This is a genomic window from Chloroflexaceae bacterium (genome assembly GCA_025057155.1).
Lineage (GTDB): Bacteria > Chloroflexota > Chloroflexia > Chloroflexales > Chloroflexaceae > JACAEO01.
In genome coordinates this window covers 1-115,343 of the sequence record JANWYD010000010.1, presented here as the reverse complement: position 1 = coordinate 115,343, position 115,343 = coordinate 1, and the positions used below count along the sequence as shown (strand labels likewise).

Below are 115,343 nucleotides of genomic sequence, written 5' to 3'. Positions count from 1 at the left end.
TCGTCGCAATGTCGCGCGCCGTCGGCGAAACGATGGTCGTGGCCCTCGCGGCCGGCGCCAAACCGAACCTGACCTGGAACCCCTTCGAGTCTGCCGAAACGATGACCGGCTATATCGCGCGCATCTCCGGCGGCGACCCGAGCTATGGCAGTATGGACTATAAGTCGATCTTTGCCGTCGGTCTGCTCCTCTTCTTTATCACCCTGGCACTCAACATCGCCAGCCGCAGGATCGTGCGACGCTTCCGGGAGGTGTACGACTGATGAGCACAGAATCGCAACGGACGCAGCCCCGGTCAATCGGCAGCCTCCCCGAGGGCGAGGCCGCTCGCGAGAATGTCAGCGAGCGCCAGCGCCGCGGCAAGGTCTGGGAAGGCATCCTGCTGGCCAGCACCATTTTCGGTATTATTATCCTGCTGATGCTGGCCTACAATATTGTTGATGACGCCTTCGGCGGCATCGGGGTGCAGTATACGGTAGAGGAAGAGGAGCTTACCGACGGCCGCCCGCTCGAAGAACTGTCGCAGGCAGAACTGATTGCCATCCTGGAAACGAACCTGCGCTCCCGCGTCCTGAAGAACCTCGAACGGGAACGGCCACTGGCCGAGCGCAGCCGCGAGGAACTGATTGACATCATCAACGAGGAGATCATCAAGCCCGAGGTGGTCGCCGTCTACTCGCTCACTGAGTTCCTCTTCAACCGCCCGGCCATCGAGGCTGAACTGCGCGAGAGCCACCCCCGCGCCGAGATCCAGTTCAAAAGCTGGCTCTCCTGGGACTTTATCGTCAAACCGATGTCGAGTGATCCTGTTGAGGCCGGCATCCGCACCGCGATCCTGGGAAGTCTCTTCCTCCTGGTCTTGACCATGCTCATCTCTTTCCCGCTGGGAGTTGGCGCGGCAATCTATCTCGAGGAATACAAGAACGATAAGCCCTTCGATGAACGCTCCCCTGTCGGGCGCTGGATGAACAATGCCCTGCAGCGCACATCGGGTTTGATCGAAACTAATATCTACAACCTCTCCGGCGTGCCCTCGATCATCTACGGCATTCTGGGCCTGGCGATCTTCGTGCGCTCCATGCAGCAAATTACTAGCGGCGCCGTTTTCGGGTATGCTGATCCTACGACGGCCAACGGGCGCACGATCCTGTCGGCCGCCCTCACGATGTCGCTCCTCGTCCTGCCGGTGGTGATTATCTCCTCCCAGGAGGCCATTCGCGCCGTGCCGAGCTCGCTGCGCCAGGCTAGTTTCGGCCTGGGAGCCACGAAGTGGCAGACGGTCTGGAAGATCGTCTTGCCCCATGCGATGCCTGGCATTCTTACCGGCACCATCCTGGCGATTTCCCGCGCTATCGGCGAGACCGCGCCGCTGATCGTTATCGGCGCCTCGACCTTCATTGTGACCGATCCCAGCGGCCTCTTCTCCAAGTTTACCGTCCTGCCCCTCCAGATTTATAACTGGACCTCGCGGCCCCAGCCGGAGTTTCGCGCGATTGCCGCCGCGGCCATCATCGTTCTGCTCATTCTCCTGCTGTCGCTGAATGCCACGGCGATCTTGCTCCGCAACTATCTGCGCTCCAAGAGGGTGTCTACATGACCACTACAACCATGAATGACTCGAAATACGCCATCGAAACGCGGAACATGAATATCTACTATGGCGCGTTTCGGGCGGTGAAGAATGTAACCTTCAGCATCGAACGGAACAAAATCACCGCGCTGATCGGCCCGTCGGGGTGCGGCAAGTCTACAGTGCTGCGCTCCTTCAACCGCATGAACGACCTTATCCCCGGCGCCCGCACCGAGGGCGAGGTGCTCTACCACGGCCAGAATCTCTACGATCCTGACGTGGACGCGGTGCAGGTGCGGCGCCAGATCGGCATGGTGTTCCAGAAGCCCAATCCCTTCCCCAAGAGCATCTACGACAACATCGCCTACGGCCCGCGCATCAATGGCTGGAAGGGCACCAAGGCCGAGATGGACGAACTGGTCGAACGCGCCCTCGTCGGAGCGGCCCTCTGGGAAGAGGTCAAGGACAAGCTCCACCAGAGTGGTCTTTCCCTCTCCGGCGGCCAGCAGCAGCGTCTCTGCATCGCCCGGGCGATTGCCGTGCAGCCCGAGGTGATCCTCATGGATGAGCCGTGCTCGGCCCTTGACCCGATCTCGACCCTCAAGATTGAGGAGTTGATGCTGGAACTGCGGCTGCGCTACACTATCGTGATCGTGACCCACAATATGCAGCAGGCTGCCCGCGTGTCCGATTACACGGCATTTTTCCTGATGGACAAGGCGGACCGCGCCGGTGAATTGATCGAGTACGATGTGACCTCAAAGGTCTTCCAGAACCCCTCCGACAAGCGCACCGAGGAGTACGTCTCCGGGCGCTTCGGGTAATTTAGTTCCACTCCAGCGCCGCTTCCAGCGCCGCCGCTGTTACCGCGTGATGCCGGTACGGCGGCGGCGTGCGTCGGGGGTAGGTGCGGTTGCTGAGCGCCACCAGGGCCAGGCCCCGCGCAGGCACGCCTACTATCGCCGGGCCGGTGAAGCCAGTGTGCCCGAAGCTCCCTGCCGGCGCCGCGCCCATGAAGTTCGCCCGGTCGAGCATCCATCCCAGGCCCGTCCGCGCGGGCGCTCCCGCCAGCGCCGGCAAGGCCCCGGTATAGTCGTGCAGCGCCGCGGCTACCGTAGCCTCTCGCAGTATCTGGCGGCCCTCCCATGCCCCGCCCTGTAGCCACATGCGCAGCAGGCGTTCCAGGTCGCCGGCCGTGCTGAACAACCCCGCGTGGCCCGCCACACCCCCCAGGGCATACGCGCTTTCGTCGTGCACCACGCCGTGGACCAGGCCGCGCCAGTCTGGCTCGACCTCTGTCGGCGGAATGCGCGCCCGCAGCTCCAGAGGCGGGCAAAAGCCTGTCTCGCGCATCCCCAGTGGCTCGAGGATCAACGCGCCAATGGCCGCGTCAAGCGGCATGCCGGCCAGCACGCTCACCACTTCACCCAGCAGGAAGCTGTTGATGTTGGTGTAGGCTGCCACGCTTCCCGGCGGGCGCGCCGGCGTGGCCCCGTACACTGCCGTGCGAATGCCCTCCGGACCAAGCGCGCGCAGCACCGAGAGCCGCACGTCCAGCCCCGAGGTGTGCGTCAGCAAATGGCGCACCAGCACCTGCTCCGCGCCCAGGCGCGGCAGATAGCGGCATACCGGGGCCTCCAGATCGAGCAACCCGGCATCGTACAGCGCCAGGGCGGCGCTGGCGGTAAAGACCTTGGTGAGCGAGGCGATATCGAAGATGTCCGTCGGAGTCAGAGGGCGCGAACCAGGCGCATTGTACATGGTGAAGCCGTAGGCGGCGTGGTGCAACCGCTTGCCCTCGCGCGCCACCAGCACTACGGCGCCCGGAAACACCTTCTCGGCAATGGCCCGGCGGATCAGGCGGTCAATCACGGCCTGCATCACGAGCGCACGAAGACTCCGCGCCGCACGGCAATCTCCAGCACCCACAGCCCCAGCGCCAGACCCAGCAGCCAGGGCCATAGCCCCTCCGGCGCTTCCAGCGCGCCCGCGGCCGGCAGACCCGCCTGCCCCGGATCGGCCAGCACCGTCCCCCCGGTAGCTGCGGCGATGGCTTCCAGCAGCGCCCGCCCTTCGGCGGGGTCGCTCCGCTGGCGATACTCCGGCGCGACGGGCTGCACAAAGCCCACGTCACGCTGTTGCAGGCGACCATCGTGGAGCAATACCACCGAGACCAGGTAGGCGCCCGGCACGGCCAGCACCAGATCCTGCGTGTAGCGACCGGGAGCGGTCTGCGGCACATCGAAGGCGCGCTGCTCGCCGCCGGGCAGGGTTACCCGCGCGTTTACCGTGGCCAGGTCTACGGGGACGCCCCCCGGCTGCACGGCGTCCACCACCAGGCGCGCCCCGCCCGGACGGGTCTCGATGCGCACCTGAAGCGGTCCGCTGTCAGGTTCGGGCAAGGTGTACCGCACCGTTTGCGCCCAGAAGCGTTCAAAACCTTCCCAGCGCGTCCATGCCGCGGCCCATGGCTCGCCAGCCGTCGGCGTCCAGGCCACGGCGCGCCCCAGCCCGTACTGCCAGGCAGCCAGCAGCGGATCGTTTTCGGGAGCGCGGAGGACCACATCCGCCGCGGGACGGGCGGTGGCGGCCACGTAGCCGGCCAGCTCGGGCAGTTCAGCCGGGGCGAAGTCGCGCAGTATCGGGTGTGGCCGGTCGAGAAGCGGCTGCACCACCCCCTCGACCAGGGGGACGGAGCGGGCAATTTCGCTTTCTAGCAGAGTGAGCCGGGGAATCTCCTCAGGACGATCAGCGAAGTAGTAGCGCCCGGCGCCCCAGCGGGCCAACTGGTCGAGCAGGGCGGTATCGGCGTCTTCACCGATAGCGATGGTCGAGAGAGTGATCTGTTGAGCGCGGGCTGTGCGCACCAGACGCTCGTAGTTGGCCATATTGTTGGTAAAGCTGCGCCCATCGGTCAGCAGCACGGCGTGGCGCACACTGGCGGGCTGCCGGGCCAGGGCCGGCAGGCCCTCGGTCAGGGCCAGTTCAATATCAGTGCCGCCACCGCTGGGCAGCTCCAGGATGGCCTGCTGGATGGCCGCCAGGCGCGGGCCTGCTCCCACCTGCTGGAAGGGCACCACCCAGAGATTCCCGGTATCGAAGGCCAGCACCCCGATGCGATCCTCGGGCTTGAGACTCTCGGTTGCCAGGATGGCCGCTTCCTTGGCCATATCAAACTTGCTGACCCCCACTGCGGCGGTCATGCTCGCCGAGCGATCAACGATCAGCAGCAGGGCGATCTCGGTGCGCTGGGGACGGGGCGGCGGTTCCATGGTGATTGGCAGCGTCTCTTCGAGGGGCGTGTCCTTGTAGGCCCCCAGGGTGAAGGAATTGCGCCCGCCAATCGCGACCAGGCCGCGCCCCTCGCTCCGCACCAGCTCCCGCACGCTGGCCATCTGGTCGAGGCTCAGGGCCGCTGCTGGCACATCCACCAGCACCACCCCGTCGTAGGCCGCCAGGTCAACCAGGCGCGAGGGCATCTCGGCGGGGCGCACCCGGCGCGTCTCCACCCCCTGCCGCTGCAGGGCATCGCCCAGCAGGGCGGCCTCGTCGTCGCTGGCGGCTACCAGCAGCACCTGCGGCGGCGGGCTGACTTCGGCAACGGCCGCGGCGCGATTGTTGGCGCTGTAGGTGTCGCCCACCGGCGTCTCAAGCTCGGCCCGCAGCCGGACGACGCCCACCGCCCCGGCAGTGTGCGAGAAGGTAAACACCTCCTCACCGGGAGACAGCAGCACCTCTTCGTCGCCCAGCAGCGCCTCACCCTCCCACAGGCGCAGGCGCCCGCGCACCGGCTCGGCAGCCCCTGGCGCGGGGCTGAAGCGCACGTTGATCGCGATCGGATACGCTTCACCCAGGCGCAGAGCTCGCGGCACGTCCAGGCCGGCGATCGCCACCTCCGGCGCCTCGGCGGGCACGACAGGCGCCACGTCCACCCGCACGCCGGCCTGCGCGGCCAGGCGGGCCTCAAGCAGCGCGTCCGGGGTGGTGGCAAGACCATCGGAGATCAGGATGACCTGGCCGCCGCCGGGCAACAGTGCCCGTGCCGCGCGGAGCGCTGCCGCCAGGTCGCTGCCGCCCGGATCGAGGGCCGCGGGCATCTGCGTCTCGTCATCCGACAAGCCAGCATTGACTACGTTCGCGCCAAAGTAGAGCACTTTCACTCCGGCCCCGGCGCTTCGTGCCAGCTCCGCAGCCTGTGTTCGCAACCCCGCGCGCGTCCCCTCCGAGAGACTGTCCGATTGATCCACTAGCAGCACCAGCGCACTCTCCGGGAGCGGCGTCGTTCCAATGAGGGGGTTGGCCAGGGCCAGAATCAGCAGCGTTACGGTCAACAGGCGCAGCACAAGCGCCGCTGCGGGGACGCGCACTCCATGCCAGCGCCAGAACAGCACAAACGCGGGCAGCGTCAGCAGGAGCCAGAGCAACTGAGGATTACGCAAGAGCATCCACGTTCAGCTTTCGGCAAAGGCGCGCGACCGGCGAGCGTGCACATACACCCACTCGCCGAGGATTACCAGGAGCGCGACCGCCACCAGCCAGGGCCAGAGCGGTTGCGCGGCTTCATCACCTTCACGACGCGGCGACGGCGCCGCCACCGGCCCGGGCACAGGCCGGGGCCGCAGATCAGACTCCGAGGCTGCTCCGGCATTCACCCCTACTCGGGCACTATACAACTGCCGGTCGCCTGCCAGCTCCACCAGGGTGTAGCGCCCGATCTGGTTAAATGTGACCTGTGCGCGACCTTCGGGCCCGACGTCCACCGGGGTCGTCGTGCCATCGGGCGCGGTCACCTCCACCACGGTCGCCCGGGGATCCACAGGCAGGCTCAAAGTCGTCCCGGCCAGAGTCGAAGCCGGGGCGGCCGGGGGGGTCAGATCGCGCACGGTGCGGGCCACCAGCAGGGGAAAGGCCAGCCGCGTCGTCAGATTACCCTGCGAGAGGTCGAATGCCCAGACCGCGATCACGCTATCGGCGAACCGCCAGCGGAAGATCAACGGCTGGCCGGCCCGGCTCAGCAACGTAACCGCCTCCGCGGGAGGAGTTACCGATGTGGCCGGACCGAACTCCACCGCCCCCAGACTGATCCCCTCCAGGAGATCCGCCCCCGCCGGAGTGATGGCCACCTCACCGGAAATCGGCGCGGGTGGTCCGGCGGCGAGTAAGGTCGCGTCGCGTGGCGGATGGATGGCCAGCACGCCGCCGGAGGGCCAGGCCGCTGGCAGGAACCCGTCGAAGATGGTCAGATCCGCCGGATTGTCCCGATATTCGGATGGGGCTGCCACCGTAAGCTCTACACCGGGCACGGCGCGCAGGGCCCGCTCCAGGGCGGCTGGCTGCTCGGAAACCAGCAGCGCGCGCACGGGGCGATGCGCGGCCAGGCTCAGATCGGCGCGATCATCGGCAGGCAGGGGGTCATCGCCGTCCACTTCCGCGTGCAAAAACCCGATGCCCCGCGGCACTGTCCAGGTTAACTCAACCTCGCCGTCGGGCCGCAACATGACCGGGCGAGCATCGAGCAGGGCGTCGTCGCCGTACAAACGCACCACCGTGCGTAGCGCTCCGCCACCGTAATTCGCCACCCGCGCATACACCTGAACCGGGCCGGTGCCGGAACGCGGTCGCGCCGCGAAGGCGACGATGGCGCGATTGTCCAGCTCGCCGCCCACCGTCTCCCAGCGAATGGGAACGGTCGCCGCGCGCGTGGCGAGTTCACCGGCGAGCGCCGGAAGGGCCGCGTCGGTCAGCACGATGATCTGGGGGTTGGGACGGCCCCGCAGGGAGGCTTCGGCCAGGGTCAGCGCACCCGCCACGTCGCTCCCCACCCCGGCCGGTTGCAGCCGGGCAAGGGCGGCGACCAGCCGGGCGCCATTGCCGGCATCACCGTCAATGACCTGCGCCTGCGGGCCGGCAGCGATCAGCGTGGCGCTGCTCGCGCCAGAGGCGGCAAGCAGCGACCGGGCGCGGATCCGCGCGGCATCGAGGCGGCTGCCGCCCGCGCCGGGCGCCGGGGCGGCCATGCTGAGCGACGTGTCAATCACCAGGGCCAGGTGACGCTGGCCCCCGAAGCCTATTCCGTCCCACTGCGGGCGCGCCAGGGCCAGAGCCAGCAGCGCGGCGACGAGGAGATGCAACAGCAGCAGCAGGGTGATGGAAAGCCGGCGTCGCTGGCGCGCGGCATGGCTCTGAGGCAGCAACTGCCAGAGCAACAGTGAAGGCACGATCACCCGCCGGCGCCGCTCGCGCAGCATGTGCAGAATGACAATAACCGGCAGGGTCAACAGTGCCAGTAACCCGAGGGGGGCGAGCAAACTCATCTGGCGCCCTCGTACACGATTCTGGATTTCGGATTCTGGATTTTAGCTTGCCGCTTCCCGGTAAGACCGGGTAATGATGCGTATGCGCTCGATAGCAACAGAAACTGGCATACACCTTGTGGGACAACCAGGTTATCCGGTTAGATTGCCTCACGACAGCAGGCGGCGCGCGTGCAGGTAGGGGATGATCTGCCGTTCGAGCGGCCAGTGGCTCATGATCGGCGCGTAGCGCGCGCCGCGACGAGCGCACAGCCCGGCGATCCGCTCCCGCCATTCGCGCGCGGCGCGAACGTAAGCGCGCAGAGTGGCCTCATCGAGCGTCACTGCCAGACGCTGGCCCGTTTCGCTATCTTCCAGTTCCAGCGGCCCCTGCAGACCTGGTTCCAGATCGCGCTGGTCGAGCAGGTGCAGGACCAGCACCTGCCAGCGCGGCGGGGCCAGGGCGCGTAGGCCTGCCTCCAGGCTATCAGTAGCGAGCAGATCGGAGCAGAGCACCAGCAACCCGCCCTGCGGATGGGCGCGGGCATAGTCGGCCAGGACGACCCCCACCCGCGTATCGGGCTGGGGAGTGATGCGCTCAATAAAGCGGAACATGTCAACCGTGCGGCTCTTACCTTGAGCAGGGCCGAAGGATCGCCCCGCCTGCTGACCAAAGGGCGCCACGTGCAGGCGGTCGCTATGGGCCAGGGCCAGGTAACCCAGCGCGCCCGCCAGTTGCTGGGCCAGCCGCAGGCGTGGCGGGTCGCCTATCGTCATGCTGCGTGAGGCGTCAATCAAGAGATGCACGTGCACATCTTGCTCCGCCTCGCCTAGCTTGAGCAGCACGTGTTCCTGGCGAGCATAGGCGTTCCAGTCCACGTAGCGCACATCATCGCCGGGGGTGTAGGGGCGATGTTCGCTGAATACAGTGGTCGGCAAGCGGCGGCGACTGGGATGTTCGCCACTGGAGGGGTTGCCGCGCAGGGTGCGCCGGGCCTGCATGCTCATCCGTTCGAGGCGCCGCAGAAAAGCCTCATCGAACAGCCGCCCTGCCGAGGGTATCGTGGCGCTTCCCGGGCCGAGGGGAGCAGCCGGCTTACGGCGAAAAATAGTCTTGAACCACATCACGGAGATCACCGGGAATACGCAGCGGGTCGGCATCAACCGCAATCCGCTCGCTACTCGGACTGCCACGGGCGAAGCCTCCCGCCCCTGCCGGGCCGCCCGCACCCGCAGCCTGATCGGCGGCGCCGGGCGCCGGGGCGTCGCCGGGGCCGGCGCCAGCCAGTTCGAGAGGCACCCCCTCAACGCCGAGGCGCTGGCTACGCTCACGCTGCTGTCCGGGCAGACTGCCCTGCCCGGCGCCCCCGCCGCTCGCGCCCGGCTGGCCCGCCTGCTCCCCCGTAGCCTGGCCGGCCTGAGATCCTGCGCCAGCCTGCTCCACCAGTTCCGCCAGGCGCTCCAGCGCCTCGGCCGCCTGAGCCTCACCGGCGTCGAGATTATCGGCAATCTGCTCCACCTGATCGGCAAAGTCAGGGTTGCTCGGCGCCGTCTGTGCGGCAGCTTCCCGCAGGGCCTGGCTCAGATCGCCGCGCGCCCCGACGGACATCTGCCCGGCCTGCCCGGCCAGCTCGCGCAACTGCCGGGCGGCGCCGGCGACATCGCCCTGATCCAGCGCTTCGGCGACGGGGCGTGTCAGACTCTGGTCGCGCAACGCATTGGCCAGGGCGGCCAGTGCCGCGGCGTCTCCCGGCCTGGGCGCAAGCGCCGAGGCCACGCCAGGGTCGTTGGAGGTCTGGTCGCCGGGTGGCGGCTGGAACGGCTCCTGGGGGAAGCGCGCGGCTGGATCGGGGGGGCGATTCAGCGCCGGAAGCGGCTCAACGGGCGGCACGAGGCGCTCGGTCTCAATCGTCGCCAGTATCGCCAGACCGGCCATGAGCACGGCCAGGAAGACCACCAGGGCCAGTTCCGACCAGGGAAAGCGCTGGCGCGCCGCCGTCTGGCGACGGATCTGGGCCAGGGTGCGCCGGGCCTGGTCGTACAGGTGCGCTCCGACGCCCTCGCTCTGCGGGCCAACCTCAAGAGCGGTGGTCAACTGCTCGTGGAGCTGGAAGCGGCGATCAAGCCGGCGCGCCACTTCAACCGCGCGCATGCGCGGACGCAGCACCAGCGCGGCCCCCAGAGCGATACAGGTCAGGGCTGCAGCGCCGATCAGCGTCCAGCGCAGGGGCTGGCCGGTGAGCAGATACGCGCCAAGGGCCAGACACACCAGAGACAGGGCCAGCGTGGTCGCGCGTAAAAGGATACGCACGCCCTGCCGCGCCCAGCGGTCGCTGGCAAGCCGATCAAGCTGAAGCTGTAGCGTGTGTCGCACCCTTGCAGTATACCCGTGACACTCACGCCCCGTCAATGCGAAATGCCGCCTATGAGACGATTGTTATCGTTATGCGGCTGCGCCGCGCAGAATATCGAAAAGGCACTTTCAGCAGTCTGTGAACGAAGTTTTTCGCTAAATCCCAACCCTCTTCCTAACCCTTCCCCGCCGGGAGAAGGCGCCTGGCGCCTCCCCCCGTTGGGGGGAGGCTGGAAGGGGGGTGGAGATGCCAGGAAACTTACTTTACAGACTGCCCAGGAAGGCAACGTCGTCTCGGATCCTCTGTCGCCGGAGGCGTGGAGAAACGAGATTTCCTGTGTTCAGACCGCATCGGCGGTGAGCAGACTAAACACCACCACCCGGTAGCGCCACTGGGCCCGCAGACGCAGGCCGGCGACGGCGAAGGCGTGGTTCAGTTGCTCCAGGGTGGGAAAGTTCACCCCTGCCAGACCGAGGAAAGACTGCACGGCGCGGCCCGGAGCGCGCTCGTCGCGAACCAGGCACATCAGCGCCGCTCGCCCGGAAGGCGCGAGCACCCGTCGCAGCTCGCGCAGCACGCGAGCCTGATTACCCATCTCGTTGAGCGAACCGCCCATTGCCAGCACCGACGCCGTCCCGGCGGCGAAGGGCAACGCTTCGGCCCTGGCGCGCACATAGCTGATGCGCAGCCCTTCGGCGCGGGCAAAGGCGCGTGCCTGTCGCAGCATGGGCATGGCGTAGTCAATCCCCAGCACATGGCCCGGCGTGTCCCCGCGGGCATGCTCGAGCGCCCGAGCGTACAGTCCATTTGAGCAGGCCACATCAACCATCAGCCCGCCGCGCTCCGGCGCGGCCATGGCAGTGATCAGGGACAGCTCCCGTTGATAGCCAAATGGCTCGCCGGTCAGCAGCGTGAGCGCATTCGGGCGCCAGGTGCGCTCGTAGCCCCACGCGGTAAGCGGCAACAGATTCAGCGCCTGAGTCAGACTCTCGGGGAAACGGATGGGACCAAGCAGATCGGGGATGCCCTCGACGATGGGGTAGCGTGCCGCAGAGACCGGGCAACGCAATACGCCGCTGACAATTTCGCCGTCGTCGGCCCGCCGCTCATCCGGCTCCAACACCAGCGGCGCATCAGGATGATGGGGACTGGTGAGATATTCCAGCGCCTCAGCGTACATTATTCACCCGGCGCCAGCCCTCTACTCCTCTGGCTGGCACAGCATATCAAACGTATGCACCCCGCTCTCGACGGGTTCTACCAGTCGTCCTGTTTCGATCAACTCCAGGAAGCGATCAAGCAGCACGGGGTCCCATTCACGCCCCCGGCCCTCCCGCAGGCGGCGCAGCGCCTCGGCGCGACCCAGGGCGCGGCGGTAGGGCCGGTCGGTCATCATGGCATCGTAGGCGTCAACGATGGCGACGATACGTGCGCCAATGGGGATTTCCTCGCCGCGCAGTCCGAGGGGATAGCCGCTGCCGTCCCAGCGCTCGTGGTGGTGGCGAATAATCGGGCAGACATCGGGCGCGAAGCGCATCTGCGAGACGATCCGCGCGCCGTGCTCAGGGTGCAGCTTGATCTGCGCGTACTCTTCCGGGCTAAGCCTGCCAGGCTTGCGGAGAATGGCGTCGTCAATGGAGATCTTGCCGATATCGTGCAGCAAGCCTCCAAAACGAATGGCGCGCACCTGCGTGGCGCTCAGGCCAATGGCCTGGGCCAGTTGCTCGCTGTAGCTCGACAGACGCCGCAGATGGCCCTCGGTGTAGGCATCCTTGGCCTCCACCGCCAGGGCCAGCATAAAAATCACGTTCTCGGTGCGTTCGAGCTGGTCGGTGAGGCGTTTGATCCGCAACTGAGAACGGATCCGTGCGCGGAGCAGGCTTTGTTCAAACGGTTTGGTCAAAAAATCGTCGGCGCCCACCTCCAGGCCGCGCCGCCGGTGCTCGCGATCATCCAACCCGGTGAGCATCGTCACGGGGATGAGCGCTGTGGCCTCGTTATCTTTCAATTGCTGGCAAACGGAGAAGCCATCCAGGACGGGCATGGTGACATCCAGCAGGATCAGGTCAGGCGCTTCTCGCTCAACGAGATCCAGCGCCTGGCGACCGTTCACCGCTGTGATTGGTTGATACCCATCACGCTTAAGAATGCGCACCAGGAGATCGAGGATCGCTGGATCATCGTCCACTACGAGTATTTTCGCTGACACCTCAGTCCCTTTCTGGCATGCAGCATAAGCGTCCTGGTAGAGGCTCCTGGCGTGCGCGACTGGCAGCACGATCGACAGAGACGCCCGTGAAAGCGGCGCCGACGGTGACGCTCCTGCCGGGGCGTCAGCCCGCGCGCACGGGCGTGTCTGGCCCCTATACCGTAGCGTTGATGGACGCTACCGGTCTGGAAAATGCAAAGAAGCTCATTAGGATGGCTTACGAAAACACTGCGAGCCTTCGCGATGTCATTCTGACCCCGGCAGTCATCCGAAACAGCATACCCTACATATGATTCCACATTGTAACTATACCATACCTCGTGATTTCTTAACTTTTTTGATCAACTCTTGAAAACTGCGCCTGTCTGGCCGCATGTTCGCCCCAGCGGGAAGGGCAAGCGGAGGCCAGGCGCCTGGCAAACCGCGGCGGCAGGGTGAAAGCGGACCGCGTGCTCCCAATCACCCTCTGCGCTAACCCACGCGGGCTGGCTGCGCAGTAATGATTCAGAGGTGCACCGTATGGCCGTTCACAGTTCACAATGGTGAAGAATCGAGATGCAACAGCGGCGGCGCGTCGCTGGCGCCGGAGCAGATCAGATCGAGTTGAGCGCGGAGGGCGGCCAGATCAAGGCCATGAAAACGGTCGGGAAGCTGGTCCAGACGGGCCCGACTCTTAGCCCAGTTGCGCGCCAGACCGCGGGTGTTGCCTTGCTGCCATTTTACCAGCGCCGCGGCGGCCTGAATGATCGCTTTGTAGAATAGGGCGTCGTCGCCGCTGGCTGCACGCCAGCAAAGCTCCCATTGCTCGTGGGCATGCCAGTACTGGCCAGCATTGAAGAGGCGAATGCCTTCAAGGTAGGCAGGGGCGTACATCGCAAAACGAATGGGCACCCAGAGAGGGTCGAGAGGCACGGCCCGCCGGATCCACCTGCATACACCTGACGCACCGGCAAGCAACGCCACGCCGGGCCAGGGCGCGCCCTGCGCGGACAAGGTAAAAAGGGTAACGGAGGGCCTTCCGCCCTCCGCACCTCATCCACTCTGCAAGCCGGACAGCCGCAGGAGTGCAAATCCGCGTATTCTTCGAGCTGTGACAACAGCGTCGGTCGCTCTCAAGACCTGGCGAACGGCAATCGAAATCATCCGGTGGTCCGGACTGGCTCTCAACCGCAGGAGCTGCAGCCACCGCCGCTCGCGCCCGCGTCGCCGCTGCTCGCGGTGCGGAAGGAGTGCCCGCACCCGCAGCTCGAAACTGCATTGGGATTATCGATCTTGAAGCCGCCGCCCATCAAGCTGTCAACGTAATCAATCGAAGCGCCCATCAGATACCCGGCGCTGATCCGGTCAACCAGCACACGCAGACCGCCGGTGCTGAATTCGTTGTCGCCCTCGAGAGTCTCATTATCAAACGTCATGCCATACTGCAACCCCGAGCAGCCGCCGCCGGAAACGAAGACGCGCAGGGCATAGCCTTCGAGACCCTTCTCGCGCATCATTGCAAGCAGCCGCGACGATGCCAGCTCGCTAACGCTCAGAATAGGCTGAACGGTCGCCGGTTGGGTGCCGATCAGATTATCCCCGATCGTGGTCATAGATGATTACCTCCTCGTCGAATCCGTCACGTCCCGGCCGCGCCGGAAGGGATTCTTCGCGCGTAGTATAACATGTTATGCACAAAAAACGCTAGCCCTCACTTTTGAAAAGAAGCTTTCGGAACAGGCGCCGCCGCCTCATATGCCGCGAGGACCCCGGAGTCTCGTCCCTGCCTGTGCATCACCCATAAGGAGGGAGGGGCGCGGCCCCCCGACCTTCCTGCCCATGCCGGTGTACGCAGCGACGCCTGAAGCTCCGCTAGCGCCTCAGGGGCGGAACCGGCCCCTCTGCATCAAGACGCGGTCCTGGGCAACCGCCTGCGCAACCGGTTGTGACATTCGGGTCATGCGTAGCGCCCTGGCAGAGACGCAGTCTCGCAGGAGTCAACCAGCTACAAGATCGCCCGGTCCAGAGCCATGGCCGCAAAGAGCAAGGCCAGATACAGCAGCGAGTACTTATAGAGCCCCCAGATGCTGGCCTGATCGCCCCGGCGCCAGACAAGCCAGGCGTAGCGCAAGAACACAGCGCCGAGCAGGGCCGCCGCAGCGAAGTACACCCATCCCATCGCGCCAATCGCAGTGAGCAGGCCGCTCAAGGCCACCATCAGCGTCGAGTACACCAGGATCTGCCAGCGCGTTTCGACCTCGCCCGCCACTACTGGCAGCATCGGCACCCCCGCTCGCGCATAATCCTTCTGCTTGACCAGGGCCAGCGCCCAGAAGTGCGGCGGCGTCCAGTAGAAAATGATGGCGAAGAGCACCACCGCGGCCAGACTCAAGTTCCCGGCAACGGCCGTCCAGCCCACCAGGGGCGGGATCGCCCCCGCGCCGCCGCCGATGATGATGTTCTGCCAGGTGCTGCGCTTGAGCCAGCGGGTATAGAACAGGGCGTAATAGACGATGCCCAGGCTCGCGAACAGCGCTGCCAGAGGAGTGGTGAAGACGAGCAGCACCGCCACGGCGAGGAGGCTGAGCGCCAGGCCGAAGATGAACGCATTGCGCGGAGTGATGCGCCCGCTGGGCACCGGCCGGCGGCTGGTGCGGCCCATGTTCACGTCAATATCGCCGTCAAAGGCGCAGTTGATCGCCCCGGCGCCGCCTGCGGCCAGATATCCGCCAACCATCGTCCAGAACACCAGCCACAGCGATGGCGCGCCAGCCTCGGTGATATACATTGCCGCCAGGGTGGTCACGAGCAGGAGCGAGATCACCCTGGGCTTGGTGAGGCTAAGGTAGTCGCTGATGAGCGATGTGCGCTCGCGCCGGGCCTCGACGCGAGCCGCCAGCGCGGCGACCGGCGCCGGGCGGCGCTCCGCCAGTACGGCCAGGGCAAGGGCCAGGCTCCACACCACCGCGCCGAGGCCCACGCCAAAACCGGCTGCCGCAGGCGGCAGGACCAGCACCAGGCTCTCGGCGGCAATCAGCGCAGCCAGGAGCGCGGCCATGCCCAGGAGCAGACGATCGCCCCGCCGCGTGCGCCAGGTTTGCCAGAACGTCCCGCTTGCCAGCGCGCCGGCTATAGCCAGCGCGCCGAAGGCGTTGGCGGGCAGCAGCGCGGCCGCGCTGGCCCCCGGCGTGGCGGCGCGCGCGCTGAGGGCCACGGTGAGCACCCCCACGGCCCCGGCGGTCCACCAGGCCAGGCCGCGCAGGCGACGGGCTTCGCGGACGGCGCGCGCGCCCAGCCGGCCCGTTTCAGCCCGCGGCTGCGCCAGTACGGCCAGCGGGACCACCTGGCAGGCCAGCACCAGCAGCGCCAGCGCCAGATGCCACACATCAGCGGCGCTGAAGAGACGCCACTGCACGATCAGCGCGCCGAGGCCGACCTGGAGCATGCCAAGCAGGGGAGCAAGCAGCAGGGGCAGCCGCACCCGGGTCTCAAGCTCGCGGGCGCGCCAGGCGAGGACGGCGCCCCACAGCGCCAGCAGCGCGGCGAGCAACACGGCGACCCGATGGCCGACGGCGATCCAGACAGCCGGCCCGGCAGACCACGCAACCCCATCGGCGCAGAGCGGCCACCCCGGACAGGCGGCGCCGCTCGTGGTGGCGGTTACGAGACCGCCGGAAGCAATAGCCAGCAGCGTGGCGGTTGCGCCGATGAGGGTCAGACGGCGCACAGTAATGTGAGGCATAACAGGGAACCACTATCAGACAGCGAGACCGCCGGGACAGGGGAGCCCGACCTTATCCTGCGGCAAGAACGGAAGCATCAGCCAGCCCGCCGTCAGGGCAGGGCGGCATAGGCGGCGTAGAACATCACCGCCGTGGCGGCGGCGGTTACCAGCGTCCAGCCAAGATCGCCGCGCGGGTCGCTGCGCGGGACGCGGTCGGGCGGCTGAACGGAGGGGCGCCGGAGGCGCCAGGCCGAGCGCACCAGCAGCGCATGACCGGTGACAAAGACGATTGCAATGAGCCAGAAGAGGATATGGGCAAGCACAGGCCCTCACTTTCCAGAAACTCCGGCGCCAACCTCGTGCGTTTCTTCACAAGTTTGCAGCGGATTATAGCACGCGCCGGGCGAACGAAGCAAGGCCCCGGCAGACCGGTTCGCAGATCTTAACGATCTGTGATCAATTCGCAATCTGGTTCAACACCGTGATGCAACCCGGAGGGTTGCGTCCCCCTTCGAATGGCGCGCAGAGCATCAGGACGGCTGGATCAGGGGCGCCTGGTTGATCATGGCCGTGGAAGCGTGCTCAAAGTAGCGGCGCATGGCCGTGCGAGCGGGTTCGGGCACGCCGGCCTCGTCAAGGGCGGCCAGCATATGGGCGAGCCAGGCATCACGGGCGGCCCGGTCAATAGGGAAGGGGGCGTGGCGCATTCGCAGCCGGGGGTGGCCGCGCAGCCGCTGGTAGTCATCGGGGCCGCCGAAGTACTGGCAGAGAAAGAGGAACTGCCGCTCCTTGCCCGGTTCAAGGTCAGCGGGAAACATCGGACGCAGCAGCGGATCGCGCTCGACCCGGGCGTAGAAAAGCTCAACGATGCGCCGGATCATCGGCGCGCCGCCGATTTGCTCGTAGATTGAGGGGTGATCGCTCATCTCTGTTGCGTAGGCTTAACTCTACACCTCTACCAACCTTGCCCAGGGTAGTGTACCATGGGAGGCGTCAACCCGCCGGGCAGGAAGGGTAGAGAAGAAGCTGCGCACGCCACCCGACAGCCGGAGGACGATTAGGTTCGGCGCGCAAACCTGCGAAACGTTCACTTTCTGCCTTGCTGCGAGGCGCGCCGGCAAATCCGTGTACAGCGATCTGACATGCGCAATACGGCACAGGTCTTGTTGCAAATAAGACAAAAAGGTTCGCCCGGAGCGCGCTGCGGAAGGCCCTGTGCATGCCGATTCTCCGGGCGCCTCGTAGTCGAAGGCGGCGCGCCGGGCATCCACGAGGCGACCATAAGGCGGACGCGGAAGGAACCGCGCGACGGTTTGAGGCACATCTGGCCCTTCGGAGCGCCTTCGGCGGCCTCCGTGCATATGAGCAACTTTTGTTGACACTGCCCGATAAACATGGTACTATTGCACCACAGCAAGCAGATGGAGGGCCGTACTTATTGCTGCATAGTTTTGGCATTTAAGCAAAAACTCTGGCCCCGGGCGTGGGGCCAATCCCCTGATACTCGCCTGCATCAACTCGTCGAGCGCTCCGACCTGGAAAGGCAACGATGCGTACCCTGATTTTCACCGGCAAAGGCGGCGTCGGCAAGACGAGCGTCGCTGCAGCCACTGCCCTGCGCGCCGCCGATATGGGCCTGCGCACGCTTGTGATGAGCACCGATCCGGCGCACAGCCTGGCCGACTCACTGGATCTGGAAGGACCGCTGGGGCCGGATCCGGTACGGATCACCCCGACCCTCGACGCTCTGGAAGTCAGCATTTATCACGACATTGAGGCCAACTGGGGGATCGTGCGGCAGCACTTCTCGCAGTTGATGGCCGAACAGGGGGTCGAGGGCATCCTGGCCGATGAGATGAGCATTCTGCCGGGCATGGAAGAGGCCTTCCCGCTCATCAGGATCAAGAAGCACAAGGATGCGGGCGACTACGATCTCCTGGTCATCGACTGCGCGCCCACAGGCGAGACGCTGCGGCTGCTGTCGGCCCCCGAGAGCTTCAAGTGGGCGATAGGGATGCTGCGGGGCGCGGAGAAGTATCTCATCAAGCCCCTGATCCGCCCGATGAGCCGGATCACCCCCGGCCTGAACAAGATGGTCGCGCCGTCGGAAGTCTACGAGGCGGTAGACGATCTCTTCCGGCAGATGGAGGGCGTTACCGAAACGCTGTCGAACCCCCTCGAGACCTCGATCCGTCTGGTGATGAACCCGGAGAAGATGGTCATCAAGGAAAGCCAGCGGGCCCTGACATACCTGTCAATGTATGGCATGACCGTTGACATGGTCATCGTGAACAAGATCCTGCCCGTGGAGAAGGACAGCGGCTATCTGAACCACTGGAAGGAGATCCAGCAACGCTACCTCCAGGACGTTGAGCAGTCGTTCGTACCCCTGCCCATCCGGCGGGTGCCCTACTACGCCGAAGAGGTGGTGGGGCTGGAGAAGCTGCGCGTGATGGGGGGAGACATCTATGGCGACAGCGATCCCACCGCGGTGCTTTACCGCGAGGCGCCGATGGATATCAGCAAGCTGCACGACGGCAGCTACCGGGTGAAGCTGAAATTGCCCTTTGCCGATGTCAATCAACTCGATCTGTTCCAGAACGGCGACGAACTGGTGATCCAGATCGGCGATTTTCGACGGGTGATCACGCTGCCTACCAGCCTGGCAGGCCAGGAGGCCGGCCAGGCCGAAATGGACGGCGACTGGCTGATCGTCCCGTTCTATGCGGCAAACGGGGTGCGATCGTAGGGCGGCACGCGACGGCGTGGGCGCCCGCCCGTTCTTGCTCGCGCTCAGGCTGGGGTTATCGGGGCTGCGCCCCGTAGCCTATAGGGTGTCCATTTAGGTTAAGGAGGTGTACGCATGGCCGTGACACGAGGCTGGTTCTCGGAGTCGTCGGCGCAGGTCGCTCAGATCGGCGACATCATGTTCCAGGGCCACTGGCAATGGGTGTCGAACGCGCTGCAGGCGACCTCGGCCGCGGTCGAGAACATCAACCGCAATGCCTATCCGGGCATTGCCCGCAGCGGCAGCGGCGAGAGTGGCTACACCGCTCGCGAGGTCGGCAGCTTCCGCCCGAAGCGCATTCGTTCGCGCTTCAACCGGTAGCAGGAGGGTAGGGGCCTGGATGCAGGGTATGCCGCGCGAGCGGGTATCCTGTATCCAGATCCCTTGCGCCTCACTATGATCAGTCTGCTCTACCATAGCCATACGATTGTTCCGGCCCATCTGGCCGAACTCGAGATGCTCAACGTGATCGAGCACGATGAGCACGTGCTCGTCGCTCTTGACGGCGTCCTTCTCGATGAGAACGGTCGGCGCCTGAGCGGGCCGACGTTGCACGATTACTGCCTGATCACCAGCCTGCGGGTGGTGCTCTGGGCGCGAGACTACGGGCAGCACCTCTGCTGCGCCTTCCCGCTCGCTGAACTGGTCGAGGCGCAGGGGAGCGGGCTTGATCCGCTCCACGCCCAGTTGCAACTGCGCTTCGCCGCCCCCGGCGAGGAGGATCAGCGCTTTACGCTGACCCTGCTGCCCCTTGCCGATCTGCAGGCCGGGCTGAAACTGCTGCGCACCGCCAGCGAAACAGCCCGCAGCATGCTCGAGGCAGGCTTTGATGCGCGCGACGCCGGCCCGGAAGTGATCGCGGCGCTGAGTGAGCAGATTTTTGGACACGCAGACGGGCCGCGGCCCGGCGAACCGCCCTACCGCTGGGTTGGCGCCGCCGCGAGCGCGCCCGGCGCGCCCCTCCCCGCCTTTTATCAGGACCCGGCAAGCCTTCCCCCCGGCCAGGTCTACGCTGCGGGCCGTCTCGCCCGCTCGGCGTGGGATACGCTGCGCCGATCATTGCGCGAAGCTGATCTGCCCTTCGATCTGAGTGTGCTGAGTAATGGCAGTCTGCGTGATCTCGCCGATGCGGTTCGCGCCATCAATGAACTGGTTATGACGGTGTCGAACAACCCGGTGGCGCAGCAGATGGCGATGAGTCTGCTCAATCGCCAGACGGGCGCGCCTCCGGCCTCGACGGCGACGGTCGCCGCTGAGGCGCCGGCCGACGCGTCCGCGGCGCGCGAAGGCTCTGAACGGCCCGCCGCGCCTCAGCCGCCGGGAGGTCGCAGTTACCACGAGATCCCTCTGCGCCGCCGCGCGCCCGCTTCCGCCGAGGCCGCGCCAGCGTCGGCCACGCCGCCCGCCCCGCAGAGCGAGCCCCCGCGCGCGGCCCCGAGCCCGCCCGCTCCATTCCCTGACCGGCGCGATATTCCCCTGCGCCGCCGGGGCGCGGCGGCGCCCGCCTTTCCCGTCGCCCGGAGCGGCGCCGGCGACGTCGGCCACACGGATCGTTTAGCGTCTGATGAGCGCCGCCCGTCCGCCGCCGGGCGGGTGGAGCCAGTAACAACTCGAGAGTAGGGAACGACTATGAGCACTCGCCCGTATCTCGGCGTCAATGTCAATGCGGCCAGCGTTGAAGAGCTGCGTTACCGCGGGCTGCTCGAGGAGGGCGAGACGCTCCTCGCGCTCTTCGACGGCGTTTTGCTGGACGAGCAGCGCCGCCGCGTCGGCGGCCTGGCCCTTTCGGATTACATCGCTCTCACCGACCGTCGGGTAATTACCTGGGCGCGCGGGTTTTTCAACGATACGGTAGATGGGTTCGAATGGAAGGACGTTGATATTGTCAGTGCCGAAACCTGGGACCCCTGGCACGGTCGGGTATCCCTGGCCTTCCGCCTGCCGCCGGTGGCCCCGCGCACCCGTCGCGTGGTGATTAACGGTTCAGCCGAGGAGCCGGGCTCAGGTGAACGGCTGGTGATCAACACGCTGGATTACATGCCGTTTGACGACGTCAGCGTCCTGGCCGAGATGGTGCGCTGGGTGGGCGATCAGGTGGTGGCCGGGCTTGCGGGTGACGAACTGGTGCGAGCCTTTGTCGAGCGCTTCCCGGTTGTCGAGCGCCAGCCCCTGCAACCGTTCTTTACCACCCCTGAGCCGCTGCCGCCCGCGGCGCCCCAGTCGGGCACGGAGACGAACGGCACGCGCCGCCCGCGCTGGTGGCGGTTTTGGGCGAACAAGGAGTCGGCCGCCAGCCTGACGCCCCCAACCACGCCGGGCAATCTGATCGCCTCCTACGAGAGCCAGCGCCGTACCGCAGCGGCCGGGAGCGGTGGAACGTATACCGCTCAGCCCGGGCCGGCCGGCTCCCTGCCGACCCTGCCCGAACAGCCTAGCATGTATGATGTCAGCCGCTCGCTGCGTCTGGTGCTTGAGGGGCCGCGCAAACTGGCCCGCGGGCTGCGTCGGGCCAGCGACGCGGTGAGCGGAGCGACCGAACTAGTGAACGGGCTGCAGGATCCACGGGTGCGCCGCAATGCCATGCGCGGCCTCTACCACGTGGCGGCGCAACAGGAAGCCCAGGGCGGCCCGCTGGCCCCTGTCGGACCGGTGGTTCGCGCAGCGGTGCGGTTCGCCGAACCGCTTGATGAGCCTCAAAGCGAGAACGGACAGGCCCGGCGGATTCAGGTGCGCGCAACAGTGCGCCGCGCGTCCACCAGCACGCCGGTTGAGATCGAGTCCGCTCCGCCACGGCAACCGGCTGCCGCCGCACCGCCCGCCGAGGCCCCGACTCGCGTCGAACCGGTGCGTCGCAGCATCAGCGTGCGGCGTGTTGACTCGCCCGCACCCCCGTCTGACCCGGCGCCGCCGGTGGACGAGCCGGCCGCCGTCGCGCCGCCAGCGGCTGAGCAGGTCGCTATGCCACCGGTGGACGACCTGGCCTCCGCGCCACTGACAACCGAAGCGCCGCCGGCAACCGAAGCGCCGCGTGCGGCGCCCGTGCGCCGGATCACCGTGAGCCGGGTTGAACGGGATACGGAAACAACCGGCGTGAGCGCCAACGGAAAGTACGAAGAGTAGCATCGGTCGGTCAAAGCGCGCCACACGTGCGCTTCGACCTGCGGCGTTCCGTCGAAGCGCGCCCGCAGGGGCCAAACTACCGTCAGGGGACGTATGACGCGTGTTATCATTTACTCGGGGAAAGGCGGCACCGGGAAGACTACCATCTCGGCGGCGACGGCGACGCTGCTGGCTCGTATGGGTCGCCGGACGCTCGTGCTCTCCAGCGATCCGGCCCATTCCCTGGCCGACGCCCTGGGCACAACCATCAGCCGCGACCGCCCCACGCCGATTATCCCCGGGCTGTATGGCCTGGAAGTGGATACAATCTACGAGTGGCGCCATAACCTGGGAGGCTTCCAGCAGTTCGTCGCCTCCACCTACGCCAACCGGGGCATTGATCGCTCCACGGCGGCGGAACTGGCCAATCAACCTGGTCTCGATGAGATTCTCGCCCTGCAACGGGTAATGCAGGAAGCGCAGAGCGGCCGCTGGGACGCGATTGTGCTCGATACCGCTCCCACCGGGAATACTCTGCGCCTGCTGGCCTATCCGGAGATGATCATCGGCGGTGACGCCGGCAAGAAGTTCTTCCGCGTGTACCGTGGCCTGGCCAATGTCGCGCGCACCTTCAAACGCGACTTGCCTGATGATCGCTTCTTCCAGGAGGTGGGCGCCCTGCTGGAAAAGATGGAGCAACTGGCCAATTTCCTGCTCAGCCCGGAGATCTCGCTGCGTCTGGTGCTCAACCCGGAACGGCTGCCGCTGCTGGAGACGCGCCGCGCCTACACCTTCCTTAACCTCTATGGCATGCTGGTAGACGCGGTGATGGTCAATAAGATTCTCCCCCGGCGCGCCGATCTCGGCCCCTACTTCGACTACTGGGTGCGCCTTCAGCAGGGTTACCTGCGCGAGATTGACGCCAGTTTCGCCCCGACGCCGATCTTTCGCACGGTATTGCAGGAAGGCGAGCCGATCGGCGTCAAGGCTCTCGAGGCGATCGGGCGCGCCACGTTTGGAACGGCGGACCCCGGGGCGGTGCTCTACGACGAGCGCCCGATCTGGCTGGAGCAGTGGAACGAAGAGGGGGAGCGCGGACAGTACGAACTGTGTCTGCGCCTGCCCTTCCTCGATGAAGAAGAAGCGGTCGAACTGACCCGCAGCGGTCCGGATCTATCGCTTTCGGTCGGGCGCATTCAGCGCACTATCGCGCTGCCCCGCATTCTCTACAACTGCATCCTGGGCGAGCATCGCTATGAAGACGGGGTGCTGCGCCTGGAGTTCCGCGAAACGGTTGAGGAATGCATCCAACCGCTCGTAGGCGAGTCCGACGAAGTACGGGTCGAGGCCGCCTGAGGCGGTGGCAATGGCGAGTTGCGGGTTCGGCGCGGGGCATCTGGAAGAGCGTTCCTGCACGGCCCGGCAGACGGTCTGGCTGGCCATCTGGCATAATAGCCAATGACAACCCATCGGTGGCGCGCCGCCCTCTTCGCCCGGCCGGTGCGCCCGTTACGTTCACGAGGGCGGGGGCGAACCGCAGGCAACTTCATGCGCATTCTGGTGTTTACGTCGTATAACAACCTTTTGCAGAGCGCCGCAGCGCTCGCCACGGCCTGCCACGCCGCGCGCCGCGGCGCGCGCGTGTTGCTGGCTTCGGTTGGCCCCGGGCACCTGGTCGGTGCGCTGCTTGGACAGAGCCTCGGTTCACGGCCCCTCGAACTTGAACCGCACCTGGCGGCGATGGAGATCAATCCTATCGAGGAGATCGGCAACCGCTGGGAAGAGGTGCGCAGCACCCTGCGAGGCAATTTCGTCAACCGTCTGCGCGAGATCGGCTCCGAAGAACTGCCCGCCTTCGCCGGCATGGACGCCACCGCCGCGCTGCTGGTGGCCGAACGGGCCCGGCAAACGGGACGCTTCGACCTGCTCATCTTTGACGGCCCAACCCCCGATACGCTCATCCGCTCGATGGGTCTGCCCGACAGCCTGCGCTGGCTGCTCCGGCTGGTCTTCGGGCTTGACCGCGGCCCGGGGCGTTCGCGGCTGTCACAGGAGATGGCGCTGATCCCCGCCACGTTGCTCGCTCCGAGCGCACTGGCCCCGCTCCAGGATCTGCGGGTGAACCTGGAGGAGCACCGCGCCCGCTTCGACGGCGTCACCGGCACGCGCGTGCGTATGGTTGTCACTCCCGAGGAACTGCACCTGCCAGCCGTGCGCCAGGCGCTCATGGCGCTGGGCTTCCACGGTCTGGCGATGGACGAACTGGTGGTCGCCGGACAACTGAGCGAGGTGGATGAAACTTCGCGGCGTGAGTTCTCGCCCGAAACCGGCGATGTGCGTCCGCATCTGCGGGTAGGGCCGCTGCCCACCCGTCCCGCTGACCGCGATACATGGGCGCTGCGCGGCGCGGCGCTCTATCGCGATGGTGACATCTACAGCCCAACCGCGCCCTCCCGCCCGCCCGTAGGTGAACGGGAAGTGCGCCTCTACATTCCGTTTATGGACCCCAAGAGCCTCGACCTGGCGCTGGTGAGCGAGGAAGTGGTGGTGCGGCTGGGCGAGCAGCGCCGGCATATCCTGTTGCCGGGCATCGCCGAAGGAGGCCGCCTGCGCGCGCGAGTGGAAGGCGAGGTTCTCCGGCTCTGGGTGGAGTGAGCCGCCAGGCCGGTTGGTAGCGCGTAGCTGAACGCTACGTAGAAAGACGGCCATGACCGTAACGTCACACGTGGCCCCTACCGCCAAGTACGCCACCTACAAAGCCGAGGTGGAGACAAAACTTGCCGGCAAGCTCAGCGCAGGCGAGCGGAAGCGTCTGGAAGGCGAACTCCGGCTGCTGGAGCGGGCGCGTTTCGTTGACGTGCGCGGGGTGACCCATCATTACATGGACGTCGGACCGGCCGATGGCGAACCGCTGATGCTCATCCATGGCTGGGATTGCTCCTCCTACTGGTGGCACCACATCATCGATCCGCTTGCCCAGGCAGGTTACCGTGTGATCGCCTACGATCTGAAGGGCCACGGCTTCTCCGATAGCGATCCCAACCGCGACTACACCGTGGCCGGTTTCAGCGCCGATCTCAAGGCGCTGACTGAGACGCTGGATCTGCCGCCGCACCACATTGCCGCCTTCTCGCTGGGGTCCTTCGTGGCCCTGCATTACGCGGCGCACTTTCCGGCGCAGGTGCGCTCCCTGGCCTTCTTCAATTTCGCCCTTTTCCAGTACAATAAGTTCGCCTCAGCGCTGACCCCCTGGACGCTCGATACGGTCTTCAACCGGATATTGCGCCCGATCGAGCGGCGGGGCCTGTGGTGGATCCCCTACCTCTATGCCCTGGCCGTACTGTCGAAGAATACCGCTCCGGTCAGCGATGTCAAACTGGCCACCCTGAGCCTGCGCTTCTGCGACCCGGAGGCGGTGCGCGTCTCGGCACGGGAACTGGCGCGCCGGGAGGTGCTGGAGGCGGTGGCAGACCAGATCGCCAGCGTGCGCCGGCCCATCCTGCTCGTCGCTGGTGCAGGGGACCCGATTATGCGCCCATCGGGCGGGCGCAAGTTGATCCAACTGGCGCCAAGCGGCCAGTACCTTGAGGTGCCCCGCTGCGGACACCTGATCCTGTTCGAGCTTCCCGAACAGGTCATCCAGATCATGAGGCTCTTCTTGCGTGGAGCGCGTTAGCGCAGAGGCGGAGATTCGGGTATGCAACTGCTTCTTCGAGCCAATGGCCAGCAGGTGGCGATCGACATGGATCGCGCCGGCAACCAGGTGCTGATGGTCGGCGAGCACCGCTACCATCCCGCGCGCATGGCGCGCAAGGTGCGCCGCCTCACGGCTGAGATGTGGGGCACGGCAATGGCGCCAGAGATTCTGAACGAGCGCCTGACCTTCGAAGCTCTGGAAGGCAGCAAGCCCTCCGGCCCCTGGACTGATAGCGGCACCTTTTCGCCTCGCAGCGGGTCGTTTGTCAGCCTGGGCCGCTGGGACGAAGATGCCAGTATCGCGATCGCCCTGCACGAACTGGCCCACGAGATGCATCTGCGCTCCGGCGGCTACGACGAGAGCGATGGCGTGGTGCGCGAAGCGGTATCACTGCTCGCCGAACGCGAGGCCGGTCTCGTTCGCACCTTCGAGCGCGAACCGTACTACACCGCCAGCAACCTGGTCGCTCAACTCTGCGCCCTGCCGGCCTTTAACTACCAACCGTTCGAGAAACGCTGGCAGGAGATGATGCAGATCACCAGTGATGTCGGCCTGGTAGACCTGGTCAACTATTACCTGGACAAGAGCGAGCGCCTCGGGCTGGCGCGCTGGCTCAAACGCGCCACGGATAATGTTGACCTTCGCGACGCGCTGCTCAACAAACTCGCCGTCACCTCGCTGCGCTACAGCCTGGAACTGCGACGACAGTTGATCAGCAATCTGGTGCGCTGCCCTCCGCAGACGCCGCCCGACCAGGTGTTCTACGTGCTCGACGCCATTATCACCCTTGACCGGCGGTATCCCGGTGACGATCTGAGCCAGATTATTGATTTCTGCTTCGCGCCGTACCATCGCCAGCGCCGGCGCATCTTCGCCCTGGGCTAGCACCGTCTGGGCCGACCAAGCGCAGACGCCCTGCGCACGAGATGAGAGGAAACGTCTATGGCCGACAAGTATGGTTCTCCGAGCGGCTCATACAGTTGGCTGCCCGACTTCGTCCGCAAATGGTTGAACCTCGACGAAGAGCTGCCCGACTATGGGCCGGGCGCTGATGTCAGCGTCCCGCTTGCGCCGCCACCGGCACGCCCGGCACTGGCCTACGGCGCCGCCACCCCCCGCTCCAGCGGCGCCCCCGCGCCCGGCTACGGCCCCGCCGCCACCCCCCGCTCCAGCGGCGCCCCCGCGCCCGGCTACGGCCCCGCCGCCACCCCCGGCTATGCGCCGCAACCCGGTTACACTCCGGCCAGACCCACTTACACCCCATCTACACCGACTTATACCCCGCCCGGCGAGCCAGGCGCCTACCGGGCGTTTGCCGCGTCGGGTTCATACGAGCCATCCGCTCCTCCACCCCCGGCGCCACGTCCTGAAACCAGTCCTCCGGGCGCGCCGTTGCCTGCAGTTGGAGGAGTGGTGCAGCCGATCGGCTACCTGATCCGCTCCTACATTCGTGGCGCCCTGCCCCCCCAGGGCCTGGAGCAGTTCACCCGCGAGGTCCGTACCACCTTCACCGACGTCTGGAAATTCTATAGCTACTGGACCCGCTTCCAGACCGAGGAACTCTTCCATATGGCCCGCGAACTGACCGACGCCGTGCTAGGCGGGCGCGGCCGCGGCATCGAAGGCGGCAACGGCGGACGCGATCAACCCCGGCGCATCCGGGTGACCACCACTAACGACAGCGACGAGACAAAGAAGGCCGCGCAGGTCTATACGCCGCCGCCGCCATCAAGCGCGCCGCCTTCCCCGGCGACCAGCACCGCGACCCCTGCCGTCGCGAGCGCGGCCCAGGCGGCTGAGAAGACCGCTGCCAGAGCGGGCGAGCAGGCTGGAGAGAAGGCTGCCCAGGCTGCGGAGAAGACCGCCGAGAGCGCCGCCAGAGCGGCCGAGCAGGCCGCCCAGGCCGTGGAGAAGACTGGAGAAAAGGCTGCCCAGGCCGCGGAAAAGGCCGCCCAGGCTGCTAAAAAAGCCGCAGACGAGACCAGCAAGCAGGGCTAAAGCGCCTTTCGGTTGGCATGCCAGCCGCACCTTCTACCCGCATCTTCACAGCTCTACATCTCCACGAATGGTTCGTGGAGATGTAGAGCTATGGGGAGCAAGTCTCTGTTGCAGATAATTCGCCATCAGTCGAACCATTTTCGTAAGGAGAGATATGCCGCAGCGGCCAATCGTGATTGTGGGGGGATGGCTCTCATCACCAGGCGATTACGTGCGCATGGCTCGCACGCTGGCCAATCCTCCCTACGGGCGTATTGTCTATATCACAGACTTCGGACGTATCGCGTGGGCCTCGCTGCGTGATCCCGACTTCACACCGGTGCTCGATGTGCTGGCGCAAACGGTGGAACTGGCGCTCGCCGAAACCGGGGCTGACCGCATTGACCTCATCGGCCACAGCGCTGGCGGGCGCATCGCTCGCGCCTATCTTGGCCACCTGCCCTACAATGGCAAACGCTACGATGGGCAGCGCTTCGTCGCCAGCCTTACCACGCTGGGCACCGCCCATACCACCTACGAGGTGTGGGTCAAGAACTTCGCCAGCCTGATTAACGAACGCTACCCGGGCGCCTTCTACCCTCACATCAGCTATCGCTCCGTCGCGGGGCGAAGCGTGCGCGGGCGACGCTTTGGCACCCTGGAGGAGATCATTGCCTTTCGCTCGTATGAGGTATCATTTGGCAACGGCCATCAGATCGGCGATGGAATCGTACCGACCGATGCGTGCTACCTGGAGGGTGCTGACAATATCATCCTGGAAGGCGCGCGCCATGCGCCCTACAACGCGCCCCACACCTGGTATGGCGCCCCCGAGGTCGTCCCGTTATGGTTCGAGGAAGTCGCCGTTCCGGCCTGATGCGTGGATCGGAGAGGTTCAGACCTGCTTCCTCGACCGCGGGCGGAAACGACGACGCGGCACGTGTCACGCAAAGCGAGATATATGCGTCCAATGGTCCTGATTGGAGGCTATCTAACCGGTCCGGGCGATTTCGCGGAGCTGGCTGCGGCTCTCGAGCAGCCGCCGTATGGCTATCGGGTGTTCGTAGCGCCTATCGGGCGGGTGCGCTGGGCGCTGACCCGTGATTGGGATTTCCGGCCCGTGCTGGAGATTGTGCGCGCCACGGTGGCGCGCGCGCTCGAAGAGACCGGCGCCGACACCGTAGATATGCTGGCCCACAGCGTCGGCGGCACCGTGGCGCGGATGTACCTGGGTGAACAACCCTACCTGGGGCATATCTATGGCGGACGGCGCTACGTTCGGACGCTGGTGATGCTCGGCACGCCCCATCACAGCCAGGAGTACTGGACGCGCCGGTCGGTCGGATTCGTGAACCAGGCCTATCCGGGCGCGTTTTATGCTGATGTGCGCTACGTCTCAGTGATTGGACGGGCCATTCAGGGCCATCCTCGCGGAACCCTGCGCCAGCGGATGGCCCGCAGAAGCTATGTGATGGTTTCCGGAGCGGAACACGAGCAGGCATGGGGAGACGGCGTCACTACCCTGCACTGCGCGGCGCTGCGGGGCGCGGAATATCTGGTGGTGGACGGCGTGAGCCACTCGCCGCTCCACGGGCGCCCCTGGTATGGCGACCGCGCCGGCCTGGCTCGCTGGGGCCGGGTGTTGAGGAAAGAAGCCTTAATAGAGGCGCCGGTTGTTTGAAATACCCTTCTTTTGTATTATAATACAAAGGCGTGGCGGAGGATACAGGGCCGGACGACTCCTGAATCCGATAATGCCGATTGGCGGGTATCGCGCCCCCTGTGGCGCATGGGCGGCATAGCGCCCCGGCGCAGTCCGGGCAGGCTTTGAGACACGGTAGTTCCGACGCTGACCCGTCCTGTGGTCGTTTAGCAAAAGGGCCGATGGTCATGACCAGTTCGCAGGCGCAGTTTCGCTGTTTCCCTGATTGCCGCTGTATGCACGACGATGAGGAGCTCGCACGACATGTGGAGCGGGCATACGAGATGGTTTTCAAGGGTGCGGTGGATTTCTTCGTACTGAAAGCCGCCTCGGAACTGGGCCTGTTCGAGGCCATGGCCGCCGGCCCCCAGACCGTTGCCGCCCTTGCCGAAATTACCGGCAGCGTGCCAGCGCGGCTTAAACGCCTGTTGATCGCAATGCAACAGATTGGCCTGGCACAGAACGCCGACGACAACTGGCGCCTGACGCCCTTCGCCGAGCAGTTCTTCACCGATCCCGAACACCATCGCAACATGACCATGGTGCCATTCGTAGGCTTCATGGCCGATCTGGTGCAGAGCTTCTTCGGCAACCTCGCCGATGTGACCCGCGGCAAGTTGGATTTTACCAGCCAGGTGCCGCATCCGCCGCGCACGCGTGAGGACAGCGTCTTCTACGAAACCATCCACCGCTCCAACATTCACTTCGTGCAGAAGTTGCTGCGCGACAAGGCCCGGCTGGAGGGCGTCCGCCACTTGATTGACGTGGGAGGGGGGATTGGCGACATCGCGGCGGCTTTGTGCGACAAATATCCCGACCTGCGCGTCACGCTGCTGAACCTGCCCAGCGCGCTGGACCTGGTACGGGAGAACATGGCCGCCCGTGGCCTGAGCGAGCGGGTCACGCCCGTGGCGGTGGACATGTACCGCGAACCCTATCCGGAGGGTGACGCCGTACTCTTCGCCCGCATTCTCTACCCGATGAACCGCCAGTTCTCGGCAATGCTGCTGAAGAAGGCCTATGACGCCCTTCCCGTCGGCGGTCGCGTCGTTATCCTGGATATGGACATCAGCAACCCGCAGCGCCCGAATTATGACTACCTGACCCACTACCTGTGCAGCATCGGGATGGATTTTTCGGTGCTGGACTTCAAGGAGCATACAATCTATCCCGACTTGCTGCGAGAACTGGGCTTTGGCGAGATCAGCTTCGATGAAGCATACGACCATGTGTTGTATCAAGCGGTGAAGATGTAGTTTGGACGTCACAGAGAGCATTGACACATCAATGATCACAACCTCTGAAAAGCAGGTCTCGCTGGGCAAAAAGATCCGCGCGCACATCGAACTAGCCGATCCGGTGACGTGGATCTCGCCTGCGATTGTCACCCTTTTCGGAGCGCTCGCTTCGGGGCAAGACATCGGCTTCCAGTGGACGAGCGGGCGCGACTGGGCAATGGCAATGCTGGGGGCGCTGATGTGCGGCCCGCTGGGCACCGGTTTTAGTCAGAGCATTAACGATTACTTCGACCGCGACATTGACGCGATCAATGATCCGGGAAGACCAATTCCAGCCGGACTGGTCACGCTCAACGAAGCGCGCCTGAACTGGATCGTGCTGGGAGCGGCGACGTTTCTGGTATCGCTGATTTTCGGGAGCGCGCTGATCACGATCCTGGCGGTGCTGGGCATCATTCTATCGGTGCTCTACAGCATGCCTCCGGTCAAGCTCAAGAAGCACTTTTTTCTCGGCCCCCCCGCAGTCGGGCTGGGCTATGTCAGTATGAGCTGGCTGGTCGGCCATCTGATCTTTGCGCCGCTAACCTGGCAGAGCGTGATTGTTGCCTGGATCAATGGATCGATAGCTTCGGGCATGCTCTTTCTGAATGACATCAAGAGCGTTGAGGGCGACCGGCTGCACGGGTTACAGTCATTGCCGGTGGTTATTGGGGTGCATAAGACGCTGATTATAGCCTTCCTGACCATTAATCTCTCCCAGATGCTCCTCATGGCGCTGGCGTTCATCTGGGGCTATTTCTGGGTGGCGGCGTTTATTCTGCTTGCAATTGTCGCGCCAATTCGCAACCAGGTTCAGTTGTATCGTGAGCCGAACCAGAAGAACTATTTGCGCTATCTGGTGACCAGTAATCCGTTTGTGGTGCTCATTCAGGTCGTGTCAGCGCTTATGGTGGGCGGCTATTTTGGATAGCGTCTAGAGCATGCACTCAAGTCAAACACGGGGGCTGGCGTGAAGCCTGGCCTGGCAGCAGCGCTCTGAGATAAGATAATGGAGGTCGGCCATGACGGAAACCACAGGTGAGGTGCGGGTGCGGACGCTGCCCGCGCGCAGAAGCGACAGCCTGGTTGAGTCGGTGGTGGAGTTTGGCGGGGGGATCTTCCGTCTGGGCTTCTCGCTCATTATGCTCCCCCTGGGGCTTCTGCCCATCGAAACACGCACGCACATGCGGAACGCGACCAGGGAACTCATGTATGCCTTCGCAACGCTCCCGCGCGACTTCGCCGAGACCGCGGGCCAGGCGATCGAGGCGTGGGCCGCCGAAATCCCGCCGCAGGGGGCAAGCCACACGAAGGCGCCAAAGGACGAGGTGTCGGCAAACTAGGAGCCTGTTAGCACAACCTGGCGGCGCCGGACGCCTCGGAACACGAGGATGGTCGGCCAACCGCCAGGCGCCACCGGCGCGATACGGTATCGCACCAGCATTAAGGAGAACTTCTATGAGCGACACCGGAACCACCAGCATTACCCGCACGGAACGAGAGGGTCTGTTTGAACTCACCGCCGTGCTGGTTGGCGGGCTCACCCGCGTGGGCCTGTCGATCGCGGCGATCCCGTTAATTCTGCTGCCGAAGAACTCACGGGTGCGCGCCCGGCGCGCAATGGCTGAATTTGCTCTCGCCGCCGTCGCGCTCCCCAAGGAATTGACCGCAGTGTCGGAGCGAGTGGTTGATGATCTCTTCGCTGGGACTGCGTCCGCGCCGAGTCTGCCCAGCCCGCAACAACTCACTGAGCGCGCCCGCGCCTTCACCGAGCGCCTGGCCCGCGCCGCGGACGAGTTCGGCGCCAGCGTGGGTCGCGCTGCTGGCCGCGCCGCCGATCAGGTCGAGCGCGCCGCCGCGAAGGTGGACGAGTGGGTCGAACGACCACCGCAAACTCCCTCCGCATAGAGGGCGCCCTCGGACAGAGGCGGAAGAGGGAGCGCGCGAGTCGAAGCAAGCAAGCGTAGGAACCGCACGGTGGAGTCGCCGGCATGATGCCGGTCTGGCGCCACTGAGGGTGGTTCCTGCGTTTCTTCGTCTTGCAGGTGCGCGCTCCCCCTCGCTATGGCGCCCCGGAGACGGCTACGCAGCGTCAGCAGGGCGGTTTTTTTGATTCCGCTTGCGAAAAGCGTGGTATCCTAAAAACGAGATGGATACCACTGAACGTTTTTCAGCCGCTGGGCAGACCTATGCATATCGTTATTCTGGGCGCCGGCTATGCTGGCCTTCGCGCCGCTCTCGATCTTGACCGCCTGCTGCGTGAGCGTGGTCATTCCGATCAGGTCACCCTGGTTGACCAACATAGCTACCACCAGTTGATCCAGGTGATCCATCGCGTTGCAGCGGCGGCCATGCCTCCGGAAGCGGCAATCTACGACCTGAAGACCCTGCTGCAGAATCACACCATCAGTTTCGTGCAGGGCACGGTGCGCGAAATCGCGCCCGTGCAGCGAACTGTTCATTTCGAGGATGGTCGCGTCCTGAGCTACAACCGCCTGGTGATCGCCCTGGGTGCGGAAACAGCCTATGGCAACGTGCCTGGCGCGCGCGAGCACAGCCTTCCTCTGCACACCTTCCAGCACGCGCTGCGCCTCCGCGACCATATCGTAGCCCGGTTCGAGGCCGCCGCGCAAAGCGGGGATCCCCGCGAACAGCGCCTCCTCCTCACCACTGCCATTGTTGGCGGTGGTTATACCGGCTGCCAGTTTGCCGGCGAACTGGCCGAGTGGGTTGACGATCTCTGCGTCCAGACCGGCGCGCCGCGCCGCGAGGTGCGCATCGCCCTCGTCGAACGCACGTCGCTCCTCCTGAGCCAGTTTGGCGAATGGGCCACCCGCACCGCCGAGCGCATCCTCGATGAACAGGGGGTCAGCGTCTACCTGAACACGATCGTCGAGGCAGTGGAGCCCCACCTCCTGCGCCTGGCCGGGAATCGCGTCCTCCGCGCCGGGACCATCGTCTGGGCTGGCGGGATTCAGGGGCCTCCCCTTCTGCGCGCTTCGGGGTTGCCGGTTGATGCCGCGGGACGCGTGCTGGTAGACCGCTACCTGCGCGTGCGCGATCAGGCGTTGATCTTCGCTGCCGGCGACTGCGCTGCCATTCCGATGGGCTATAATGGCGACACCGTGCCAGCAACGGCCAGTTTCGCGATGCGCCAGGGCGCGCATCTCGCCGAGACGCTGCTCGCCGAAGTGGAGGGCCGGCCTCCGCGCACCTACGAACCGCTGGTGCTGGGTGAACTGGTGTCACTCGGCCATCACTATGCCGTGGGCAACCCCCTGGGCCTGCCGGTTACCGGCTATCCGGCGGTGCTGCTCAAACAGGGCGTCGAACAATACTACCGCGCGACGCTGGAACGGTCGCTCACATGATAACAGGGCGAGGTGTTACGCGCCGCAACCCTGGCGGCACAAGGGGGCGCGCGCCCCGGGAGTAGTGGAATGATTGTTCAGGAAGAGTGGGTCTCGATTAACACCACCCCGGATGTGGTCGAACGCTATTTGACATCGCCAGAGCTGATGAACCAGTGGCGCTCGCCTCAGGTCGTGCTCGAACCGATCCAGGGTGAGTTGATGACCCTCGGCAGCATCCATAAAATGCGCCTCAAACCGCTGGCCCTGGCGGGCGCCGATTATACCGTCGTTGAACGCGACTCGGGCAAGATTGTGATGAAGATCGAGGGTCTCTGGGAAGGCACCGAGCTGTGGCGCTGGTTCCCCGACGGCAACCGCACCGTGGTGCAGAACCGCGTCGAGTACGAGGTCCCGAATCCCGGTCTGCGGGTGTTTGTGCTCGGCATCGGTCGCCTCCTGGCGAGCCTGGATATGCGCATCCAGCTCGAACGCCTGCGCCAGGCCATTGAAGGCCCGCCACCCAGCATGGCCGCGCTCTTCGGCGGCACTACCAGCACCGTGCCGCGCTCCCAGCGCATTGATATTGAGACCTAGCCTCTCCGGCCAGGGCTGCCAGGGGCATTGCCCTATTGCCTCAGCAGAGTCCTGGGAAAGCCAGATCCCCGGTGGGGCAATCCTGGGGATTGCCCCACGTGTCTTTCCACCCCTTTGCAACATTTATGCAAAACCCTTTTCCTCTAGCGAAAAGGCGACCCCTGTGCTAGGATACAGTTCAGCCGGCAACGACGCTCGCCCGGTACTGCAAGGGGGTTCGTATGGCACAGGAAGGTCGTCGCTTCAGTCCCCGTGATGAAGCCTATCTGAACAGCACGGGCTTTGAACCGTACATGGCTGCCGGGATCGTGTTCCTCGTAATCCTGACCGCTGTGTTTATTTTCAGCATCAAGATTCACTTCGCCTGGCTGTTCTGGCCGGGGATGTTCGTCGCGGTCCTTGGCGGCTATGTTACCCTCAACCGGCTCGAACGCCGCGAGTACCGGCGCAAACTCGCCGAACTTGAAGCCGAAGCCGCCCGGCGCGAGGCGCCCGGAGCGTGATGGTCTGGATACCAGACTGTAATCCAGCGTTTATGCTTCTGTCATCCTGAGTTGGCGTCGCCTGGCCCGCCCCCGTGCTAGGCTAGGGTTACGTTTTGACCTGCTCAGGAGACAGCACTATGGAGACCCTTCGCAGCCTTCGCTCCCGCCATGCTCTGTCCTTGCTGGATCTTGCCGCCCGGACCGGTATCCCCGCCCGCCAGATTGCCGAGATTGAGCACGGCCTGCGCCGGCTTAGCCCCGAGCAGCGCGAGCGTCTGGCCCACTTTCTCGGCCTGCGCCCAACCGATTTCACCGGGGCGCACCGGCGCCTGACCGGCGCCGTGGCGGCTGCCGTCGCTCCACCGGCTGACCAGCGCCTCTTACAGCTCCTTGCCACGTTGACCGTGGCCACCTCACTCGCCGCTGCTGGAGCCACTGTTCGCTCCGAGATGGATCTCCCGCGCTGGAATGTCTCGCTCCCGGCAGCCATAGCCACGAGCAACTCCCAACCACGCGCCAGCGACCCCGACCCCGGATCCAGCAATTCCGCTCCCATTGCCATCAAGGCGCCGCAAGCATCGCCAATGCGCCCTGCTGTTGGCGCCCTGCCGACGATGCTGCACCCCTCGCCTTTCCCCGCTCCCGCTCCAACCACGCCCCCCGCAGCTCTCAGCCCGGCCCTGCTGGCCGGCCCGCCACCGGCTGAACATCTCGCTCCCGCTCCCCTGCCATCGATTGAAACCCTCCCGCCCTTTCGCCTGAGCGACGCCGGTCCACTCGGCTGCCCGGTTGCGCCTACCCGTGGGCGCGTGGTAATTACCCAGGGCTACGGCGTCGGCACCCATGCCCCCGCTGCGATCTGGGGCGCGATTGACCTCGCCGTAGACGACGATGGTGATGGGTACGCTGAGGCAGGGGCAAGCTGGTACGCGCCGATCGTCGCCACCCACGACGGCTATGCTACCGTCACCCCCAACAGTCACCCGGGAGGCAACTACGTCTCCATCCAGGACCCCGGCGGCGTCTGGCGCACCGGTTACGGGCATCTGGCGTTGATCACGGTGATACACGGACAGTTTGTGCGCGCCGGAGAACAGATCGGGTTGATGGGCAATAGTGGCGTGGCCAGCGGCCCCCACCTGGATTATCAGGTCTGGCGCGGTGGCGTGAACATTGACCCGACGCCCCTGGTGGGCTGTTAGAGCGCTGACCGGAATGCTTGATCCCCCGAGGAACCCTGAGCGGCACAGAGAAGCCGTTGGCGCCGGTAGAGTGTCGGGCGTCATCGCGCATACCGGCAGGGGCGATCGACCGGTCGCCCCTGCCGGTCCAGAAGGGCAGGAAGGTCGAGAGCTGCCCCCCGCCCAACTACGGGGCATGCATGGCCGCCTGAGGAGAGAGTCTTACGAGAGGAAACGCCTCCCCGAGGTCGGTGGTTGTCTTTAACCCCGAATGGAACGCTGAAATACCACCAGCGCCAGCCAGGTGCAGGCGAGGGCGAATAGCGTCAGCACGGCCACGCTGAGGGGCAACGGGAGGGTATAGGGCGTGCCGAAGGCCAGGCCACGCACCGCATCGATGAGATAGGTGGTCGGATTGAACAAAACGATGGCCAACATCCATCCCGGCAGCACAGCGAGCGGATAGAGGGCATTCGAGGCGAAAAGCAGCGGCAGGTTGAAGAGGAAGATCATGCCGTGGTAGCCCGCAATCGAGCGCGAGACGGCAGCCACGGCCAGCGCCAACCCGCTGAAGCCTACCGCGAAGATCGTCAGCAAGAGCAGGGAGGCCAACCATCCGAACGGGTTAGGCGCCAGACGAGCGCCCATGAGAATACCTACCAGCAGCATGATCAGGGCCTGGATCAACGCCTTGGTGGCGGTGCTCGTGGCACTGCCGAGGAGAATGCTCAATCGAGGGATGGGCGCGGCCAGATACTCCTTCAGAATGCCGCGCAGGCGCTCGTCGAGAAGCACCATGCCGCCGCCTACCGACCCGCCCAGGGCGCTCAGCGCGATGATTCCCGGCAGGATGTAGGACATGTAGTCGCTGCCGTCCACCTCGCCGATCATCCCGCGCATGCCCACGCCAAAGAGCACGACCCACAGCACTGACTGTAGCAGCAACCCCAGCAGTTCTTCGGTGCTGCGGAGGAACTTGGTCATATGCTTGTTCCAGATGACCAGGGTCGCATTCATAGGTGTAGACCTTTCATGTTCCAGGCAGATTTCACAGCTAGATTATACACAATGAAAAGGGTTTATATCAACCTGGAGAGTTTAGTATTCTCCGAAGTAAGTTCCCTGGCATTTCCGCCCCCTCCCAGCCTCCCCCAGTTGGGGGAGGAGCCGAGCGCCCTCCCCCGGCTTCTCAGGTGTAGGGGTTTCCAGCATCCTCACGTCGCATTCGCCATCCGGGGCATTGGGACACCCAACTCCCCCCTCTCCCGCGCGCGGGAGAGGGGGGCAGGGGGGTGAGGACCGTAAGCGCATTGGAATGCTGAAAACCCCTGCTCGCCCAAAAATATACCTGAGATCCTCCCCCGGCGGGGAAGGGTTAGAGAGTGGGTGAGGGTCTAGCGACAAACTTTGTTAACAGACTATCTAGCCCAGGCTGGAGGGTCGGGCCCAACCCGGAAGGGTGGGCCGGGCGAGTTCTATCAGGCAGAGGCTTCGGGAAAGCGCGTTTCCCTCATCCTCAATCACGGAGCGCCCGCCCGGTATGGTGCAAAAACACATCCCCGAGGCCAGGACGCGAGACTGTCACGTCTTCGACCACAAAGCCGTCACCGCTAGCCAGGCCCACTACCTCAACCAGACGCCGGCTGCCGCTATCTACGTACACCAGCACCATTGCCGCTTCCGGATCGATTTCGACGCGCGCAACGAAGGGGAGGGCCGCGACGTGGGACACGAAATGCTCCCGATTTCCGGAACCACGCACGCGGATCACATCGGCGCCCAGAGCGGCTGCCAGCTCACCCGGCGTTCCTTCGGCGACAAGACGGCCGTAGTCAACGATGCCTACCCGCCCGGCGAGGGCCTCCGCTTCGTCCATGTAGTGGGTGGTGAGGAGGAGCGTCAGACCGCGCTCACGGTTCAAGGAGCGGAGGTAGCTCCAGATCCCCACCCGGTTCTGCGGGTCGAGGCCCTGCGTCGGCTCGTCGAGAAAGAGCACCCGGGGATCGGTCATCAGCCCGCGGGCCAGTTCCAGCCGGCGCTTCATGCCGCCCGAATAGGTGTGCACACGCCGGTCAATCGTCTCGCCCAGTTGCACCAGCTCGACGAGTTCCGCGATACGCTGGCGGCGCAAGGCGGCGGGCAGGCGGTAGAGCCGGCCATGGATGTCAAGCACCTCGCGGCCCGTCAGATCGGCATCGAGCACGATGTCCTGAAATGTCACCCCGATGCACGCGCGCACCTGATCGGCCTGCCGGACAACATCGTAGCCGCACACGAACGCCTCGCCTGCCGTCGGCACGGCCAGAGTGGTGAGCATATTGATGGTTGTCGTCTTGCCCGCCCCGTTCGGCCCCAACAGTGCGTAGATCGTCCCGGTGGGGACCGCCAGGTCGATCCCATCAACCGCGATCACCGCACCATAGTGCTTGCGTAAACCACGGGTCACAATTGCCAGGTCTGTCATGGTTCGCGTCGGTCCTGTGCGCTGGAAACCGAGATTTGTGATATTCTACACCAGGTACTGGCGCGGCTGTGCCGCACCGCGCTGGCATACCAGGATGTAATCCTGTGGAGTGCGCAGCCCTCCCCGCCCCTCCTGCCGACAGGCGCTCGTAGGAGGGCTGTGCCCTTGCAAACGCGCGCATCGGGCAGGGGTGTGGGGAAAGCCGGGTTCCTCACACCCCTTCAACCGCAGTGAAGAGTTGAAGGATCATCACGCACTGGCAAGAAACATTGACGTGCAAGGGCCAACATTTTGCTATAGTGCTGGCACATTGGGCTTTGATCAATGGATAAGGACCATCATCACCAGCGCGGTCCAACAGGTAAAAACCCGACTGCCACGGTAGTCAGGTTTTTTGTTTGCGCTTCTTTTACGACCGATTGCTGGTGAGCGGTTTGAAGGGCTGAACCGTATGGCATTGCAGATCAAGCGTTTTCTGGTCGGCAAGCCCATTGCCACTGAACAACAGCATCAAGAACGGCTCACACGCGCCACGGCGCTGGCCGTATTTTCTTCTGATGCGCTCTCCTCCGTGGCCTACGCGACCGAGGCTATTTTGACGGTGCTCATTCTGGCGGGAACGCAGGCTCTGGGTCTGGCGCTGCCGATTGGCGGGGCCATTGCCGCGCTGCTGGCCATTGTCGCCTTTTCCTACCGGCAGACCATTCGGGCCTACCCGCGGGGCGGGGGCGGCTACATCGTCAGCCGTGACAACCTGGGCGATACGGCGGGCCTGGTCGCCGCAGCGGCGCTGCTGATTGACTACGTGCTGACGGTTGCGGTCAGCATCTCTGCAGGGGTAGCGGCCATCACCTCGCTGGCCAGCACCTGGGGCTACCCGGGGCTGAAGCACGCCGCCGTGGAGATCGCCCTTCTGTGTATCGCCATGGTAACACTGGCGAACCTGCGGGGCGTCAAGGAGAGCGGAGCGATTTTCGCCGTGCCCACCTACGCCTTCGTCGTCAGCATTCTCAGCCTGATCGCCTTCGCCCTCGTCAAAGACGCGCTCTACGGAGCCACACCGGTGGTCCACCCTGTTCCGCCGCCAGTTCCCGAGCTCGGCGAGGCGCTTGGTCTCTGGCTGATCCTGCGCGCCTTCGCCGCCGGCTGCACCGCGCTCACCGGCATCGAAGCCATCAGCGACGGGGTGCAGGCCTTCAAGCCGCCGGAAGCGAGAAATGCCGCTGCGACCCTGACAATCATGGTCATTCTGCTGATCTCCATGTTCTTAGGAATCACCTGGCTGGCGCATCTGCACCAGGCCGTGCCCAACGAGATCACCCACGAAACAATCGTCTCGCAGATTGCGCGCACGGTGGTGGGAACCGGCCCGGCCTATTTTGGCATCCAGGTGGCCACGGCGCTCATCCTGGTGCTGGCGGCCAACACCGCCTTCGCCGACTTTCCACGGCTGGCGTCGTTTCTCTCGCGTGACCGGTTCATGCCCCGGCAGTTCGCCTCACGGGGTGACCGTCTGGTGTTCTCCAACGGCATTCTGGCCCTGGGCTTCTTCTCGGCGCTGCTGGTAGTGATCTTCCAGGCTAACGAGATCGCCATGCTGCCGCTCTACGCCGTGGGGGTATTCATCTCTTTCACCCTGTCGCAGGCCGGCATGGTGCGACGCCAGTTGCGCATGCGCGAGCCGGGCTGGCAACGGGGGGCGCTCATCAGCGCAGTGGGCACGGTGCTCACGGCGATTGTCCTGGTGATCCTGGCAATTACCAAGTTTACCCACGGCGCCTGGATCGTGCTGACCCTTATCCCGTTGCTCGTGCTGGTCTTCCAGGCCATTCACCAGCATTACCTGCGCGTGGCCGAGCAACTCTCCCTCTCCACGGCAGTCAAGCTCCCCGATCTGCGCCGCCATACGGCCATCGTCCTGGTCAGCGGCATCCACAAGGGCGTGCTTCCCGCATTGCAGTACGCGCGCTCCATCGCCCCCGACAATGTGACGGCAGTGTATGTCAACCTCGACCCTGACCAGACCGAGCGGCTACGGGTGCGCTGGCGCGAGTGGGGCTGCGATATACCGCTGGTGGTGCTGGAGTCGCCCTTCCGCTCCTTGCTCAGACCCTTGCGCAGCTACATCGCCGAGGTGCAGTCGCATTACAAGGACGGCGTCGTCACGGTGATCCTGCCGGAGTTTGTGCCTGCCCGCTGGTGGGAGCACCTGTTGCACAACCAGACCGGCTGGCTGATCAAGACGGCGTTGATGTACCAGAAGGGCACGGTGGTGACCAGTGTACCCTACCGGCTGGAACGCTAGCCCTGCTCCGGGAGGTTTGGAGGGGCGGCGCTCCTCCGAACCCTTGCTTACGCCAGGCGGCTTATTGAGAGGAGCGTAGGGAAACCCGGTTTCCCTTCATCCCTCTGAGGAGAGAAAAAAGAGCTTTCGTTAGTCGCGGCTCAGGCGCCGCTCCACGGCCATGCGATCAGGCAGCGCGGCGAGCCCCCGGCCCTCGACGGCGCAGGCGGCCGCCGCGCTGGCATAGGTAGCCGCGGCCAGGGCATCGCCGGTCTCCCACAGGCGCAGCAGCAGCACGGCAGCGAAGACATCGCCGGCGCCGGTCGGGTCGCGCTCATGGGCGGGGAAGGGCGGCACATAGCACGGCTCACCCGCCACATAGAGCGTCGCGCCCGCCGCGCCGCGCGTAACGGCCACCAGTGGGCACAGCCGGGCGTAATACCTGGCCAGGTTCTCGTCACCGCCAACATCCTCGATGCTAAGAACGATCAGGTGGACGTAGCGCAACAGCGCCGCCGCAGGCCGCCAGGGGGCCGGGCGCACGGGGGCCGGCAGAGGCGCGTCCCAGGCGCGCAACCATCCCTGCGGGGTTACCCCAACCAGGGCGTGCGGAAAGGCCGCGGCCCAGGCCAGATCGACTTCGCCAGCGACGGGCGCGAGATGCACGAGCGGGGCGGCGCGCCAGGACGCAGGTAAGTCCTCGAAGCATACCGGCGGCGCAAGAGCGTGCAACCACTGACTCCTCCCAGAGGCGTCGTACCGATTGGCAAAGGTGGTGGTAATTGAACTGGCCGCTCCGGCAATCGCCACACCAGACGGCATGGCGGGAAGATGAGCAGGATTGGCGTTCGTGAGCACCCCCGCTGTCACGCCGAGGCGCGCCACCGCCGCAGCGGCGTACAGCGCCGAGCCGCCGGGGGTGTAACCGCCCTCGAGCAGATAATCGCGTGTGATGTGCCCGATGGCAAGGTAGCGAACGGGTTCCAGGACGCTCAGAGGTCAAACGCTCACTGTTTGGCGGGATAGATCACGATCTTGCGGTTCTCGCCCTCGCCGGTGCTCTCGGTGTAGATCGTCTTATCTTCACGGAGCGCCAGGTGCACGATGCGCCGCTCATAGGCCGCCATCGGCTCGAGCATAATGGGGCGGCCGGTCTGGCGCACGCGCTCGGCCATGCGGCGGGCGAGACCTTCCAGCGACTCCTGGCGGCGCTGGCGATAGTTGCCCACATCAACCACAATCTGGGGCCACTTCTGAACGCGCCGGCTCACCAGGAGGTTGAGCAGAAACTGGAGCGAGCGCAAGGTTTCGCCCCGCCGGCCAATCAGCAGTCCCATGGCCTCCTCGTCGGCGCCCTCGACGTGCAGCGTGATAGTCTCTTCGATGTCGCCCTTCTGTCCGGGCACGCGTGTGACCACCGGCGTGACATAGGCATGGATATCCATGCGCTCCAGCAACTCCTCAAGGATGGTGCGCGCGATCTCCTGCACCTCAGTCCCACCAGAAGCCGCGGCGGGAGTGACCGGGGCGGAAGAGGTCTCCTCATCATCGTCAACCACGGTCACACGCACCAGGGCCTCATCGCCCGACTCGCCGGCGTCCAGCACCGCGATCGCGACTTCATCACGATCCTTACCGAGCTGGGCCAGGGCCAGCTCAACAGCCTCGGCGACGGTGCGCGCGCTGATCTCGATGCTCTTCATAGTGCTCCTTGTGTGCAGGCTGGCGGCCTGACAACCCGCGGATGATGGACGGATCGTTACGCGGAGGGCTGCGCCTCCCACGCCCCCTCTCCCGATCTCGCCCAGCATCCCCGTTCCTATCTGTTCCGCTCTCATTTGCGCCGGCGCGGCTTCCGCGGATTGGCGGCCTGCGCGGGCTGGCGCGGTGCGGGAGGCGCTTCACTGGCGTCGGGCTGTACCGGTTCCGGGGCGAGCGTCTCAGGGGGCGTCTCCGGCGCCTCGGTCAGCGGACGCATGACGCTCCAGAAATCGGCGCGCGGCGTCGCGGCAGCGGAGGTTTCGGCGCCCGCCGCTGCGGAGGCCAGCGCTGGCGTCAGCGTCGAAGGCTTGCCGTCCGGTGGCAGGAACTTCAGGTAGTTGGCCAGCGACCCCCAGCCCGACGTGAAATACTGCTGCACAATGCCGACCACGCTGCTGACCACCCAGTAGAGCACCGCTCCCTGCGGGAAGGTGAAGGCGATGTAGCCAAACACCAGGGGCATGAACATCATCATCTGGGTCATGGCCTTCTGTTGCGGATCCTGGACCCGCGGCGTGGCCATTAACGTCTGCACCAGTTGCAGCACGATGGAGAGCACAGGCAATATCAGATAGGCGAAGCCGGCGAATCCGGTCGGTCCGAAGGTGACACCGCCGACCTCGATCACCCCGAACAGCTTCTGAGAGAAGATCTCGGCAATTGCCGGGTCGGCAAGGCGCGCGGCGGCCCGCTCGCTAAGGTACTGGCGGCCCGCCTCGCCGCCAAAGAGATGGTAGACTGCCTGATAGACGCCGAAGAAGATCGGCAGTTGCAACAACAGGGGCAGACACCCGCCGAGGGGATTGATTTTGTACTCCCGGTAGAGCTTGAGGGTCTCTTCGTTGAGCTTCTGGGGATCCTTGCCATACTTGCGCTGCAACTCTTTTATCATCGGTTGCAGTTCCTGCATGCGCCGGCTTGAACGAATGGAACTGAGGGTCAACGGCAGGATCACGATGCGCGCTGCGATAGTAAAGAGCACGATCCCCAGGGCAACGTTGCCCGTGATGGACGAGAACCAGATCAGGGCTAATTCGAGAAAGCCAACGAACGAGGACCAGATGGCGCCCATACGTGCAATCCTTTATGGTACGGGATCAGGATTCACTCCCTTCCCCGATGGAACATGTTCAGCAGCAAGCGCGTCGACGATGGTGTCGGCGCCAGCGGTGTCAGACCAGAGGCATGCCCGGCGCAGCAAGTGTTCCACCTCGCGCTGGAGCGACGAGAAAGGCATAGTCAGCACCGAGACGCCTCGAACGACAAAGACGAGATCGTAGCCTGGAACGATAGAGGGCAATGCCAGGCGCACCGCTTCGCGCACCCGTCGCCTGGCGCGATTGCGCCGCACTGCTGCGCCAAACTGCTTGCTGACCACAAACCCGCAACGTGTCCGCTTGCGCCGGCCCGCCGCGACTTGCAGCGTCAGATGTGGCGAGGTATATGTTCGACCTTCGCGCCTGACGCGCCGGAAGTGCTCCGGACGGCGCAGCCGGTATGCGCGCTTCATTCTGCCTGCCCACCTCGGCGAACGCCCTCCTGGTTTACAGGCCGGGACAGGGAACCATCGCGATGGAGCGGAAAGCAATGAGCGGCGCGAGAACCATACGGATTCGTCCGCCGGCCAGCACTCCATGTGAACCCGGGTGCGGTTTCAGGTGAACTGTTCGCGCGCCAGCACCGGGTCGAAGGTGTCTGAATACGCCGCGCCCCATCGAAAATCGTCTGTGAAGTTACGTTTCCTTGCACATCCGCCTCCCTCGCAGGCGCCCCCCCGCTGGGAGGATGAACCGGGCGCCCTCCCCCGGCGGGGGAAGGGGCAGGTGATCACCGAAAAACCTGGTTCACAGACTGCTAAGATCTCAAAACAAAAATCCGTTCTCTACGAACTGCCCTAGCGATGCCCTCGGCGGGCGTCATGGCGTCGCTCGTCGCTCACGGTCAATTTCCAACGGCCTTTCATGCGCCGGCGACGGAGCACGGCGCGCCCGTCTTTGGTCTTCATACGGGCCATAAACCCATGTTTACGCCGGCGCGGGATGCGCTTGGGCTGCCAGGTACGCTTCGGCATTGATGAACTCCTGAATAATGAATGATAGAACGGGGGAACACCCCTCGTCCACCATTCCTGCCGGAGGAAGGGATATTACAACGATGCTTCGTCTCGGCGGGGGTTATGGGGGCCTGCGTCTCCTGTAATGCATCCCTTTCCGGCGCGGCATCACTGCACCGGAAAGGGGCCGCAGGAAGGGCTTCGCCCCTTTTTCCTAAACAATTCGAACAAACTCCGTTTATTATACTCGTCGGGTTGAAGCAGTGTCAAATGGCAGCGCGTAGCTACGGCCTGTATGGGCCGCGGCTACGCACTGGCGGCGCATCTCCTCTACTCGTCGCGCCCGACCTGCTGCAGCGTGCGCCGGATGGCGTCGCGCTGGCGGCGCTCGAACCGTTCTTCGCCTTCGTCATCGAAGTCGTCGCCGCGCCGACTGCCCCGCCGATCGCGCCGGCTGGTGGACGGACCGCCGAACTTGGTCAGCAGATCCTCCAGGGTGGCATCGCCGACGAACTCCTCATCAAAATCATCGGAGGTATAAGTTTCCGTTTGGGCCGAAACGTTGCGCCGTTCGCGTTCGCGGCGCTCACGGCGCTCGCGTTCGCGATCACGACCGGCGCGGGCCTCGGCGGCTGAGGCAAAGCGGGCGGAGGCGGCGGGGGGCGTCGAGGGGCGCGGCGGTGGTGAGGCCTTTTCGGGCGCTTCCTCGGCCTCGACCTCGGCGGGAGGCGGCGGCTCCTCCAGGCGCATAGTCAGACTGATGCGCTTGCTCTGGTGGTCAACCTCGAGCACCTTGACCCTGACCTTGTCACCGACCTTGACCACGTCTTCCACACGGTTCACCCGCGTGTTGGCGAGGGCGGAGATATGCACCAGTCCATCACGCCCGACGCCAATGTCAACGAACGCGCCAAAGGGGGCGATGCCGCTCACCGTGCCTTCGAGGATCTGGCCAACCTCCAGGCCCTGCATTTTCTGGCTGCGCTGGGCGCGGCGCAGGCTCAGGCTGATGCGAGCGCCTTCGGGATCGACTTCGAGCACCTTGAACTGTAGCCGATCCCCGACCTTTACGGCGTCTTCGGGCTTTTCGACGCGGCCCTCGGCCAGTTCGCTGACGTGGATCAGACCATCTTTTCCGACGCCGATATCAGCAAAAGCGCCGAAGGGCGCGTAGCCGGTGATGACCCCCTCCACCAGATCGCCGACCTTGAGCGACGCCAGGCGCTCTTTATCAATCTCGGCGCGTCGGGAGCGGCCACGCCCGCCACGGGCGCCCTCGCCCTTCTCGCCGGCGCCGGTGCGCATCGTCAGGCTGATGCGCTTGGCTTCCAGATCAACGCTCTTTACCCGAACCCTGACCGTATCGCCGATCTGCACGAGATCCGAGGGCGTCTCGATGCGCGTATCGCTCATCTCGGAGATGTGCACCAGTCCGTCGCGTCCAACACCGATGTCAACAAAGATTCCATAGAGGGCAATCGAGGTCACCCGGCCCTCCAGTTCCATGCCGGGCTGGAGATCTTTCAGCTTGCGCGGGCGTGTTTCTTCCTCGGCCACCGGCACAAAACTGGCCCCCGCAGCCACGGTGGGAACCGGCGCCTCCTCCGAGGCTGGCATCGTCGTTTCGACCCCGTCAGAGGACGTCGCGGTCGCGGGAGGCCCACTCTGCTCTGCCGTCGCTTTAGCAGACGGCGAAGCCGCCGTCTCTTCCGCGGAGGCGGCAGTCACCAGTTCACCGTCACCCTCGCCAGACGCCCCGGCAACCACGCTGAGATGCGCCGCAGACATCGCCGGGGTAACGGGCGTCGCCGTCGTTTCCGCCGCAACCGGTGTCGCTGCCGATGGCTCGACCATCACCGCCTCAGACGCCCCAGCCGTGGTCTCAGGGGTAGGCTGCGCGGCGGCCCCGGCCGTCTGCCCCGGCGTGGCAGCCTCGCTCTGAGCGGCCGGAGCGTCCGCTGCGTCGAGCAGCGGGTGTTGCAACTCGCTCTCGGCGGACTCTTCCCTACGTACCTGATCGGTCATCTGCTCCCTTCCTCCTGGTGTATGGAACCGTGTTACAACTGCATCTGGCGGCGAACGGCCTGCACCAGCCCTCCATCGCGCAGATCTTCTAACCGGTAGTAGGCGCCCTTCAGATGTTCAGCGAGTCGTCGCGAGAGACCGCGCTCGAAATTAGGGTGCTCGGTATCAATGACAATGGCGCGAATTGCGCGGGCGGCGATCATATCGGCGATCTGGTAGGCCTCCTGCTGCGGCGGCAGATTGCCGATGGCGACGTTGGCCTGCCCGTCGGTAAGCAGCACCATAAGCGGGATGATCTCCTCATCCTGGCGCCGCGCTCGCTCCAGCAGCTCAAAGGCGGTAAGCATCCCCCGGGACAGGGGCGTTTTGCCGCCGGTAGGCATGGTCTGGAGGCGTTTCTGAGCCAGTTCCACACTGCTGGTGAGTGGCAGCAAGACCCGCGCGTAATCGCGCTGGAAGCTGACCAGCCCCACCCGGTCACGGCGCTGGTAGGCGTCGCGCAGCAGGGACAGCACGGCGGCTTTGGTTTCACGCATGCGTTCTTCGGCGGCCATGCTCCAGCTGGCATCAACCACAAAACAGACGGCGTTGCGCGTCCGCCGCACCCGGACTTTCTGGCGCAGATCAGCTTTGCGGAGAAGCAGCCTGGGTCGAGGCAAGGCGATGGTATGGCTCAACTCATCGCGGCGCTTACGCTGGTAGACGGCGGCCTCACGCAGGGTGGCGTCGAGGGCCAGGTCGGTAACCCGATCAACGCGCCGGCTCTTGATATAGCGACCCTGCTTGCGCATGGTGCGGGTGCGTGAGCGTTTCCCGCCAGCTCTGCGCATATGCCGGTCGCTGGCGCCTTCGATCCGCCGAGCGCGGAAGAGGGCGCCGGTATCGTAGACCTTGCCGCCGCCGGTCTGCGAAGAGGCGGAATTGACATCGGCGCCGGCGGCGCCGCCCAGGAGCGCGCTCGCGCCGTTGCCCTGACCGGGATCATCGCCGCTCTCATTGCGATCAACCGGCTCGCCGCCTTCAGCCTTTTTTTTTAGCTCCTCACCAACGTTGCCATAGGCCGCCTCGCCACTGCGTTCGAGAATCTGGCTGATGCGCTGTTCATCGAGCTGGATTTCCGCGAACGGCTGGCGGCGCATTCGGTGGGGGAGAGCCAGTTCGGCGGCGATGCGAATGTCTTCGACCGTCACCCAGGTGCGGCCACGCCAGGCGGCGTGGGTGCGGGCGGTCTCGAGAATAGTCAGGTCAGCGCGATGGCCGTCAACGCCCAGCTCCAGGCAGAGACTGGCGACCGCGGCCATATCGCTGCGGCTGATCTGCACGGCAGGCAACATCTCGCGGGCCGCCACCACCTGGGCGGCCAGTTCGTCCTCTGCTCGCTGCCACTGGGCGATAAAGCCCTGCGGATCGGACTCGTAGGCCATGCGCCGCTCGATCACCGCCACACGGGAGGGTACATCGGTCAGGCCGGTCACTTCCACGGCCAGCCCGAAGCGATCAAGCAACTGGGGACGCAGCTCACCCTCCTCGGGGTTCATCGTACCCACGAGAATAAAGCGAGCGGGATGCGAAACGCTCACGCCTTCACGTTCAACCGTATTGACACCCATGGCAGCGGCGTCAAGCAGCAAATCCACCAGATGATCATCGAGCAGATTCACTTCGTCCACGTACAGCAACCCGCGGTTCACCTGCGCCAGCAGGCCTGGCTCGAAGCGCCGCCGTCCTTCGGTTATGGCATGCTCCAGGTCCAGAGCGCCGACCACGCGATCTTCCGAAGCCGAGACGGGCAACTCAACCAGGCGCGTAGGGCGCACCACGGCAGGCAACGGCTCATCGGCGGCGCGATTCTGGCAGACCTGGCACAGGCCAACCGGCCGCTCAGGCGGGCAGGAGTAGGGGCACCCTTCAACCACCGTAATCGGCGGGAGGAGCCGCGCCAGCGCCCGCACCGCGGTGGATTTGGCGGTGCCTTTCTCACCGCGAATCAACACACCGCCAACGCGCGAATTGATCGCGTTGAGTATCAGCGCGCGCTTGAGCCGCTCCTGACCAACAATCGCGGTAAACGGGTAGATTGGACGTTGGGAGGAAAGTGTCACGGCAATAAAAAATCTTCCAGCCCGGAGCGAGCCAGAAGCTCTAGCGACAACGCTCTAGAATGCGGAAACAGCCACGCCATGCAGTGACCGAGCGAACTGACCAGACACCTGACTACCGGCACGTCATGACGCAATGCCCCGGGCCTGCGACGTTGGATATTGTCTCATAAGGCAGGGTAAAAGTCAAATCGGCTATCGGGTGGAACGTGTTCACACTTCTCCTGGGAGCGAGGGCATCTTGCCCTCCAATCCTGACGAGGGCGGGACGCCCTCGCTCCCAGGTCTGCGCGGTTCCCCCAACTCTGAACACGTAACTATAGGCTCAGGGCGCAAGCCACCGGCTACGCTCGTGCTATAATGCGATTGTTATGTTGGGCTGAAGCATCGGTAAACGCCGGAGCAGGTCTGTGGGTTTCAATCCGCTCAACTCGCTGTTTGGAGCGTTCAGCCGCGACCTGGGGATTGACCTGGGCACGGCGAATACGCTTGTCCACGTCCGCGGCAAGGGGATCGTGATCAGTGAACCTTCGGTGGTGGCCATTGACGCCAAGACCAAGCAGGTTCACGCGGTAGGCGCCGAGGCCAAGGCTATGGTGGGCAAGACGCCCGCCAACATCATTGCCGTGCGCCCGCTGAAGGACGGCGTCATCGCCGACTTCGACGTGGTCGAGAAGATGCTGGCCTACTTCATCAAGAAGGCCCATGCGCACTCGGCTGTGCGTTTTATGGACCCGCGTCCCCGCGTGGTGGTCGGGGTCCCTTCAGGCGTCACCGAGGTGGAGAAGCGGGCCGCGCGCGACGCGACCCTCAATGCCAAGGCGCGCGAAGCCTATGTGGTTGAGGAGCCAATGGCCGCGGCGATCGGCGCGGGATTGCCGGTTGACGAGCCGATCGGCAGCATGATCGTTGACATCGGCGGCGGCACGACCGAGGTGGCGGTGATCTCCCTGGGCGGGATCGTCATCAATCACTCGATCCGCACCGCTGGCGATGAGATTGATGAGGCGATCATCCAGTTTGCCCGTCGGGAATACAACCTGTTGATCGGCGAGCGCATGGCCGAACGGGCCAAAATCGTCGCCGGCTCGGCCTATCCGCTCGAAGAGGAGATCAAAGTCGTGCTGCGCGGACGCGACCTGCTGACCGGGTTGCCCAAGGCGGTCGAGGTCAGTTCGGTCGAGCTTCGCGAGGGCATCGCCGGGCCGGTGAATGCGATTGTGCAGGAGGTGCGCCTGGCGCTGGAAGAAACCCCGCCGGAACTCGTCGCCGATGTGATGGAGCACGGCATCACCCTGGCCGGGGGCGGCTCGCTGCTCCATGGCCTCGATAAGCGCATCGCCGCGGAAACCAAAATGCCGGTGCATATCGCCGAGGACCCCCTCTCGTGCGTCGCCCGCGGCGCCGGAAAGATGGTGGAGAATTTCGGCCAGAACAAGGTCTATCAGGATATCCTGACCCGTAGCCAGAACACCCGCCGGCCGAAGTTGTAGGTTACGCGCAGGTTCCGGGAAAGTCCGGCTTTCCTGGGAACACGCGTCAACGCGTATGCGCGATTTTCTCGATGATCGCCCGCTCAAGCTGCGCCGTGAGCGGTCACCCGTACCCGCATCGCTGCGCCCGTTCGTCCTGGCGGTGGGGTTGTGTCTGCTGGCGGGAGCGCTGGTGTTCCTCGATCAGCGTGGCGTCATCACTCCCGCTCGCCAGATGCTGCAATCGCTGACAGCCCCCGTGGCCCAGCGACTCACGAGCCTGCGCGATGACATCGGGGCTTTCCTCAGCGCGCCGCGGGGCGCCGATGCCCTGAAGGCGCGGATTGCCGCCCTGGAGCGCGAAAACGGCGAATTGCGCAATCAACTCTTGCGCCTGGAGCAGGCCCAGGTCGAGAACGCCTTCCTCCGCCAACAACTGTCGATCCAGCAGGCGCATCCCTGGACGCTGCTTGGCGCCGAAGTGACGGTGCGCTCCCCCGACGCGGGCCGGCGCATGATCACCATCGCCCGCGGCAGCCGTGAGGGACTGCGGCCCGGGATGGCGGTGATCAGCCAGTTGCCCGGCACGCCCGCGGCTCTCATCGGCATTGTTGAGTCTACCGGTCCGCATGCCGCCGATGTGCTGCTGATCACCGACATTTCCAGCCAGGTGAGCGGCCGCGTGATCCACCAGGGCCGCGCCGAAGTGGGCCTGGTGCAGGGCCAGTGGCAACGCGGCTCCCGCCTGCAACTGGGCCAGATCACGCGCGATCTGCCGCTGGCCCCCGGCGCTGCCGTGGTCACCGCCGGATTGACCGGGGCGCTGCGCCTGCCTTTCGAACTGGCCGCCATCCCACCGAACATCCCGATTGGCAGCGTGGAGCGGGTGCGCTTGATTGACCAGCACCAGATTGCGGAGGTGCGGCCCTTCGTCGATCCCGACCAGGTGCGCTACGTGTGGGTGATACTCAGCCAAGACGATTAGAAGAGGCCCTGGCGCACGAGGCCGGCCGGATCGCCGGGTCGTTCGCCCTGGCATGCGTGCAGGTGACGCTCCTCGGTCTGCCAGGGGGCTTTACGTTGCCGCTCGTGCCGGTGCTGGCGATCTGCCGGACGTTGCTCGGCGTGAGCGCGGCCTTTCCCGATGTAAGCCTCGGTCGCGCCCTGCGCTGGGCGCTCTACGGTGGGCTGGCGCTCGACGTGTTTGCCGCGACGCCGCTGGGGGTCCACGCGCTGGCGCTGCTCCTAGCGGTTCTGGCCGTGGCCGCTCTAACGCGCCGTCTGCGTGTGGAGCGCCCCGCCGTGCCGTTGCTGGCCGTGCTCGTGGGGATGCTGATCTACGAGATGGTTCTGGCGCCGTTCCTGCAGCCGGGCCCGGTTGAGTGGCAAAGGTATCTGCTGGTGGTTGTGCTCCCCAGCGTGGTGGTAGCCCTGACCCCAACCCTGCCGCTGTTCTTTTTGCTGCGCCGGCTGCTGCGGAGCCAGTTGTAATCGATTGAGGGCTATGTCACGCCTGATTGTTCTGCGCGCGGCGCTGGTGCTGATCGTCGCTCTGTTCGTGATACGCCTGTACCAGATCCAGGTGGCCGACCACGAGAGCCGGCGCTACAGCGCCGATGTGGCCGTCACGACGCGGCGCTATGTTACGGCGCCCTCGCGCCGCGGCGAGATCTTCGCCTCCGACGGGCGCACCCTGCTCGCAGAGAGCGTGCCGATCTACAACCTCGCGGTTATCCCCGGGCGTCTGCCCTCTCGCAGCGCCGAGCCCGAACGGCGCGCCGCGGTGCTGGCGCGCCTGAGCCAGGTGGCGGGCCTGACCAGCACGCTCACCCTTTCACCCACCAGCGTCCTGGCAGAGCGGCCCGCCCTGCGCGCCGCTCTGGACGCGCTTCAGGCCCCGGCGCCTGGCGCCGGGGCGACGCTGAGCGTCATCATCGCCCCCGCCGATAGCCTGCGGGCGCTGGAACTGGTCCAGGCTCACGGCGATGTGCTGACCCTGAGCAATCCGATCGAGGAACTGCTGGCACGCCAGGATCTGCGCAACTACCAGGGCGTGGTCATTAAAGAAGACATTAGCCCCGAACTGGCCCTGGCGATCCGTGAAAACAGCAACTATTTGCCCGGCGTGGAGGTCATCGAAGCCTATCGGCGACGCTATCCGCTGAGCGGGGCGATCCCCTCGCTCTCGCACCTGCTGGGGTATACCGGGCGGATCAACGAATGCGAACTGGTAGCGGCCAATCCGGCAAGTTCCTGGCTTACGGCGCTGGTGGACGTGCTGGGTCACGCCGGGCGCTGCGGGTTAATTGTCAAACCCGTCGATCCCCCCAGCATCGGCTTTCCGCCCTATCAGGCGGATGACCGCATCGGGAAAGACGGCCTGGAAGCGGCATACGAGCGCGAACTGCGCGGCCGCCCCGGCGTTGAGAGCCTGCTGGTTGACGTGTTGCAGCGCCCCATCAGCCCGGTGGAGACCGTCCGCCCCGTGGAGCACGGCTACAACCTGGTGCTGACGATTGATGTGGCCTACCAGGCCGAGGTGGAGCGGATCCTGCGCCGCTGGATTGCCGAAGGCGAACAGCGCCGGCAGAACGCCCGCGAAGCCTATAAACGCGACTACGCGCCGATCTTCGCCGGGGCCGCCGTGGTGCTTGACCCGCGCGATGGGCGCGTACTGGCGCTGGTCTCGCTGCCGGCCTACGATAACAACATCTGGGTTGACCCGGCGCGCCGTGAGGAACTGCTGGCCCTGCTCACCAACAGCGACCCTGAGGCGCTGGCCGAGTTGCTTCGGCAGGCGCCCCTGACCAACCGGGCGATTAGCGGGCAGTATCCGCCCGGCTCGACCCTCAAACAGTTTGTCGGCGCAATCGCCCTGCAGGAGGGGGTGATCACCCCCGACACCCGCCTGCGGGACCCGGGAGTGCTCAAGCTGATCGAACGCAACGGCGCGCCCTTCGAACTGCCCAACTCCATCCGCAACCGCGACAATGGCGAACTGACGGTTATTGACGCCCTGCGGCTCTCCTCGAATGTGTTCTTCGCGTCGGTGGCCGGCGGCAACGATCAGGCCACCAACCTCGAGGCGCGCGCACTCCGCATCCGCGGCCTGGATATTGACCGGCTGGTGCAGGGGCTGGAGTGGTTCAACCTCGGACGCATCACCGGCATTGATCTGGCCGGCGAAGCTCCGGGCCTGGTGCCAACCAAAACCTGGAAGGCCCAGGCCAAACGTGAAGTCTGGACCACCGGCGACACCTACAATACCGCCATCGGCCAGGGCGACATGCTGGTAACGCCGCTGCAACTGGCAGTGGCAGCGGGCGGCATCGCCACCGACGGCGCCATCTATCGCCCGCATGTCGTGGCCGCCATCACCGACGGTAGCGGAGCCGTCGTGCGGCGCATCGGCCCCGAACTGCTTAACCGCGTCCCGGTGGACCCGGCCTTTCTGCAGGTCATCCGCGAGGGAATGCGCCAATCGGTGACAAATGGCCTGAACGTCGCCGCACGCGAGGAATGCTCCGGCCTGCGCATCGCCGGCAAGACGGGGACTGCCGAGTTCGGTCCTCTCATTAAGCGCCCCGACGGGCGCTTCGTGCGCCGGAGCCATGCCTGGTTCGTCGGCTTCGCGCCCTACGAAGATCCTCAGGTGGTGGTTGCGGTGCTGCTCGAAGGCGTGGGCGACCTCAACGACGGTTCTTCCACCATGGCCGTACCGGCGGTTACGCAGATGCTCCAGGCGTACTTCAGAACCGATCCCCCCGCCAACCCGCCCTCTTTCTGTCCGGCAATGCCGCCCGACCCGGCGCCCGCTCCGCAGACGGTGGGCCGTCAGGGATGACCCAGGATCGAAAAACCTGTCAGGCGGGGCAATTGCGGTGAGCACTCGGCTATCGGCGCCCTGCCTTGCTTATACCTGACAGGTTTGAATCCGGGTCCGGCGCCATGTCCGCCTCCGGCGGCGGGGTGCGGGGCCGGCGCGCGGCCCCGGCGGAGGGTCCGGGAGTCGCCCCAACCACTTTGCATCAATCCGGGTTTGCACCCGGTTGAGGTCCCGTGCGGCAGCGCCCTGTGCTATAATTCTCGAACAGTTCGCGTTCAAATCAAGCAAAGGCGCATGAGCGATCTGATCAACATCAAAGGTGGACGCGATGGTCTGCAAGTCCGGCTTGACGACAGCGCGGATTGGAGCACGCTGCTCGCGCAGCTTGAGCGGCAGCTAGCGCAGCATCAGAGTTTCTTCAGCGGCGCGCGGCTGACGATTGACGTCGGTGATCGGGCGCTGAGCGCGGAGCAACTCGCGGCGATGCTGGAACTGATGCAGCAGCACGGCGTACAGGCCGACGCGCTGGCGGCGCGGGCGCGCGAGAGCCGCAATGCCGCTCGCGCCGCCGGGTTGACCGCCCGTCCCCTCCCCCGCTACGCCGAGCCGCCCGGCGCGACGCCAGGCCCCACAGGCGGCGTCGAAAGCGAGGCGCTGTTTCTGGTACGCACGGTGCGTTCGGGCCAGGTGGTGCGCCACAGCGGCCACGTGACCCTGATCGGCGACGTGAACCCCGGCGGGGAGATCATCGCCGGGGGCAGTGTAGTCGTGTGGGGCCGGCTGCGCGGCTTCGTGCATGCCGGCGCCCTCGGCAACGCCGGGGCGCTGGTCTGCGCCATTGAACTGGCGCCCACCCAACTGCGGATTGCCGATCAGATCGCCGCCGGGTCGCGCGAAGCGCCACGCAGCCCGGAGATTGCGCGTATTGAGGACGGACAGATAGTGGTCGCGCCGTGGGAGGCCTTGAAGCGGTAGGAACCAGTATGCAGCGGTCCAACGGAGAGCATATGGGGCGGGTGATCACGATAACCTCAGGCAAGGGTGGCGTCGGTAAAACGACCACCACCGCGAACCTCGGCACGGCGCTGGCCCTGCAAGGCGGGCGGGTGGCGGTGGTTGACGCCGATATCGGGCTGAGGAACCTGGACGTGGTGATGGGCCTGGAAAACCGGATCGTCTACGACCTGGTGGACGTCGTTGAGGGCCGGGCCCGCCTGCGCCAGGCATTGATTAGAGACAAGCGCCTGCCCGAACTGTGTCTGCTGCCCGCCGCCCAGACCCGCGACAAAGACGCGGTGAGCCGGGAGCAGATGGTTGAACTGACCGAACAGTTGCGGCGCGAGTTCGACTTTGTGCTGATTGACAGCCCCGCCGGGATCGAAAATGGCTTTCGCAACGCCATCGCCGGCGCCGACGAGGTGATCATCGTCACCACTCCCGAAGTTTCGGCGGTGCGCGACGCTGACCGGATCATCGGGCTGGTCGAGGCCGCCGAGAAGGGGCCGCCGAGCCTGGTAGTGAACCGGATCAAGCCGCGCCTGGTCAACCGCGGCGAAATGCTCTCGGTGGAGGACGTGCTCGAATTGCTGGCGATTACGCTGATCGGCATCGTTCCCGACGACGAAACCATTGTTACGTCAACCAACCGTGGCGAAGCTGCGGTATATGACCATCAATCGCCGGCCGGTCGCGCGTTTCTCGACGTCGCCCGACGGCTGCGCGGCGAAGAGGTGCCCTTCCCCGCGCTCCAGGAGCAGCAGGGGATGCTGGAACGCTTCTTCGGCATCTTTGGGCGCCGCCGTTCCTGAGGAAAGGAGCGACCATGGGCTTCTTCGAGAATCTGTTTGGGGGTCGTCGCGACCGCAGCGCTTCGCTGGCCAAGCAGCGCCTCATGATGGTGCTGGTGGACGACCGCTATAAGCTCACGCCGGAAACGCTTGAGCGCATGAAGGTGGAGATTGCCGAGGTGCTCTCCCGCTATCTCCCACCCGTTGATGCCGAGCAGATCGAGGTGAAGATCCTCCGCGGCGAGGCCACCGACTACCTCAAGGCCGATATTCCACTCAAGCGCGGACAACCGGATGTGGGGTAAGAGGATTTTGGATTTTAGATTTTGGATTATGGATTGGGATGGGGGAAGTTGAAGGCGCTTGATGTTGTGCTAATGCCCGCACGTAACCTCAAAACTCCAAATCCACAATCCCAAATCCAAAATCCAAAATCATTCTTCGGGGTGAACGAGCCAGGTTATGCTGCAATTTTCGTATGACCCGGAGGCCGGGTCGCTGTACGTCTACTTTACCGAACTGGAGGAGGGGCAGGCCGTCGGGGTGCTGGAGTACCCTGCCGCGCTGCTGCTCGACGCCCAGGAGCGGATTATCGGGCTGCGCCTCGATCTCGACGACGAGATCGCCCTCGGGCAGCTCGAACTGGCCCTCGATGGCGAGTATGAGCGCCTGGACACGAACACCGGCCAGCTCACGCTGCGGGTCGTCGAGGAGGAACCGGCGCGGGTGCTGCCGTTGCCGGAGACGGCCATCCTCGACCTCGACGGCGATGAGACGGTGCTGGGGGTGGAACTGACCCTCCCCGCCGAGCTGCGAACGCCCGCGGCCCTGGAACGCCTCGCGCCCCTGATGTTGCCCCTTGAAGAGGCGCCCGCGGGCGGCGAAGGGCCGGTGGTTTTCACCCTTCCGCCGTCCCAGGTCCCTGCAACCGAAACGGTGGCCGTCGCTCCACCGGAAGCGGCCGCGGGCGAAGCGCCGCCGCCAGTCACCCGCTCGGGCTTCGTGGCGCTGGTGGGCAAGCCCAACGTCGGCAAGAGCACCCTGCTCAACGCCCTCCTGGGGCAGAAAGTGGCCATCGTCTCGCCTCGCCCCCAGACCACCCGCGTGCCAGTGCGGGGCATCCTCACCCGACCGGGGGCGCAGATCATCTTCGTGGATACTCCGGGCATCCATCAGCCGAGCCATGCCCTGGGGCGGCTGATGGTGAACCTGGCGGAGCGGACCCTGCCCAACGCCGATGTGATCGGCTTCATGGTTGACATCAGTCAGCCGCCAAGCCAGCTCGACCGGCGCATTGCGCGGCAGGTGCAACGGGCGCGCGGGCGCAAACTGCTGATCCTCAACAAGGTTGACCTGAAGCCCCGCGGCCAGCGCACCTACCTGGAAGATTACCGCAGCCTCGGCCCCTGGGAACAGGAAATTGCCATCTCGGCCCTCAAAGGGCTGGGCCTCGCCGCCCTGCTGGAAGAGATCGTCGCGCGGCTGCCCGAAGGCCCGCTGCTCTACCCGCCCGATCAACTGACCGATCAGAGCGAGCAGCACCTGGCGGCGGAGTTTGTGCGCGAGAAGGTGCTCTACTACACCCAGCAGGAGGTGCCCCACGCCGTGGCGATTGAAGTGGAAGAATGGGAGCCACGGGAAGGGGTCACGTACATCCGCATGACCATTAATGTCGAGCGGGAGGGCCAGAAGCGGATCATCATCGGAGCCGGGGGCGCGATGTTGAAGAAGATCGGCAGCGCCGCGCGTCAGGAGATTGAGCGGCTGATCGGCGGGCCGGTGTACCTCGACCTGTGGGTGAAGGTGCGCCCCCACTGGCGCGATGATGTGGCCGCCCTGGGATGGCTGGGCTACCGGGCCAGAGACTGGCGTTGATGCAACAAAATCGCCTTTGCGGGCGTCCCTGAATCGGAACCGGGACGGGGCCGCGTGAGAGTTGCTCACGAGCGGCCCCTGTGCTACGCTGGAGGCAGAGATGGCGCCAAACATCCGTCTGGCCGGGGAAGCCGCCGCCCGCACCGGCGCCCCACGGAGCGCTATGGCCGAGGTAACCCAGATCCTTTGCCCCTTCTGCCTCAAAGCAAACCTGCCCCACGCCCGGTTCTGCCAACATTGCGGCCGGGATGTGGTGCTTAATAACGACGGCGCGAGCAACGATCCCCGGCGCTACCGCATCACCCGCGTGATCAAAAAGGGCGGCCAGGGCGCGGTCTATGAAGGGGTGGACCAGCACGGCCATGTGTATGCGATCAAGATGATGCTTGATCGCATGGACGACCCCAGGGAGCAGGCCGAGGCGGTGGCCCGCTTCAACGCTGAAGCCGAGGTCCTGCAGAACCTCAACCATCCCGCCGTGCCGCGGGTTTACAGTCACTTCACCGACGAAGGCCGGCACTATCTAACGATGGACTTTGTGCGCGGCGAGGATCTGGAGCAGATTATCGAGCGTGAGCAGCGCATTCCCGAGGCCCGGGCGCTGGCCTGGGCCGACCAGATCTGCGACGTGCTCGAGCATCTCCACGCGCGGGGCGTAATCTACCGCGACATGAAGCCCTCGAACGTGATGATCGATCACGATGGCGGGGTGAAGGTGGTAGATTTCGGCATCGCCAAGCTCTTCAACCCTGCCGAGCGCGGCACGCAGATAGGCACCCCCGGCTACGCCCCGCCCGAACAGTACCAGGGTCTGGCCACACCGCAGTCGGATGTGTATGCCCTGGGCGCCACGCTGCATCATTTGCTGACGGGGCGCGACCCGACGGAAGAGAAGCCCTTTTCGTTCCCGCCAGCGCGGGACCTGGTCCCGTCAATTTCGCAGCGCACCAATGACGCCCTCGTGCGCGCGCTGCAATTCAAGGCCGACGACCGCTTCGCCACCATCGCCGAGTTTCGCGCCGCCCTTAACCCGCAGGGCGAGGCCCTTCCTCCCCAGGTGCGCGTGGCCCGGCCAACGGTGCTCCTCTCAGCCTCGGCAGCAGACCGGACGGCCCCGCCGCCCGTGGTCACCTCGCAACCGGCGCCACCTGCAGTCAAGCCTCCACCCGCACCCGCAGCGGCCATCCCTCCTCCCCCTTCGCCCATTGCGCCAGCGGCACGGCCGCAGCGCAACCCCTTCGCGCGGCTGGCAACGACGTTCCTCGCTCTGGCTCTGGCAGGCGCGGCGGCCCTGGGCGCGTATGTCTACACCCAGCGGCCGGCGTGGGCCGAGCCTTACGTTGCGCCACTGCTGAGTCCATTTCCCACCACGCAGCCCGACACTACCCCAACCGGCGTGCCGGCTATTCCCCGTCTGGCGACCTTTGACCTCGAAGTGACTGTGCCTGAGAGCGCCGGCCCTGCCGACGTGCGCGCCGAACTGATTAGCGCCTTCGAGGAGCGGGCCAGGGTCGCGTTCGGCCCAAATGCCCGTCTTAACCCTAATGCCCCGCCTACGCCCATCGGCGAGCCGCAGGTGGTGGCGCGCAAAAACGGGCAGGTCACCTACCAGGCCAGGATGCAGGGTTACGTGTATATGCCCTGATCGTCCCGTCCGTGCCGGGTAGCCCGAAACCGGCAAGTGATCCTACCCGGACAGACGGTGACCCCTATGATACAATGCGTCATAGGAGTCCGTTCCCCTTTTCACGATCCGGGCCCCGGCGCCGGGAGCACAGTCCGGCCACGTAGCAGGCCCAGAACGAGGAGGTTCGTGCATGCAGCCGCGAGAGTTCATCATGCCGGCGCACATGGTGGTCGGTTCACAGGCCCTGGAGCAGGTAGGCGCGCTGTGTCAGAAGCGCGGCTGGAAGAAGGCTCTCATCGTCTCCGACAGGATCATGGCTAGCCTGGGGCTGGTGGCGAAAGTGGAGTCCCTGCTCAAGGAGAGCGGGATCGGCAGCGCGGCGTACACGGGGGTGAACACCGAGCCGGTGGTGGAGTACGTGCAGGAAGGGCTGAACCTCTACCGCGCCGAGGGATGCGATTTCGTGGTGGCCGTGGGCGGCGGCAGCCCGATTGACACGGGCAAGGCCATCGCGGTGCTGGTGACCAATCCTGGCTCGATTGAGCAGTACAAGGGTATTGGCAAGATCGCCGCGCCCGGCGTGCCCCTGGTGGCCATCCCTACCACTGCAGGCACCGGCAGCGAGGCGACTATCTACACGGTTATCACCGATCAGAAGACCGACGTGAAGATGCTGATCGGCAGCCCCTACCTGATGCCGACCATCGCCGTGGTTGACCCCATGCTCACCGTCTCCTCGCCGCCGGGGGTGACCGCCGCCACCGGGGTTGACGCGCTAGTGCACGCGATCGAAGCCTACGTATCGGTGAAGCGCCAGCCGATGACCGACATCTTCTGCCTCTCGGCGATCGAGCTGATCAGCCAGAACATCCGCCAGGCCTGGGCCAACGGCAACAACATCGAGGCCCGCGAGAAGATGATGCTCGGCGCTTTGCAGGCAGGGATCGCCTTCAGCAACTCCTCGGTGGCCCTGGTGCACGGCATGTCGCGGCCAATCGGCGCGCACTTCCACATCGCCCATGGCGTGTCGAATGCAGCCCTCCTGGCGGTAGTGACCGAGTTCAGCCTGATCGGCGACCCGGTGCGCTATGCGCACGTGGCGAAGGCCATGGGAGAGCCTATCGAGGGCCTCTCGATGATGGCCGCCGCCGACAGGGCCGTGACGGCGATCCGCCGGCTGGTCAAGGACATCAAGATCCCCTCGTTGCGGCAACTCGGCGTCGAACGGGAACGGCTGCTGGAACTGGCGCCCTCCATGGCCGACGCGGCAATTGACAGCGGCAGCCCGGCCAACAACCCGCGCAAGCCCACGCGCCAGGAAATCATCGAACTGTACCAGCTGGCCTACGACAACGAGTAGGCAATATGCAGGGGCTCGCCCGGCAAGGTCGAAGCATGGCTGCGCCCATGCTTCAGCCCGACTTCCGGGAAGTCCCTGCTCTCCCCAACTGAGGGCCGGTTTTCACTTCAGGATTCTGACGCTCTATACAAGGGGTTCACAACCATGAGCGTAACAGGTTCGGGCCGGCTTGCCGGCAAAATCGCCCTGATCACCGGCGGCGCTGGCACGATAGGCACCGAGATCACCCGGCGCTACCTGGAAGAAGGGGCGACCGTGATCATCAGCGGGCGCGACGAGCCGAAACTGCAAACGCAGCGCCAGGCGCTGCTGGCTGAGTACGGGCTTGATCCCTCCCGGCTCTTCGCCATTGCGCTGGATGGCAGCGATAGCGCCGCGGTACGGGCGGGGATCGCCGAGGTCGTGGCGCGGTATGGCAGAATTGACGTGCTGGTCAACAACGCTGGCAGCGAGGGAGCGCGGCAGCGTCTGGCCGATATTCCGCTGCGGCGCGACGAACTGCGCGAGGGCGACAGCGAGACGCTGGTGGACAGTATCGGCAACGTGCTGGGGATCGCCTGGAACTTCATGCGCGCGGCGGCGGCGCATCTGCCGCCCGGAGCCAGCATTATTAACATCTCGACCATCTTCTCGCGCACGGAGTACTATGGCCGCGCCGCCTACGCCGTGCCTAAAGCGGCTCTGAACGCGTTGACGCAGGTCGCGGCGCGGGAACTGGGCGCGCGGGGCGTGCGGGTCAACCTGATCTACCCCGGCCCGATTGAAAGCGAGCGCATCCGTAACGTGTTCCGGCGCATGGATGAATTGCAGGGCCAGCCTGAACATTCCACCGCCCAGGCCCTCTTCGCGCGCATGCGCCTCAGCCGCCCTGGCCCCGATGGGCAACTGGAGAAGAGCTTCCCTACCACCCTCGACGTGGCCAACGCCTGCGTCTTCCTTGGCTCCGACGAAGCTGCGGCGCTGAACGGCGAGGCGATCGAGGTCACCAATGGCATGGAGGTGGTGGAGGAGAGCCGAACCACTTTCACGGCCCGGCCCAGTCTCCGCGCAGTGGACGGCAGCGGACGGGTGATCCTGGTCTGCGCAGGCGACCAGATCGAAGACGCCATGGCCCTGACCGGCGCGCTGCGCTCCTGCGGGGCCGACGTGGTGCTCGGTTTCCGTTCGCAGGCTACGATTGCCCAGCTTGAACAGATCCTCGAAGAGAGCCGTCGCTTCGCGGGGGCCAACTACACGCCCCCCGTGGCGCTCTACCTCAACCCCAACGAGCCGGAGAGCGTCCGCGAGGCGCTGACGTGGATGCATGACAACACCGGCGGCCCTCACAGCGCGGTAATCCTTCCGGCCACCAGCGCCAGCCGCGGGACGTCAGTGTGCGACGCGCCAGACGAAGCTGCCCGGGCCTTCCTGGAGGAAGAACTGGCCGGGCTGGTGGCTCTGGCCTCTCAGCTCTCGCGCCACTGGCAGAGCGTCAGCGTCACGCCCGGCGGCGCGGCCTACCCGCCGCGGGTGATCTTCCTCAGCAACGGCGACGACCGCGCGGGCAACGTCTTTAGCGACATCCTGCGGGCGGGGGTCGAACAACTGGTGCGCATCTGGCGCCACGAAGCCGAGGTGGACTACCAGCGGGCCGCGCCCGATGTCCAGGCGCGGCTGCTGCCTCCGGTATGGGCCAACCAGTTGGTGCGCTACGTCAACACCGAAGAAGAGGGGCTGGATTTCGCCTGCGCGGCGATTGCCCAGTTGCTGCTCAGCGACCGCAAGATCAGCGAGGTCAACCTGTACCTGCCCGAGCAGATCGTTGCGGCCACCGGAGCGCGGCGGCCTTCCTTTGGCTGGGCCGAGAGCCTGATCGGCCTGCACCTCGGCAAGGTGGCGCTGATTACCGGCGGGAGCGCCGGCATCGGCGGCCAGGTGGGGCGCCTGCTGGCCCTGAGCGGAGCGCGGGTGATGCTGGCCGCTCGCGACCGAGCCAAGCTCGAACAGATGCGCAAGTCAATCGTCCACGAGCTTGAAGAAGTGGGCTACAATGACGCCTCCTCGCGCGTACAGATCTACCCCGACTGCGACGTGGCCGAGGAGGAGCAACTGGTGGCCCTGGTCGAGCGCACCATCGCCGTCTTCGGGCAAATTGACTACCTGCTGAACAACGCGGGCATCGCTGGCGAAGAAGAAATGGTGCTGGACATGCCCCTCGAAGGCTGGCGCCACACCCTCAATGCCAACTTGATCAGCAACTACTCGCTGATCCGCAAGATCGCGCCATTGATGAAGAAGCAGGGCAGCGGCTACATTCTGAATGTCTCCTCGTACTTCGGCGGCGAGAAGTACGTCGCCATCGCCTACCCCAATCGCGCCGACTATGCGGTGAGCAAGGCGGGCCAGCGGGCCATGGCCGAAGTGATGGCGCGCTTCCTCGGCCCGGAGGTGCAGATCAACGCCCTGGCGCCGGGGCCGGTGGAGGGCGACCGTCTGCGCGGCACCGGCGAGCGGCCGGGCCTGTTCATGCGCCGGGCGCGGCTGATCCTGGAAAACCGGCGTATCAACGACCTCTACGCCGCGCTGATTGAGACCCACCGGGAGAGCGGCCTGCCGGTGGTCGAGTTGCTGCCTTACCTGAGCAGCAACAGCGTGCGCGCCCTCGAAGGCGCGGATGTGCCGGCGCGCCTGCGAGAACTGGCCCGGACAATTGCGAAAGAAGGCGACCCTGGCGCTTCGTCCAGCACCTACCTGATGAACCGGAACATTGCCGAAAAACTGTTGACCCGCCTGCGCACCGGAGGCTATCTGGGTGTTGAGCAGGAGCGCCTGGCAGCGGTCGGCGCCGGCGGCGAGAGCCGGACGGGCGCCAGGGCGGACATGCCCGGCGTCACCTCGCTGGTGGAAGCGGTGATGAACGGGGCAGCCCCGCCCGAACCCTTCTTCGCCCGCGCCCAGATCGAGCGTGAGGCGCGCAAGGTGCGCGACGGGATCATGAGCATGCTCTACCTCCAGCGCATGCCCACCGAGTTCGACGTGGCGATGGCGACGGTGTACTATCTGGCCGACCGCAACGTCAGCGGCGAAACCTTCCACCCCTCGGGCGGTCTGCGCTACGAGCGCACTCCCACTGGCGGCGAACTGTTCGGCCAGCCGCCCGCCGAGCGCCTGGCCCGGCTGGTCGGCGCGACGGTCTACCTGATCGGCGAACACCTGGAAGAGCACCTGGAGTTGCTTGCGCGGGCCTACCTGGAGCGCCACGGCGTCCGGCAGGTGGTGCTGATCACCGAGACCGAGGCTGGCGGCAAGCGCCTGACCGACCGGTTGAACGACCATGCCGAAGCCGGCCGTGTGGGATTGATCGTCGCCGGGAGCGATCTGGAAGGGGCCATGGATCGCGCCATGGCTCAGTATGGGCGACCGGGGCCGATCGTTTGCACGCCCTTCCGCGATCTGCCTTCCGTGCCGCTGGTGGGCCGGGCTGACAGTGACTGGAGCACGGTGCTCAGCGAGCAGGGCTTCGCCGAACTGTGCGAACAGCAACTCACCCACCACTTCCGCGTCGCCCGCAAGGCCAGCCTGATTGACGGCGTCGCCCTGGTGCTGGTGACCCCCGAAACCACGGCCAACTCCAGCACCGAACAGTTCGCCCTGGCGAACTTCGTTAAAACGACCATGCACGCCTTCACCGCCACCATCGGCGTCGAGAGCGAACGAACGGTGCACCGCATCCTGGTGAACCAGGTAGACCTGACGCGGCAGGCGCGGGCCGAGGAACCGCGGAGCGACCGCGAGCGGCAGCAGGAGCTTGAGCGCTTCGTTGACGCGGTGCTGCTCACCACCGCCCCGCTGCCGCCGGAGGAGGATACGCGCTACGCGGGCCGCATTCACCGCGGGCGGGCGATCACCGTGTGACGCGAGGTTTCGCCGCGCGGCACCACGCCTGAGGAAGAGGGGCGGAAGGAGGCAACTTTCCGCCCCTGCCGTTAGCAAACGAGCAGATCGGGAAAGCCTGGCCCTCACCGGCATAGCCGGGAGGGCGCGGTCTTGTCACACCTTCCCTTATAACCGAGGGAGGAGGCAGGAGATCTTTGCTCCCTCGCCTCCTCCCTTTTCATATTATGTCGGGTTTCCATATGGCGGCGCTACACCACAACAGAAGGGGCGGAGCGTGTCCGGGAGGGCTTCGCCTTCCCAGAGCCTTTCCCGACCAGGGCTGCAAGGAACCTTGAAATTCCCCCTCCAACCGGCTATGTTGCGGGTGACTCAGAGACATTTTTTTCGTCTATATTGGGTAAGACAGGCGCCGTTTTGGGGGCGCTCCGTCCCTGGCAACGCACGGTGTGACCGCCCGCGGGCATAGAGCCGGACAAAAGCCTCTGCCAGCAAAGCAAAACCTTCAGACAGAAGGGATGGGAACACGTTATCATGACGTTAGCACAACCGCACGAGCGCCGCACACCGCAAGTGGAACTGCCAGCGGCGCGAGCAGGACGCGAGGAGAATCCAATGAGTGAAGAAAGGAAGCAACCGCCCGCAAAACAGCGCCGCCGGACGCGCCATGAATGGGATGCCCGGCGCATCCGCGCCCTGCGCGAATACATGGGGATGACCCAGCAACAGATGGCTGATGAACTGGAGGTCCGACAGCAAACGATCAGCGAATGGGAGACCGGCGTCCATCGCCCCCATCGCTCCACCCAGAAAACCCTCTCAATGGTGGCCGAACGGGCCGGCTTCGTGTATCAGGCAGAAAACGAAGAGGAGAGCGAGAGCAGCAACGAGAACACAACAAGCGCAGACGGTGCTGCACCAGTTGGGGCTTGACATTTACACGTTAACGTGTTAAACTCAACCTGAAACAGACGGAGGGGATGGTTCCTCTATATCCCTGATATAGTCGGCAGGGTTTGGGAGGGCAAGACTCTCCCAGGCCCCCTTCTGAGACAACATCGGATGATGCGGGCAACCTGCGCCCCTGCACACCGAAGAAGCGCGGTCAGGAAGCCAGCTTCCTCCCAGGAACCCCTCTGCACATTCCGTCTACCCCTACCTTCGGCACCCAGGGATCTCTGAGGCGCCGATGAGCACGTCAGGAGACGTGCTTTTTCTTCCGACATGATTATCCGTTTTCGTGTAAATTTGGACGGTAAGAGAAGCGCGGCACGCCGCATCACGGTCATCGCACCTTATGGAACCCGGGCGCGGGAGGTCTGCGGACCTTTGAGGACGGGGCGCCCTGCCAACGGCAAGCCGCAACCGCAGGCGCGTGGGAAGCATCCTGTCAACGCCACATATAGACAAGGCGCCGATATGAAAAAGCAACTGCCAATCTCTTGCGGTGAACTGCGGCGGCTGTATCTGGAGGAAGGGTTGAGCATGGCGACACTGGCGCGGCAACTAGGGTGCAGCGCGCCGACCATCGGGCGACGGCTGCGGGAGTGCGGCGTTGTGACGCGCTCGGGACGCTTTGAGCGGCGAGAGATACCCCGCGAGGCGCTGGCGCGTCTCTATCTGGAGGAACGGCTACCGTTGCGGGTGATTGCGGAGCGACTCGGCGTCAGTGTAGGCACGGTGAACAACTGGCGGCGCGCCTGCGATCTGCCGGGTCGGCGCGCTTCCCGCCGAGGCGCGGCGCCGCGTTCGAGCGCGGCGCCTTCCGAAACGCCATGGTAGAGAAAACTCTTTGCACTTTTTCGCGGCGCACGGGCCATATACGCCGTAACAGCGCGGCGTTATTCACAACGATTGTTGACCCTTGACACTACGTGTGCTAGAATAACCGCGAGATGGAGGGCAGATTGCCGGGCAATACCGAAATCGTGTTTTAATGAGGAAGGATCGGGCATGGCGGAGCCAGACAGCATCCTGCAACTGGGCATCGAAGCCGCACGCGATAACAAGAAAGAGGAAGCGCGTCAACTCTTTCGCCTGCTGACCCGTCAGGAGCCTACGAATGTACAGGGCTGGCTGTGGCTGGCCGGCGTCGCCGAGAACCGCGAAGAGCGCCAGGCCGCGCTGGAGCGGGTGCTGGAGCTGGATCCAGACAACGAAATGGCTATCAAGGGATTGAAGGCCCTTGGCGTGCATCCTGCCACGCCTGCCCCATCCGCCCCGGTTGAGCCGGCGCCCGCCCCTCCAGTCGCAGATGCAACGCCCGCCGCAGCGGCGAGCGCCGCCTACGAGTACGAAGACGACGCCTTCGCCGAGCTTGACAGCCTTTCCGAAGCCATCGCCGCCGACACTTCCGGCCCGGTGCGGCGGGTCGAGAGCGCAGCCGCGGCTGAGGAGCGCACAGCCACCGCGACGGGGGCTGCCGCAGCGAGCGCCGCCACGGGCGCCCGCCAGCCTGTCGGCAGCCGACAGGCATCCAGGCGCTCAGCTCAACGTTCAGCGCGCTACGTGGAAGAAGACGAACTTGAGCCAGCGCGTAGCGGGATCAGCCCTCTGCTGGCCTTGCTGATTTTCCTTGTCGGTCTTGGCTTGATCGGCTTGCTGATTGCCTTCCTCTTCCCCGATCTTCTCGGCGGCGGTCAGGCGGCCGTCACGGGCAACGCTCAGACTGCCGCAGCGCAGACGGCCCAGGCTGGCCCGGCGCCCACTATCGGCGCCTTCCCCGGCGGCGTCCCGCAGGCAACCGCCGGAGCAGAAGCCTCACCCGTCGCGCCAGGCGCGCCAGGGACGGAGACCACGCCAGGGGCGGAGGCCACGCCGGGGACACAGGGGGCTCCCACGACCGAAGGGGCGCCCGGCGCGCGGCCCGCGCCTACCACCGCGGGTCCTCCTGCTGGCGAGACTACGGCCCCCGCTCCGACAGCCGCTCCACCAGCCGATGTCAGCGGGGCCAGTCCAGCGCTTGTGCCTGCCAATACGCCGCTGCAGAGCCAGGGATGGCTGTACGACTTCAACCAGCCGACCTTTGCGGCCTCCATCGTGGGCAATCTCGGTCAGTACGCTCCTAAGAACGGCCGTTTCGTGGTCGTTCTGGCCTTCGTCGTGAATAACACCGGAACCGTGCAGCCTGTACCCAGCAGCTTCTTTGTGCTTAAAGACGCGCAGGGCCGCGTCTGGGAGGCGCGCCCTGAAGTCTCGGCCGCCTACGTCGTGCCTGGAGTGAACGCCGATCTGGCCCATACCCAGCCACTGCCGCCCGATGGCCTGACGCGGAGCGTGGCGATCGTCTTCGATGTGGCGCCCGATGCCACCGATCTGATCTTCTTCGCCCGGAGCAATCCCGGCCAGGGCTGGCTCGTCCTGCGAAGCGTCTGACCATCGCTCCACACCTCCACACCTCCACACCATCGAATCGCGGAGGCATGGAGGTGTCGAGCAAGGGAACAAACGGATTGACAAGCCAGGGTGCACCTCGTGAGCCAGCCCTCCCCTCCCAGGCCAGACCTCGACAAGTTGCTTGCGCTGGCCAGCGATCTGGCTCAGGGTGGCAACACGGGCAGCGCCCGTACCCTCTTCAACGCCCTGACCCGCGAATATCCCCGGGATGCGCGTCCCTGGCTCGGTCTGGCAGCCGTTGCGACCTCGCCCGATGAACGGCGGATGGCCCTTGAGCGCGTTCTGGCCCTCGATCCGGAGAACGTCTACGCCCGGAACGCATTGCAACGCCTGACGGAGCAGAACGGCCGGTCAGGCGCAACTGCCGCGATCTCGCCAACGAGTCTGCCATCTCCGCCGCACCCCACGTCCGAGGAGACGCCGGTTACGGCGAGGCGGGCCGCTGGCACAGCAGCCGCGCCGCCTGAACCGGCGGAGGAGGAGCGGACGCGAAGCTCGTTTCCCCTCCTCGATGCGTTGATGAGCGGGGTCATCCTGATATTGCTGCTACTCCTGGGCGTCGTCATCGGGCGCGCGCTGCTCGACGGCCGGCAGGCGGCCAACCCTCCCGCAGCGCCAACGATGCCGGGCAACGCGCGAGACGCGCCCAACACCGCGGTTCCGAGCGGCGCCGCAGGAGCGCTGGCCGCGCCCTCTCCCCGCTCGACCGCCGGCCCTGATCGAACGCCGCTCCAGGTCACGCCACCACTGCCCGGTCCCACACCCGGCGAGCCAGCGGCGCTTCCCGCACCGACCCTCGCCGCGCCTCCCACGATTCCGCCTGCGCCAGCGTCCCTACCCCTGGGCACGGTCGTGGATCACGATGGCTGGAGTATCACTCTGCTGCGGCCTGACTATGCCGTCACTCTCGACGGCGCGATCGGCGACCTGCGCCCCTCAGGCCGGTTCGTGCTGGCCGTTGTGGCCGTCAGCAACAACCAGCCGCAGCCGCGACGCCTGCCGCCCGATCTGTTCCTGGTGCGCGATGCCAGCGGACGGGCGTACACGCCGGTTCCAGGGGCCTCAAGCGCCTACCTGGCGCTCTATGAGCGCGCCCGGCGCGGCGATCTGGCTCTCGAAGACGAGTTTGCTCCTCATAGCGGTATGCGTAGCGTCCCGCTCCTGTTTGACGTTCCACCCGATGCCCAGGGTCTGGCGCTCCTGGTATCCGGTGCGGGCCCTGCTGGCTGGCCCATCGGAGAAGCGACCCCTCCCGTCACCTCTGGCCCCTAGTGTCATCACCGATTGCGGACATCGTAGAGCAAGGGCGACGCATCCGCACGAGATCGGCATAGTGCGGATAGTTGACGCTGCCTGAACGCTCTGGTACGCTGAAGACGGGCTGCGAGGCTCCATTCGTGCAGCGAGCGATCATTCACCGCATGCGAAGGGGGTTGACTATGGGGCGACCGTTGACCTCGCCGGTGGCAGCGTCTGAGCGACGGTTTTCGCCGGTCGCGCTACTGGCTCGAGGCTACGATTGGATTGCCGCGCCCCACCGGCGCCACGCCGCCGAACAGGCGATGGTGCAGATCGCGGCCTGGGGTCTGCTGCTGCATCTGGGCCTGATCGCCCTGGCGTGGTTCATCGGCGGGCCGCTCGAGAACCTGGTGGGGCGCAACTGGCTGGCGGCCCTGTACACGCCATTCGCCGCCATTCTGATCTTTGAAGTGCTGTTGCTCGTGCTGGCCATACCCGAGTCGACCACACGGGCCATGGCTTTGCAGTTTCAGATCATTTCGCTGATCGTTATTCGAAATGGTTTCAAGGATCTCGCCAGTCTGGAACATCTCGGCAGTCTGCTGGAAGATCTGCAGGCCCAGATCCGCCTCGGTCTCGACATCGTTGGCGGGGTAGTACTGTTTGGCCTGGTATCGGTGTTTTACTGGGTGGCGGGGTGGCCATCGGCGCACCAGCAGGCGCTCCGCACACCCAGCCCGGTACTGGAGCGCTTCATCGAACGGAAGAAAGCGATTGCGTTCGTCTTGAGCCTGGTGTTCGCAGCACTGCTGGGCAGCACGCTGATCCAGTGGGTGCGCGACGCCTGGGCCGCGCTGTCAGGGGTAGCTGCCACGCAGCCGTCTCTTTCGCCGACCACGCCGTTCTTCCAGACGCTGTTCGCGATCATGATTGTGGCCGACATCCTCATCCTGGTACTGTCACTGCAACTCTCGGACGCCTACCAGCAAGTGTTTCGCGGAGCGAGTTTTGTGCTGGCCACGATTCTGCTGCGGGTGGCGCTGTCGGCCGAGCGCCCCCTGCAGGTGGGGATCGCAATTGTGGCCATCCTGTTCAGTATCGCGATTCTGGCGATCTACAAAAAGTGGGCGCGCGACCCGTGGGAGACGCCCTCTGAGACGGACGCGGAAGCGCCTCCGCATGGCTGAGGCGCCGGCATGCCTGTGCCAGGCGCTCTACGTGTGAGGCGCCCTCAGGACGCAGTTCCCAGAATCTCGGCGAGCTGGTCGGCGGTCAGGGAAAAGGCCCGGGCAAAACCGCCGACGTAGCGAGCCGCCTGGGGTTCAAGGCGGAAGAGGGTGAAATCGGGAAAGCTGAACAGGTACTCCTGCTGGGGGAGGCGCGCCAGATAGGCCGCCCGCGCGGCGGGATAGGTCGGGTCATCGGCGGCCACGGGCATGGCCTGGCACTGGATGGTAACGCGAGCGAGCGCCTGGGGATCGCCGGCGCCTACATCGGGCTGCATCACCAGCAATGAGGCGCGAGGGTCAGCGCGCAGGTGCCGAGTATGGGCCGAGAGGCGGCTGACATGGATAATGAATGCCGGCCCGGCCCCGGCGCGCCATTCCAGGGCGTAGAGCACCATTGACACGAACGGCGCGCCAGCGTCCACTGTTCCCAGGGCGGCCTGGCGATGGGTAGTGATAAGCTCGCGGAGAGCTGCGCGATCTTCGGCTTGCATAGGCGCCTCTCAGGGGATATGGGATTGTGGTTTTTGGATTGCCGCATGCGGCGTCCTCGCGCGAGCTGGCGATGATGGGCATGCAGCGTATGCAACCGTCATGAAGGGAGCGGGATAGTCGCCGCTACCCGGGTGCCGCGTCCGATGGCGCTCTCAATGCCAAACTCGCCGCGGAGCAGCACCTCGATCTGCTGGCGCATGCTGGCGATGCCCATGTGCCGGCGAGCGTTCAGGTTGTTGAGGGTCTCGCTCACGTGGAAGCCGCTGCCATCATCTTCGACCAGGATCTGCAAGGTGTTCCCCGAGCCGTCGAGGAGCACCCGCACCTGGTTGGCATTGGCATGGCGCGCGACGTTGTTGAGCGCCTCTTGCAAGAAGCGGAAGATCGTCACCTCGTAATGGCTGGGCAGCCGCTGCTCCAGGCTCTGCACCAGCAGGTTGATCTCCAGGCCGCTCTTTTCGCCAAACTGGGACACGTAGCGGCGCAGAGTCGGGATGAGACCGAGATCGTCCAGGGTCATCGGACGCAGGTCGAAGATGAGTTTGCGCGTGTCCTGGAGGGTGGTGTTGATAGCCGTCTTCAAACCATTCAGTTCGGCGCGGGCCTGTTCCAGATCGTGATCGAGCAGACGCTGGCAGATCTCGGCCCGCAGCACCAGGTTGCTCATCGCCTGGGCCGGTCCGTCGTGCATCTGGAGGGAGATGCGCAGGCGCTCGCTCTCCTGGGACTGGATGATATTGGCGATCATTGAATCGGCATCCAGGCCGTTATCGGAGGCGAAGGTCGCACCGCGCTTGAGGGTGTCGCGCACCTCCTCCAGGAGCGCCACCACGTCGGCCAACTGGTTCTGGCGGGCGCGCAAGGCATCGCGGCGCAGTTGCATCTGTTCGAGCTGGCCGCGCATGATCTGGAGGCGCATCTGCACTTCCTGTGCAGCGGTGTAAAAGTTCTTGATCTCCTCCTTGCTGTAGCGGTCAAGGTTGACCTCCAGATCGCGCAGCCGGTTCGAGACCGCCAGCTCGCGCTGGCCGAGCTTCTCGACTTCTCCGGTGCTCTGACGCACCAGCACCTCAACTTCCTGCACCTCGCGGCGCGTGCGCTCGAGTTCTTCGCGGTAGGCGCTCACGAACTGGTCAATTTTTTCAGCGATCTCGGCTGTCACTGGTTCCTCCGGAAGGTTAGTGATTCAAACCTGGCTTGCAGTTTGGAGGCTGCGCCTCCTGCATTTCTGCCACTCCGCCCTCCTCTCAGGTGTGGGGTTTTTGAGCGAGAAGGGGTTTTCGGCATTCCAGCGCGCTTACGCCCCTCACCCTCCTGCCCGCCTCTCCCGCAAGCGGGAGAGGGAGGAGCTGGGCGTCCCAATGCCCCGGATGGCGCATGCGACGCGAGGATGCGCCGGAAAACCCTGCACCTGAGAACCTCCCCCCTCCCCCTGTTGGGAGAGGCGCCGGGCGCTCTCCCCCGGCGGGGGAAGGTTGGTGAGAGGGTGGAGGTTTAGCGAAAAACTTGGTCCACAAACTCCTTATCCCTTCAGATCAGACCCAGGCGCAACTTCCAGACGTTGATCAGGGCCTCAATGACGATGCGGCGCGACATCTTCGAGCGGCCCACGCGCCGGTCGGGGAAGATGATTGGCACCTCGGCGATGCGAAACCCGGCCCGGTAGGCGCGGTAGGCCATCTCGATCTGAAAGGCGTAGCCATTCGAGCGGACGGCAGTAAGATCGAGCTGTTCAAGCACGCGGCGGCGATAGCAGCGGAAGCCGCCGGTAGCGTCGGCGACGGGAAGCGACAGGATCAGGCCGGCGTAGAGATTGCCGCCGCGGCTGATGATGCGGCGTGCCAGGCCCCAGTCGGCGGTTCCGCCGCCGGGTACGTAGCGCGAGCCGATGACCAGGTCGGCGCCGTTTTCGGCGGCGGCGCGCAACTCGGGCAGATAGCGCGGATCGTGGGAGAAGTCGGCGTCCATCTCGAAAATGTATTCGGCCCCTTCGGCCAGGGCGCGCTGGAAGCCGGCGATGTAGGCCGTGCCAAGCCCCAGTTTGCCCGGACGCGCCAGCAATCCCACCCTCGGCTCGGCACGGGCCAGGTCGGCCACCAGCGCCCCGGTGCCGTCGGGCGAGGCATCGTCCACCACTAGCACCCGGCAGCGCGGATCTTCCAGCAGGAGGTGGATCAACTGGATGATGTTCTCCGCCTCGTTGTAGGTTGGCACGACCACCGTGCAATCGGCGACGGCGGGAGGAGGATGGAAGGAGAGTTGACGGCCGGCTGGTACTGTAAGCATAGGGGCTGGAGCCTCGCTTTGGAAAATGGCGGCAACGCTGGCAGCCTCAGGCATCGGGCGCGCCCGTAACAGGCAGATGCTATTATACCCTCGTGCACGTACCAGAAGGCGCGCAAACGAACGGAAACCGTTATGGAAACGAATGCAGCGGCCGATCTCACCGCCTCGCGAGCAACACCCCGCGCCCTGCCCGCTGTGCGCCTTGAGCATCTGTGGGCGCTCCTGTCGCTGAGCGTGATTGCGGCCTGCATCAGCCTGGTGCCCACCTCGCCCAACGATTTCTGGTGGCACCTCAAGGCCGGCGAGCTGATCGCGACCAGTGGCATCCCCACCACCAATCTCTTCGCCTGGACACTGCCGGCTGATCATCCGTATGTCTACCAGAGCTGGCTGGGGGAGTGGTTGTTCTACCAGTTGTATCGCCTGGGCGGCTTTCCGCTGGTCGTATTCGCGCGCAATCTGCTTGGCGCGGCGGTCTTTACCCTGGTGGCGGTCGAGGCGCGACTGCGTAGCGGGTCGTGGCGGCTGGCGGCGCTGGCGGTCTTCGTCGCGGCGACGATGGCGATCAACAATGTGTTGCTGCGCACCCAGATCTGGTCGTGGCTGCCCTTCATGGCGGTATTCATGCTGCTGAGCCGCTACGCCGAGGGGCGCCTGGCCCCCCGCTGGCTGACGGCGCTGCCACTGATTATGGCGCTGTGGGTGAACCTGCACGGGGCCTTTGTGCTGGGCCTGCTAGTAACAGGCGCCTTCCTGGTCGGCGAGACCCTGCGCCGGGCGCTGCGGCAGCCGCGGGCGCTGCCGTGGTCGCGCCTGCGCGCCCTCGGCATAGCGGCGGCGGCGATGCTGGCGGCGACGCTGCTCAACCCCCTCGGACCGGGGGTGTTTGGCTACGTGCGCGATATGCTCGGCAATGCTCCCAGCCAGCAGTTGATCGGCGAGTGGCAATCGCCGACGCCCCGGAGCGTGGCCGGCGCGGCATTTTACCTGGGCGTGCTGGGGGTGATCGCCGCCTTTGCCTTCGCCCGCCGCCGCCCGAGCATCACCGAGGTGCTGCTGGTTTGCGGGCTGGGATGGCAGGCTTTCGTTGGGATGCGCTACGTTATCTGGTGGGGCATGGTGGCGATGCCGATCGCCGCGCAGGCTCTGGCGGCGCCGCGTCCGGTTTTCGGGGCGGTGCGGCCCTCGCCGCGCGAGCGGGGCGCGGGCGGCGCGGCCAATCTGGCCGTCGCGCTCGGCTTGCTGGCCCTGGTGGCAGCGGTGCAACCCTGGAGCAAGCCGTTGCTTAACCTGCCGCAGACCTACCGTGATCTGTTTGTGGAGATGCCCGGCGCGCCGCTGCTCTTCACTACCGAGACGCCGGTCGGCGCGGTAGAGCATCTGCTGGCGGCGCCCTGCGAGGGACGGATCTTCAACGAGATGGGCTACGGCTCGTACATGGCCTGGGCGCTCTACCCTGCAGCGCAGCATTTCATCGATCCGCGGGTGGAGTTGTTCCCCCTGGAGTTATGGCAGGAGTACCGCGCAGTAAGCGAGGGACGCGACGTGGCCGGCTTTTTTGACCGATACGCCATCGCCTGCGCGGTGATTGACAGAGAACTGCAACCGGAACTGGCCCGGACGCTGCCGGCCCTCCCCGGCTGGCAGCGCACCTACGCCGACGGTCGCACCGAGGTGTGGCGCCGATGAGGATCGTGGCCGGACAACAGGGCAAAGCGGCGCTGGCAGGGCTGAGTCTCGACCAGGTGTGGTTGTTCGCGGCAGTGGCGTTTGTCGCCCTGCGGGCCCTGTTGACGCCCATTCCACCTCACGACTTCTGGTGGCACATGGCCACGGGCCGGCTGATCGTCAGCAGCGGGCAGATTCCCACGGTTGACAGCTTCTCGTATACCCGCGCCGGCGAGCCATTCTACAATCAGAGCTGGCTGGCGCAGGTGTTCCTCTACGCGCTGCACCAGCTCGGCGGCGTGCCGCTGATCATCATCGTGCAGGCGCTGGTGCTGGCGCTGGCCTACGGCCTGTTGTTGCGCCTGTGTGTGCGGCGCAGCGGAGCGGTGCGGCTGAGCGCGGGGTTTTTGCTCCTGGGCACTATGCCGGCCTCCTTCGACAACTGGATCGTGCGCCCGCAGACCTACGCGCTGCCGTTGTTCATCGCCTCGCTCTACGTGCTGAGCGCATGGCGCCTGCCGGATCTGCGCGGCAGCCGGGCCGCTCCGGCGCGCTTCTACTGGCCGTTGCTGCTCCTGCCGCTCTTTGGCCTGGTGTGGGTGAACCTGCACGGCTCGTTTGTGCTTGGCGGGGCGCTGATCGCCCTGGTGTTCGTGGGCGAAGCGGCGCGACGCTGGTTCGCTGAGCGGGCCGAAGCGCGGGCCTGGGCCAGCCGGCCGGTTGGTCGGGCCGAGGACATGCTGGAGCGAACTCCGCCGCCCGCCCGCCCGCCACTCTGGCACCTGGTCCTGGCCGGCGCCCTCACCGGCGCAAGCTGGCTGCTTAACCCCGGCGGCGCGCAGGTGCTCGGCTATGTGCGCAACCTCCTGAGCAGCTCGCAGGTGACCGGGCTGGTCACCGAGTGGGCGCCGCCGACCGTCCGCGACCCGAACGGGGCGATCTTCTTCCTCTTTCTGCTGGCCGGGATGGTGATCCTGGCCTATGCCCGCCGGACGCCCGATCCGGTGGATCTGTTGACGGCGGGGGTCTTCCTCTGGCTGGCCCTCAGCGCGGTGCGCAACAATATCTGGTTCGCTGCGGCGGCCACGCCGCTGCTGGTGGTCCAACTGGCGGCCTGGCGCGTCGGGGAGGGGCAGGCGCGCCGGGCGTACCAGGGGCTGCCGGCGCTGAACGCGGCCCTGGCGGGTGTCATCGCCTTGATGCTGGCGCTGGCCCTGCCGTGGGTCAAGCCATCCCTGGGTCTGCCGCCGCAACTGGGCGCCCTGATTGACCCGCAGACGCCCGTGGCGGCAGTGGAGCGTCTGCGCGGCGACCTGCAGCGCCCGGCGCGGCTGTTCCACGCCATGAGCTACGGCAGTTACCTGATCTGGGCGGCGCCCGAGCAGCCAGTGTGGGCCGACCCGCGGATCGAGTTGTATCCGCTTGAGCAGTGGCGCGACTACCAACTGCTCAACAGCGGTCTGGAGGTGGAACGGCTGCTGGCCGCCTATGCCGTGGACGGGCTGCTGCTGAGCAATACCGAGCAGGAACCGCTCGTGGACTGGGCGCGGGCGCGCCCGCAGGAGTGGGAGCTGCGCTTCGCGGATGAGGAGACGAGTTACTTCGCGCGACGGCGGTAGTGTTATACGATTTAGGATTTTGGGTTTGGGATTTTGGATTGAAGGCTATTCTAGAGCGTTTCTTCGAACGGTTGACACAAAGGTGCGAAGGCGCAACGGGTTCGTGGCAGTGATGCCGGCCCCCCGGCTATTGCGTCCTGGCGGTCGCGGTGATCGGGAAACCTCGGTTCAATGCAGGCGAGAAGGGCCACACGCACCTCTAAGTTTCCCGGCATTTCCGCCCCACTCCCAGCCTCCCCCCGTCTCAGGTGTAGGGTTTTTCGAGCCAGAAGCGATTTTCGGCATTCCAATGCGCTTGCAATCCTCACCGTCCCCGCTCCCCGCTCCCGCGCGCGGGAGCGGGGGGAGTTGGGCGTCCCAATGCCCCGGATGGCGCATGCGACGCGAGCATGCGCCGGAAAACCCTACACCTGAGAAAGCCTCCCCGCCGTTAGAGAGGAGCCAGCCCCCCTCCCCCAGCGGGGGAGGGTTAGGGAGGGGGTGGGGGTTTGGCGAACGACTTTGTTTCCAGACAACGTAGCTTAGCAAAAAACCATATTGTTATTTATAGACTGCTCATGGGGTTGCGCTGGCCACGGCGTTATCGAGGACGCGCTGGAACGTGTCCATATCGCTCTTGAGGTCGGCCAGGCGCTGGGCGACCTCGTTGGTCGCAGGGCTGGCGCTGACCACATCAGCAGTACTCAGGCGCACCGTTTCGGCCAGAACGTTGTCGAGACTGGCGTGGATGTGCTCGAGCTGGGCCTTGATGCGTCCGATGTAGGTCGTCAGGTCGCTGGCATTGCGTTGCTTTTCCAGAAGCGCAGCGCGGGTCTCTTCGAGTTGCTGGCGGGTGAAGGGGTCGCTGGCGCTGGAGATCTGCCAGTTGATTTTGGTGATGCGGTCCTGCAGCGCTTCGGGCTTGATCTGCGTCAGATAGGTTTCGATCACCTGACCGCGGTCGGCCAGGGCGTAAGCCTGCTCGACGAGATCGCCGGTCTGGGTGGTGATGCGGGCGAGCAGGCTGGCCAGGGGCGGGCTGGCCCGGGCCACGGCGCGCTCGATCTCGCGCTGCGAGCGTTCGATAGCGTTGAGCTGGTCGCGGAAGGTGGCGCTGTGCAGGCGGGGCCGCACGGGGCGCTGGCTGGCGGCGATCACCACAGGGCTACGCCCGCCGATGACAACCATGGCGCCGTAGGCCAGCAGGCCGAGGGGCAGGAGCCACCAGTAGAGCAACAGGCCGGCGGCGATAGCGGCGAGCAACACCATCAGCGCGAGAGGTTGCCGGGCGGTGTAGGCGTAAGGATTGCGCATTGGCGTTCCTCTAGAGCATTTCTTCAGATAGTGTGACGCAACGGCGCGGAGACGTAGAGCATCGCAATCAGTACTACGAACATGTTGCGTCTTTGCAGCCTTGCGTCACCGGAAGCTTCATCATCTACCATCACCTCAAGGTCTCGCGGCAGGCGCCAGGGGGCGGATGCGCCGGTCCCAGGCATTGAGCAGAGCCGCCAGCACGTCGGCCGAGGGCGACTCGACCTGGGCGGCGATGTCCAGGCTGATGCCGCGGCTGGCGTAGCGCGCGAACGGGTTGGCAGCGTCGTTGCCGCCGGGGACGACATCCGGATCAATGGGGCGAAAGCCGTACTGGAGGGCCAGTTCCTGCTGCGGGCGCTGGAGGAGGAAGTCGCGGAAGCGCCGGGCGGCTTCACGCTCTTCGCTGGTCGTCAGCGGGTCATCGAGAATCGCATAGGGATGGTCGCTGAAGATGGTTGCCGGAGGGTAATAGACGCGCAGGGGCTGGTTCCAGCGTTGCTCGCCGGCGGCCATGTATTCAATGGCCAGGTTCTCGTAGACAATCACGATGTCGTAGCTGCTCGGGCCGAGCTGCACCATTTGCTGCATGAGCGTACCGGTGCTCGAGCCGAGATCGTAGACGCCGACCTCCATCTCCTCAAGCCAGGTCAGGAAGTTCGGATTCTCAACATCGGCGACGGTCAGGCCGGCGGTTTTGTTGTGGAAGGCATAGGCCATAAGCACGAGGGTCTGCGTGCCGCTGTTCGAGGTGAGCGGCGAGGTATGGCCAAGCTTCACCGGACCCCAGCGTTGCGCCTGTTGCCCTTCGCGAGTGTCGGGGCCAAAGCCGCGGGCCTCGGCCACGGCGCTCCAGCCTCCCTCGTTGGCGATGGCATCATGGAGGTCGTTCCAGAAATTGGCGGCGCTGTCAGGCCAGAGCAGGCGGGCGCGCTGCTCCCAGGCCACGGCGACCAGCGGGGTCAGGGCCAGGGGCGTGGCCTCGCCGGCGATGATGCTCGCGCGGTTACGGGCGGCCCACTCGCTGGCGAGGGTATCGGTCCAGAGGCTGCTGGCAGGGCTGACCACCACCGGGCGGGGGGCGACGCTCCAGTCCTGGCGAGCCGCTCGCTCGGCGATCTCGCGCGAACCCATGCCTATCAGACGAACGGTAATGGGGCGGACACCGATAGTTTCGCCGCGGGCCTGGAAGCGGCGCGCAGCCTCTTCCAGCCAGGCTTCCTTCTCGGTGCCATACCAGATCACCACCTCGACCGGCGTGATCCGCGGGCCGAGGCCCAGATCAAGCGGGGCGTAGCCAAGCGGCGCGGGCAATGGCACCAGCAATTTGAGCGCCAGGGCAAGGAGGCAGCAGGCGAGGAAACCCAGCCCGATGGCGCGATAGAGAAAGGGCATACAGTCCTCGATAGCTAGAGCGCTGACCGGAATGCTTGATCCACTTAGAACACCGAGCCGCGTGGTCCGCGGCGCTCGTGCCGCCATCGGTGCGGATCAATCTTTCCGAGAAACCCTATTGTCCGATGTTTTGCCTGCAGATTGGCTGCGGCGCCTCTAGTTACTGGAGACGTATTGGTGAACTTCTACGAGCCTGCACTGACCGGGCGCCGACGGGAGACGGCCCGGACCACTTCCATTCTAGCCCAGGCAAGGCGCCAGAGGAAGGGGTATGTGGTCCTCACCCTCCCCCCGACTCCCTCCCTCTCCACCTGCCGTGGAGAGGGAGGGGGTTCTCAGGTGCAGGGTTTTCCGGCCCATCCTCGCGTCGCATGCGCCATCCAGGGCATTGGGGCGCCCAACTCCCCCCTCTCCCGCTCGCGGGAGAGGGGTGCGGGGGGGTGAGGACCGCAAGCGCATTGGAATGCCGAAAACCCCTTCTCGCTCAAAAACCCTGCACCTGAGAGGAGGGAGGGGGAGGAACAGCGCCCCGACCTGATGAGGGTCCGGGATGGCCAGGCCCTCCCAGGAGCCGCGATACTTTGTTCCAGGCGTATCAGAGAATGGTCGCCATTTCACCACCCGGCGGCAGCCATAGATTAACCGGGCGCCCGGGGCGACGCTGCTATACTGCGACGAGATGAGCAACATGGCGCGCCCGGTTCCATCCGACCAGAGCCCTGCGTCAGGGAACGGCCGAGCAGGCTCTTCGCGCGGCGCCGGAGGCCCTGTTCGAGCGCCAACACGGCGCTGAACGCCTCCGCGATGCGCCGCGCCCAATCCACAATCCAAAATCGGCAATCTGAAATAGAGCATGAGGTGGCGTATGGGAACCCTTCCGAGCGCGTGGGCCGAAGTAGACGCCGAAGGCCGGCTGGTGATCCCGCCGGAGCTGGCTGCGCATCTGGGTCTGGAACCCGGCGCCCAGGTGCGCCTGGAGGTCGGCGCGAACGACCTGCGCCTCCATCGCCCGGTCACGCACCTCAACAAAGTGTACATCGAGCCGACGAACGTCTGTAACATTGCCTGCCGCACCTGCATGCGCAATAGCTGGGAGGTGAACGAAGGGCGCATGAGCGAGGCGACCTTCGGACGGATTCTGGAAGGGCTGGAGGCCCTGACGCCGCCACCAGCGGTCTTCTTCGGCGGTATTGGCGAGCCGCTGGCCCACCCGCGGATTGTCGAGATGGTGGCGCGGGTCAAGGGGCTGGGGGCTTTCGCCGAACTGATCACCAACGGCACCCTGCTCGACGAGCGGCGGGCCCGCGGGTTGATCGCCGCGGGCCTCGATGTGCTGTGGGTTTCGATTGACGGGGCCACGCCCGAAAGCTACGCCGACGTGCGCCTCGGCGCGGAGTTGCCCAGGGTGCTGGAGAATATGGCCCGCTTCCGCCAGTTGCGCCCGGCCGGGCACCACGCGAAGCCGGAGATGGGCATCAACTTTGTGGCTATGCGGCGCAACATCGCCGACCTGCCCACGGTGATCGCCACGGGACGGCGGCTGGGAGCGACGCGCTTTATGGTCAGCAATGTGCTGCCCTACACGCCCGAACTGTGCGACGAGGTGCTCTACAACCGCACGTTGCGGGACATCGCCTATCTGCCCTCGGCGTGGCTGCCGCGGCTGAGCTTCCCCAAGATGGATCTGAACGATGCTACTGAGGAAGCCTTCCTGCGCGCTCTGCGCAGCGGCGCCAACGTCACCTTTGCCGGCAACAACCTGGGCGGGGCCAACGATGTGTGCACCTTCATCGAGCACGGCTCGATGACTATCGGTTGGGACGGCAACGTCAGCCCGTGCCCGCCGCTGCTCTACGACCACATCAGCTACCTGCACCGGCGCCGGCGCGTGTCGCACCGGCACATCATCGGCAACCTGGCTGAGCGCGATCTGCTCGATCTGTGGAACGATCCGGGCTACGTGGCCTATCGCCAGCGGGTGCAGAACTTCGCCTTCGCGCCCTGCACCGCCTGCGGCGGCTGCGATCTGTCGGAGGCGAACCTGGAGGACTGTCTGGGCAACGAGTTTCCGGTGTGCGGGGGCTGCCTGTGGGCCCAGGCGGTTATTCAGTGCCCGTGACATGATTTTGGATTTCGGATTTTGGATTTTGGATTGCTGTATATGGGGTCTGAGTGAGACCTGGGCGTACTGAGCCTCCACTGGATGACAGGAACAGGAAAGACTCTGGGAGGGCCATGCCTTCCCAGGGTCTTTCTTGTTCAATCCTGGCAGGATGGGGAAAATCGTTTTCCCGTGCCCCTGCCCCCTGGAAACAGGCAGTGGGTGCAACCTTGAAGGTTGCACCCACGGGGCCTTAAAGGTTGCACTCACCGGGGTCTCCCGGATGGCGACGGCGGCGACAGGCTGTGCTACAATCTCTACCGTCAGACGCAAGTATTGCCCGACAAAGGAGTCCTGGCCATGACTGAGAGCTTCCGGATCGAGAAAGACTCACTCGGCGAGATGCAGGTGCCGGCCAACGCCCTCTACGGCGCGCAGACGCAGCGCGCTGTGCTGAACTTCCCCGTCTCGGGCATGAAGCCCTACCCGGCGTTTGTGTGGGCGCAGGCGGTGATCAAGCGGGCCGCGGCTGAAGTGAACCGCGACCTGGGTCTGCTCGAGGCGCGCCTGGCCGACGCCATCATCGAGGCTGCCGATGAGGTGCTCGCGGGCAAGCATGCCGATCAGTTCGTGGTCGATCCCTTCCAGGCCGGCGCGGGCACCTCGCACAACATGAACCTGAACGAGGTGATCGCCAATCGCGCCAACCAGATCCTCGGCTTCGCCCTCGACGACCCGAACAAGCCGGTCAGCCCGAATGATCACGTCAACATGGCCCAGTCCACCAACGACACCATTCCCACTGCCATCCGGCTGGGGTGTCTCTGGCGGCTCAATGAACTGCTGGCAGCGATTGACGGCCTGGCCGACGCCCTGGAGGCCAAGGCCCGCGAGTTTGACGACGTGGTGAAGTCGGGGCGCACGCACCTGCAAGACGCAGTGCCGGTGCGCCTGGGGCAGGAGTTCGGGGCCTACGCCCTGGCCGTGCGCAATGACCGCGAGCGCATCGCCACTGCGGCCGACCGTTTGCGGCGGCTGGGGATCGGCGGTACGGCCACCGGTACGGGCCTCAACGCCCATCCTGAGTACCACCAGCGCATGATTGAGAAGCTCAGCGCCCTGACCGGCCAGAACCTGCGGAGTTCGGGCAATCTGTTTGAGAGTATGCAGAGCATGGCCGACCCGGCGGACTTCTCGGCGGCGCTGCGCACCCTGGCCATCACCCTGACGCGGATCGCCAATGACTTCCGCCTGCTCTCCTCCGGTCCCGCGACAGGTCTGGACGAGATCCGCCTGCCGGCAGTGCAACCCGGGTCGAGCATTATGCCCGGCAAGGTCAACCCGGTGCTGGCCGAGATGCTGAACATGGCCTGTTTCCACGTGCAGGGCAACGACCTGGCGGTGAGCCTGGCGGCGCAGGCGGGGCAACTCGAGCTGAACGTGATGATGCCCATCATCGCCCACAACCTCTTCGAGATGATGCACGTGCTGATCGGGGCCATCAATGCCTTTACAACCAAGTGCGTGGTAGGCGTGACGGCCAATCGCGAGAAGGCCGAGGGCTGGCTGGCCAAGAATGCCATTCTGGTGACGGCGCTCAATCCGGTGATCGGCTACCTGAACGGCGCGGCAGTGGCCAAAGAGGCCATGGCCACGGGCAAGACAATCAAAGAGGTGGTCGTCGAGAAAGGCCTGCTCACCCCCGAGGAGGTGGACCGGCTGATTGACGCGCGCAAGATGACCGAGGGCGGCATTCAGGGGATCGCCGCCGCAGGGTAGAAGACGGGGGAGAATGGTTGTAGCGCAACCTTCCAGGGTTGCGTGGTTGCGCAACCTTTAAGGTTACGTTACCTGGCGGTCCTGGGCGGGTAAGGTCCGCCCAGGGCCGCCTGCGCGCTTTAACGGACAAGAACCGGCAGATAGACCCGGTTCCAGCTCGCCTGGTCCTGCTGCGCGGCGTCTTCAGCCTCGGCGGCGCGCAGGGCCTCCAGGTACGGCGTCAGGTCGGTATCGAGCGGGGCGGCATCGAGTTCGGCCGCCTCGGCCGCCAGCGCGGCCGGCAGGGCGCCAGTGGCCTGCTGTACCAGCAGGGCGAAGCTCAGCACAATCTCGCTGGCGGTGAAGTTGCAGTGGCCGAATCGGGTGATTGGGATCACCGTCACCCGCCCCGCGCCTTCGGGACGGGCCTTCAGCCAGTAGCGCAGGCTCTGGTCGAAGCGCACCACCTCGTCCTGGGTGGTGTGGGGCATGACGATGGGGACGCGCGGCCTGCCGCTGGTCTCGTAGTTCGCGCGGATGGCACCCAGGGCCGTCGAGCTGGCACGAAAACGGGCGACGCGCAGGTTCAGCCGCAGGTCGTTTTCGGAGCCCCAGTACCAGCGGTTCACGTTGTCGAAGGGATTGCCGCCGAGCCGATCCTCGGCGTCCGCGGCGGAGAGGGCGCTGTAGAACATTACCGACTGAATCGTCTTGAGATGCGGATAGGCATCCCGGAGATCCACCGGCGCTTTGGTGACCGCGATGAGTTGCCGCGCGCCGGAGGGATTGGCCAGTACGGCCCCCGTGACGGCGGGGCCATACTGATCCCTCCAGGCTTCCGAATTCGGCGCCAGGAGTTGCGGCGGTCGCAGGGCGCCGGGGAAGAAGTAATCGAAGACCACGCGGAAATCGCCCCAGTAGTTCACGTGGCGCCGGAAGTCGCCGACGATGCCGCAGGCGGCCAGGGCGCCCGCGAACTTGTCGGGGTGCTTTTCCGCCAGGAGGGTGGCGATCAGGCCGCCCATGGAGGCGCCAGTGATGTAGACCCGGCCAGCGTAGGGCTGACCGGTTTGTGTCTGATAGCCTGCCTTGAAGACTTCCAGCAATTCGAGAAGATCCTCCTGGGCCTGGAGCACGACCAGGCCATTTTTGCGGTAAGTGGTGGCGGCGAAGGCATAGCCCAGGCTCTGCACCAGGGTTGGCAACGCAATCGGCGGATCGCCCGGCAGTTCATCCTGGAACGTCAGCGGGTCGTCACGAAGCACGTAGCCATGGGCCCAGAGCACCAGGTCGCCGTTCCAGCCGCTCTGGGGGACGCAGATCTTGTACTGCGCCCCGCTCAACAGCGCGCCTGTCACACATTCTCCAGGAACGGGGGTGGCGGCAGGGGCCGGCGCCGCCCGGGTGGGGCGAATGCCGCCAGCGCCGATGCTCAGGGCGACCACGAGCGCAACCAGCACCAACCATCGCGCACGCATACGCTGCCTCCTTCCGATCAACCGCACAGGCAGTTCAACACGCAGTGTCGGGTCGCGTCGTCGCGCAGCGCCGTCGGGGAAGCGCCAGGGTTGCGGCGGGCCGAGGTGGGAGGGAACCGGGTTTTCGCAGTGGGCACAACCCTCCGGGTTGCGCCCCTGCCCACTCGATGGCCTCAGTATAACACCGCCCGGCGGAAGGTCAATGACAATAAAGAGTGTAGTTTAATCTACTTTTCAATCTTTTTTTACTAGAATATAACATTTTCGTAGTACTATACGCTACATCAATCTCGCGGAAGACCATGCGACGGGGCTGAGCCGCGTAGTTGCCAGGGGGTAACGGGGCCTTCCTCCATGTCGAGGACAGAGCAGCGCCATGGCGCGCTGACGGCTCGCCCTGCCGCGCGACAGGAGGCCAGGTATGCTTCAGCGGATCGCGTTCCATTGCCGGTGGCTGCTGCTCATGGTTGTGGTTCTCCTGGGGCTGGCGGTTCTGCCCGCTGCCGCGCCCGTCGCCCAGGCACAGACAGCCCCCTATGTGGAGTTGCGCGGCTGGGCCGTGCTGCCCGCCGACACCTTCGCCGCCGGCCCGCCCTCGGGCTTCGCCATCAGCCCGGCCAACAACCGGCGTCCGCCCTTCGCCCAGCAGCCGGTGCAGGGCTTCAGCGCTGTACTGCCCCTCTGGAACGGCAACTGGCTCGGTCTCTCCGACAATGGCTTTGGGGCCAAGGGCAACAGCGCCGACTACCGGCTGCGCTGGTACGAACTCAGGGTGGATTTCGGCCGCAGAAGCGTTAGCGTTATCGGCTACACCGAGATGAGCGATCCCGACCGCCGCGTACCCTTCCCCATCGTCAACGCCAACCTCGACCGGGTGCTCACCGGCGGCGATTTCGACCCCGAGTCGTTCCGCCAGGCCCCTGATGGCACGTTCTGGGTCGGCGACGAGTTCGGCCCCTTCCTGCTGCACCTCGACGTCCGCGGCCGCCTCCTGGAGCCGCCCTACGCCACGCCCGTGCCCCCCGCGCTGCGACCCTTCGCCCGCGGGCTGGATGTGGTGAAGTCTCCCGAACATCCCGACTTCGCGGCGCTGCCCACGCCCGAAGCGCGCCGCGCCGCCGCCAATCTGCCCACCAGCCGCGGCTTCGAAGGCCTGGCCCTCAACACGAGCGGCACGCGCCTCTATCCCCTGCTCGAAGGGCCGCTCTTCGACGACCCGGTGCGGAACCGTCTGCTCCTGCGCGAATTTGACCTGGCGACGAAGCAGTATACCGACCGGATCTGGTTCTACCCCATGGAGGCGCCCAACCACGCCATCGGCGAGCTGACGGCGATCAACGACCGGGAGTTTCTGGTGATCGAGCGCGACGCTGGCGAAGGTCCCACGGCCCTCTTCAAGCGCATCTACCTGGTGAGCCTCGACCGGGTGAGCGAGGGTGGCGTACTGCAAAAGGAGCTGCTGGTAGACCTCATGCAGATCACCGACCGGAACAAAATCACCCGCCCCGAGGAGGGCGCCTTCGGCTTTGGGCCGATCTTCAAGTTCCCCTTCGTAACTATTGAGGCTGTCTACCCGGTGGACAGCCGCACGCTGCTGGTGCTCAACGACAACAACTACCCCTTCAGTGCCGGCCGGCGGCCCGGACTGGCCCCCGACGATAACGAATTCATCCTGGTGTATCTGCCGAAGAGCTTGAATCTCAAACGACAGTAGCTGCGACGACACGCCAGGCCCTCAGACGGGCAGGGAATGGGGAAACCGGGTTTTCCCCATTCTTTATATCGTCAACGCGGCCAGGCGCCGGAGCAAACGCTGGTAGAAGCGCCGCTGCCGGCCAAACTGGGTGAGTTGCGGCGTGATACAGATGTCCAGGTGGTCCATGCCCCGCTCCCAGCAGAAGTGCCACTGCCCCGGCGCAAAGGCGCTTGATGGGGTGTTGGCGTCGAACTTGGCGCCGGCGGGGTGGTTTCCATTGGTGAAGGGGTGGCGCTGCGAAACTGTCGGCGCCAGGCCATCATTCTCCCACCAGTCGGCGCTACGAAAGTTGGCCAGCGGGATGGGCGGATAGGCGAACTCCTTGCGCCCCATATAGGTGGAGAGGCCCAGCAGCGCCGGGTTCATGCGAAAATCCGGGTAGTGGCGGCCGCTGATCAGGCCCGCGCTGGTCTGTTCAGTGATGTAGGCGAAGTAATAGGTGTGCGGATACGTATTCCAGACGCCGTTATCGGCGTAGGCCCCCTGCAACGAGAGGCTGTAGGCGACGTTGTCGGCGCCCCAGAAGAAGGGTGACCCGGCCAGGCGGTTGAGGTAGTCGAGGAGGGTCTCATCGGCGCGCCGGCTGAAACCCCAGTGCTGCAGGTCGAAATCGTAGAGCACCTCCAGGAAGCGCCCGGTGGCGGTGGTAAACATTTCGAGCATCAGCGCGATCAGAACGATGCCGTTCTCAGGTTTGAGTCGCCCGCTCTGCTCGTCCACGCCGAAGAAGTAGGTTAGTGTGCTGCCGTTAAGCACTCCCGAAATGGCGCTGATCGAGGCGACCCGGCGGGCGTCGCTGCCCCAGCCCCAGGCATCGCTGGCCAGCAGATGCTGCAGGCAGCGGATCGTCTGCGCGCCCAGGCTGTGACCCACCAGATGCACCGGATTGCTGGCGCTCCAGTCGGGCGCAAAGCCCTTGCCGGTGTAATCGCGCCCGAAACGCGCGTGACCGGCCTGCGTGGAGTGTTCAGCTCCATAGTCCACCCGCGCGCCCTTGATCTGCGCCGCCAGTTCGCAGGCGCGGTCGTAGGCTGAACTGATCGGCCCCACGCTGGCCTCGAAGCGCGGCAGCGGCGAGGCTACGCGGAGCGCGCTGCCCAGTAGTTCAGCGGCTCCAGTTCGTTGGGTCCAAAGCCGAACAGGCCGTGCTCGAAGATGACGGGCCGATGGTTGGGCATAGGGACCTCCTTTAAAAGGGAAGGCTATGTGATGACGGACAGTAACGACTAATTAGTCTGTAAACGAAGTTTCCTTGCATTTCCGCCCCCCTCCCAACCTCCCCCCCGATCGGGGAGGCGTCGGATTCCCTCCCCCGGCGGGTTTAGGGGCGGACAGAACGCATGAGCGCAGATGTGATTCATGGCGTTGGGATGCGCTGTTTCATCCTCACTCTCTGCCCCTCTCCCGCGTGCGGGAGAGGGGAGGCCAGAACCGTGCTCGGAGCAGTTCCAATGCGGTAGCGCCGGTGTTCGCTCGGGTGTTCTGTCCGCCCTTAAACCCCAGCGGGGGAGGGTTGGGGAGGGGGGGTTTGCCGAAAAACTTCGTTCACAGACTAATAAGTTACAACGATGGGTCTCACAGGACGGAGCCGTCATCCGCGCAGGCGGACGCCCGGCTTATGAAGATTAAGAATATAAACCGGTATTCGCTCTGTAGCCCAGCGGCTGAAGCCGCGGGCTACGGATGCGAAGCCCGCCTGCGCGGGCTATGCCGGATTTAATTCTTAATCTTCATCAGCCGGTGCAGGCGCAACACCCGCTGCCAGCGGCAAGTTTTGGGTAATGTACAAGCCTGATGAGAGGGTCTGGCAAGGCGTAGCCCTCCCAGGGTTTTCCTGCCCGGTCCGGGTCGAGTTCGGCGCGTCGGCAAATCTCGATGAGTCCTGACAGAGCATAGTCCTGCCAGGCTTTTCTTACCGCCACTCTCGAAGTCTCCCTGGTGATCGAACCGTTCGCCAGGGTAGCGATTTTGATCCGCCCACATAACGCAGCGCGTTGTACACTGAGAGCCATGGGCGCGCACAGCGGGGCGCGAGGGGTATAGATTCCCCTCTGGACCGCATGACATCGAAAGCGAGGTAGCACAATGGCCCATATTCTGATGATCGTCCCCCCCGAGCAGTTTCGTGACGAAGAGCTGTTTGAAACCCGCGCCGAACTGGAGCGGGCCGGCCATAGCACGGTAGTGGCCAGCACAACTAACCGGCCCTGCAGCGGCATGCTCGGCGGGCGGGTGATGCCAGGGCTGACCCTGGCGCAGGTTGATCCCGAAATCTTCGACGGGGTCGTGTTCGTGGGCGGATTGGGCGTAAAGCGCTACTACCACGACCCCCAGGCCCTGCGCATTGCTCGCGCCATGCACGAACGGGGCAAACTGGTGGCGGCTATTTGCCTGGCCCCGGTGGTGCTGGCTAACGCCGGGCTGCTTACGGGCCGCAATGCCACGGTCTCGGCAAGCGAGGCGAAAACCCTGGAACGCATGGGCGCCCATTACTGCGGGCCGGGGGTGGCAGTGGACGGCAACATTATCACCGCCGACGGCCCGACCAGCGCCCGTCGCTTTGGTCAGGCGATCGCCGCTCATTTCGCTCCTGTTGTCGTGTAGAAGCGTGGCGCGGCACGGCGCACCTCCGCCTCTTCTCCCAGCCTGTTTCAGGGCGGACAGGCAGGGGCGACCGTCCGGTCGCCCCTGCCGCTTGCTGCGGCAGGTGGATTATGCTTTCCCCATAAGCGGCGCGGAATAAGATACCTCTATTCGGGTTCCAGGAGGGCTGCTCCCTCCCCCGCGAGACCTTGCCGCCCCGTGCGCATAAACGCAGCAAATTTGCTATAATAGGGCTCACACCTCCCCTTTTCCAACATAAAAGCATGTTTCGGCCCGGCCCGAGAGCCGGGGGGCACGCACCCTTCTGCTCAAAGACCGCTTCGAGACGATGTTGCTGTCCCCCTGACTCCGGAAGCGCCGCCGAACCATGCCTGAAGGAGTCAGACCGTGTCTACCCCCGCCGGGCCACGCCGGGTCACCCTGTTCGTCACCTGCATCGTAGACCAGCTCTACCCCGAAATTGGCAAGGCCACGGTGCAGATCCTCGAACATCTGGGGGTTGCCATCCACGTGCCCCGTGGCCTGACGTGCTGCGGCCAGATGGCCTTCAACGCCGGTTTCCGCGACGAGTCCTACGCCGTGGCCGGGCGGACGATCGAGTTATTGCGCGGCCAGGGCGACGTGGTGCTGCCCTCCGGCTCGTGCGCGGCGATGATCCGCCACCTCTACGCCGAACTGTTCGCCCACAGCCCCTACGCTCGTCCCGCTGCTGAACTGGCCGCCCGCACTTACGAACTGACCGAGTACCTGGTGGACGTGCTGGGTATCACCGACATTGGCGCCCATTATCAGGGGCGCATCACCTACCACGATGCCTGCCACGGTCTGCGCTTCCTCGGGGTTGGGCGCCAGGCCCGCGCGCTGCTGGCGCACGTCCGCGAGGCGGAGATACATCCGCTCCCGAATTGCGAGACCTGTTGCGGATTCGGCGGATTGTTCGCCATCAAGCAGCACGCTATCTCCGAAGCGATGCTCGACCGAAAAATCCGTGATGTTCAGGCGACAGGGGCCGATCTGCTCGTGACCGGCGACGCCTCATGTATGACCCAGATCGGCGGCGGGCTGTCGCGCCGCAGCATCCCGACCCGTGCGCGCCACATCGCCGAAGTGCTCGCCAATATGGTGGATGCCCGACCGGTGTAAGGCCGCGGCAGAAGGAGGCGGGGGACGGCTTCGCTGTCCCCGCAGATTTATCCATCACCGCCGGGTTGCCAGATCACCGGAAGATTATGTAACGTTATGAGCACCCATACCCTCCACTTCTTCGAGCGGGTTGATACCGCTCTCCACGACGCCACCCTGCGCACGGCGCTGGACCGGGCCACCGCGCGCTTTGTCGGCAACCGCGCCAGGGCCATGAGCGCCCTCAGCGACGCCGACAGGCTGCGCGACCAGGCTCGCGCGCTGCGCGCCCACGCCCTCAGCCGCCTTGATGAGCTGCTTGAGCGCCTTGCCGAGCGCGTCGAGGCTCGTGGCGGGCATGTCTGCTGGGCCAGCGACGGCGAGCAAGTTAAACGCTACATCACCGATCTGGCCCGTAGCCGCGGCGTGCGTTCGATTGTCAAGTCCAAGTCTATGGCCTCCGAGGAGATCCACCTCAACGAGGCCCTCGAACAGGCCGGGATCGAGGTGGTGGAGACCGACCTGGGGGAGTACATTATTCAGATTGCCGGTGAGACGCCCTCGCATATTATCGCCCCGGCCATCCACAAAACCCGCGAGCAGGTCGGCGCGCTGTTCGAGAAACATCTGGGCATGCCGCCGACGACCGAGGTGCCGCCGATGATCCGCACCGCGCGCCAGGCCCTGCGCCAGCGCTTCCTGCGCGCCGATATGGGCATCAGCGGGGTCAATTTTGGCGTCGCCGAGGAGGGGGCGATTGTCATCATCGAGAACGAGGGCAACGCCCGTTTGACCACTACCGTGCCGCGCATCCACGTGGCGATTATGGGCATCGAGCGCATTGTCGAGCGCCTCGAGGACCTGGGGGTGCTGCTGCAGGTGCTGGCCCGCTCGGCCACCGGCCAGAAACTCTCGGTGTACACCAGCATCATCAGCGGCCCGGCCCGCCCCGGCGAGGCGGATGGACCGGAGGAGTTCCATCTGGTGCTGCTCGACAATGGCCGCTCGCAGATCCTCGGCGGGCAGTATGCCGAGGCGCTGATGTGCATTCGCTGCGGGGCCTGCCTCAACGCATGTCCGGTCTACCAGAGCATTGGCGGCCACGCCTACGGCGGGGTCTATTCCGGGCCAATCGGCGCCATTCTGACGCCTCTGCTCCAGCCCGATCTGCCCGACAGTCACCTCCTGCCGCACGCTTCGTCGCTCTGCGGGGCCTGCCAGGAGGTCTGCCCGGTGCGCATCGCCATCCCCGACCTGCTGCTGCGCCTGCGGGCCGACGCGGTCAGGGCTGGCAAGTTCCACCCCATTGAGAAACCCGCCATCCAGGGGTATGCTACCATGATGAATAATCCCGCCCTCTACCGGGTCGGCGGCAAATTCGCCCACCTCGGCGCGCGCCTGCTGCGGCGCAAGGGTCGCATCCGGCGCCTGCCCCCGCCCCTGCACCTCTGGACCCGGGGGCGCGATTTCCCGGCCCTCCCCGCCCAGACCTTCAGCGAGTGGTGGGAGGAACGCGAACGCCAGCGACGTAGCGGGTGATTGTAAGGAGTCCCGTCAATGGTTGCGACCTCTCCCTTGCCGCCAGTCGTCGCTCCTGCCAGGCGCCGCTTTACGGTAGACGAGTACTACCGCATGGTCGAGGCCGGAGTGCTGTGTCCCGATGAACGGCTGGAACTGCTGGACGGGGAGATTATGCAGATGAGCCCGATCGGTTCCCGGCATGCGGCGACGGTGTCACGCCTCAATGCCCTCTTCGGTGGCGCTTCGACCGGGCAGTACATCATCAGCGTTCAGAACCCCGTGCGCCTCTCCCAGCACAGCGAGTTGCAGCCCGATGTCGCCCTGCTGCGCTACCGCGCCGATTACTATGCCGCGGCCCACCCGACTCCCGCCGACGTTTTGCTCCTGGTCGAGGTGGCCGATATTACCCTGGCTTTCGACCGCGACCGCAAGTTGCCGCGCTACGCCGAGTCCGGCATCGCCGAGGTCTGGATCGTTGACCTGGAACGGCAGCAGATCGAGCAGTGCCATACGCCTGCGGGCGCTCAGTACCGATCACGCCAGATCTGGACCCGCGGGGAAACCGTCGCCTGCCACGCTATTGCTGGCCTCTCGATTGCGGTGGACGCGATCTTCGGATGAGACGTAGGGGTAGGGGGAAACCAGGATTCCCCATACCCCTCCAACCGGCTATTCAAATGGATTGCCAATGAGCCGCGATCACATCCTCGCCAACCTGCGCACGAGTCTGGCCTCCAGCCGCCCGTGGCTGGAAGAGGCCGCCAGCGTTGCGCCCCACGCCCCGCCGCCCTTCGTCCATCCGCCGGCTGCCGATCTGGTGGCGCAATTCTGTGAGGAACTGGCGAAGCTCGAAGGCCGCGCCTACCCGGTCACCGATGTAGCGGAGGCTCTGGAGTTAATCCAGCGGCTGCTGGATGAACGGAATGCCCGCCAGGTGCTGGCCTGGGATCTGGAGCAGATTGACCTGCCTGGTCTCGCCGCCATGCTTGAGGGGCGCCGGGTGAACATCCTCAACGCCGATGTGCGCGGCCCCGAACGGAAGGAACGCCTGCAGATCCTGGAGCCGGCGCCGGTATGTCTCTCGGGGGTGGATTGCGCCATCGCTGAAAGCGGCAGCCTGGTGCTGCGTCACGGCCCCGGGCGCCCCCGTCTGGCTTCGCTCCTCGCTCCGACCCACATCGCCATCGTGCGCCGCTCCCAACTGGTGCGGGGGCTGGGCGAGGCCCTGGCGCTGCTGCGGGAGCGCTATGGCGCGGCGCTGTTCGACGCCACCAGCCATTTGACCTTCATCACCGGCCCGTCACGCACTGCGGACATTGAAATGACCCTTTCCCTGGGGATCCACGGCCCGCCCGAGGTCCACGTGGTGGTGGTAACGTAGGGCCGAAGCATTGGCTACGCCAATGCTTCGGCTCTACGTCAGCCCAACAACAGAGTTCATGATCCCATCCGCCCGTCCAACCATCTACGTTACCCGGCGTTTGCCGGCAGCAGCGATGCGCCTCCTGGAGGAGACATGCCAGGTCAACCTCTGGGACGAGGTGGAGCGGCCCATTCCGCGGGCCGAGTTGCTGCGCGGGGTGGCCGACGCCGAGGGTCTGCTGAGCCTGCTTACTGATCGAGTGGACGCTGAGGTGCTTGCCGCCGCCCCGCGGCTGCGGGTAGTGGCGAACATGGCTGTAGGCTACGACAACATTGACGTAGCGGCCTGCACCGCCCGGGGTGTGCTGGTGACCAACACCCCCGACGTGCTGACCGAGACGACCGCCGATCTGGCCTGGGCGCTGATGCTGGCCGCAGCGCGGCGTATCGTCGAGGGCCAGCGCCTGATCGAGGCGGGCGCCTGGGGACCCTGGCATCCCTTGCAGATGGTGGGAGTGGATGTCTACGGCGCGACGCTGGGGGTGGTCGGCGCCGGGCGCATCGGCGGGGCGGTGCTGCGCCGAGGCTGCGGCTTCGCCATGCGCCTGCTCTACCACAACCGCCGCCCAGCCCCGGCGCTGGAGGCCGCGACGGGGGCGGCGTACCGGCCCTTCGACGACCTGCTGCGCGAGAGCGACTTCATCGTGGTGTGCGCGCCGCTGACGCCGGAAACCCGCGGCATGTTCGGGGCGCGCGAGTTTGCCCTGATGCGCGAGACGGCGGTTTTCGTCAACGTGGCGCGCGGGCCGCTGGTGCGGGAGGAGGACCTGGCAGCGGCGCTCCGCGTCGGGCGCCCGCGCGCCGCGGGCCTCGATGTCTTTGAGCAGGAGCCGATTGGCCCTGATCATCCGTTGCTGCGCCTGCCCAACTGCGTGTGCGTGCCACATATTGGCAGCGCCACCCTGGCCACGCGCACGCGAATGGCCACCCTGGCCGCCGAGAATCTTGTGGCCGCCCTCAGCGGGCGGCCACCCCTGACGCCGGTCAACCTCACGGAACTCGCAGCCCCTGAGCGGGCCGCCCCTTCGTGGAAGCATGGGGCAGCGGATCGATAAGCCGGCCCAGCCAGGCCGCCACCAGCAGCGCGTGGAGGTAGCGCGGCTCGCCAACGGGGTGAGCGGGCCGGGGCGCGGCGCAATATCGCGTGTACACAGGGCGCTCGCCGGTGGGGGGAGGCGCTACGCTCGAAGGGGCAGGGCGGCTCGGCGCACGCTCATGCTGGATCGTCATCGCCATCCTCCTTCCTGCCGCGGGTCGTCGGTGCTGGAAGCATCGCCCGCATCGTGGTAGAGTATCTGGGTCTGACATAAGTAGCATAGCACGCTTTAGCGGCTTTAGCTATAGGCAAACTTCCACAATTATGTCGCATCGCTCCCCCGGCGCAACCTGCGCGCCGCAACGACACCGGGATCAGAGCCAGCGCGGCTTCACCGCTCCACACGAGAAGTTTTTCCGGGAAGGCTTCGCCCTTCCACGCCTCCCCGGAACATGCTACGCGGCTTCGCCGCACACCAGTGCTATGAAAAAGCACGTTCCCGGCAGGCCAGGGCCCTCCTGGACCCTCCCTGTCAGACTGATAGCGTTCCTGATCGGTCCGTTGCTTGCCATGGTCCTCGTGGCCGGCGCTCTTGCAGCGTCCGCGGCGAGCCGGCCGGCGCAGAGGCCGACTTCCGCTGCCGATCCCTTTCTCGCGGCCCAGGCAGCCGCGCTGCTCCCGGCCTATATTGGCGACCTGGCCCGCGCCGCCGAATGGGATCGCTACACTATCGTCGCTACAGCCGACCCCGCCACACTGACCGTGCGCGGCACGCTTAGCGTCACCGTTACCAACCGCTCGGTCCTGAGCTATGACCGGCTCTACTTCCGGCTCTATCCCAACCATCCCGACTTTGGCGGCCGTCTCGTCGTTACCGCGGCCAGGGTCAACGGCGGGCCTGCGGTCTCAGGCGTCGAGCAAGGCGACACCCTGCTCTGGCTGACTTTGCCGCGGGCGCTGCCGCCGGGTGGCGTGGCGCGCGCCGATCTGCGCTTCGTCGCCCAGACGCCGCGCGGGGCCAGCGCTCGCACCTTTGGGGCCTTCAACCAGGAGGCCGGCCTCTGGTCGCTCGCCAATTTCTATCCCGTGCTCGCCCGGCAGTTCATCGAGAGCGGCTGGGACCGACGCTCGATTGAGAGCCGCGGTGACTTTACAGTGACCAACGTAGGACTGTACGATGTAACCGTGGAGTTCCCGGCCGAATGGACCCTCGTCAGCACCGGTGTGCGGGCCGACACCCTGCCGGGCCGCGCGGCGATGCGCCGCGAACGGCTGGTGAGCGGCCCGCAGCGCGAGTTCTACCTTGGATTGACTCGCGGCCTGGAACAGGCAAGCGCAGTGGTGGATGGCACGCGCATCATCAGCCACTACCAGCCGGCAAACGCCGACGCAGGGCGGCAGGCGCTGCGTTTCGCCGAGCAAGCCCTGCGGACCTTCAACGCGCGCTATGGCCCCTATCCTCTGGCAGAACTCGACGTCGTACAGGGCGCCATGACCAGGTTCCTGGGCATGGAATACCCCGGCGCGGTCCTGATCGAGCAGACCCTCTACCGCGACAACGACCGGGTGCTGGAAACCACTATCGCGCACGAGATCGCTCACCAGTGGTGGTACAGCCTGGTAGGCACCGATGCTCAGGGCGAGCCGTGGATTGACGAGGGACTGGCCAGCTATGCCCAGGCGCTCTACTACGAAGCCACCGGCGACAGCGTGCGGGCAGCAGAGGAACTCGAATACTTCCGCAGCGTGTATCGCCGCCTGCGCGAAGCGAAGCGCGACGCGCCACTGGCAACGCCGCCCGGCGCCCTGAGCGGCAACTATGTGCCCGTGGCCTACGCCAAGGCCGCGCTCTTCTTCCACGCCCTGCGCGGGCAGATCGGTGAAGAGAGCTTCGGACGGTTCCTGCAGCGCTACCTGGCTGAAGGCAAATACCGCGAAACCGCCGGGCCGGACGTACTGCGCGCCGCCGAGGCCGCCTGCCAGTGCGAACTGGATAGTCTCTACCAGGACTGGGTGCTCAGCGCCGCCCCGGTAGCGATCCCGTAATCATTGCGGCGTCGCAGGGCAACCTGGCGCCCCAGGGTCAGGGTAAACGAGTTCCTGGGAGGGCTACGCCCTGCCAGACACTCCCAAGATAAAGAGGCAACTATGAGCCAATCTGACGATACCTCCCGGCTCACGCACCTCGACGAGCAGGGCCAGGCACAGATGGTAGACGTAGGGGCAAAGGCCGACACCCAGCGCGAGGCGGTGGCGCGGGGCAGCATCACCATGCAACCGGAAACCCTACGCCTGATTATGAGCGGCGCCGCGCCAAAGGGCGACGTGCTGGCCGCAGCGCGCATTGCAGGCATCATGGCGGCCAAGCGCACACCTGAACTGATTCCCCTGTGCCACACCCTGCTGCTGACCCACGTGAGCGTAGCGATCGAACCAGACGTCGAGGCGAACGCCTTGTGCATCGAGGCGCGCGTGCGCACCCGCGGGCCTACCGGCGTCGAGATGGAGGCCCTGACTGCCGTGAGCGTAGCGGCGTTAACGATCTACGATATGTGCAAGGCGGTAGATCGGGGGATGCGCATTGGCGATATTCGCCTGGCCGAAAAACGGGGCGGACGCAGCGGCGAGATCGTGCTGGAGTAGGTTTCCGAACCAGACGTCGGTCCGGGAGAGCTGCGCTCGCCCGGCGTCTCACCTCAGACAAGAGCGCGGAGAACCGAGAGTTCCCCGCGCTCCTCCAACCGGCCATCAGCGGCAGCAACAGACGCAAACCGGCGCACGACGACGAGAGCGTTTCTTACGTCAGAGGCCCGCCAGCGAGCGTCCCGACCGTGCCCAACGCCCGGCGCAGACGTCCAAGCTCCGCCGCGATGGCCTCAACCTGTTCCATCCGCTGGAGCGACTGCTCTTCCAGAGCATCGCGCTGGCGTCGCAGATCGCGCAGGCGCTGCCGCACTCGCGCGCCGGCTGCTCCGGTGGTGGCGGTAAGCGTGGCGATCTCCTGTTCGAGATCGGCAAGCGACCAGGCCAATTCGGCCAGTTCAGCGTTGAGCGTCTTGTACGTGCTAAGCAGTTCGCGGTACCGCCGGGCAACGTCCTCGCGCTCCGCAGGAGTCACGGTATCGTTGTGCGTTCCCATTGACCGTACCCTCCTTGCTTGTAGCCGCACAAGATCATACCACACCCATTGATGACGTTTGTCCCGATCAACAGGGTCGGGGCAACCCGCGGGGTTGCCCCGACCGTCTATCTCCCGGCTGGCGCGGGGATGGGGAACCTTCTCAGGTGCAGGGTTTTATGGGCGAGCAGGGGTTTTCGGCATTCCAATGCGCTTACGGTCCTCACCCCCCGCCCCCCTCTCCTGCAAGCGGGAGAGGGGGGAGTTGGGCGTCCCAATGCCCCGGATGGCGCATGCGACGCGAGGAAGCGCCGAAAAACCCTACACCTGAGAAGATGGGGAACCCCGGTTTTCCCCCCTTCACCCGGCGGCGACCGGCCATTCCTTCCACTTGACATCGAACAAAAGTTCTACTATACTGGCCGCCAGGAAAGGCGTCCACCCAGCGAGGTCGGCAATGATGATCACCTGGCGCACCGTCGCCCTGCCGCGACACCGTTCGTACTCGCCGCAGCGCTCCGCAGAAGAACCGATTGCGCTAACCGTCTATCGTTACGGTTTCCTGCCCGCTCGCTTCCAGAGCCGGGGCGTGCTCCATCTAATTGTGCAGGTCGAGGCGCTGTGGGAGGAGGCGGGGCGCGGGCGTCGCGCTGATCGGCGCTACTTTGCCGTCCGTTGTGCTGATGGACGCCGTTGCATCCTGTTTCAGAACCTGCGTGCCGGCACCTGGCACGTGCGCTGGTAGGAGGCATCCATGCCGCCCAGACGTCCGCCCTTCCTGGTCTGGTACGACGATAACCCGAAACTGAGCATCGCGCGCAAAATCGAGGAGGCAATAGCCGCCTATCGCCGTCGCTTCAACGGTGTACGTCCAACGTTGATCCTGGTTAATGAGGAGGAACTGACCGACGTGGCCGGGGTGCAGGTGCGCAGCGCACCTACGGTGCGCCGTAACACCTACTGGGTGGGCCAGGTCGAAGGGCTGGAAGAGACGCCCTGCGCGACAGGGACGTAGTACCATTTCGGATTGTAGATTTTGGATTGCAGATCGCGGTATACGGGGCCATGGAGCGCAACCCTCCGGGTTGCACTCCATGGCATGGCCTGGCCCCCCCCAGAGACCGACCGGATAAGCTGGTTAGCCGGTTACACGCTGCTAGCGAGGCGGCTATGCCTTGCCATCGAGCACGGCCAGCCCGTAGAGGGCGTGGGGATTCTGGGGATTGATCGCCAGCACGTTTTCGAGAGCCGTGCGCTGGTCCTCCGGGTCATCCACGGCGCCGCTGAGCCATAGCCAGGCTTCCTCGTTGCGCTCGTCGGCCTCCACGACCTGGAGGAGCAGTTCACGCGCTCGTTCCTTATTTCCCTGTTGGAGCGCCAGGGCGCCCTCATACAGCAAGGTGGCCAGTCTGGTATCCACTGTTCAGGTGCTCCTTTGGAATAGTTTCGCTGCGCGAGCGCTTCATTGACCATTCGGGGAGGGTGGAACGGCGCGGCTCTCCGCGATCCTTCCGTTCCGTGTGCGGCAGCAAGCGTATTTCCGGCGTTGCCCGGGCGTTTGTTCGCCGCGGGAGAAAGGGGTAAGCGCGGGGATTATCCCTCCCCGCGCCCCTGCATCTTGTCAGGCAGGCGCGAACCCTCCCGTTGAACTTGGATAATTTGCGCCAGGATGCTCACAGCAATCTCTTCGGGTGTTTTCGCCCCGATAGGCAGACCAATCGGCCCATGAACGCGCGCCAGGTCAGCCTCGCTAAAGCCTTCGGCCCGGAGGCGCTCCAGACGCCGCGCATGGGCGGCCCGGCCGCCCAGCGCGCCTATGTAGCGTGCCGGCGAGCGCAAAGCGACCCGCAGCGCCGGATCATCAAGCCTGGGGTCATGGGTGAGTACGGCCACGCAACTGCGCGCATCAAGGCGCCCTTCAAGCGCCTCGTCGGGCCAGGCCAGCACCACTTCGTCCACATGGGCGAAACGCTCCTGGCTGGCGAAGGCCGCGCGGGGGTCCACCACCACGGTACGCAGGCCGAGCACGTTCGCCATCCGCGCCAGGGCCGTGGCGATGTGCACCCCTCCCACCATGTACAGGCTCGGCGGCGGTACGAAGCTCTCAATGAACACCGCCGCCTTCCCGCCTGCCAGTTCGACCGCGCCGCTGGCGCCCCGCGTCAGGAACTCCTGAGCCACATGGACCGCCGCCTGGTCCAGGCCCGCATCACCCAGACTTCCCTCAACACTCCCACCGGCTTCGATCAGCAGTCTGGCGCCAGGACCCGACGGCCCGCGGATGACAGTTACCGTCGCCATCGGGCGCTCCGCGCGGACCGGCTCGCGCAGCGGCTCTACCAGCACCTCGATCGTGCCGCCGCAGGCCAGGCCAACCTCCCAGGCCATTTCGTCGGCGACGCCGAAACGCAGCAGTCGCGCCTCGCCGGTCGCCAGGGCCTCCTGGCAGGCCACGAACACCGCGCCCTCGATGCAACCGCCGCTCACCGAGCCGGCCATGGCCCCGCTCGAAGACACGAACAGCTTCGCGCCGACCTGCCGCGGTGAAGAGCCTGTGGTTCGCACGACAGTCGCCACCGCCACCCGCTCACCGCGGGCCAGCCAGGTGTCGATGGTTTCCAGATACTCGCGCATCTGCCGGTCCTGGTGCAATGGTCCATCGCCGATTCGGGGCGGCGCCTCCAGATACTATCGAAGTATTGGCGAACCCCCAACCTCATTTTGGATTGCGGACTGCCATAATTAGTCTGTGAACAAGGTTTTTCGGTAACCCCGCCCCCTCCCCAGCTCTCCCCCGCCGGGGGAGGGAGTCCGGCCCCTCCCCCCAACGGGGGGAGGCTGGGAGAGGGGCGGAAAGGCAATGAAACTTCGTTCACAGACTAATAATTAAGAATTAAATCCGGTATAGCCCGCGAAGGCGGGCTTCGCATCACAATCCAAAATCGGCAATCCAAAATCGCGTCAGCCCGTCTGCCGGGCCGGAGCGGGAACGCCGCTCCGCCGCCGCACATCATAGTACTGCCAGAACCACACGGCAGCAACAATGGCGATGCCGACCAGATCGGTCAGCAGGCTGGGCCAGAAGCAGAGGAAGGCGCCAAAGGCGGCGATCAGCCATTCCCACCAGGTGGTGCGGCGCACCAGGAAGAACATCGAGACGGCCGAAAACGCCAGTGTGCCCATAGTGCCTGAGAAGAACGCCAGAGCCACATCGTGGAACACCAGCTCCTTCAGAGGTTGTCCACCCTCGCCAAGCAAGAGAATGGCCGGAGTAAAGGCGAACAGGAAGGGCATAACGTAGAGCAACTTGGCAAACTTGAAGGAGGTCCACCCGGTCTTCCAGGGGTCAGCTTTGGCGATGGCCGCTCCGGCATAGGCAGCCACGCAGACCGGAGGGGTGATATTGCTGTCCTGGCTGAACCAGTAGACGATCATATGAGCGGCGAGCAGAGCCACGCCCATATCGGTGAGGGCCGGCACCGTCAGCACCGCAGTGATCAGGTAGGCCGCCGTCACCGGCACGCCCATGCCCAGGATCAGCGAGGCCAGGCCGATCAGGATGATCGCGACAACCAGATTGCCGCCGCTGAGTCCGACAATGATGTTCGTGAAGCGCTGGCCGATGCCGGTGGCGTAGATTGTTCCGACAATGATCCCGATCACGCCGACGGTCGCACCGATCACCAGCGTATCGCGCACGCCGTCCTGCATGGCCTGAAGCACATCGCGCACCAGGCGCACCGCGCTGCGCCCCAGGGCGTGCATCACGTTGCCGCCGAGGGCCGCCGGGTTGCGCAGGTCGGCACGGTTCTCCGCGGAAAGCGCTATCAGCACGACACAACAGATAATTGACCAGAACGCCGCATAGCCGGGTGAGTAGCCGATCAGCATCAGCACGATGATCACCAGCAGCGGAGTGGCCATGTACCACTCTTTACGCAGGATGTCAATCGCCCGCATGTCGATTTCAACGCCTTTGAGGCCATGTTTTTTGGCCTCAAAGTGCACCATCGTCAATACTGAGAGAAAGTAGAGGATCGCCGGAAAGATTGAAATCGCCACAATCGTCGGATAAGGCGTGGCGGTCAATTCAGCCATCAGGAACGCACCGGCGCCCATCACCGGAGGCATGAACGAACCGCCGATCGATGCCGCAGGTTCGATGGCCCCGGCCACGTGGGGCCGGAAACCGGCCTTCTTCATCAGGGGGATGGTGAAGGTGCCGGTGCTGACCGTGTTGGCGATGGGACTGCCGGAAATCGAGCCGAAAAGGGCCGAGGAGATCACCGCCACCTTGGCCGGGCCGCCAGTGCTGCGCCCTGCCAGGGCCAGCGGCAGGTCAATGAAGAACTTGCTCGCCCCCGACTTGCGCAGAAAGGCCCCAAAGAAGATGAACAGAATGACGTAGGAGACCAGCACGTTGGCCATGACGCCGAATACGCCCTCCTGGTCGAAGAAGAGCGTCGTGGCGGTGCGCTGCGGCGTCCGCCCGCGGTGGGCGAAGGCCCCCAGCACAGGCAGATCGTAGAGCACGTAGCCAAAGCGCAGGTAGAGGATAAAGACGATGCCGATGATCGTCATTGACCAGCCGAGCACGCGCCGGGCAATCTCAAGCGAGATGATCAGCCCGATGACGGCAATGACGAAATCAGTCTCGTTGTACGCTCCAGCGCGAAACTGAAGCTGGCGGAAGTTGAGAATGTAGTAGCCCACCGTCGTAACGGTCAGGGCGATCAGGATGAGATCGATGACGCTGGGGCCATGGCGCGGGGCCAGTAGCGCGCGCAGCCACTCGGGCAGCCGGTCGAGCCATCTCTCCACGTGAGGGCGGGCGCGGCTCCGTCGGGGAATGGCGGGGTAGAGCAGCAGGATGAGAATGTAGGTCAGCATCACGTAGATGCCCCGCTGCCACTGCACCGGCGCCGGAAGCGTGCCGGCCGTGTAGATGTAGAAACCGGCCATCCCGACGGAGATGACGGCCACTACCGTGGCCCAAAAGCGATTCAGCGTGCGCGTGGAGGGTTCGTCGTACTCCTTGAGCTTCTGTAGTGTCGCTTCGTCAACGCTGTCTGCGCTACTGGCGGCGCCGGTATCCACTGGTTTCGGGTCATCGGCGGGTGGTTGCTGGTTGCCGGAGTGCTGCTCTGCCATGGCGACAGGATCTCCTCGTTGAGAATAGAGACACGGAACAGGGTGCAGACAGGGAAGTGACTTTTCCTGTTGTGGCGTCGCTTCATCTAGCTGCCCTCCCTCTCCACCACAGGTGGAGAGGGAGGGGGCCGGTGGGAGGATGAGGATCGTCTCCTCAGCCTAGCGCAGTTCATCAGGGATCTTTACTCCCTGCTCCTCCCAGAAGCGCACGGCGCCGGGGTGGAGGCGGTTGGCGATACCCTCGACGCCTTTCTCCAGTTGCACCTCCTGGGCCGACGGGTGGGCCTGGCGCAGGCGCTCAAGCCCCGCGTCGGAGAAGACGGCCTTCAGGGCGTTGTACACCACCTCTTCAGGCACGTCGGCATTGGCCACCCACAGGGCGGTATCCTGGAAGCTGGGAACGTCCTCATCCACGCCGGTATAGGCTCCACCGGCGAGCGTGCGGGCCGAGTAGAAGGGATAGGCCTCGAAGAAGCCTTTCTCAACTCCGGGGTTGTACACATCAATCAGGCGAATGTCGGTATAGGTCGTCGCCTCGGTCACGGAGGCGTTGGGGAACCCGGCGAGGATCCAGAAGCCGTCGAGCTGGCCATCGCCCATCGCGGCGGCAGCCTGCGAGTAGCCCAGGTACTCGACCTTCACTTTGTCGAGCAGACCCATGTGGCTGAGATAGCGCTCGGCAGAAAGCGCCGCGCCCGAACCGGCGTTCCCGAGGGCGATGCGTTTGCCGGGAAGATCGTTGACCGTCTCGATGCCGCTGTTCTTTGTGACCACTAGATGGATCACGCCGCCGTAAAGCGGGGCCACCGGCAGTACGTTGGTGTATTTCGTCGTATCATTCGGCAACTGGCCCTGGGCGCCCAGCGCCACGTCCCCCGAGTAGACGATGCCGAACTGAAAGTCGCCCGAATTGACGCTGCGCAGATTCTCGGCCGAGCCGCCGGTGCCTTCGGCGGTCAGTTCAAGGTTCGGGTCCGCCCCGGCGATGATCAGCGAGAGCACATCGGCGTAGACCTGGAACACCCCGCCGACGGGGCCGCCGCCGAAGGAGTAGCGGAGCTTCTGTCCACTCGCCGGGGGCGGCGCAGTCGGAGCGGGCGCGGTCGTAGGCTGGGCGGCGGGCGCGGTCGTGGGCTGGGCGGCGGGCGCGGTCGTGGGCGGGGTGGCAGGCGCGGCGCCGCCGCATCCGGCGACCAGCACGACAAGCGTGGCCAGCAGCAGGACTCTGAACGATGAAACCACCTTGTTTCCTCCTTGAGCTTCCTGGAGCGGACACCGAGATAACGGCGCATCGCCACACACGTTGTGGGATGCGAGCAGATGATCTACGCCGGGGAAACCGGAGGCGCATCCGTCGGGTTTTGGAGCGGAAGGATCCGGGAGGGTCGCGCCGTGTGCCCACCACGCCGATGATGTTGCCCACCGGGGCGCCTGCCCGCCCGCGAGGGTCGGGGCGCGCTGCACCTCGCATCCACTGCATCGATGAGGTTGCCCATAGGGCACGCGCTGGAACGGGAGGGTCCGGGAGGGCGAAGCCCTCCCAGAAACCCTCATCTCAGACCATTCGTGTAACTCCCCAGATGCGCCACGGGGTGATGACCGGAATTATACTTACAATATATGCTACGAGTCAATGCGTAAAGGTAAACAGATGACCATTCTCGCAAATTTCCGCGCGGAGCGCATCCGCGTGCCCGAAGTTACCCTCAACGTGGCCCTGGGAGGCGGCGGACCGCCCCTGCTCCTGCTCCACGGCTATCCGCAGACCCACGCCATGTGGCACAAGATCGCTCCCTCTCTGGCTGCCGATTTTACGGTGATCGCGCCTGATCTGCGCGGCTATGGGGATAGCGACAAGCCTCCCGGCGACCCTGAGCACGTGACCTACAGCAAACGCGCCATGGCCCGCGACGTGGCGGAATTGATGACCGCGCTGGGTTTCGAGCGCTTCGCCGTGGCCGGCCATGACCGCGGCGCCCGCGTGACCCACCGCCTGTGTCTCGATTACCCCGAACGGGTCACCCGCGCCGCCGTGCTCGATATTGTCCCCACCTCCACGATGTTTGCCACCGCCGATAAGGAGTTCGGGGACGCCTACTACCACTGGTTCTTCCTCAGCCAGCCTTACGATCTGCCGGAGCGGCTGATCGGCGCCGACCCGGAGTACTACCTGCGCGCCAAGATCGCCCGCTGGTCGCGCAATCCGGGCGCGTTCACCGAAGCGGCGCTGGCCGAATACCTGCGCTGCTTCCGCGACCCGGCCACCATCCACGCCACCTGCGAGGACTACCGCGCCGCGGCGAGCATTGACCTGGTTCACGACGCTGCCGACCTGCAACGCAGGCTCGCCTGCCCCTTGCTGGTGCTGTGGGGAGTGAACGGTTTTGTTGGGAAGAAGTACGATGTCCTGGGCATCTGGCGCGAGCGCGCGACCGATGTGCGGGGTCGCGGGTTGCCCTGCGGCCACTACCTGGCCGAAGAGGCGCCCGAGGAGACCTGCGCGGAACTGCGGGGGTTTTTTCTGGAAGCCTGAACTCGCGCCACGCGCGATGGGAGGGGGAAGACCTCCCAGAAAACTCCCCTGTCACCCGAAAGGGCGTGGCGGCGCGACCTGGCCCTCATCGAGGATGGCGAGAACGCGCTCGACCAGGGCGCGATCCAGGTTGTCCAGGTCCTCGCTGAGCCGGTCCAGGCTTCGTTCGCCGGCCCAGATCCGCTCGGCGGCCCGGCGCAGGCGCCAGCCCTTACGCTCGATGTCGCGCAGCGCCAGTTCCACCTCGGCTCGTTCGCCAACGTCGCCGCGGGCCACTGCGGCGATGCCCTGAAGCAGCGGCTCGAACTGCCGCAGCGCCTCCTCGCGACTGTCAGCGTCATCGCCGTCAAGCGGGGCAATCACGCCGGCGGCGGTGAGCCGCTCAAGCACCAGGTTGCGCTCGGCGAACGGCAGGGCGTCGAGGGCGACCTGCAGGCCCGCGCCGTCGCCCCGCTCCAGCGCCCCGCGCACTGCGGGCGGCAGGCTGGTCAGCAACTCTTCGGTGACCCCGGGATTGACGTCCTCGGCGGCGAAGCGGTGGCGCTCGGCGAAGTCCTGCAGACCGAGCTGCTCGAACAGGGCGGCGGCCTGCTCCAGGTAGGGGCGCGCCAGGTCCGGGCGCCCTTTGCGGCGCAGGGCCCACCCGTAGTTGCCGATCTGCGCCGCGGCGGCGTACTGTTCACCCGCGGCCCAGTAGAGGCGCACCGCCTGGTTCAACAGGTCGGTGGCCCGGGCCAGGTCCCCCTGCTCCAACAACGCGCGCCCCTGGACAATCAGGGCGTCGGCCTGCTCTCTGGGTGGTGTTTGCATTGCTGTTCCTTGTGATGATCGCGCAACCCGGAGGGTTGCGTGACAGTCTGTTTCCCGGGGGGCCGGGAAGTCTCTCAGGTGTAGGGTTTTTCGGGCGAGCAGGGGTTTTCGGCATTCCAATGCGCTTCCGATCCTCACCCCCCTGCCCCCCTCTCCACCTACGGTGGAGAGGGGGAAGTTGGGCGTCCCAATGCCTCGGATGGCGCATGTGACGCGAGGAGGCGCCGGAAAAACCTACACCTGAGAAGGCCGGGATGTGGGAAAACCCCGTTTCCTCGCCCTTCCTCAGAACGGCAGCGGAGCTGTCGGCGATCCCTCCACCGACCAGGAGATAGAGAAACCCCCGCGACGAAACTGCGTCAATCTGACGCACGCCCCTGCCGGACGTCAATGTCTGCTGTGGCCGCCGCTGCCTCATACGCGTGCGAGACCACAGTCGAGGCACACCCTGCCGGACGTCAATGTCTGCTGTGGCCGCCGCTGCTGCGATGACGAACAGATAACGCCAGTTGTATCACGCTCAGGCGACAGCGCGCAAGCGGGGATGGCGGCGTGCTGGAACAGCGATTGCGGCGCTTTGCGTCTTCGCGTTAACCGTTTCGAGAAAAGCTGCCGCAACGGACAGTTTCACAGCTCATGCGTCCGTTCCCGTGATGTGGTCTGCTCAAGCCTCTCAGCAGCCTCGGCGAAATAGACGCGCTGCGGTCCCATCAACGCGCGAAAGTGATCATAGCGCCGCTCGCTCTCCTGACCAAACGGCACATAGACGAATAGTTCATACGGTTGCGGGAGCTGCACAACGCTCTGGAGCGCCAGATACTCGATTGACCCTGCAGGGCTGTCGTGCGGCACGATAACCACCGTGCGCTCGATGAGCGGCACGGACGCCACGCCGATGGCGCGATGTTGGGCTTCTTTCCAGAGCGGCTCAAATTCGGCGTACTGCGCCTGGATATCCGCCAGCAGCGCGAGGAACGCTGGATCGTGCGCGATGAGGCGGGTGCGCCGGTAAAACACCTGCAGCGCCTGGAGCACATACGCTTCCCACAGCGTGTCCAGCCGGGCGCGCTGGCGCGGCGCGAACAGCGCGCCGACCATATGGATGCGCCCTGGCCCGGCCTGACTCGGCTGCCAGATCGCCTCGAACCCCGCGTTCCACGCCAGCAGATACCCGAGCGCATCCACGATAAAGGCCGGGAACGTCATCCGGAGCAGGAGCGGCTGGGCGAAGGCGCGGACATCGCCCAGGCGCGCCGGAGAATGGGCCGGTTCCGGCAGATACCCGGCGAGGAGCCAGAGATCATACGCCTCCCAGGGGCTCAACTGGTAGGCGGTGATAGCGGCGATCACGTCGTGACGTCCGACGGCGTCAATGCCGCGTTCTTTGCGCGACAGCGCCCCTGGCGAACTCGAGAGCAGCCCGGCCGCCTGACGCAGCGTGAGACCGCGCCGGCATCGGAGCTGGCGCAACAGGGCGCCAGCCGCATGGTGAGCGCCCGGCATCCGTCCCCTCCTCGCGCTGTTTCAATTTCTGAAACGACAGGTGAAAACCTTGTCATTTCCTCTACAAGTCTCGATGGTATGATCACAGCGCCGATTGCCGCTGCAACGAGTCGGAGGACGCTGCAGAGATGACTGCTTCCAGCACGAGCGAAGCTGGTCGGCATCTGCATACGCCTGTGCAGCCGCCTGAAGGGTTGCATGAGAAAGGTTGACGCACAGACGCAAAGGTAAAAAGTATGGATTGCGCGACGTTGAACCTTTGCGTCTGCCTTTGAAAGAAATCCAGTAATGGCACATATGTGTGTTGAGCATATAGTATAGCACGGTGTTCGGGTGCAGGGGGGAGGCGGGCAGTCTGTGGGCGCCTGGAAGCCCACGGATTCGGGCAGATCGAGACGGATCGTCGCGGATTGGTCGCCTTCCATCACCGGCAGATCCGTGGGGATCCGTCGCATCCGTGGCAATCCGTGCTCGCATCACGATGTTCACACGCGCCACCCGCAAATGAGCGACGATCTTCCCGAGGAGGTTCGCCATGCGCCGTTCCGCTGTATGCGCTGCCATACTACTGCTCGTGCTCGTGCTCACCGCATTCGCCACGCCATCTCCGCTGCCCGCCGGTGCGCCGACGGCAGCAGCGGCGCCAGCGGCAACGGAGAGCGATGAACCGCCAGCGACGGCGCTGCAGCACATCGTGACGACGCAGACGATCAGTTTCGTGCAGATCGAGGCGGGCGCAAATCACACCTGTGGATTGACGAACGCGGGTCTCGTCTATTGCTGGGGCGCCAACCGGGCTGATCAGCTCGGCGACGGCACGGCAACCAATCGCCTGACGCCGGTGGCAGTGAGCGGGGTGAACGGCGCGGTCGCCATTGCAGCAGGCGACGCGCACACCTGCGCGCTGCTAAGCGATGGCACGGCCCGCTGCTGGGGCGCCAACTACTACGGCCAGCTCGGCGATGGTACGACAACCAATCGCCTGACGCCGGTGGCAGTGAGCGGGCTGAGCAGCGCAGTCGCCATCACGGCAGGTAACAATCACACTTGCGCGCTGCTAAACGACGGCACGGCGCGCTGCTGGGGCGACAACGACTATGGCCAGCTCGGCGATGGCACGACGACCGACCGCTGGACGCCGATGGCAGTGAGCGGGTTAAGCGGCGCGGTCGCTATCACAGCGGGCGGCTCTCACACCTGTGCGCCGCTGGGCGACGGTACGGCGCGCTGCTGGGGGCGTAACGACTCCGGCCAGCTTGGCGACGGCACGGCAACCAATCGCCTGACGCCAGCGGCGGTCAGCGGGTTGAGCGGCACGGTCGCCCTCGCGGCGGGCGGCGCGCACACCTGCGCGCTGCTACGCAACGGCGCGGCGCGCTGCTGGGGTAGCAACTTATCTGGGCAGCTCGGCGACGGCGTGACGATCTACTATCGCCCGACGCCAGCGGCGGTAAGCGGGCTGAGCGGCGCGGTCGCCATCACGGCAGGATCGATTCATACCTGCGCGGTGTTGGGCGACGGCACAACGCTCTGCTGGGGCGCCAACGAGTATGGCCAGCTCGGTGACGGCACGACGAGCGGCCGGTTGACGCCGGTGGCGGTCAGCGGGTTGAGCGGCGCGGTCGCCATCGCGGCGGGCGGGGAACACACCTGCGCGCTGCTAAACGACGGCGCGGCGCGCTGCTGGGGCTACAACTCCTTTGGTCAACTCGGCAACGGCGCGTCGGACAGACGCCTGACGCCAGTGGCGGTGAGCGGGTTGAACGGGGCCGTCGCTATCGTGGCGGGCGAGAGGCACACCTGCGCGCTGCTGCGCGACGATACGGCGCGCTGCTGGGGGCGCAACGACTCCGGCCAGCTCGGCGACATTACGACGACTGATCGCCCAATGCCAGTGGCGGTCAACGGGTTGAACAGTGCAGTTGCCATCGCAGCTGGCTGGGATCACACCTGCGCGCTGTTGCGGGATGGGACAGCGCGCTGCTGGGGTGCCAACGACTATGGCCAGCTCGGCGATGGCACAACGATCTACTATCGCCTGACGCCAGTGGCGGTGAGCGAGTTGAGCGGCGCGGTCGCTATCGCGGCGGGCGGCGCTCACACCTGTGCGGTGTTGACCGACGGTACGGCGCGCTGCTGGGGCTACAACTGGGAAGGACAGCTTGGCGACGGCACGACAACCAATCGCCTGACGCCGGTGGCGGTGAGCGGGTTGAGCGGCGCGGTCGCCATTACGGCAGGACGGAGGCACACCTGCGCGCTGCTGGGCGACGGCACCGCGCGCTGCTGGGGCGCCAACGACTATGGCCAGCTCGGCAACGGCACGACGGGCAGCCGCCCGACACCAGTGGCGGTGAGCGGGTTGAGTGGCGCGGTCACCATTACGGCGGGTGAATACCACACCTGCGCGCTGTTGCGCGACGGCACGGCGCGCTGCTGGGGCTCCAACTGGGAAGGACAGCTTGGCGATGGCGGCGACAGGTGGGTCTTGCCACAGACGCCAGTGGCGGTCAGCGGGTTGAGCGGGGCCATCGCTATCGCGGCGGGCAACCGGCACACCTGTGCGGTATTGACCGATGGCACGGCGCGCTGCTGGGGCGCCAACTGGTACGGCCAGCTCGGCGACGGCACGACGACCGATTATCGGACGCCAGTAACGGTCAGTGGGTTGAGCGACGCGGCCGCAATTACGGCAGGTGAGTATCACACCTGCGCGCTGCTGCGGGATGGGACAGCACGCTGCTGGGGCGTCAACTGGGAAGGACAGCTTGGCGACGGCTCTGCCGGTTACAGCTCCGTGCCGGTGACAGTGGTGGGATCGGGCGGGGGCGTCGTCACACCCTGCGCCCGCTTTGTCGCCGATGTGAACTACCCCGACGGCACGGCGGTCAATCCGGGGCAGGTCTTCGCGAAGCGCTGGCGGCTGCAAAACTGCGGCACGACTAGTTGGAGTGGCTACCAGGCTGAGCGCATTAGCGGCGACTACGGCCCGGCAACCTTCCCCATCTCTGGCGCGGCCGGCGCGACCGTCGAGGTGGGGGCGACGTTCACCGCGCCGGCCACGCCGGGAACCTACCGCGCGACCTATCGGCTGCGGGGTCCGAATGGGCTGTTCGGCGATCCGTTCTGGGTCGAGGTGGTGGTGCGGGGCGAGGGAGTGTCTTGGCGTCCGCTGATCTTTATTCCGGGGATTATGGGAAGTAGACTTTACCACACAACCTCCCAAAGGGAACTATGGGTTGCGGAGATGCCTAGAGACCCCTCTTCGACGCGCAACCTGATCGAGAATATCCACGCACCCGACATAATTGCAACATACATGACTGGCAGTCCAATGAACCCGTACCAGAGCCTGCATACTTACCTGACCGAAACCGCAGGCTACAAGGAATACCCGCCCGACTTTACCCGTACACCGCTCGAGCGGTGTCAACAAGCAAGGTCAGAGCGCCAGACCGATATCACCCTATTCGTCTTTGCCTACGATTGGCGCCAGAATAATGATGTTAATATAGCTAACCTGAGTCAGTTCATAACATGTATCAAAGAACTGACTGGCGCCGAAAAGGTGGATATTCTGGCGCACAGCATGGGAGGATTGATTGCTCGACGCTATATCGCTCAATTCCCCAATCCACTAGTCGCTACGCTTGTCTCGATTGGATCACCTTGGCTTGGAGCGCCTAAGACGATATATACGCTTGAAACTGGTCATATCTTTGATGATATCCCCCTTTGGAAACAGCGGTTGGCATTGAGAGGCATCGCACAGGCATCGCCTGCAGTCGCTCAGCTATTACCCAGCGAACATTAATTTTACCCTTGGCGGACGTCCGTTTATTGAGAATGGCTGGAACATCAATGGTAATGGTACTGCCTACGACACGTTTGTTTCGTATGAAGATTTCGTCAACTTTGTCAATAGAAGATACCCCAATAATCCAAGAACAATCAATCGAGCCTTCCATACCCTCGATCAGGATGATTGGCGCCTGAGCGGGAAAGGGATCCGCTACTTCCATATTATCGGACTCGAAGAAATCGATAATACAATCGGCCAAGTACGCGCGACTGAAAGATGCCTTAACTCTGGTCTCGGCGAATGCAAGATAATCCAGCAGTTTGAGACTCTTCCAACTCGAGGTGACAATACTGTTCCTCCCCTCAGTGCGACGCGTATAGCGCGTTCTAATCTCAATGATCCCATCCCACGGCCACGCTCTGGATCGTCCGTGAACAAGCTGGTGATGGTGATGCTGAGCATATGGGGATGACGGCTAACCCCGCGGTACAGAGGTGCATTCTTGTTGCTTTGCAAGGTAGCGGATCTTGTTCGCTCCAACCCCCACAACAGTCTGTGGTTATCACCAGCAGCGTTCAAGACCTTCCGGAAAGTCTCCCCGCGAACTATCTTGAGATTATTGGCACGGATCGCGCGACTATCAGCGATGTCAATGGAAACACTACTGATACGCTGAGCGGCACATTGAGCCTTCCCGTGCCAGAGGTGACTCTCTACCGTCAAGTAGAGATATCATTCCTGTTCATTCTTCCGTCTGATCAAATCTATACTGCTACAATCAATATCGATACGAACCCGTTGATTATCAATTATCGTCGCGGGAATGCCAATACAACGACTGCAGCTACTAGGTATCTCGACATTAACTTCGCATCCGGCACACAACTCCAGCTCCGCATCACTCCGCAGGGCATCGAACCGCTGCGCGCCGACACCGATAGCGATGGGACGTTCGAGACCGGGGTTCCGCCCACAGTCGAGGTCACCGGCGCCGCCACCAATGACCTCGATGCGCCCATGGTGGCGATCAGCGCCGCGGGTCCGCTCGCTGCCAAAATGGTGACGATCACCGCAGCCGATAGCGGCGCTGGGGTGAAGCAACTGCTCTACTCGCTCGACGGGATGGCCTTCCAGCTCTACACGGCGCCGTTCGTCGTTGATGCGACGCAGATGCCGGTGGTCTACGCCTTCGCCGATGACAACGTCGCCAACCGGTCGTCGTTGGTGACGTGGCGGCTAGCGTGGCCGATCTATCTGCCGCTGACGGCGCGGTAGCGTGGCATTGAAGCGAGCATGATGAGGGGGTCACGGATTCGCACAGATGTGACGGATTGCTACGGATCGGCGGGTGGTGGATAGCCCTCGATCCGTGCGAAACCGTCGCGATCTGTGGAAATCCGTGTTCTCAGGCGCTACATCGGCCCAGAGCGGCCAAATCTCTCCACGGAGGTGCAGGATGGCTGATGATGATGTCCTGATCGATGCATCCGGCAGGCTGTACTACAGAGATTGGCAGGGCAGATATGTGCCCTACTTTGGCTTTATGGGTCACAAGAGAGACCTCGACTTCTGGGGCGAGCCAAACATCAAACACGGCTTCTTTGGTCCTGAACAAGCCCGCGATCTGTGGGGCTCGCCCATTCATAGCGTCGATGGCCAGCTGCTCTACCGGCGCCGGCGAGACTCGCCGACGGCTTTCAGTATTGGCGCATGCGGAGCATCGGGAAGTGATGACGCGACTGATAGCAACCACGTACCCGTACCCCCGCGGTATCGAGCATCGGGAAGTGATGACGCGATCGCAAACGTCGTTGTTTTCATGTTTTTCCTAGCTATCTGTTTGACTGGTAATGTTACTGTTGGTGGGTATGTTCTTTTTATTGGATCAGTCCTCCTTCTGTGCTATAAGATATGGACGGGACGCGAGTAGCGCAAGCCGCGGCTGTGTCTCGCCCTCAAGCGCGTCACCGGGATGGCGCTCGTTGCCGGCACTCTGGCGCTCGCAGGCTCTGATGGGGCAGTGCAGCTCTCCGGCGCGCTGCTGGTTCCCGGTTTCTGGGGCTGGTTCCGGCTCACGAGTCGCCTGCCGCTTCTCTTTCTCCCGCTCAATGCGTTGCTCTTCGGCAGCGCGCTCTGGCTGGTTGCGCGCCTGACCCGCGACGCCTAGCAATCGGTCTGGAGCGAGCTTACCCGCGACCTGCCGCTCATCGGCGATCTGGCCCTCGTGCTTGGCACGGCGCCGGTGGTGATGCTGATCATGAGCGTGGGCATGCGCCGCTATCCGCGGGTGTTCCGCGTGATCGACCTGATGGGGTTCGGGCTGATCCTCGCCTTTGTGATGACGCGAGTCTGGACCGGCTGGATACCGCTATGGGCGCAATGGACTGAGCCGCTGCCGCTGTTGCCCGCGCCGGGAGTTCTGATTGCCGCCGCGCCGCTGCTGGTCTGGCTCTGGTTCGAGGGGCAGAAGCGCTGGCCCACGCCGTTTTTCGCCGCCAATCTGCTGTTGCTGGGCGGGGCGCTCAGCCTGACTGCCTACCAGTATCAGCCGTTCTGGCGCGATGCTTGGCACCACTGGACGGCGGGAACAGCCGTGGCAACGATGCCGTTCGTGGTGATTGCCGTCGCGCCCGCGTCGCTCTGGACTTGGAGCCGGGTGAGTCTGCGCTGGCCCCGCATCTTTGCGCTGCCCAACCAACTGCTCAACGGCGCGATCCTCTAGCTGATCGCCGATCGCACCCGCGCGCTGTAGACGGATTCGTGGCTGCGGTTCTGGAGCGATGTGCCGGTCGTCGTCGATCCTGCCATGATACTGCTGGCGCTTCCGGCGACGGTCTGGGGCGTGCGGCGGGCGGGTAAACGCTGATCGCCGCTGACGCCGCTGGTGCGCCTGCTGCTGCTGAGCGTCCTCTGCTGGTGGCTGGCGGAGCGCACACGGTTCCTCTGGCAAGATGCCTAGAGCGACTTTGCGGGCAGCGGCGCACTCGATCCCGCGCTGCTGGCGCTTGTTTTCTTCCCGCTCCTCGTCGGCTGGGGGCACCTGCGCCAGCGCTGGACGCGCTACTTCCGCAGTGGACTGGCCTGCTGACCGTCGGGCAGGAGCGAACCGATCCGGCGCTGGAGGCGTTTGAGCGCGTGCGGACGCTGCTGGCGCAATGCGACGAGGACGCGCAGAGCACCCCCGGCTGGGTGCTGCGGCGTCTGCGCGGGGAGATCGTCGCCTACCGCAAGACGGACGAGCCGTACTGGCGCGTGCCCACCGGCACGCCGCCCTTCGAGAGCCGGGTCGGCCGGAGCGCTGTGCAGATCTACGGACGCGCCTGGCTGCGCCTTGGGCTGATCCGGTCGCTGGATGGGCGGCCCTCCAAAATGATGGGCGCGCCGCACCGCGCGACGGCTGCTGCCATCTGCATCGCGCGTTCAGTCTTGGCTGGAGCGGAGGAGGACGAGGAATGTTGAGACCTTCGCTAGGGTCTCAGCGGGGTCTCAACCGGGTCTCAACGGCGCGTGGCGCGTCCCGACGCCGCAGAGACCGTGCGTTGAGCGCTGAGACCTTCGGATGGCCTGCGACTCATGCGCGCGTGCGCGCGTGCGCGCGCGTGAGTCCTACCAGGATCGAGGTCAAAGGTCTCAACACAATCCAGCTATCGCTTGAGAACGCCATGAACGGCGTTGAGACCTTGCTGAGGACCCGTTGAGTGTTGAGACCTTTCGAGAAAGGAGCCGGTATGACCGCCGAGAAACTGCAGGAGCAACCGCCCATCGAGCCGCTGCTGGTGCGGGTCGAAGAAGCCGCCCGCATCCTGAGCCTGAGCCGTTCGACGATCTACGAGATGCTTGACTCCGGCGAACTGCCGTCGGTCCGGCGCGGCGCCGCCCGGCGCATTCCGGTCGCCGCGCTGCGCGCGTGGGTCGAGCGGCAGACCAAAATCGACCTTTGATGTGCTGCACAAGCTAGGCGCTGCGGTTTCTGGATGCACGCTTGATTATACGCACACTTGTACTACACTTTAACAGGTGAAATCACGCTGGAGGAGATTGCTATGAGCGGCAAACGCAGAGGGAATGGGGAAGGGGCGATCTATCAGCGAGAGAGCGACGGCAAGTGGTGCGCCTCTGTTGACCTTGGCTTTATCAACGGTAAGCGCATGCGCAAGGTCATCTATGGCGAAACGCGGAAGGAGGTCGCCGCGAAACTCAAGGCGCTCCACCGCGACTAGGTT

Annotated in this window: 98 protein-coding genes and 1 pseudogene (1 of these 99 running past the window's edge); 63 read left to right on the top strand and 36 right to left on the bottom strand. The window is 65.2% G+C overall.

The genetic code is table 11. The features are described 5' to 3' along the window. The 3 genes in view from pstC to pstB are tightly spaced (each overlapping or abutting the next) and all read left to right on the top strand, a layout consistent with a single transcriptional unit that may run on beyond the window. Window positions 1-263, top strand: partial view of a phosphate ABC transporter permease subunit PstC gene (pstC, locus tag NZU74_11030; GenBank protein ID MCS6881859.1) — the end only. It extends 700 nt beyond the left edge of the window; 263 of the gene's 963 nt are visible here — the last part of the coding sequence; its start codon lies beyond the left edge, outside the window; the stop codon is at window positions 261-263. Further along, the gene (gene pstA / locus NZU74_11025; GenBank protein MCS6881858.1) at window positions 263-1,597 is read left to right on the top strand and encodes a phosphate ABC transporter permease PstA; all 1,335 of its coding nucleotides are present in this window, start codon (window positions 263-265) and stop codon (window positions 1,595-1,597) included. Before pstC ends, pstA begins: the two co-directional genes overlap by 1 nt. Continuing rightward, window positions 1,594-2,394, top strand: coding sequence for a phosphate ABC transporter ATP-binding protein PstB (gene pstB / locus NZU74_11020; protein ID MCS6881857.1), 801 nt, complete (start codon window positions 1,594-1,596; stop codon window positions 2,392-2,394). The genes pstA and pstB overlap by 4 nt, the downstream gene beginning before the upstream one ends. A 1-nt stretch (window position 2,395) precedes the next feature. Here the strand turns inward: pstB and NZU74_11015 are convergent, their stop codons facing one another. From NZU74_11015 to NZU74_10960, 12 genes are all read right to left on the bottom strand, one after another. Continuing rightward, window positions 2,396-3,451 (bottom strand): beta-lactamase family protein, encoded by a 1,056-nt coding sequence (locus tag NZU74_11015; protein ID MCS6881856.1) that lies wholly within the window; start codon window positions 3,449-3,451, stop codon window positions 2,396-2,398. After that, window positions 3,451-6,015, bottom strand: coding sequence for a glutamine amidotransferase (locus NZU74_11010; GenBank protein MCS6881855.1), 2,565 nt, complete (start codon window positions 6,013-6,015; stop codon window positions 3,451-3,453). The genes NZU74_11015 and NZU74_11010 overlap by 1 nt, the downstream gene beginning before the upstream one ends. 6 nt (window positions 6,016-6,021) lie before the next feature. Further along, a complete protein-coding gene (locus tag NZU74_11005) occupies window positions 6,022-7,884 on the bottom strand; it encodes a VWA domain-containing protein (GenBank protein ID MCS6881854.1) in 1,863 nt (620 codons plus the stop codon). A gap of 150 nt (window positions 7,885-8,034) precedes the next feature. Beyond that, entirely contained in the window at window positions 8,035-8,988 is a 954-nt protein-coding gene (locus NZU74_11000) for a DUF58 domain-containing protein (GenBank protein MCS6881853.1), read from the bottom strand. Continuing rightward, window positions 8,960-10,237: a hypothetical protein gene (locus NZU74_10995; protein MCS6881852.1), complete on the bottom strand. Its 1,278-nt coding sequence runs from the start codon at window positions 10,235-10,237 to the stop codon at window positions 8,960-8,962. Before NZU74_10995 ends, NZU74_11000 begins: the two co-directional genes overlap by 29 nt. 320 nt (window positions 10,238-10,557) lie before the next feature. Then, window positions 10,558-11,397, bottom strand: coding sequence for a methyltransferase domain-containing protein (locus NZU74_10990; GenBank protein MCS6881851.1), 840 nt, complete (start codon window positions 11,395-11,397; stop codon window positions 10,558-10,560). A gap of 21 nt (window positions 11,398-11,418) precedes the next feature. Beyond that, the gene (locus NZU74_10985) at window positions 11,419-12,426 is read right to left on the bottom strand and encodes a response regulator (GenBank protein ID MCS6881850.1); all 1,008 of its coding nucleotides are present in this window, start codon (window positions 12,424-12,426) and stop codon (window positions 11,419-11,421) included. A gap of 534 nt (window positions 12,427-12,960) precedes the next feature. After that, a complete protein-coding gene (locus NZU74_10980; protein MCS6881849.1) occupies window positions 12,961-13,338 on the bottom strand; it encodes a DUF309 domain-containing protein in 378 nt (125 codons plus the stop codon). Between the two features lie 251 nt (window positions 13,339-13,589). Then, window positions 13,590-14,018 (bottom strand): iron-sulfur cluster assembly accessory protein, encoded by a 429-nt coding sequence (locus NZU74_10975; protein MCS6881848.1) that lies wholly within the window; start codon window positions 14,016-14,018, stop codon window positions 13,590-13,592. A 392-nt stretch (window positions 14,019-14,410) separates the two neighbouring features. Beyond that, entirely contained in the window at window positions 14,411-16,147 is a 1,737-nt protein-coding gene (locus NZU74_10970) for a heme o synthase (GenBank protein MCS6881847.1), read from the bottom strand. A gap of 92 nt (window positions 16,148-16,239) precedes the next feature. Beyond that, window positions 16,240-16,452 carry a hypothetical protein gene (locus NZU74_10965; GenBank protein ID MCS6881846.1) on the bottom strand — a complete coding sequence of 71 codons (213 nt, stop codon included), beginning with the start codon at window positions 16,450-16,452 and terminating at the stop codon, window positions 16,240-16,242. Between the two features lie 207 nt (window positions 16,453-16,659). Continuing rightward, window positions 16,660-17,055, bottom strand: coding sequence for a globin (locus NZU74_10960; GenBank protein MCS6881845.1), 396 nt, complete (start codon window positions 17,053-17,055; stop codon window positions 16,660-16,662). Window positions 17,056-17,678: 623 nt separating this feature from the next. On the opposite strand from NZU74_10960, the gene NZU74_10955 reads away from it, so the two are divergent. From NZU74_10955 to NZU74_10865, 19 genes are all read left to right on the top strand, one after another. After that, window positions 17,679-18,878, top strand: coding sequence for a TRC40/GET3/ArsA family transport-energizing ATPase (locus tag NZU74_10955; GenBank protein MCS6881844.1), 1,200 nt, complete (start codon window positions 17,679-17,681; stop codon window positions 18,876-18,878). 114 nt (window positions 18,879-18,992) lie between these two features. Beyond that, window positions 18,993-19,238, top strand: coding sequence for a bacteriochlorophyll c-binding family protein (locus NZU74_10950; protein ID MCS6881843.1), 246 nt, complete (start codon window positions 18,993-18,995; stop codon window positions 19,236-19,238). Between the two features lie 75 nt (window positions 19,239-19,313). Further along, window positions 19,314-20,537 carry a hypothetical protein gene (locus NZU74_10945; protein MCS6881842.1) on the top strand — a complete coding sequence of 408 codons (1,224 nt, stop codon included), beginning with the start codon at window positions 19,314-19,316 and terminating at the stop codon, window positions 20,535-20,537. A 9-nt stretch (window positions 20,538-20,546) separates the two neighbouring features. After that, window positions 20,547-22,037 carry a hypothetical protein gene (locus NZU74_10940; protein MCS6881841.1) on the top strand — a complete coding sequence of 497 codons (1,491 nt, stop codon included), beginning with the start codon at window positions 20,547-20,549 and terminating at the stop codon, window positions 22,035-22,037. Window positions 22,038-22,130: 93 nt separating this feature from the next. Then, entirely contained in the window at window positions 22,131-23,372 is a 1,242-nt protein-coding gene (locus NZU74_10935; protein ID MCS6881840.1) for an ArsA family ATPase, read from the top strand. A 102-nt stretch (window positions 23,373-23,474) separates the two neighbouring features. Then, window positions 23,475-24,671 carry an ATPase gene (locus NZU74_10930; GenBank protein MCS6881839.1) on the top strand — a complete coding sequence of 399 codons (1,197 nt, stop codon included), beginning with the start codon at window positions 23,475-23,477 and terminating at the stop codon, window positions 24,669-24,671. A 52-nt stretch (window positions 24,672-24,723) separates the two neighbouring features. Then, entirely contained in the window at window positions 24,724-25,692 is a 969-nt protein-coding gene (locus NZU74_10925) for an alpha/beta hydrolase (protein ID MCS6881838.1), read from the top strand. A gap of 21 nt (window positions 25,693-25,713) precedes the next feature. Further along, window positions 25,714-26,598, top strand: a complete 885-nt coding sequence (locus tag NZU74_10920) for a hypothetical protein (protein MCS6881837.1) — start codon at window positions 25,714-25,716, stop codon at window positions 26,596-26,598. A gap of 57 nt (window positions 26,599-26,655) precedes the next feature. Beyond that, window positions 26,656-27,711: a hypothetical protein gene (locus NZU74_10915; protein MCS6881836.1), complete on the top strand. Its 1,056-nt coding sequence runs from the start codon at window positions 26,656-26,658 to the stop codon at window positions 27,709-27,711. A gap of 154 nt (window positions 27,712-27,865) precedes the next feature. Continuing rightward, a complete protein-coding gene (locus tag NZU74_10910; protein MCS6881835.1) occupies window positions 27,866-28,567 on the top strand; it encodes an alpha/beta fold hydrolase in 702 nt (233 codons plus the stop codon). An 84-nt stretch (window positions 28,568-28,651) separates the two neighbouring features. After that, the gene (locus tag NZU74_10905; protein ID MCS6881834.1) at window positions 28,652-29,371 is read left to right on the top strand and encodes a lipase; all 720 of its coding nucleotides are present in this window, start codon (window positions 28,652-28,654) and stop codon (window positions 29,369-29,371) included. 287 nt (window positions 29,372-29,658) lie between these two features. Further along, window positions 29,659-30,648 carry a C-20 methyltransferase BchU gene (gene bchU, locus NZU74_10900; GenBank protein ID MCS6881833.1) on the top strand — a complete coding sequence of 330 codons (990 nt, stop codon included), beginning with the start codon at window positions 29,659-29,661 and terminating at the stop codon, window positions 30,646-30,648. A gap of 31 nt (window positions 30,649-30,679) precedes the next feature. Next, complete coding sequence (locus NZU74_10895) at window positions 30,680-31,600, top strand: UbiA family prenyltransferase (protein ID MCS6881832.1); 921 nt, start codon at window positions 30,680-30,682, stop codon at window positions 31,598-31,600. A 91-nt stretch (window positions 31,601-31,691) separates the two neighbouring features. Next, window positions 31,692-32,012: a hypothetical protein gene (locus NZU74_10890; GenBank protein MCS6881831.1), complete on the top strand. Its 321-nt coding sequence runs from the start codon at window positions 31,692-31,694 to the stop codon at window positions 32,010-32,012. Window positions 32,013-32,127: 115 nt separating this feature from the next. Continuing rightward, the gene (locus tag NZU74_10885) at window positions 32,128-32,577 is read left to right on the top strand and encodes a hypothetical protein (GenBank protein ID MCS6881830.1); all 450 of its coding nucleotides are present in this window, start codon (window positions 32,128-32,130) and stop codon (window positions 32,575-32,577) included. A gap of 281 nt (window positions 32,578-32,858) precedes the next feature. Further along, on the top strand, window positions 32,859-34,040 hold the full coding sequence (locus NZU74_10880; protein MCS6881829.1) for an NAD(P)/FAD-dependent oxidoreductase: 1,182 nt from the start codon (window positions 32,859-32,861) through the stop codon (window positions 34,038-34,040). Window positions 34,041-34,109: 69 nt separating this feature from the next. Beyond that, window positions 34,110-34,616, top strand: a complete 507-nt coding sequence (locus NZU74_10875; GenBank protein ID MCS6881828.1) for an SRPBCC family protein — start codon at window positions 34,110-34,112, stop codon at window positions 34,614-34,616. 221 nt (window positions 34,617-34,837) lie between these two features. Further along, window positions 34,838-35,119 carry a hypothetical protein gene (locus NZU74_10870; protein ID MCS6881827.1) on the top strand — a complete coding sequence of 94 codons (282 nt, stop codon included), beginning with the start codon at window positions 34,838-34,840 and terminating at the stop codon, window positions 35,117-35,119. Between the two features lie 119 nt (window positions 35,120-35,238). After that, complete coding sequence (locus tag NZU74_10865; protein ID MCS6881826.1) at window positions 35,239-36,303, top strand: peptidoglycan DD-metalloendopeptidase family protein; 1,065 nt, start codon at window positions 35,239-35,241, stop codon at window positions 36,301-36,303. Window positions 36,304-36,543: 240 nt separating this feature from the next. Here NZU74_10865 and NZU74_10860 read toward each other — a convergent pair whose 3' ends face one another. Then, window positions 36,544-37,299, bottom strand: a complete 756-nt coding sequence (locus NZU74_10860; protein MCS6881825.1) for an ABC transporter permease — start codon at window positions 37,297-37,299, stop codon at window positions 36,544-36,546. Window positions 37,300-37,798: 499 nt separating this feature from the next. After that, window positions 37,799-38,746 carry an ATP-binding cassette domain-containing protein gene (locus NZU74_10855; protein MCS6881824.1) on the bottom strand — a complete coding sequence of 316 codons (948 nt, stop codon included), beginning with the start codon at window positions 38,744-38,746 and terminating at the stop codon, window positions 37,799-37,801. A 451-nt stretch (window positions 38,747-39,197) separates the two neighbouring features. Here NZU74_10855 and NZU74_10850 point away from each other — a divergent pair, with 451 nt between their 5' ends. Further along, on the top strand, window positions 39,198-41,051 hold the full coding sequence (locus NZU74_10850) for an APC family permease (protein MCS6881823.1): 1,854 nt from the start codon (window positions 39,198-39,200) through the stop codon (window positions 41,049-41,051). A gap of 129 nt (window positions 41,052-41,180) precedes the next feature. On the opposite strand, the gene NZU74_10845 is transcribed toward NZU74_10850, so the two are convergent. The 7 genes and pseudogenes from NZU74_10845 to NZU74_10815 all read right to left on the bottom strand — a co-directional run bounded on the left by NZU74_10845 (window position 41,181) and on the right by NZU74_10815 (window position 48,971). Then, window positions 41,181-41,915 carry a PfkB family carbohydrate kinase gene (locus NZU74_10845; GenBank protein MCS6881822.1) on the bottom strand — a complete coding sequence of 245 codons (735 nt, stop codon included), beginning with the start codon at window positions 41,913-41,915 and terminating at the stop codon, window positions 41,181-41,183. A 122-nt stretch (window positions 41,916-42,037) separates the two neighbouring features. Next, window positions 42,038-42,733, bottom strand: coding sequence for a KH domain-containing protein (locus tag NZU74_10840; protein ID MCS6881821.1), 696 nt, complete (start codon window positions 42,731-42,733; stop codon window positions 42,038-42,040). Between the two features lie 131 nt (window positions 42,734-42,864). Continuing rightward, complete coding sequence (yidC, locus tag NZU74_10835) at window positions 42,865-43,863, bottom strand: membrane protein insertase YidC (GenBank protein MCS6881820.1); 999 nt, start codon at window positions 43,861-43,863, stop codon at window positions 42,865-42,867. Between the two features lie 108 nt (window positions 43,864-43,971). Further along, a pseudogene (gene rnpA / locus NZU74_10830) lies at window positions 43,972-44,301 on the bottom strand (ribonuclease P protein component). Between the two features lie 384 nt (window positions 44,302-44,685). Further along, a complete protein-coding gene (gene rpmH / locus NZU74_10825; protein MCS6881819.1) occupies window positions 44,686-44,862 on the bottom strand; it encodes a 50S ribosomal protein L34 in 177 nt (58 codons plus the stop codon). A 312-nt stretch (window positions 44,863-45,174) separates the two neighbouring features. Further along, entirely contained in the window at window positions 45,175-46,869 is a 1,695-nt protein-coding gene (locus NZU74_10820; protein MCS6881818.1) for a S1 RNA-binding domain-containing protein, read from the bottom strand. A 32-nt stretch (window positions 46,870-46,901) separates the two neighbouring features. Then, entirely contained in the window at window positions 46,902-48,971 is a 2,070-nt protein-coding gene (locus NZU74_10815) for a putative cobaltochelatase (GenBank protein MCS6881817.1), read from the bottom strand. 431 nt (window positions 48,972-49,402) lie between these two features. Between NZU74_10815 and NZU74_10810 the strand changes: the two genes are divergently transcribed. The 16 genes from NZU74_10810 (at window position 49,403) to NZU74_10735 (ending at window position 70,610) form a co-directional block, all read left to right on the top strand. Then, window positions 49,403-50,461: a rod shape-determining protein gene (locus NZU74_10810; protein ID MCS6881816.1), complete on the top strand. Its 1,059-nt coding sequence runs from the start codon at window positions 49,403-49,405 to the stop codon at window positions 50,459-50,461. A 55-nt stretch (window positions 50,462-50,516) separates the two neighbouring features. Continuing rightward, window positions 50,517-51,425 (top strand): rod shape-determining protein MreC, encoded by a 909-nt coding sequence (gene mreC / locus NZU74_10805; protein ID MCS6881815.1) that lies wholly within the window; start codon window positions 50,517-50,519, stop codon window positions 51,423-51,425. After that, entirely contained in the window at window positions 51,398-51,931 is a 534-nt protein-coding gene (gene mreD, locus NZU74_10800; protein MCS6881814.1) for a rod shape-determining protein MreD, read from the top strand. The genes mreC and mreD overlap by 28 nt, the downstream gene beginning before the upstream one ends. A 13-nt stretch (window positions 51,932-51,944) precedes the next feature. Beyond that, window positions 51,945-54,284, top strand: coding sequence for a penicillin-binding transpeptidase domain-containing protein (locus NZU74_10795; GenBank protein MCS6881813.1), 2,340 nt, complete (start codon window positions 51,945-51,947; stop codon window positions 54,282-54,284). A gap of 276 nt (window positions 54,285-54,560) precedes the next feature. Beyond that, window positions 54,561-55,241: a septum site-determining protein MinC gene (minC, locus tag NZU74_10790; protein MCS6881812.1), complete on the top strand. Its 681-nt coding sequence runs from the start codon at window positions 54,561-54,563 to the stop codon at window positions 55,239-55,241. An 8-nt stretch (window positions 55,242-55,249) separates the two neighbouring features. Beyond that, a complete protein-coding gene (gene minD, locus NZU74_10785) occupies window positions 55,250-56,074 on the top strand; it encodes a septum site-determining protein MinD (GenBank protein MCS6881811.1) in 825 nt (274 codons plus the stop codon). Between the two features lie 14 nt (window positions 56,075-56,088). Beyond that, window positions 56,089-56,358 carry a cell division topological specificity factor MinE gene (gene minE, locus NZU74_10780; GenBank protein ID MCS6881810.1) on the top strand — a complete coding sequence of 90 codons (270 nt, stop codon included), beginning with the start codon at window positions 56,089-56,091 and terminating at the stop codon, window positions 56,356-56,358. A gap of 157 nt (window positions 56,359-56,515) precedes the next feature. Continuing rightward, the gene (era, locus tag NZU74_10775) at window positions 56,516-57,928 is read left to right on the top strand and encodes a GTPase Era (GenBank protein ID MCS6881809.1); all 1,413 of its coding nucleotides are present in this window, start codon (window positions 56,516-56,518) and stop codon (window positions 57,926-57,928) included. A 100-nt stretch (window positions 57,929-58,028) separates the two neighbouring features. Beyond that, window positions 58,029-59,573 (top strand): serine/threonine protein kinase, encoded by a 1,545-nt coding sequence (locus tag NZU74_10770; protein MCS6881808.1) that lies wholly within the window; start codon window positions 58,029-58,031, stop codon window positions 59,571-59,573. A 172-nt stretch (window positions 59,574-59,745) separates the two neighbouring features. Continuing rightward, a complete protein-coding gene (locus NZU74_10765) occupies window positions 59,746-60,915 on the top strand; it encodes an iron-containing alcohol dehydrogenase (GenBank protein MCS6881807.1) in 1,170 nt (389 codons plus the stop codon). Between the two features lie 144 nt (window positions 60,916-61,059). Continuing rightward, the gene (locus NZU74_10760) at window positions 61,060-64,809 is read left to right on the top strand and encodes an SDR family oxidoreductase (protein MCS6881806.1); all 3,750 of its coding nucleotides are present in this window, start codon (window positions 61,060-61,062) and stop codon (window positions 64,807-64,809) included. A 513-nt stretch (window positions 64,810-65,322) separates the two neighbouring features. Then, the gene (locus tag NZU74_10755; protein ID MCS6881805.1) at window positions 65,323-65,721 is read left to right on the top strand and encodes a helix-turn-helix domain-containing protein; all 399 of its coding nucleotides are present in this window, start codon (window positions 65,323-65,325) and stop codon (window positions 65,719-65,721) included. A 486-nt stretch (window positions 65,722-66,207) separates the two neighbouring features. Further along, the gene (locus NZU74_10750) at window positions 66,208-66,570 is read left to right on the top strand and encodes a DUF1804 family protein (GenBank protein ID MCS6881804.1); all 363 of its coding nucleotides are present in this window, start codon (window positions 66,208-66,210) and stop codon (window positions 66,568-66,570) included. 171 nt (window positions 66,571-66,741) lie between these two features. Further along, complete coding sequence (locus NZU74_10745; GenBank protein ID MCS6881803.1) at window positions 66,742-68,163, top strand: hypothetical protein; 1,422 nt, start codon at window positions 66,742-66,744, stop codon at window positions 68,161-68,163. Window positions 68,164-68,262: 99 nt separating this feature from the next. Then, window positions 68,263-69,456: a DUF4352 domain-containing protein gene (locus NZU74_10740; protein MCS6881802.1), complete on the top strand. Its 1,194-nt coding sequence runs from the start codon at window positions 68,263-68,265 to the stop codon at window positions 69,454-69,456. Between the two features lie 167 nt (window positions 69,457-69,623). Then, window positions 69,624-70,610, top strand: a complete 987-nt coding sequence (locus tag NZU74_10735; GenBank protein ID MCS6881801.1) for a hypothetical protein — start codon at window positions 69,624-69,626, stop codon at window positions 70,608-70,610. 44 nt (window positions 70,611-70,654) lie between these two features. On the opposite strand, the gene NZU74_10730 is transcribed toward NZU74_10735, so the two are convergent. The 3 genes from NZU74_10730 to NZU74_10720 all read right to left on the bottom strand — a co-directional run bounded on the left by NZU74_10730 (window position 70,655) and on the right by NZU74_10720 (window position 73,430). Continuing rightward, window positions 70,655-71,143 (bottom strand): pyridoxamine 5'-phosphate oxidase family protein, encoded by a 489-nt coding sequence (locus tag NZU74_10730; GenBank protein MCS6881800.1) that lies wholly within the window; start codon window positions 71,141-71,143, stop codon window positions 70,655-70,657. A 98-nt stretch (window positions 71,144-71,241) separates the two neighbouring features. Then, window positions 71,242-72,306, bottom strand: coding sequence for a sensor histidine kinase (locus NZU74_10725; GenBank protein ID MCS6881799.1), 1,065 nt, complete (start codon window positions 72,304-72,306; stop codon window positions 71,242-71,244). 368 nt (window positions 72,307-72,674) lie between these two features. After that, a complete protein-coding gene (locus NZU74_10720) occupies window positions 72,675-73,430 on the bottom strand; it encodes a polyprenol monophosphomannose synthase (protein MCS6881798.1) in 756 nt (251 codons plus the stop codon). Window positions 73,431-73,562: 132 nt separating this feature from the next. Here NZU74_10720 and NZU74_10715 point away from each other — a divergent pair, with 132 nt between their 5' ends. Both NZU74_10715 and NZU74_10710 read left to right on the top strand, forming a co-directional pair. Beyond that, a complete protein-coding gene (locus tag NZU74_10715) occupies window positions 73,563-75,119 on the top strand; it encodes a hypothetical protein (protein MCS6881797.1) in 1,557 nt (518 codons plus the stop codon). Continuing rightward, a complete protein-coding gene (locus NZU74_10710; GenBank protein MCS6881796.1) occupies window positions 75,116-76,717 on the top strand; it encodes a hypothetical protein in 1,602 nt (533 codons plus the stop codon). Before NZU74_10715 ends, NZU74_10710 begins: the two co-directional genes overlap by 4 nt. Window positions 76,718-77,272: 555 nt before the next feature. Here the strand turns inward: NZU74_10710 and NZU74_10705 are convergent. Next, entirely contained in the window at window positions 77,273-78,010 is a 738-nt protein-coding gene (locus NZU74_10705; GenBank protein MCS6881795.1) for a hypothetical protein, read from the bottom strand. A 135-nt stretch (window positions 78,011-78,145) separates the two neighbouring features. Beyond that, complete coding sequence (locus tag NZU74_10700) at window positions 78,146-79,405, bottom strand: substrate-binding domain-containing protein (GenBank protein MCS6881794.1); 1,260 nt, start codon at window positions 79,403-79,405, stop codon at window positions 78,146-78,148. An 865-nt stretch (window positions 79,406-80,270) separates the two neighbouring features. On the opposite strand from NZU74_10700, the gene NZU74_10695 reads away from it, so the two are divergent. Both NZU74_10695 and NZU74_10690 read left to right on the top strand, forming a co-directional pair. Further along, the gene (locus NZU74_10695) at window positions 80,271-81,524 is read left to right on the top strand and encodes a radical SAM protein (protein ID MCS6881793.1); all 1,254 of its coding nucleotides are present in this window, start codon (window positions 80,271-80,273) and stop codon (window positions 81,522-81,524) included. Between the two features lie 342 nt (window positions 81,525-81,866). After that, window positions 81,867-83,285, top strand: coding sequence for an aspartate ammonia-lyase (locus NZU74_10690; GenBank protein MCS6881792.1), 1,419 nt, complete (start codon window positions 81,867-81,869; stop codon window positions 83,283-83,285). 119 nt (window positions 83,286-83,404) lie between these two features. Here NZU74_10690 and NZU74_10685 read toward each other — a convergent pair whose 3' ends face one another. Then, on the bottom strand, window positions 83,405-84,742 hold the full coding sequence (locus NZU74_10685) for a prolyl oligopeptidase family serine peptidase (protein MCS6881791.1): 1,338 nt from the start codon (window positions 84,740-84,742) through the stop codon (window positions 83,405-83,407). 421 nt (window positions 84,743-85,163) lie between these two features. Here NZU74_10685 and NZU74_10680 point away from each other — a divergent pair, with 421 nt between their 5' ends. Further along, window positions 85,164-86,456: an esterase-like activity of phytase family protein gene (locus NZU74_10680; protein MCS6881790.1), complete on the top strand. Its 1,293-nt coding sequence runs from the start codon at window positions 85,164-85,166 to the stop codon at window positions 86,454-86,456. 63 nt (window positions 86,457-86,519) lie between these two features. Here the strand turns inward: NZU74_10680 and NZU74_10675 are convergent, their stop codons facing one another. Beyond that, window positions 86,520-87,548, bottom strand: coding sequence for a hypothetical protein (locus tag NZU74_10675; GenBank protein MCS6881789.1), 1,029 nt, complete (start codon window positions 87,546-87,548; stop codon window positions 86,520-86,522). Window positions 87,549-88,583: 1,035 nt separating this feature from the next. Here NZU74_10675 and NZU74_10670 point away from each other — a divergent pair. From NZU74_10670 to moaC, 8 genes are all read left to right on the top strand, one after another. Then, the gene (locus NZU74_10670; protein MCS6881788.1) at window positions 88,584-89,102 is read left to right on the top strand and encodes a DJ-1/PfpI family protein; all 519 of its coding nucleotides are present in this window, start codon (window positions 88,584-88,586) and stop codon (window positions 89,100-89,102) included. Window positions 89,103-89,489: 387 nt separating this feature from the next. After that, entirely contained in the window at window positions 89,490-90,245 is a 756-nt protein-coding gene (locus tag NZU74_10665; protein ID MCS6881787.1) for a (Fe-S)-binding protein, read from the top strand. Window positions 90,246-90,341: 96 nt separating this feature from the next. Beyond that, a complete protein-coding gene (locus tag NZU74_10660; GenBank protein ID MCS6881786.1) occupies window positions 90,342-91,763 on the top strand; it encodes a LutB/LldF family L-lactate oxidation iron-sulfur protein in 1,422 nt (473 codons plus the stop codon). Between the two features lie 18 nt (window positions 91,764-91,781). Next, complete coding sequence (locus NZU74_10655) at window positions 91,782-92,366, top strand: Uma2 family endonuclease (GenBank protein MCS6881785.1); 585 nt, start codon at window positions 91,782-91,784, stop codon at window positions 92,364-92,366. Between the two features lie 67 nt (window positions 92,367-92,433). After that, window positions 92,434-93,126 carry a lactate utilization protein gene (locus tag NZU74_10650; GenBank protein ID MCS6881784.1) on the top strand — a complete coding sequence of 231 codons (693 nt, stop codon included), beginning with the start codon at window positions 92,434-92,436 and terminating at the stop codon, window positions 93,124-93,126. Window positions 93,127-93,184: 58 nt separating this feature from the next. Further along, complete coding sequence (locus NZU74_10645) at window positions 93,185-94,222, top strand: D-glycerate dehydrogenase (GenBank protein MCS6881783.1); 1,038 nt, start codon at window positions 93,185-93,187, stop codon at window positions 94,220-94,222. Window positions 94,223-94,773: 551 nt separating this feature from the next. Continuing rightward, entirely contained in the window at window positions 94,774-96,249 is a 1,476-nt protein-coding gene (locus tag NZU74_10640; protein ID MCS6881782.1) for a M1 family metallopeptidase, read from the top strand. Between the two features lie 102 nt (window positions 96,250-96,351). Then, window positions 96,352-96,846, top strand: coding sequence for a cyclic pyranopterin monophosphate synthase MoaC (moaC, locus tag NZU74_10635; GenBank protein MCS6881781.1), 495 nt, complete (start codon window positions 96,352-96,354; stop codon window positions 96,844-96,846). 154 nt (window positions 96,847-97,000) lie between these two features. Here moaC and NZU74_10630 read toward each other — a convergent pair whose 3' ends face one another. Then, entirely contained in the window at window positions 97,001-97,342 is a 342-nt protein-coding gene (locus NZU74_10630) for a hypothetical protein (protein ID MCS6881780.1), read from the bottom strand. A gap of 436 nt (window positions 97,343-97,778) precedes the next feature. On the opposite strand from NZU74_10630, the gene NZU74_10625 reads away from it, so the two are divergent. Both NZU74_10625 and NZU74_10620 read left to right on the top strand, forming a co-directional pair. Next, window positions 97,779-98,066, top strand: a complete 288-nt coding sequence (locus tag NZU74_10625; GenBank protein MCS6881779.1) for a hypothetical protein — start codon at window positions 97,779-97,781, stop codon at window positions 98,064-98,066. A 9-nt stretch (window positions 98,067-98,075) separates the two neighbouring features. After that, window positions 98,076-98,336 carry a hypothetical protein gene (locus tag NZU74_10620; protein ID MCS6881778.1) on the top strand — a complete coding sequence of 87 codons (261 nt, stop codon included), beginning with the start codon at window positions 98,076-98,078 and terminating at the stop codon, window positions 98,334-98,336. A 153-nt stretch (window positions 98,337-98,489) separates the two neighbouring features. Here NZU74_10620 and NZU74_10615 read toward each other — a convergent pair whose 3' ends face one another. The 4 genes from NZU74_10615 to NZU74_10600 all read right to left on the bottom strand — a co-directional run bounded on the left by NZU74_10615 (window position 98,490) and on the right by NZU74_10600 (window position 103,714). Next, window positions 98,490-98,741 (bottom strand): hypothetical protein, encoded by a 252-nt coding sequence (locus NZU74_10615; GenBank protein ID MCS6881777.1) that lies wholly within the window; start codon window positions 98,739-98,741, stop codon window positions 98,490-98,492. Between the two features lie 173 nt (window positions 98,742-98,914). Further along, window positions 98,915-99,955, bottom strand: coding sequence for an XdhC family protein (locus tag NZU74_10610; protein MCS6881776.1), 1,041 nt, complete (start codon window positions 99,953-99,955; stop codon window positions 98,915-98,917). Between the two features lie 327 nt (window positions 99,956-100,282). Next, on the bottom strand, window positions 100,283-102,472 hold the full coding sequence (locus NZU74_10605; GenBank protein MCS6881775.1) for a TRAP transporter permease: 2,190 nt from the start codon (window positions 102,470-102,472) through the stop codon (window positions 100,283-100,285). 159 nt (window positions 102,473-102,631) lie between these two features. Further along, window positions 102,632-103,714 carry a TAXI family TRAP transporter solute-binding subunit gene (locus NZU74_10600; GenBank protein ID MCS6881774.1) on the bottom strand — a complete coding sequence of 361 codons (1,083 nt, stop codon included), beginning with the start codon at window positions 103,712-103,714 and terminating at the stop codon, window positions 102,632-102,634. A 409-nt stretch (window positions 103,715-104,123) separates the two neighbouring features. Between NZU74_10600 and NZU74_10595 the strand changes: the two genes are divergently transcribed. Further along, window positions 104,124-105,005 carry an alpha/beta hydrolase gene (locus NZU74_10595; protein MCS6881773.1) on the top strand — a complete coding sequence of 294 codons (882 nt, stop codon included), beginning with the start codon at window positions 104,124-104,126 and terminating at the stop codon, window positions 105,003-105,005. A 51-nt stretch (window positions 105,006-105,056) separates the two neighbouring features. On the opposite strand, the gene NZU74_10590 is transcribed toward NZU74_10595, so the two are convergent. Beyond that, window positions 105,057-105,815 carry a tetratricopeptide repeat protein gene (locus NZU74_10590; GenBank protein ID MCS6881772.1) on the bottom strand — a complete coding sequence of 253 codons (759 nt, stop codon included), beginning with the start codon at window positions 105,813-105,815 and terminating at the stop codon, window positions 105,057-105,059. Between the two features lie 627 nt (window positions 105,816-106,442). Next, window positions 106,443-107,318, bottom strand: a complete 876-nt coding sequence (locus NZU74_10585) for a helix-turn-helix transcriptional regulator (GenBank protein ID MCS6881771.1) — start codon at window positions 107,316-107,318, stop codon at window positions 106,443-106,445. A gap of 535 nt (window positions 107,319-107,853) precedes the next feature. Between NZU74_10585 and NZU74_10580 the strand changes: the two genes are divergently transcribed. The 5 genes from NZU74_10580 to NZU74_10560 all read left to right on the top strand — a co-directional run bounded on the left by NZU74_10580 (window position 107,854) and on the right by NZU74_10560 (window position 113,842). Further along, a complete protein-coding gene (locus NZU74_10580; GenBank protein MCS6881770.1) occupies window positions 107,854-111,132 on the top strand; it encodes an alpha/beta fold hydrolase in 3,279 nt (1,092 codons plus the stop codon). 786 nt (window positions 111,133-111,918) lie between these two features. Continuing rightward, window positions 111,919-112,395: a hypothetical protein gene (locus NZU74_10575; protein MCS6881769.1), complete on the top strand. Its 477-nt coding sequence runs from the start codon at window positions 111,919-111,921 to the stop codon at window positions 112,393-112,395. A 181-nt stretch (window positions 112,396-112,576) separates the two neighbouring features. Next, window positions 112,577-113,050, top strand: a complete 474-nt coding sequence (locus NZU74_10570; protein ID MCS6881768.1) for a hypothetical protein — start codon at window positions 112,577-112,579, stop codon at window positions 113,048-113,050. 42 nt (window positions 113,051-113,092) lie between these two features. After that, the gene (locus tag NZU74_10565) at window positions 113,093-113,287 is read left to right on the top strand and encodes a hypothetical protein (protein MCS6881767.1); all 195 of its coding nucleotides are present in this window, start codon (window positions 113,093-113,095) and stop codon (window positions 113,285-113,287) included. Window positions 113,288-113,344: 57 nt separating this feature from the next. Further along, a complete protein-coding gene (locus NZU74_10560; GenBank protein MCS6881766.1) occupies window positions 113,345-113,842 on the top strand; it encodes a hypothetical protein in 498 nt (165 codons plus the stop codon). Here the strand turns inward: NZU74_10560 and NZU74_10555 are convergent. Continuing rightward, entirely contained in the window at window positions 113,839-114,054 is a 216-nt protein-coding gene (locus tag NZU74_10555; GenBank protein ID MCS6881765.1) for a hypothetical protein, read from the bottom strand. The two genes, NZU74_10560 and NZU74_10555, sit on opposite strands and share 4 nt — an antisense overlap. Window positions 114,055-114,255: 201 nt before the next feature. Between NZU74_10555 and NZU74_10550 the strand changes: the two genes are divergently transcribed. The 3 genes from NZU74_10550 to NZU74_10540 all read left to right on the top strand — a co-directional run bounded on the left by NZU74_10550 (window position 114,256) and on the right by NZU74_10540 (window position 115,340). Then, window positions 114,256-114,579, top strand: a complete 324-nt coding sequence (locus NZU74_10550; protein ID MCS6881764.1) for a hypothetical protein — start codon at window positions 114,256-114,258, stop codon at window positions 114,577-114,579. A gap of 269 nt (window positions 114,580-114,848) precedes the next feature. Then, window positions 114,849-115,061 (top strand): helix-turn-helix domain-containing protein, encoded by a 213-nt coding sequence (locus NZU74_10545; protein MCS6881763.1) that lies wholly within the window; start codon window positions 114,849-114,851, stop codon window positions 115,059-115,061. 102 nt (window positions 115,062-115,163) lie between these two features. Then, entirely contained in the window at window positions 115,164-115,340 is a 177-nt protein-coding gene (locus NZU74_10540) for a hypothetical protein (GenBank protein ID MCS6881762.1), read from the top strand. Window positions 115,341-115,343: the final 3 nt, after the last annotated feature.

What these genes read in the sequence shown, in the direction of transcription:
- NZU74_10650 (MCS6881784.1), top strand. Translation starts at nt 92,434, where the DNA reads ATGAGCCGCGATCACATCCTCGCCAACCTGCGCACGAGTCTGGCCTCC.
- NZU74_11010 (MCS6881855.1), bottom strand. Translation starts at nt 6,015, where the DNA reads ATGCTCTTGCGTAATCCTCAGTTGCTCTGGCTCCTGCTGACGCTGCCC.
- NZU74_10705 (MCS6881795.1), bottom strand. Translation starts at nt 78,010, where the DNA reads ATGCGCAATCCTTACGCCTACACCGCCCGGCAACCTCTCGCGCTGATG.
- NZU74_10655 (MCS6881785.1), top strand. Translation starts at nt 91,782, where the DNA reads ATGGTTGCGACCTCTCCCTTGCCGCCAGTCGTCGCTCCTGCCAGGCGC.
- NZU74_10935 (MCS6881840.1), top strand. Translation starts at nt 22,131, where the DNA reads ATGACGCGTGTTATCATTTACTCGGGGAAAGGCGGCACCGGGAAGACT.
- NZU74_10955 (MCS6881844.1), top strand. Translation starts at nt 17,679, where the DNA reads ATGCGTACCCTGATTTTCACCGGCAAAGGCGGCGTCGGCAAGACGAGC.
- NZU74_10710 (MCS6881796.1), top strand. Translation starts at nt 75,116, where the DNA reads ATGAGGATCGTGGCCGGACAACAGGGCAAAGCGGCGCTGGCAGGGCTG.
- NZU74_10820 (MCS6881818.1), bottom strand. Translation starts at nt 46,869, where the DNA reads ATGACCGATCAGGTACGTAGGGAAGAGTCCGCCGAGAGCGAGTTGCAA.
- NZU74_10565 (MCS6881767.1), top strand. Translation starts at nt 113,093, where the DNA reads ATGGCGCTCGTTGCCGGCACTCTGGCGCTCGCAGGCTCTGATGGGGCA.
- NZU74_10940 (MCS6881841.1), top strand. Translation starts at nt 20,547, where the DNA reads ATGAGCACTCGCCCGTATCTCGGCGTCAATGTCAATGCGGCCAGCGTT.
- NZU74_10875 (MCS6881828.1), top strand. Translation starts at nt 34,110, where the DNA reads ATGATTGTTCAGGAAGAGTGGGTCTCGATTAACACCACCCCGGATGTG.
- NZU74_10970 (MCS6881847.1), bottom strand. Translation starts at nt 16,147, where the DNA reads ATGCCTCACATTACTGTGCGCCGTCTGACCCTCATCGGCGCAACCGCC.
- NZU74_10765 (MCS6881807.1), top strand. Translation starts at nt 59,746, where the DNA reads ATGCAGCCGCGAGAGTTCATCATGCCGGCGCACATGGTGGTCGGTTCA.
- NZU74_10685 (MCS6881791.1), bottom strand. Translation starts at nt 84,742, where the DNA reads ATGCGTGCGCGATGGTTGGTGCTGGTTGCGCTCGTGGTCGCCCTGAGC.
- NZU74_10890 (MCS6881831.1), top strand. Translation starts at nt 31,692, where the DNA reads ATGACGGAAACCACAGGTGAGGTGCGGGTGCGGACGCTGCCCGCGCGC.
- NZU74_10870 (MCS6881827.1), top strand. Translation starts at nt 34,838, where the DNA reads ATGGCACAGGAAGGTCGTCGCTTCAGTCCCCGTGATGAAGCCTATCTG.
- NZU74_10700 (MCS6881794.1), bottom strand. Translation starts at nt 79,405, where the DNA reads ATGCCCTTTCTCTATCGCGCCATCGGGCTGGGTTTCCTCGCCTGCTGC.
- NZU74_10905 (MCS6881834.1), top strand. Translation starts at nt 28,652, where the DNA reads ATGCGTCCAATGGTCCTGATTGGAGGCTATCTAACCGGTCCGGGCGAT.
- NZU74_10545 (MCS6881763.1), top strand. Translation starts at nt 114,849, where the DNA reads ATGACCGCCGAGAAACTGCAGGAGCAACCGCCCATCGAGCCGCTGCTG.
- NZU74_10630 (MCS6881780.1), bottom strand. Translation starts at nt 97,342, where the DNA reads ATGGGAACGCACAACGATACCGTGACTCCTGCGGAGCGCGAGGACGTT.
- yidC (MCS6881820.1), bottom strand. Translation starts at nt 43,863, where the DNA reads ATGGGCGCCATCTGGTCCTCGTTCGTTGGCTTTCTCGAATTAGCCCTG.
- NZU74_10570 (MCS6881768.1), top strand. Translation starts at nt 112,577, where the DNA reads ATGGCTGATGATGATGTCCTGATCGATGCATCCGGCAGGCTGTACTAC.
- NZU74_10605 (MCS6881775.1), bottom strand. Translation starts at nt 102,472, where the DNA reads ATGGCAGAGCAGCACTCCGGCAACCAGCAACCACCCGCCGATGACCCG.
- NZU74_10690 (MCS6881792.1), top strand. Translation starts at nt 81,867, where the DNA reads ATGACTGAGAGCTTCCGGATCGAGAAAGACTCACTCGGCGAGATGCAG.
- NZU74_10925 (MCS6881838.1), top strand. Translation starts at nt 24,724, where the DNA reads ATGACCGTAACGTCACACGTGGCCCCTACCGCCAAGTACGCCACCTAC.
- NZU74_10580 (MCS6881770.1), top strand. Translation starts at nt 107,854, where the DNA reads ATGCGCCGTTCCGCTGTATGCGCTGCCATACTACTGCTCGTGCTCGTG.
- NZU74_10840 (MCS6881821.1), bottom strand. Translation starts at nt 42,733, where the DNA reads ATGAAGAGCATCGAGATCAGCGCGCGCACCGTCGCCGAGGCTGTTGAG.
- NZU74_10745 (MCS6881803.1), top strand. Translation starts at nt 66,742, where the DNA reads ATGGCGGAGCCAGACAGCATCCTGCAACTGGGCATCGAAGCCGCACGC.
- minE (MCS6881810.1), top strand. Translation starts at nt 56,089, where the DNA reads ATGGGCTTCTTCGAGAATCTGTTTGGGGGTCGTCGCGACCGCAGCGCT.
- NZU74_10850 (MCS6881823.1), top strand. Translation starts at nt 39,198, where the DNA reads ATGGCATTGCAGATCAAGCGTTTTCTGGTCGGCAAGCCCATTGCCACT.
- NZU74_10990 (MCS6881851.1), bottom strand. Translation starts at nt 11,397, where the DNA reads ATGTACGCTGAGGCGCTGGAATATCTCACCAGTCCCCATCATCCTGAT.
- NZU74_10920 (MCS6881837.1), top strand. Translation starts at nt 25,714, where the DNA reads ATGCAACTGCTTCTTCGAGCCAATGGCCAGCAGGTGGCGATCGACATG.
- minC (MCS6881812.1), top strand. Translation starts at nt 54,561, where the DNA reads ATGAGCGATCTGATCAACATCAAAGGTGGACGCGATGGTCTGCAAGTC.
- moaC (MCS6881781.1), top strand. Translation starts at nt 96,352, where the DNA reads ATGAGCCAATCTGACGATACCTCCCGGCTCACGCACCTCGACGAGCAG.
- NZU74_10670 (MCS6881788.1), top strand. Translation starts at nt 88,584, where the DNA reads ATGGCCCATATTCTGATGATCGTCCCCCCCGAGCAGTTTCGTGACGAA.
- NZU74_10960 (MCS6881845.1), bottom strand. Translation starts at nt 17,055, where the DNA reads ATGAGCGATCACCCCTCAATCTACGAGCAAATCGGCGGCGCGCCGATG.
- NZU74_10755 (MCS6881805.1), top strand. Translation starts at nt 65,323, where the DNA reads ATGACGTTAGCACAACCGCACGAGCGCCGCACACCGCAAGTGGAACTG.
- NZU74_10625 (MCS6881779.1), top strand. Translation starts at nt 97,779, where the DNA reads ATGATGATCACCTGGCGCACCGTCGCCCTGCCGCGACACCGTTCGTAC.
- NZU74_10855 (MCS6881824.1), bottom strand. Translation starts at nt 38,746, where the DNA reads ATGACAGACCTGGCAATTGTGACCCGTGGTTTACGCAAGCACTATGGT.
- NZU74_10715 (MCS6881797.1), top strand. Translation starts at nt 73,563, where the DNA reads ATGGAAACGAATGCAGCGGCCGATCTCACCGCCTCGCGAGCAACACCC.
- era (MCS6881809.1), top strand. Translation starts at nt 56,516, where the DNA reads ATGCTGCAATTTTCGTATGACCCGGAGGCCGGGTCGCTGTACGTCTAC.
- mreC (MCS6881815.1), top strand. Translation starts at nt 50,517, where the DNA reads ATGCGCGATTTTCTCGATGATCGCCCGCTCAAGCTGCGCCGTGAGCGG.
- NZU74_10590 (MCS6881772.1), bottom strand. Translation starts at nt 105,815, where the DNA reads ATGCAAACACCACCCAGAGAGCAGGCCGACGCCCTGATTGTCCAGGGG.
- NZU74_11015 (MCS6881856.1), bottom strand. Translation starts at nt 3,451, where the DNA reads ATGCAGGCCGTGATTGACCGCCTGATCCGCCGGGCCATTGCCGAGAAG.
- NZU74_10895 (MCS6881832.1), top strand. Translation starts at nt 30,680, where the DNA reads ATGATCACAACCTCTGAAAAGCAGGTCTCGCTGGGCAAAAAGATCCGC.
- NZU74_10730 (MCS6881800.1), bottom strand. Translation starts at nt 71,143, where the DNA reads ATGCAAGCCGAAGATCGCGCAGCTCTCCGCGAGCTTATCACTACCCAT.
- NZU74_10910 (MCS6881835.1), top strand. Translation starts at nt 27,866, where the DNA reads ATGCCGCAGCGGCCAATCGTGATTGTGGGGGGATGGCTCTCATCACCA.
- NZU74_10540 (MCS6881762.1), top strand. Translation starts at nt 115,164, where the DNA reads ATGAGCGGCAAACGCAGAGGGAATGGGGAAGGGGCGATCTATCAGCGA.
- NZU74_10950 (MCS6881843.1), top strand. Translation starts at nt 18,993, where the DNA reads ATGGCCGTGACACGAGGCTGGTTCTCGGAGTCGTCGGCGCAGGTCGCT.
- NZU74_10865 (MCS6881826.1), top strand. Translation starts at nt 35,239, where the DNA reads ATGGAGACCCTTCGCAGCCTTCGCTCCCGCCATGCTCTGTCCTTGCTG.
- NZU74_10695 (MCS6881793.1), top strand. Translation starts at nt 80,271, where the DNA reads ATGGGAACCCTTCCGAGCGCGTGGGCCGAAGTAGACGCCGAAGGCCGG.
- NZU74_10915 (MCS6881836.1), top strand. Translation starts at nt 26,656, where the DNA reads ATGGCCGACAAGTATGGTTCTCCGAGCGGCTCATACAGTTGGCTGCCC.
- NZU74_10595 (MCS6881773.1), top strand. Translation starts at nt 104,124, where the DNA reads ATGACCATTCTCGCAAATTTCCGCGCGGAGCGCATCCGCGTGCCCGAA.
- NZU74_10735 (MCS6881801.1), top strand. Translation starts at nt 69,624, where the DNA reads ATGGGGCGACCGTTGACCTCGCCGGTGGCAGCGTCTGAGCGACGGTTT.
- NZU74_10930 (MCS6881839.1), top strand. Translation starts at nt 23,475, where the DNA reads ATGACAACCCATCGGTGGCGCGCCGCCCTCTTCGCCCGGCCGGTGCGC.
- NZU74_10640 (MCS6881782.1), top strand. Translation starts at nt 94,774, where the DNA reads ATGGTCCTCGTGGCCGGCGCTCTTGCAGCGTCCGCGGCGAGCCGGCCG.
- NZU74_10720 (MCS6881798.1), bottom strand. Translation starts at nt 73,430, where the DNA reads ATGCTTACAGTACCAGCCGGCCGTCAACTCTCCTTCCATCCTCCTCCC.
- NZU74_10975 (MCS6881848.1), bottom strand. Translation starts at nt 14,018, where the DNA reads ATGACCACGATCGGGGATAATCTGATCGGCACCCAACCGGCGACCGTT.
- NZU74_11000 (MCS6881853.1), bottom strand. Translation starts at nt 8,988, where the DNA reads ATGTGGTTCAAGACTATTTTTCGCCGTAAGCCGGCTGCTCCCCTCGGC.
- NZU74_10860 (MCS6881825.1), bottom strand. Translation starts at nt 37,299, where the DNA reads ATGAATGCGACCCTGGTCATCTGGAACAAGCATATGACCAAGTTCCTC.
- NZU74_10885 (MCS6881830.1), top strand. Translation starts at nt 32,128, where the DNA reads ATGAGCGACACCGGAACCACCAGCATTACCCGCACGGAACGAGAGGGT.
- pstB (MCS6881857.1), top strand. Translation starts at nt 1,594, where the DNA reads ATGACCACTACAACCATGAATGACTCGAAATACGCCATCGAAACGCGG.
- NZU74_11005 (MCS6881854.1), bottom strand. Translation starts at nt 7,884, where the DNA reads ATGAGTTTGCTCGCCCCCCTCGGGTTACTGGCACTGTTGACCCTGCCG.
- NZU74_10880 (MCS6881829.1), top strand. Translation starts at nt 32,859, where the DNA reads ATGCATATCGTTATTCTGGGCGCCGGCTATGCTGGCCTTCGCGCCGCT.
- minD (MCS6881811.1), top strand. Translation starts at nt 55,250, where the DNA reads ATGCAGCGGTCCAACGGAGAGCATATGGGGCGGGTGATCACGATAACC.
- NZU74_10585 (MCS6881771.1), bottom strand. Translation starts at nt 107,318, where the DNA reads ATGCCGGGCGCTCACCATGCGGCTGGCGCCCTGTTGCGCCAGCTCCGA.
- NZU74_10750 (MCS6881804.1), top strand. Translation starts at nt 66,208, where the DNA reads ATGAAAAAGCAACTGCCAATCTCTTGCGGTGAACTGCGGCGGCTGTAT.
- NZU74_10770 (MCS6881808.1), top strand. Translation starts at nt 58,029, where the DNA reads ATGGCGCCAAACATCCGTCTGGCCGGGGAAGCCGCCGCCCGCACCGGC.
- NZU74_10795 (MCS6881813.1), top strand. Translation starts at nt 51,945, where the DNA reads ATGTCACGCCTGATTGTTCTGCGCGCGGCGCTGGTGCTGATCGTCGCT.
- NZU74_10610 (MCS6881776.1), bottom strand. Translation starts at nt 99,955, where the DNA reads ATGCGCGAGTATCTGGAAACCATCGACACCTGGCTGGCCCGCGGTGAG.
- NZU74_10645 (MCS6881783.1), top strand. Translation starts at nt 93,185, where the DNA reads ATGATCCCATCCGCCCGTCCAACCATCTACGTTACCCGGCGTTTGCCG.
- pstA (MCS6881858.1), top strand. Translation starts at nt 263, where the DNA reads ATGAGCACAGAATCGCAACGGACGCAGCCCCGGTCAATCGGCAGCCTC.
- NZU74_10620 (MCS6881778.1), top strand. Translation starts at nt 98,076, where the DNA reads ATGCCGCCCAGACGTCCGCCCTTCCTGGTCTGGTACGACGATAACCCG.
- NZU74_10660 (MCS6881786.1), top strand. Translation starts at nt 90,342, where the DNA reads ATGAGCACCCATACCCTCCACTTCTTCGAGCGGGTTGATACCGCTCTC.
- rpmH (MCS6881819.1), bottom strand. Translation starts at nt 44,862, where the DNA reads ATGCCGAAGCGTACCTGGCAGCCCAAGCGCATCCCGCGCCGGCGTAAA.
- NZU74_10760 (MCS6881806.1), top strand. Translation starts at nt 61,060, where the DNA reads ATGAGCGTAACAGGTTCGGGCCGGCTTGCCGGCAAAATCGCCCTGATC.
- NZU74_10945 (MCS6881842.1), top strand. Translation starts at nt 19,314, where the DNA reads ATGATCAGTCTGCTCTACCATAGCCATACGATTGTTCCGGCCCATCTG.
- NZU74_10680 (MCS6881790.1), top strand. Translation starts at nt 85,164, where the DNA reads ATGCTTCAGCGGATCGCGTTCCATTGCCGGTGGCTGCTGCTCATGGTT.